General features: G+C 70.2%; 112 protein-coding genes, 1 tRNA gene and 2 other RNA genes (2 of these 115 cut by a window edge). 77 read left to right on the top strand and 38 right to left on the bottom strand.

From position 1 onward, the window contains the following. A protein-coding gene (locus ACOQFR_RS04160) for a sensor histidine kinase (RefSeq protein WP_421378865.1) crosses the window boundary here: on the top strand, positions 1–1,108 show its 3' portion. It extends 209 nt beyond the left edge of the window; the window shows 1,108 of its 1,317 coding nt (coding positions 210–1,317); its start codon lies off the left edge, out of view; it ends in the stop codon at positions 1,106–1,108. A gap of 7 nt (positions 1,109–1,115) precedes the next feature. Here the strand turns inward: ACOQFR_RS04160 and ACOQFR_RS04165 are convergent, their stop codons facing one another. Beyond that, positions 1,116–1,991 carry a hypothetical protein gene (locus ACOQFR_RS04165; protein ID WP_421378867.1) on the bottom strand — a complete coding sequence of 292 codons (876 nt, stop codon included), beginning with the start codon at positions 1,989–1,991 and terminating at the stop codon, positions 1,116–1,118. A 169-nt stretch (positions 1,992–2,160) separates the two neighbouring features. Between ACOQFR_RS04165 and ACOQFR_RS04170 the strand changes: the two genes are divergently transcribed. Next, the gene (locus tag ACOQFR_RS04170) at positions 2,161–2,694 is read left to right on the top strand and encodes an EF-hand domain-containing protein (RefSeq protein ID WP_421378869.1); all 534 of its coding nucleotides are present in this window, start codon (positions 2,161–2,163) and stop codon (positions 2,692–2,694) included. A 60-nt stretch (positions 2,695–2,754) separates the two neighbouring features. Here ACOQFR_RS04170 and ACOQFR_RS04175 read toward each other — a convergent pair whose 3' ends face one another. Beyond that, a complete protein-coding gene (locus tag ACOQFR_RS04175) occupies positions 2,755–3,366 on the bottom strand; it encodes an OmpW/AlkL family protein (RefSeq protein WP_421378871.1) in 612 nt (203 codons plus the stop codon). Positions 3,367–3,597: 231 nt separating this feature from the next. Here ACOQFR_RS04175 and ACOQFR_RS04180 point away from each other — a divergent pair, with 231 nt between their 5' ends. The 4 genes from ACOQFR_RS04180 to lpdA all read left to right on the top strand — a co-directional run bounded on the left by ACOQFR_RS04180 (position 3,598) and on the right by lpdA (position 8,788). After that, positions 3,598–4,335 carry a DUF2884 family protein gene (locus tag ACOQFR_RS04180; RefSeq protein ID WP_421378873.1) on the top strand — a complete coding sequence of 246 codons (738 nt, stop codon included), beginning with the start codon at positions 3,598–3,600 and terminating at the stop codon, positions 4,333–4,335. Between the two features lie 265 nt (positions 4,336–4,600). Then, a complete protein-coding gene (locus ACOQFR_RS04185) occupies positions 4,601–5,992 on the top strand; it encodes a dihydrolipoyllysine-residue acetyltransferase (RefSeq protein ID WP_421378875.1) in 1,392 nt (463 codons plus the stop codon). Beyond that, positions 5,992–6,903, top strand: coding sequence for a carbon-nitrogen hydrolase family protein (locus ACOQFR_RS04190; RefSeq protein WP_421378877.1), 912 nt, complete (start codon positions 5,992–5,994; stop codon positions 6,901–6,903). Before ACOQFR_RS04185 ends, ACOQFR_RS04190 begins: the two co-directional genes overlap by 1 nt. Before the next feature lie 40 nt (positions 6,904–6,943). Then, complete coding sequence (gene lpdA / locus ACOQFR_RS04195; protein ID WP_421378879.1) at positions 6,944–8,788, top strand: dihydrolipoyl dehydrogenase; 1,845 nt, start codon at positions 6,944–6,946, stop codon at positions 8,786–8,788. Positions 8,789–8,902: 114 nt separating this feature from the next. Here lpdA and ACOQFR_RS04200 read toward each other — a convergent pair whose 3' ends face one another. From ACOQFR_RS04200 to ACOQFR_RS04230, 7 genes are read right to left on the bottom strand one after another with little or no spacing between them, the layout of a single operon-like run. Then, positions 8,903–10,288 (bottom strand): SLC13 family permease, encoded by a 1,386-nt coding sequence (locus tag ACOQFR_RS04200; protein ID WP_421378881.1) that lies wholly within the window; start codon positions 10,286–10,288, stop codon positions 8,903–8,905. Beyond that, on the bottom strand, positions 10,285–10,659 hold the full coding sequence (locus tag ACOQFR_RS04205; RefSeq protein ID WP_421378883.1) for a Na+/H+ antiporter subunit G: 375 nt from the start codon (positions 10,657–10,659) through the stop codon (positions 10,285–10,287). The genes ACOQFR_RS04200 and ACOQFR_RS04205 overlap by 4 nt, the downstream gene beginning before the upstream one ends. Next, positions 10,656–10,898, bottom strand: coding sequence for a K+/H+ antiporter subunit F (locus tag ACOQFR_RS04210; protein WP_421379154.1), 243 nt, complete (start codon positions 10,896–10,898; stop codon positions 10,656–10,658). The genes ACOQFR_RS04205 and ACOQFR_RS04210 overlap by 4 nt, the downstream gene beginning before the upstream one ends. 50 nt (positions 10,899–10,948) lie before the next feature. Beyond that, positions 10,949–11,434, bottom strand: coding sequence for a Na+/H+ antiporter subunit E (locus ACOQFR_RS04215; protein WP_421378886.1), 486 nt, complete (start codon positions 11,432–11,434; stop codon positions 10,949–10,951). Then, positions 11,434–12,972 carry a monovalent cation/H+ antiporter subunit D gene (locus tag ACOQFR_RS04220; protein WP_421378888.1) on the bottom strand — a complete coding sequence of 513 codons (1,539 nt, stop codon included), beginning with the start codon at positions 12,970–12,972 and terminating at the stop codon, positions 11,434–11,436. Before ACOQFR_RS04220 ends, ACOQFR_RS04215 begins: the two co-directional genes overlap by 1 nt. Further along, positions 12,969–13,337 carry a Na+/H+ antiporter subunit C gene (locus ACOQFR_RS04225; protein ID WP_421378890.1) on the bottom strand — a complete coding sequence of 123 codons (369 nt, stop codon included), beginning with the start codon at positions 13,335–13,337 and terminating at the stop codon, positions 12,969–12,971. Before ACOQFR_RS04225 ends, ACOQFR_RS04220 begins: the two co-directional genes overlap by 4 nt. Next, on the bottom strand, positions 13,337–16,171 hold the full coding sequence (locus tag ACOQFR_RS04230; protein ID WP_421378892.1) for a monovalent cation/H+ antiporter subunit A: 2,835 nt from the start codon (positions 16,169–16,171) through the stop codon (positions 13,337–13,339). The genes ACOQFR_RS04225 and ACOQFR_RS04230 overlap by 1 nt, the downstream gene beginning before the upstream one ends. A gap of 153 nt (positions 16,172–16,324) precedes the next feature. Here ACOQFR_RS04230 and ACOQFR_RS04235 point away from each other — a divergent pair, with 153 nt between their 5' ends. The 5 genes from ACOQFR_RS04235 to ACOQFR_RS04255 all read left to right on the top strand — a co-directional run bounded on the left by ACOQFR_RS04235 (position 16,325) and on the right by ACOQFR_RS04255 (position 24,716). After that, positions 16,325–17,209, top strand: coding sequence for an NAD-dependent epimerase/dehydratase family protein (locus tag ACOQFR_RS04235; protein ID WP_421378894.1), 885 nt, complete (start codon positions 16,325–16,327; stop codon positions 17,207–17,209). 226 nt (positions 17,210–17,435) lie between these two features. After that, positions 17,436–19,463 carry a DUF1302 domain-containing protein gene (locus ACOQFR_RS04240; protein ID WP_421378896.1) on the top strand — a complete coding sequence of 676 codons (2,028 nt, stop codon included), beginning with the start codon at positions 17,436–17,438 and terminating at the stop codon, positions 19,461–19,463. Between the two features lie 19 nt (positions 19,464–19,482). Continuing rightward, complete coding sequence (locus ACOQFR_RS04245) at positions 19,483–20,847, top strand: DUF1329 domain-containing protein (protein WP_421378898.1); 1,365 nt, start codon at positions 19,483–19,485, stop codon at positions 20,845–20,847. An 88-nt stretch (positions 20,848–20,935) separates the two neighbouring features. After that, a complete protein-coding gene (locus tag ACOQFR_RS04250; protein WP_421378900.1) occupies positions 20,936–22,210 on the top strand; it encodes a WD40/YVTN/BNR-like repeat-containing protein in 1,275 nt (424 codons plus the stop codon). 10 nt (positions 22,211–22,220) lie between these two features. Next, positions 22,221–24,716 carry an efflux RND transporter permease subunit gene (locus tag ACOQFR_RS04255; protein ID WP_421378902.1) on the top strand — a complete coding sequence of 832 codons (2,496 nt, stop codon included), beginning with the start codon at positions 22,221–22,223 and terminating at the stop codon, positions 24,714–24,716. Between the two features lie 341 nt (positions 24,717–25,057). Here the strand turns inward: ACOQFR_RS04255 and ACOQFR_RS04260 are convergent, their stop codons facing one another. After that, a complete protein-coding gene (locus tag ACOQFR_RS04260; RefSeq protein ID WP_421378904.1) occupies positions 25,058–25,945 on the bottom strand; it encodes a DMT family transporter in 888 nt (295 codons plus the stop codon). 135 nt (positions 25,946–26,080) lie between these two features. On the opposite strand from ACOQFR_RS04260, the gene ACOQFR_RS04265 reads away from it, so the two are divergent. Beyond that, on the top strand, positions 26,081–26,584 hold the full coding sequence (locus ACOQFR_RS04265; protein WP_421378906.1) for a hypothetical protein: 504 nt from the start codon (positions 26,081–26,083) through the stop codon (positions 26,582–26,584). A 73-nt stretch (positions 26,585–26,657) separates the two neighbouring features. On the opposite strand, the gene ACOQFR_RS04270 is transcribed toward ACOQFR_RS04265, so the two are convergent. Both ACOQFR_RS04270 and ACOQFR_RS04275 read right to left on the bottom strand, forming a co-directional pair. Further along, positions 26,658–27,161 (bottom strand): DUF962 domain-containing protein, encoded by a 504-nt coding sequence (locus ACOQFR_RS04270; RefSeq protein ID WP_421378908.1) that lies wholly within the window; start codon positions 27,159–27,161, stop codon positions 26,658–26,660. Positions 27,162–27,222: 61 nt separating this feature from the next. Next, a complete protein-coding gene (locus tag ACOQFR_RS04275; protein WP_421378910.1) occupies positions 27,223–28,119 on the bottom strand; it encodes a phosphoribosylaminoimidazolesuccinocarboxamide synthase in 897 nt (298 codons plus the stop codon). A gap of 101 nt (positions 28,120–28,220) precedes the next feature. On the opposite strand from ACOQFR_RS04275, the gene ACOQFR_RS04280 reads away from it, so the two are divergent. Both ACOQFR_RS04280 and ACOQFR_RS04285 read left to right on the top strand, forming a co-directional pair. Then, entirely contained in the window at positions 28,221–28,550 is a 330-nt protein-coding gene (locus ACOQFR_RS04280) for a c-type cytochrome (RefSeq protein ID WP_421378912.1), read from the top strand. Then, positions 28,547–28,870, top strand: a complete 324-nt coding sequence (locus tag ACOQFR_RS04285; protein ID WP_421378914.1) for a J domain-containing protein — start codon at positions 28,547–28,549, stop codon at positions 28,868–28,870. Before ACOQFR_RS04280 ends, ACOQFR_RS04285 begins: the two co-directional genes overlap by 4 nt. A 61-nt stretch (positions 28,871–28,931) precedes the next feature. On the opposite strand, the gene ACOQFR_RS04290 is transcribed toward ACOQFR_RS04285, so the two are convergent. Beyond that, positions 28,932–29,762 (bottom strand): outer membrane protein, encoded by an 831-nt coding sequence (locus ACOQFR_RS04290; RefSeq protein WP_421378916.1) that lies wholly within the window; start codon positions 29,760–29,762, stop codon positions 28,932–28,934. 178 nt (positions 29,763–29,940) lie between these two features. Here ACOQFR_RS04290 and rpe point away from each other — a divergent pair, with 178 nt between their 5' ends. Continuing rightward, positions 29,941–30,615, top strand: coding sequence for a ribulose-phosphate 3-epimerase (rpe, locus tag ACOQFR_RS04295; RefSeq protein ID WP_421378918.1), 675 nt, complete (start codon positions 29,941–29,943; stop codon positions 30,613–30,615). Positions 30,616–30,634: 19 nt separating this feature from the next. After that, positions 30,635–31,108, top strand: coding sequence for a ribonuclease E activity regulator RraA (gene rraA / locus ACOQFR_RS04300; RefSeq protein WP_421378920.1), 474 nt, complete (start codon positions 30,635–30,637; stop codon positions 31,106–31,108). A gap of 135 nt (positions 31,109–31,243) precedes the next feature. Here the strand turns inward: rraA and ACOQFR_RS04305 are convergent, their stop codons facing one another. The 4 genes from ACOQFR_RS04305 to ACOQFR_RS04320 all read right to left on the bottom strand — a co-directional run bounded on the left by ACOQFR_RS04305 (position 31,244) and on the right by ACOQFR_RS04320 (position 35,145). Continuing rightward, a complete protein-coding gene (locus ACOQFR_RS04305) occupies positions 31,244–31,993 on the bottom strand; it encodes a biosynthetic peptidoglycan transglycosylase (protein ID WP_421378922.1) in 750 nt (249 codons plus the stop codon). Positions 31,994–32,076: 83 nt separating this feature from the next. Next, entirely contained in the window at positions 32,077–32,802 is a 726-nt protein-coding gene (locus ACOQFR_RS04310; protein WP_421378924.1) for a class GN sortase, read from the bottom strand. Further along, complete coding sequence (locus ACOQFR_RS04315) at positions 32,799–32,984, bottom strand: hypothetical protein (RefSeq protein ID WP_421378926.1); 186 nt, start codon at positions 32,982–32,984, stop codon at positions 32,799–32,801. Before ACOQFR_RS04315 ends, ACOQFR_RS04310 begins: the two co-directional genes overlap by 4 nt. A gap of 106 nt (positions 32,985–33,090) precedes the next feature. Beyond that, positions 33,091–35,145, bottom strand: a complete 2,055-nt coding sequence (locus ACOQFR_RS04320) for a marine proteobacterial sortase target protein (protein WP_421378928.1) — start codon at positions 35,143–35,145, stop codon at positions 33,091–33,093. Positions 35,146–35,287: 142 nt separating this feature from the next. Here ACOQFR_RS04320 and pdsR point away from each other — a divergent pair, with 142 nt between their 5' ends. The 4 genes from pdsR (at position 35,288) to ACOQFR_RS04340 (ending at position 41,287) form a co-directional block, all read left to right on the top strand. Further along, the gene (gene pdsR / locus ACOQFR_RS04325) at positions 35,288–35,977 is read left to right on the top strand and encodes a proteobacterial dedicated sortase system response regulator (RefSeq protein WP_421378930.1); all 690 of its coding nucleotides are present in this window, start codon (positions 35,288–35,290) and stop codon (positions 35,975–35,977) included. A gap of 15 nt (positions 35,978–35,992) precedes the next feature. Then, the gene (locus ACOQFR_RS04330) at positions 35,993–38,005 is read left to right on the top strand and encodes an ATP-binding protein (RefSeq protein ID WP_421378932.1); all 2,013 of its coding nucleotides are present in this window, start codon (positions 35,993–35,995) and stop codon (positions 38,003–38,005) included. Positions 38,006–38,068: 63 nt separating this feature from the next. Continuing rightward, positions 38,069–39,544, top strand: a complete 1,476-nt coding sequence (gene trpE, locus ACOQFR_RS04335) for an anthranilate synthase component I (RefSeq protein WP_421378934.1) — start codon at positions 38,069–38,071, stop codon at positions 39,542–39,544. Positions 39,545–39,553: 9 nt separating this feature from the next. Continuing rightward, positions 39,554–41,287 (top strand): sensor domain-containing diguanylate cyclase, encoded by a 1,734-nt coding sequence (locus ACOQFR_RS04340; RefSeq protein ID WP_421378937.1) that lies wholly within the window; start codon positions 39,554–39,556, stop codon positions 41,285–41,287. Positions 41,288–41,355: 68 nt separating this feature from the next. On the opposite strand, the gene ACOQFR_RS04345 is transcribed toward ACOQFR_RS04340, so the two are convergent. After that, a complete protein-coding gene (locus tag ACOQFR_RS04345) occupies positions 41,356–42,366 on the bottom strand; it encodes a hypothetical protein (protein WP_421378939.1) in 1,011 nt (336 codons plus the stop codon). Positions 42,367–42,664: 298 nt separating this feature from the next. Between ACOQFR_RS04345 and ACOQFR_RS04350 the strand changes: the two genes are divergently transcribed. From ACOQFR_RS04350 to ACOQFR_RS04370, 5 genes are read left to right on the top strand one after another with little or no spacing between them, the layout of a single operon-like run. Next, the gene (locus ACOQFR_RS04350; RefSeq protein ID WP_421378941.1) at positions 42,665–43,252 is read left to right on the top strand and encodes an anthranilate synthase component II; all 588 of its coding nucleotides are present in this window, start codon (positions 42,665–42,667) and stop codon (positions 43,250–43,252) included. Between the two features lie 26 nt (positions 43,253–43,278). After that, positions 43,279–44,313, top strand: coding sequence for an anthranilate phosphoribosyltransferase (gene trpD / locus ACOQFR_RS04355; protein ID WP_421378943.1), 1,035 nt, complete (start codon positions 43,279–43,281; stop codon positions 44,311–44,313). Between the two features lie 6 nt (positions 44,314–44,319). Continuing rightward, entirely contained in the window at positions 44,320–44,655 is a 336-nt protein-coding gene (locus ACOQFR_RS04360; protein ID WP_421378945.1) for an antibiotic biosynthesis monooxygenase family protein, read from the top strand. Between the two features lie 42 nt (positions 44,656–44,697). Then, the gene (gene trpC, locus ACOQFR_RS04365) at positions 44,698–45,486 is read left to right on the top strand and encodes an indole-3-glycerol phosphate synthase TrpC (protein WP_421378947.1); all 789 of its coding nucleotides are present in this window, start codon (positions 44,698–44,700) and stop codon (positions 45,484–45,486) included. Further along, positions 45,483–46,142: a haloacid dehalogenase-like hydrolase gene (locus tag ACOQFR_RS04370; protein ID WP_421378949.1), complete on the top strand. Its 660-nt coding sequence runs from the start codon at positions 45,483–45,485 to the stop codon at positions 46,140–46,142. The genes trpC and ACOQFR_RS04370 overlap by 4 nt, the downstream gene beginning before the upstream one ends. 13 nt (positions 46,143–46,155) lie before the next feature. On the opposite strand, the gene ACOQFR_RS04375 is transcribed toward ACOQFR_RS04370, so the two are convergent. Next, positions 46,156–46,620, bottom strand: a complete 465-nt coding sequence (locus tag ACOQFR_RS04375) for a GNAT family N-acetyltransferase (protein ID WP_421378952.1) — start codon at positions 46,618–46,620, stop codon at positions 46,156–46,158. Between the two features lie 3 nt (positions 46,621–46,623). Further along, positions 46,624–47,295, bottom strand: a complete 672-nt coding sequence (gene crp, locus ACOQFR_RS04380; RefSeq protein ID WP_421378954.1) for a cAMP-activated global transcriptional regulator CRP — start codon at positions 47,293–47,295, stop codon at positions 46,624–46,626. A 190-nt stretch (positions 47,296–47,485) separates the two neighbouring features. Here crp and speD point away from each other — a divergent pair, with 190 nt between their 5' ends. Both speD and sugE read left to right on the top strand, forming a co-directional pair. Continuing rightward, entirely contained in the window at positions 47,486–48,280 is a 795-nt protein-coding gene (gene speD / locus ACOQFR_RS04385) for an adenosylmethionine decarboxylase (protein ID WP_421378956.1), read from the top strand. A gap of 108 nt (positions 48,281–48,388) precedes the next feature. Then, complete coding sequence (sugE, locus tag ACOQFR_RS04390) at positions 48,389–48,709, top strand: quaternary ammonium compound efflux SMR transporter SugE (RefSeq protein WP_421378958.1); 321 nt, start codon at positions 48,389–48,391, stop codon at positions 48,707–48,709. A gap of 40 nt (positions 48,710–48,749) precedes the next feature. Here the strand turns inward: sugE and coq7 are convergent, their stop codons facing one another. Together coq7 and ACOQFR_RS04400 are read right to left on the bottom strand one after the other, a co-directional pair. Beyond that, complete coding sequence (gene coq7 / locus ACOQFR_RS04395) at positions 48,750–49,394, bottom strand: 2-polyprenyl-3-methyl-6-methoxy-1,4-benzoquinone monooxygenase (protein ID WP_421378960.1); 645 nt, start codon at positions 49,392–49,394, stop codon at positions 48,750–48,752. Continuing rightward, positions 49,391–50,569: a (Fe-S)-binding protein gene (locus ACOQFR_RS04400; RefSeq protein ID WP_421378962.1), complete on the bottom strand. Its 1,179-nt coding sequence runs from the start codon at positions 50,567–50,569 to the stop codon at positions 49,391–49,393. Before ACOQFR_RS04400 ends, coq7 begins: the two co-directional genes overlap by 4 nt. Positions 50,570–50,680: 111 nt before the next feature. Between ACOQFR_RS04400 and rplM the strand changes: the two genes are divergently transcribed. From rplM to ACOQFR_RS04420, 4 genes are all read left to right on the top strand, one after another. After that, positions 50,681–51,112, top strand: a complete 432-nt coding sequence (rplM, locus tag ACOQFR_RS04405) for a 50S ribosomal protein L13 (RefSeq protein ID WP_421379156.1) — start codon at positions 50,681–50,683, stop codon at positions 51,110–51,112. 9 nt (positions 51,113–51,121) lie between these two features. Next, positions 51,122–51,514 (top strand): 30S ribosomal protein S9, encoded by a 393-nt coding sequence (gene rpsI / locus ACOQFR_RS04410; protein ID WP_421378964.1) that lies wholly within the window; start codon positions 51,122–51,124, stop codon positions 51,512–51,514. A gap of 30 nt (positions 51,515–51,544) precedes the next feature. Further along, a tRNA-Gln gene (locus ACOQFR_RS04415) sits at positions 51,545–51,618 on the top strand. Between the two features lie 156 nt (positions 51,619–51,774). Continuing rightward, the gene (locus ACOQFR_RS04420; protein WP_421378966.1) at positions 51,775–52,833 is read left to right on the top strand and encodes a cyclic nucleotide-binding domain-containing protein; all 1,059 of its coding nucleotides are present in this window, start codon (positions 51,775–51,777) and stop codon (positions 52,831–52,833) included. 126 nt (positions 52,834–52,959) lie between these two features. On the opposite strand, the gene rpiA is transcribed toward ACOQFR_RS04420, so the two are convergent. From rpiA to ACOQFR_RS04455, 7 genes are all read right to left on the bottom strand, one after another. Continuing rightward, positions 52,960–53,610: a ribose-5-phosphate isomerase RpiA gene (rpiA, locus tag ACOQFR_RS04425; protein WP_421378968.1), complete on the bottom strand. Its 651-nt coding sequence runs from the start codon at positions 53,608–53,610 to the stop codon at positions 52,960–52,962. 17 nt (positions 53,611–53,627) lie between these two features. Next, entirely contained in the window at positions 53,628–54,086 is a 459-nt protein-coding gene (locus tag ACOQFR_RS04430; RefSeq protein ID WP_421378971.1) for an EVE domain-containing protein, read from the bottom strand. A 7-nt stretch (positions 54,087–54,093) separates the two neighbouring features. Further along, a complete protein-coding gene (locus ACOQFR_RS04435; protein WP_421378973.1) occupies positions 54,094–54,675 on the bottom strand; it encodes a 5-formyltetrahydrofolate cyclo-ligase in 582 nt (193 codons plus the stop codon). Positions 54,676–54,680: 5 nt separating this feature from the next. Further along, positions 54,681–54,865, bottom strand: a non-coding RNA gene (gene ssrS / locus ACOQFR_RS04440) — 6S RNA. 42 nt (positions 54,866–54,907) lie between these two features. After that, positions 54,908–55,201 carry a cell division protein ZapA gene (locus tag ACOQFR_RS04445; protein ID WP_421378975.1) on the bottom strand — a complete coding sequence of 98 codons (294 nt, stop codon included), beginning with the start codon at positions 55,199–55,201 and terminating at the stop codon, positions 54,908–54,910. Further along, positions 55,198–55,419: a TIGR02449 family protein gene (locus tag ACOQFR_RS04450; protein ID WP_421378977.1), complete on the bottom strand. Its 222-nt coding sequence runs from the start codon at positions 55,417–55,419 to the stop codon at positions 55,198–55,200. The genes ACOQFR_RS04445 and ACOQFR_RS04450 overlap by 4 nt, the downstream gene beginning before the upstream one ends. A gap of 32 nt (positions 55,420–55,451) precedes the next feature. After that, positions 55,452–57,689 carry a putative bifunctional diguanylate cyclase/phosphodiesterase gene (locus ACOQFR_RS04455; protein ID WP_421378979.1) on the bottom strand — a complete coding sequence of 746 codons (2,238 nt, stop codon included), beginning with the start codon at positions 57,687–57,689 and terminating at the stop codon, positions 55,452–55,454. A 191-nt stretch (positions 57,690–57,880) separates the two neighbouring features. Between ACOQFR_RS04455 and ACOQFR_RS04460 the strand changes: the two genes are divergently transcribed. Genes ACOQFR_RS04460 through ACOQFR_RS04470 form a run of 3 tightly spaced genes read left to right on the top strand, consistent with a single transcriptional unit; the run spans position 57,881 to position 60,369 of the window. Further along, positions 57,881–58,432: a UPF0149 family protein gene (locus ACOQFR_RS04460; RefSeq protein WP_421378981.1), complete on the top strand. Its 552-nt coding sequence runs from the start codon at positions 57,881–57,883 to the stop codon at positions 58,430–58,432. 7 nt (positions 58,433–58,439) lie between these two features. After that, positions 58,440–59,750: an aminopeptidase P N-terminal domain-containing protein gene (locus ACOQFR_RS04465; protein WP_421378983.1), complete on the top strand. Its 1,311-nt coding sequence runs from the start codon at positions 58,440–58,442 to the stop codon at positions 59,748–59,750. 10 nt (positions 59,751–59,760) lie between these two features. Next, complete coding sequence (locus ACOQFR_RS04470; RefSeq protein ID WP_421378985.1) at positions 59,761–60,369, top strand: hypothetical protein; 609 nt, start codon at positions 59,761–59,763, stop codon at positions 60,367–60,369. Positions 60,370–60,396: 27 nt separating this feature from the next. On the opposite strand, the gene ACOQFR_RS04475 is transcribed toward ACOQFR_RS04470, so the two are convergent. After that, the gene (locus tag ACOQFR_RS04475; RefSeq protein ID WP_421378987.1) at positions 60,397–60,822 is read right to left on the bottom strand and encodes a DNA polymerase III subunit chi; all 426 of its coding nucleotides are present in this window, start codon (positions 60,820–60,822) and stop codon (positions 60,397–60,399) included. Next, positions 60,822–62,294: a leucyl aminopeptidase gene (locus tag ACOQFR_RS04480; protein WP_421378989.1), complete on the bottom strand. Its 1,473-nt coding sequence runs from the start codon at positions 62,292–62,294 to the stop codon at positions 60,822–60,824. Before ACOQFR_RS04480 ends, ACOQFR_RS04475 begins: the two co-directional genes overlap by 1 nt. Positions 62,295–62,422: 128 nt before the next feature. On the opposite strand from ACOQFR_RS04480, the gene lptF reads away from it, so the two are divergent. Beyond that, positions 62,423–63,505, top strand: a complete 1,083-nt coding sequence (gene lptF, locus ACOQFR_RS04485; RefSeq protein WP_421378991.1) for an LPS export ABC transporter permease LptF — start codon at positions 62,423–62,425, stop codon at positions 63,503–63,505. Next, a complete protein-coding gene (lptG, locus tag ACOQFR_RS04490; RefSeq protein ID WP_421378993.1) occupies positions 63,502–64,599 on the top strand; it encodes an LPS export ABC transporter permease LptG in 1,098 nt (365 codons plus the stop codon). Before lptF ends, lptG begins: the two co-directional genes overlap by 4 nt. A 2-nt stretch (positions 64,600–64,601) precedes the next feature. Here the strand turns inward: lptG and ACOQFR_RS04495 are convergent, their stop codons facing one another. After that, positions 64,602–65,048, bottom strand: coding sequence for an RDD family protein (locus ACOQFR_RS04495; RefSeq protein WP_421378995.1), 447 nt, complete (start codon positions 65,046–65,048; stop codon positions 64,602–64,604). Positions 65,049–65,093: 45 nt separating this feature from the next. Here ACOQFR_RS04495 and xerD point away from each other — a divergent pair, with 45 nt between their 5' ends. The 20 genes from xerD to ACOQFR_RS04595 all read left to right on the top strand — a co-directional run bounded on the left by xerD (position 65,094) and on the right by ACOQFR_RS04595 (position 87,146). Further along, positions 65,094–66,047, top strand: coding sequence for a site-specific tyrosine recombinase XerD (gene xerD, locus ACOQFR_RS04500; RefSeq protein WP_421378997.1), 954 nt, complete (start codon positions 65,094–65,096; stop codon positions 66,045–66,047). A 99-nt stretch (positions 66,048–66,146) separates the two neighbouring features. Continuing rightward, the gene (locus ACOQFR_RS04505) at positions 66,147–66,944 is read left to right on the top strand and encodes a thioredoxin fold domain-containing protein (RefSeq protein WP_421378999.1); all 798 of its coding nucleotides are present in this window, start codon (positions 66,147–66,149) and stop codon (positions 66,942–66,944) included. Positions 66,945–67,010: 66 nt separating this feature from the next. Continuing rightward, positions 67,011–70,865, top strand: a complete 3,855-nt coding sequence (gene purL / locus ACOQFR_RS04510; RefSeq protein ID WP_421379001.1) for a phosphoribosylformylglycinamidine synthase — start codon at positions 67,011–67,013, stop codon at positions 70,863–70,865. Between the two features lie 125 nt (positions 70,866–70,990). After that, entirely contained in the window at positions 70,991–72,691 is a 1,701-nt protein-coding gene (gene gspE / locus ACOQFR_RS04515; protein ID WP_421379158.1) for a type II secretion system ATPase GspE, read from the top strand. Positions 72,692–72,695: 4 nt separating this feature from the next. After that, positions 72,696–73,907: a type II secretion system F family protein gene (locus ACOQFR_RS04520; RefSeq protein ID WP_421379003.1), complete on the top strand. Its 1,212-nt coding sequence runs from the start codon at positions 72,696–72,698 to the stop codon at positions 73,905–73,907. A gap of 9 nt (positions 73,908–73,916) precedes the next feature. After that, positions 73,917–74,333, top strand: coding sequence for a type II secretion system major pseudopilin GspG (gene gspG / locus ACOQFR_RS04525; RefSeq protein WP_421379005.1), 417 nt, complete (start codon positions 73,917–73,919; stop codon positions 74,331–74,333). Between the two features lie 22 nt (positions 74,334–74,355). Further along, entirely contained in the window at positions 74,356–74,808 is a 453-nt protein-coding gene (gene xpsH, locus ACOQFR_RS04530) for a type II secretion system protein XpsH (RefSeq protein ID WP_421379007.1), read from the top strand. Further along, entirely contained in the window at positions 74,805–75,263 is a 459-nt protein-coding gene (locus tag ACOQFR_RS04535) for a type IV pilus modification PilV family protein (protein ID WP_421379009.1), read from the top strand. The genes xpsH and ACOQFR_RS04535 overlap by 4 nt, the downstream gene beginning before the upstream one ends. Then, a complete protein-coding gene (locus tag ACOQFR_RS04540) occupies positions 75,260–75,928 on the top strand; it encodes a prepilin-type N-terminal cleavage/methylation domain-containing protein (protein ID WP_421379011.1) in 669 nt (222 codons plus the stop codon). The genes ACOQFR_RS04535 and ACOQFR_RS04540 overlap by 4 nt, the downstream gene beginning before the upstream one ends. Next, positions 75,925–76,803 carry a general secretion pathway protein GspK gene (locus tag ACOQFR_RS04545; RefSeq protein WP_421379013.1) on the top strand — a complete coding sequence of 293 codons (879 nt, stop codon included), beginning with the start codon at positions 75,925–75,927 and terminating at the stop codon, positions 76,801–76,803. The genes ACOQFR_RS04540 and ACOQFR_RS04545 overlap by 4 nt, the downstream gene beginning before the upstream one ends. Then, a complete protein-coding gene (locus ACOQFR_RS04550; RefSeq protein WP_421379015.1) occupies positions 76,803–77,975 on the top strand; it encodes a PilN domain-containing protein in 1,173 nt (390 codons plus the stop codon). The genes ACOQFR_RS04545 and ACOQFR_RS04550 overlap by 1 nt, the downstream gene beginning before the upstream one ends. Continuing rightward, positions 77,959–78,549, top strand: coding sequence for a type II secretion system protein GspM (gene gspM, locus ACOQFR_RS04555; protein WP_421379018.1), 591 nt, complete (start codon positions 77,959–77,961; stop codon positions 78,547–78,549). The genes ACOQFR_RS04550 and gspM overlap by 17 nt, the downstream gene beginning before the upstream one ends. Then, entirely contained in the window at positions 78,546–79,316 is a 771-nt protein-coding gene (locus tag ACOQFR_RS04560; RefSeq protein ID WP_421379021.1) for a hypothetical protein, read from the top strand. The genes gspM and ACOQFR_RS04560 overlap by 4 nt, the downstream gene beginning before the upstream one ends. Positions 79,317–79,320: 4 nt before the next feature. Beyond that, entirely contained in the window at positions 79,321–81,525 is a 2,205-nt protein-coding gene (gene gspD / locus ACOQFR_RS04565) for a type II secretion system secretin GspD (protein ID WP_421379023.1), read from the top strand. Between the two features lies 1 nt (position 81,526). After that, positions 81,527–82,297 (top strand): ABC transporter permease, encoded by a 771-nt coding sequence (locus tag ACOQFR_RS04570; protein ID WP_421379025.1) that lies wholly within the window; start codon positions 81,527–81,529, stop codon positions 82,295–82,297. After that, a complete protein-coding gene (locus ACOQFR_RS04575; RefSeq protein ID WP_421379027.1) occupies positions 82,294–83,487 on the top strand; it encodes an ABC transporter ATP-binding protein in 1,194 nt (397 codons plus the stop codon). The genes ACOQFR_RS04570 and ACOQFR_RS04575 overlap by 4 nt, the downstream gene beginning before the upstream one ends. Before the next feature lie 58 nt (positions 83,488–83,545). Then, positions 83,546–84,505 carry a class I SAM-dependent methyltransferase gene (locus ACOQFR_RS04580; RefSeq protein ID WP_421379029.1) on the top strand — a complete coding sequence of 320 codons (960 nt, stop codon included), beginning with the start codon at positions 83,546–83,548 and terminating at the stop codon, positions 84,503–84,505. Further along, a complete protein-coding gene (locus ACOQFR_RS04585) occupies positions 84,502–85,374 on the top strand; it encodes a glycosyltransferase family 2 protein (protein ID WP_421379031.1) in 873 nt (290 codons plus the stop codon). The genes ACOQFR_RS04580 and ACOQFR_RS04585 overlap by 4 nt, the downstream gene beginning before the upstream one ends. Before the next feature lie 9 nt (positions 85,375–85,383). Beyond that, positions 85,384–86,223: a class I SAM-dependent methyltransferase gene (locus tag ACOQFR_RS04590; protein WP_421379033.1), complete on the top strand. Its 840-nt coding sequence runs from the start codon at positions 85,384–85,386 to the stop codon at positions 86,221–86,223. Between the two features lie 65 nt (positions 86,224–86,288). Then, the gene (locus ACOQFR_RS04595) at positions 86,289–87,146 is read left to right on the top strand and encodes a glycosyltransferase family 2 protein (protein ID WP_421379160.1); all 858 of its coding nucleotides are present in this window, start codon (positions 86,289–86,291) and stop codon (positions 87,144–87,146) included. A gap of 49 nt (positions 87,147–87,195) precedes the next feature. Here the strand turns inward: ACOQFR_RS04595 and ettA are convergent, their stop codons facing one another. Further along, a complete protein-coding gene (gene ettA / locus ACOQFR_RS04600) occupies positions 87,196–88,857 on the bottom strand; it encodes an energy-dependent translational throttle protein EttA (RefSeq protein ID WP_421379035.1) in 1,662 nt (553 codons plus the stop codon). Positions 88,858–89,095: 238 nt separating this feature from the next. Here ettA and creD point away from each other — a divergent pair, with 238 nt between their 5' ends. The 14 genes from creD (at position 89,096) to ACOQFR_RS04670 (ending at position 98,928) form a co-directional block, all read left to right on the top strand. Next, the gene (gene creD, locus ACOQFR_RS04605; protein ID WP_421379037.1) at positions 89,096–90,415 is read left to right on the top strand and encodes a cell envelope integrity protein CreD; all 1,320 of its coding nucleotides are present in this window, start codon (positions 89,096–89,098) and stop codon (positions 90,413–90,415) included. A gap of 77 nt (positions 90,416–90,492) precedes the next feature. After that, positions 90,493–91,743 carry a serine hydroxymethyltransferase gene (gene glyA / locus ACOQFR_RS04610; RefSeq protein ID WP_421379039.1) on the top strand — a complete coding sequence of 417 codons (1,251 nt, stop codon included), beginning with the start codon at positions 90,493–90,495 and terminating at the stop codon, positions 91,741–91,743. A 3-nt stretch (positions 91,744–91,746) separates the two neighbouring features. After that, entirely contained in the window at positions 91,747–92,262 is a 516-nt protein-coding gene (gene nrdR / locus ACOQFR_RS04615; RefSeq protein ID WP_421379041.1) for a transcriptional regulator NrdR, read from the top strand. Further along, positions 92,259–92,732 carry a GNAT family N-acetyltransferase gene (locus ACOQFR_RS04620; RefSeq protein ID WP_421379043.1) on the top strand — a complete coding sequence of 158 codons (474 nt, stop codon included), beginning with the start codon at positions 92,259–92,261 and terminating at the stop codon, positions 92,730–92,732. Before nrdR ends, ACOQFR_RS04620 begins: the two co-directional genes overlap by 4 nt. Next, positions 92,729–93,832 (top strand): bifunctional diaminohydroxyphosphoribosylaminopyrimidine deaminase/5-amino-6-(5-phosphoribosylamino)uracil reductase RibD, encoded by a 1,104-nt coding sequence (ribD, locus tag ACOQFR_RS04625; protein ID WP_421379045.1) that lies wholly within the window; start codon positions 92,729–92,731, stop codon positions 93,830–93,832. The genes ACOQFR_RS04620 and ribD overlap by 4 nt, the downstream gene beginning before the upstream one ends. 3 nt (positions 93,833–93,835) lie before the next feature. After that, positions 93,836–94,441 (top strand): riboflavin synthase, encoded by a 606-nt coding sequence (locus ACOQFR_RS04630; RefSeq protein WP_421379047.1) that lies wholly within the window; start codon positions 93,836–93,838, stop codon positions 94,439–94,441. Beyond that, positions 94,438–95,532: a 3,4-dihydroxy-2-butanone-4-phosphate synthase gene (gene ribB / locus ACOQFR_RS04635; protein WP_421379049.1), complete on the top strand. Its 1,095-nt coding sequence runs from the start codon at positions 94,438–94,440 to the stop codon at positions 95,530–95,532. The genes ACOQFR_RS04630 and ribB overlap by 4 nt, the downstream gene beginning before the upstream one ends. 148 nt (positions 95,533–95,680) lie before the next feature. After that, positions 95,681–96,148, top strand: a complete 468-nt coding sequence (gene ribH, locus ACOQFR_RS04640) for a 6,7-dimethyl-8-ribityllumazine synthase (protein ID WP_421379051.1) — start codon at positions 95,681–95,683, stop codon at positions 96,146–96,148. Next, positions 96,145–96,606: a transcription antitermination factor NusB gene (nusB, locus tag ACOQFR_RS04645; RefSeq protein WP_421379054.1), complete on the top strand. Its 462-nt coding sequence runs from the start codon at positions 96,145–96,147 to the stop codon at positions 96,604–96,606. The genes ribH and nusB overlap by 4 nt, the downstream gene beginning before the upstream one ends. Then, complete coding sequence (gene thiL, locus ACOQFR_RS04650; protein WP_421379056.1) at positions 96,606–97,565, top strand: thiamine-phosphate kinase; 960 nt, start codon at positions 96,606–96,608, stop codon at positions 97,563–97,565. Before nusB ends, thiL begins: the two co-directional genes overlap by 1 nt. Next, positions 97,565–98,056, top strand: a complete 492-nt coding sequence (locus ACOQFR_RS04655) for a phosphatidylglycerophosphatase A (protein ID WP_421379058.1) — start codon at positions 97,565–97,567, stop codon at positions 98,054–98,056. Before thiL ends, ACOQFR_RS04655 begins: the two co-directional genes overlap by 1 nt. A gap of 255 nt (positions 98,057–98,311) precedes the next feature. Then, entirely contained in the window at positions 98,312–98,488 is a 177-nt protein-coding gene (locus ACOQFR_RS04660) for a hypothetical protein (RefSeq protein WP_421379061.1), read from the top strand. Between the two features lie 13 nt (positions 98,489–98,501). Beyond that, positions 98,502–98,690 (top strand): hypothetical protein, encoded by a 189-nt coding sequence (locus ACOQFR_RS04665; protein ID WP_421379063.1) that lies wholly within the window; start codon positions 98,502–98,504, stop codon positions 98,688–98,690. Positions 98,691–98,763: 73 nt separating this feature from the next. Next, positions 98,764–98,928 carry a hypothetical protein gene (locus ACOQFR_RS04670; protein ID WP_421379065.1) on the top strand — a complete coding sequence of 55 codons (165 nt, stop codon included), beginning with the start codon at positions 98,764–98,766 and terminating at the stop codon, positions 98,926–98,928. Here ACOQFR_RS04670 and ACOQFR_RS04675 read toward each other — a convergent pair. The 5 genes from ACOQFR_RS04675 to ACOQFR_RS04695 all read right to left on the bottom strand — a co-directional run bounded on the left by ACOQFR_RS04675 (position 98,925) and on the right by ACOQFR_RS04695 (position 103,545). Further along, the gene (locus ACOQFR_RS04675) at positions 98,925–99,524 is read right to left on the bottom strand and encodes a uracil-DNA glycosylase family protein (RefSeq protein WP_421379067.1); all 600 of its coding nucleotides are present in this window, start codon (positions 99,522–99,524) and stop codon (positions 98,925–98,927) included. The two genes, ACOQFR_RS04670 and ACOQFR_RS04675, sit on opposite strands and share 4 nt — an antisense overlap. Before the next feature lie 8 nt (positions 99,525–99,532). Next, entirely contained in the window at positions 99,533–100,981 is a 1,449-nt protein-coding gene (locus ACOQFR_RS04680; protein ID WP_421379069.1) for an FAD-binding oxidoreductase, read from the bottom strand. A gap of 48 nt (positions 100,982–101,029) precedes the next feature. After that, positions 101,030–101,212 (bottom strand): hypothetical protein, encoded by a 183-nt coding sequence (locus ACOQFR_RS04685; protein ID WP_421379072.1) that lies wholly within the window; start codon positions 101,210–101,212, stop codon positions 101,030–101,032. A gap of 235 nt (positions 101,213–101,447) precedes the next feature. Further along, positions 101,448–101,828 carry a YraN family protein gene (locus ACOQFR_RS04690; RefSeq protein WP_421379074.1) on the bottom strand — a complete coding sequence of 127 codons (381 nt, stop codon included), beginning with the start codon at positions 101,826–101,828 and terminating at the stop codon, positions 101,448–101,450. Beyond that, positions 101,812–103,545 (bottom strand): penicillin-binding protein activator, encoded by a 1,734-nt coding sequence (locus ACOQFR_RS04695; RefSeq protein WP_421379076.1) that lies wholly within the window; start codon positions 103,543–103,545, stop codon positions 101,812–101,814. Before ACOQFR_RS04695 ends, ACOQFR_RS04690 begins: the two co-directional genes overlap by 17 nt. 174 nt (positions 103,546–103,719) lie before the next feature. Here ACOQFR_RS04695 and rsmI point away from each other — a divergent pair, with 174 nt between their 5' ends. From rsmI to ACOQFR_RS04730, 7 genes are all read left to right on the top strand, one after another. Then, a complete protein-coding gene (gene rsmI, locus ACOQFR_RS04700) occupies positions 103,720–104,556 on the top strand; it encodes a 16S rRNA (cytidine(1402)-2'-O)-methyltransferase (RefSeq protein ID WP_421379077.1) in 837 nt (278 codons plus the stop codon). A 65-nt stretch (positions 104,557–104,621) separates the two neighbouring features. Further along, an RNA gene (gene rnpB, locus ACOQFR_RS04705) (RNase P RNA component class A) lies at positions 104,622–104,975 on the top strand. Between the two features lie 323 nt (positions 104,976–105,298). Next, positions 105,299–105,745: a division/cell wall cluster transcriptional repressor MraZ gene (gene mraZ, locus ACOQFR_RS04710; protein ID WP_421379079.1), complete on the top strand. Its 447-nt coding sequence runs from the start codon at positions 105,299–105,301 to the stop codon at positions 105,743–105,745. Between the two features lie 14 nt (positions 105,746–105,759). Then, positions 105,760–106,704 carry a 16S rRNA (cytosine(1402)-N(4))-methyltransferase RsmH gene (rsmH, locus tag ACOQFR_RS04715; protein ID WP_421379081.1) on the top strand — a complete coding sequence of 315 codons (945 nt, stop codon included), beginning with the start codon at positions 105,760–105,762 and terminating at the stop codon, positions 106,702–106,704. A 2-nt stretch (positions 106,705–106,706) separates the two neighbouring features. After that, positions 106,707–106,970: a cell division protein FtsL gene (gene ftsL, locus ACOQFR_RS04720; protein ID WP_421379162.1), complete on the top strand. Its 264-nt coding sequence runs from the start codon at positions 106,707–106,709 to the stop codon at positions 106,968–106,970. Continuing rightward, positions 106,967–108,772 (top strand): peptidoglycan D,D-transpeptidase FtsI family protein, encoded by a 1,806-nt coding sequence (locus tag ACOQFR_RS04725; RefSeq protein ID WP_421379083.1) that lies wholly within the window; start codon positions 106,967–106,969, stop codon positions 108,770–108,772. The genes ftsL and ACOQFR_RS04725 overlap by 4 nt, the downstream gene beginning before the upstream one ends. A gap of 8 nt (positions 108,773–108,780) precedes the next feature. Beyond that, on the top strand, positions 108,781–109,481 hold the start of the coding sequence (locus tag ACOQFR_RS04730) for a UDP-N-acetylmuramoyl-L-alanyl-D-glutamate--2,6-diaminopimelate ligase (protein WP_421379085.1). The gene runs 766 nt beyond the window's last position; the window shows 701 of its 1,467 coding nt (coding positions 1–701); the start codon lies at positions 108,781–108,783; its stop codon lies beyond the right edge, outside the window.

A 109,481-nucleotide genomic window follows, 5' to 3' on the forward strand; every position in this document is an offset into this window, starting at 1 on the left:
CGGCCGCTATGCGCGCGTGTTCTCTGGACACTACTGGCAGGTTGGCGACGGCCCGCAGGCCTTCCGTTCGCGATCGCTGTGGGACCACCTGCCGGTGCTGCCGCCGATGCCCGCCACCGGTGCGGTGGAATACGGCGAGCTGTCGGGCCCGCGTGGCCAGCGCCTGCGCAGCGCGCAGCGACGCGTGCAGCTGCCCGGCGCGTCCGCGCCCGTGCGCGTCTGGGTCGCCAGCGACCAGGCCATCCTCGACACCGAAGTGGCGCAGTTCCGCTGGCTGGCGGGCGTCACCTTCGCGGTGCTGGCCGCCGGACTGTCGCTGGCCGCCGCGGCCCAGGTCCATTTCGGACTGCAGCCCCTGCGCGGCATCACGCAGCGGCTGCAGCGCGTGCGCAGCGGTGAGAACGAGCGCCTTGCCGTCGAACCCCTGCCCACCGAAGTGCAGCCGCTGGCCGAACACCTCAACCAGTTGCTCGACCACCACGAACGCATGGTGCAGCGCGCGCGCCAGTCCGGGCAGGACCTGGCGCATGCGCTGAAGACACCGCTTGCGGTGCTGGACGCCGAAGCGCAGCGGCCCGGCGCGGCGCTGGCCGACACCGTGTCCGAGCAGGTGGCGCGGATGCGCGCCGTGGTGGACCGCCAGCTGGCCACCAGCGCACCGGTGGACGCGCGTCAGTCCTGCGAGGTCGCGCCGGTGGTGGCGCGGCTGCGCGACTACCTGGCCGCAGCCCATCGCGACAAGGCGCTGGCGCTTTCGATGTCGGTCCCTGCGGCGCTGAAGTTCCAGGGCGCGGCCGACGATCTGGAGGAGATGCTGGGCAACGTGCTCGACAACGCCTGCAAATGGGCGCGGGAGCGCGTGCAGGTGCAGGGCGGACAGGCCGGTGGCCGGATCTGGATAGAAGTGGGCGACGATGGTCCGGGTCTGGCGCCATCGCTGCGGGCCGCGGCCCTCGAGCGTGGCGTCCGCCTCGACCAGCGCATGCCCGGCACCGGACTGGGCCTGGCGATCGTGCAGGACATCGCCGCCAGCTACGGCGGCGCGCTGGCCCTCGACGTCGCGCCGCTGGGCGGCTTGTCGGTGCGGCTGGAGTTGCCGGCCGCGTAGCCGGCAATCAGCCGCAGCCGGCGGTGTAGTGCAGGTAGCCCACCACGGCATCGCCACCGACCATGACCCGCTGCACCTGGCCACAGTCCAGCACCGGGGGTCCCTGGCGCGCGGGAATGAACACGGGCTGGGCCTCGCCCGGCTGCAGCTCGCCTTCCGGCACGGCCGACACCGCCTCGATCTTGCCGGTGCCCAGGTCCACGCGGCAGTCGAAACGCGCCTGGCCGGTGTCGCGCAGCCGCACCACCGCCTTGCCGCGGTTCATCGGCCACGCCGTGGTGATCACGTCGGTCGCCACGCCGCCATCGCGCGCGCAGTGCCCGATCGAATCGGCCAGGTCGGGCCAATGCCGCGACCAGTCGTCCGGCCCCTGCGCGGCGGCGTCGAAGACGGGCGCATTCGCAAGATCGAGGCCGAACTCTGCGGTGCAGCATCCTGATCCGGCGCGGCCATCGGGCAGCGACACCTGCGCCGAGAACGGCGAAGCCGGGCCGTCGGCCATGGTGTCGAAACACTGCGCCGGCGACACCAGCGCCTCGACGATCTCGTCCGGCGCACCGTCGACGCTGCCCTGGAAGCGGAAGCTGCCGCCGCTGCCTGCGAGCAGCTCGCCGTCGAAATCGGCTTCCGATTCCGGCGTCTTGAGCAGGGCGCTGTCGGCACGGATGTCCAGCGACCAGAAGGGCTCGTTGCCGCGGCACAGGAAGGCGCGCGGCACCTGGCCGGGGACGGGCAGCGCGGCGGACGTCGCGGCTGCCGTCGGCTCCGCCGGGGCGTCGGGTGACACGGCCGCAGGCTCGGGGGTGGATGGGGCCGGAGCGGGCGACTCTTCGCGGCAACCGGTCATCAGGACGATGAGAAGCAGGGGAAGCGCGCGTTTCATGGGGAGCTCCGTCGGCGGGTCGGCCAGACGATGAACCAGCGCACGGCGGACGGCAAGCCGCCGGAAGCTGAACGGACCCACGGCCGGGCGGGCCTGTGCGTCAACCGCGTGCCGGTGCCCGCGTTCTTGTCGTCACGGGCGGAATGGACCGCCCAGCACGGAGATCGCCATGTTCAAGCCCGTCCTCACCACCCTGGCCCTGGTCCTGGCCAGCGGCGTCGTCCTGGCCCAGGCCGGTGGCGCGTCGCAGCCTCGCAGCGCCGAACACGAAGCCCGCCGTGCCGAGTGGCAGGCCAAGGCCGATGCCCGCTTCGCCGCAGCCGACAAGGACGCCGACGGCCGCCTCGACCGCGTCGAGGCCCAGGCTTTCGGCGAACGCCTGACCAGGAACTTCGAGCGCATCGACGCCAACGCCGACGGTGAGCTCGACAAGACCGAGCTGGCCGCCATGCGCGCCAAGATGGGCAAGCACGGCAAGCGCATGCGGGGCCACATGGCCTACCAGCGTGGCCTGTTCAAGGGCATGGACGACAACGCCGATGGCGCGATCAGCCGCGCCGAGCTGGGCACCAAGATGCCGCGCTGGAGCGACAACTTCGCGGTCATCGACGCCAACAAGGACGGCCAGCTGGCCAAGGACGAACTCAAGGCCTGGCAGCGCGCCAACATGCAGGCCCGCCGCGCCGAGCGCGCCGGGAGCTGATTCCGAAACGGGTGGCTTGCGGTACGGGGCGGCCGGGGGGCCGCCCCTTTTTTTTCGCGATCAGAAGCGGAAGCCGGCGCTGATGCCGTAGATCAGCGGATCCACTTCGGCGGTGCCGACGTTGCCCAGCGTTTCCACCGTCACTTCGGTGTCGAAGTCGATCTTGCGCACGTCCGCGCGCAGGAAGAAGTTCTCGCTCAGGTACCAGTCGGCGCCCAGGGTCAGGCTCAGTCCGTTGGCGTTGTCGCCGTCGATGCCCAGTCCCGCCAGCGCGCCGCGCGTGCGCTCGCCGCTGACGTTGACCCAGCCGTAGCCGACACCGAGGAAGGGCCGGAAGCTCGACTCGGGCAGGAAGTGGTAGTTCACGCTCAGCGTGGTGGGACGGTGCTCGACGCTGGCGATGGTGCCCAGGCCGGCGAGGGACACGTCGTGTTCGTACTTGGCCAGGCCGCTCCACAGCTCGACCGACCAGCTGTCGTTGAAGCCATAGGCGGCGCTGCCCGTCAGGCTCCAGTCGTCGTTGACGCTGGCATCCGCACCGGCCAGCGTGCCGTTGTCAGACTTGGGATCGGTGTTCTGGTAGCCCAGCGTGGCGGTGAACTGCTGGGCCTGGGCGGACGCGGCGGCAAACAGACCGGCAAGGCCGATCGTCATCAGGGCAAGGCGGGACATGGGGTGCTCCTGTTCAGGGGACCGGCGGGGTACCGGCCGGCGCATCGTGCGAAGCCTGGGTTCTAGCCGCGGTGAGTTTCGCGTCCACGCCGGGTGAAACACCGACACGCCCGGGGAACTTCTTCGCAGGCTGAGGGTCCATGACTTAAGTCACGGTGGCCTTACGGCACAGGCCGGCACGCAACCTTTCGCCGAAGCTGGGCATCCCACTGGCAAGCCACGGAGAGTTCCATGAAGCGCGCCGCCCTGTTCCTTGCCCTTGCCCTCGCCGCCGGCAGCAGCCAGGCGCGCAATCTCGACTGCGACGTCAGCAGCCGCTACGACGTCAGCTTCAACGCGGGCCGCATCGATTTCACCAGTGAAGACGGCGCCGACCACCGCGTGCGCCTGGCTGCCGGCGTTCTTTACATCGACGGCCAGCCGGCCGCGCTCGGCGCGGCCGACCGTGCCCGCCTGCTGCAGTTCGCCGGCGAAGTGCAGGCGCTGGCCCCGGAAGTGCAGTCGGTGGCGCTGGAGGCGGTGGAGATCGCCTTCCTCGCGCTGTCGGACGTGGCCCGCGCGCTGTCGGAGGACGGCGACAAGACGGTGGCGAAACTGGCCGATGCGCGCCGCGAAGTCGAACGCGAACTGCGCGCCACGCCCGCGGCCGCGCTCAACGGCGACGTGATCGGCGATGCGGTCGGCACGGCCGTGGCCGAACTGGTGCCGGCCCTGGTTGGCGACATCGTGCAGGCGGCGCTGGCGGCCGCCTTCAGCGGCGACACCCGCCGCGCCGAGGCGCTGGAATCGCGCGCCAACAAGCTCGAACGCGAAATCGAACGCCGCATCGAACCGCGCGCCGAAGCGCTGGGCCTCCGTGCCCAGGCCCTGTGCGACCGTTTCGCCGCGCTGGACCGGCTGGAAGCAAAGTTCGACTACCGTTTGCCCAACGGCGAACGCCTGGACCTCTTGCGCTCGGGTAGCGACTGAACCCCGCCCGGGCGCGAACAGCACGCGCGCCCAGAGTGTTTGCGCTCCCCAAGACCCCCGGTCCCCTCCGGGGGATTTTTTTGCGTTGTTGCGCCGGTGTCGCCGCGGAAGCGAAGGTCCGCCACGTTTGCCAGGCACCATGCGGTGCCGGATTGTCCAAGGACATCGGCCTGGCCTGACGAGCGGCCCGGTCCGGCAGCTTGGCCCCGGGCCGCGAACGGGGCGAGAATAGGGCCAGGCATTCTTGCCCGAACCAGGTATGACCATGGCCGAGTTGATGCAAGCGCGCGTGCCGGATATCGGCGACGACAAGGACGTGCCCGTGATCGAGCTGCTGGTGAAGCCCGGTGACGCGGTGAAGAAGGACCAGGGACTGGTCACGCTGGAATCGGACAAGGCCACGATGGAAGTGCCGGCGCCGTTCGACGGCATCGTGCGCGAACTCAAGGTCAAAGTCGGCGACGAACTTTCCGAAGGCTCGGTCGTGGCCCTGATCGAACCCACCGGCGACGCGCCCGACGCCAAGGCCAGCGCGCCGTCGGCGGACAAGACCGCAGCTGCGGCCAAGGCCGCTCCGGCGGCGGCCACGCCCGCCGAGGCCGCACCCGTGCCGGCCGGCGCCCCCGAGACCGGCCCCGCCACCGCGGAATCCAAGGCCGCCCGGCCCGAGCCGGTGGCGGTCGCACCCGCTGCGGCCACGCCCGCGCCCACGCGCACGCCGCCGGTCGCCTTCGATGCCGATGCCTTGCTGCCGGGCAAGGTGCCGCATGCCAGCCCCGCGGTGCGCCTGTTCGCGCGCGAGCTGGGCGTGGACCTGTCGCAGGTCACCGGCACCGCGCGTGCCGGCCGCATCGGCAAGGAAGACGTGCAGAACTTCGTCAAGGCCGCGCTGGCCGGCGGCGGTGGCGCGCGCAGCGGCGGTGGCGGCGGCCTCGACCTGATCCCGTGGCCGAAGGTGGACTTCGCCAAGTTCGGCGCGGTCGAGGCGCGGCCTTTGAGCCGCATCCAGAAGCTCAGCGGCGCCAACCTGGCGCGCAACTGGGCCATGATCCCGCACGTCACCCAGCACGACGAAGCCGACATCACCGAGATGGAGGCCTTCCGCAAGCGCCTGGGCGAGGAGAACAAGGACGCGAAGGTCACGCCGCTGGTGTTCCTGATCAAGGCCGCGGTGGCCGCGCTGAAGAAGTACCCTAACTTCAACGCCTCGCTCGACGGCGACACTCTGGTGCTCAAGCAGTACTTCAACATCGGCATCGCGGTGGACACGCCCGACGGGCTGGTGGTGCCGGTGATCCGCGATGCCGACCGCAAGGGCCTGCTCGACCTGGCCCGTGAGCTGGGCGAGATCAGCGCCAAGGCGCGCGACAAGAAGCTGTCCTCGGCCGACATGCAGGGCGGCTGCTTCTCGATCAGCTCGCTGGGCGGCATCGGCGGCACCAACTTCACGCCGATCATCAATGCGCCGGAGGTGGCCATCCTGGGCGTGTCGCGCAGCGCAATGAAGCCCGTGTGGGACGGCAAGGACTTCGCGCCTCGGCTGATGCTGCCGATGAGCCTGAGCTACGACCACCGCGTGATCGACGGCGCCGCCGCCGCGCGCTTCACCGCCTACCTGGCCCAGGTGCTGGGCGACCTGCGCCGGCTGCTGCTCTGATGCCGCAGCCGCTGCCGGTCATTCCCGGCCATCCGCCGGCGCGCGTGCGCGTGGCGGCGGTGCAGTACGGGCAGCACCGGGTGGCGGAGTTTGGCGAGTTCGCGGCGAAGGTGGAGGAATTCGTGCGGGTGGCGGCCGACTATGGCGCCGACTTCGTGCTGTTCCCCGAGCTGTTCACGCTGCAGCTGCTCAGCGCCAGCCCGCAGCGGCTGGACCCTGCCGCCGCCGTCGACCAGCTCACGCGGCACACCCCGGAGTTCACTGCATTGCTGCAGCGGCTGGCGCAGGACCATCGCATCAACGTGATCGGCGGCACGCATCCCACCCGCACCGCCGAAGGCACGCTGCGCAACATCTGTTACGTCGCCACCCGCGATGGCCGCCTGCACCGGCGCGACAAGCTGCACATCACGCCCAGCGAGCAGGGCAGTTGGGCCGTGGACGGCGGCGACAGCGCCGACGTGATCCTCACCGACGCCGGGCCGATCGGCATCCTCGTCTGCTACGACAGCGAGTTCCCCGAGCTGGGGCGGCACCTGGTGGACCAGGGCGCGCTGCTGCTGTTCGTGCCCTATTGCACCGACCTGCGCAGCGGCCACCTGCGCGTGCGTTATTCCAGCCAGGCGCGCGCCGTGGAGAACCAGGTCTACGTGGTGGCGGCCGGCAACGTCGGCCACTGTCCCAACGTCGCCAACTTCGACATCCAGTACGCACAGTCGGCGGTGTACACGCCCTGCGACGTGATGTTCGCCCCCGAAGGCATCGCGGCCGAGGCCGCGCCGCAGGTCGAACAGATGATCTTCGCCGACCTCGACCTGGCCGCGCTGCAGGACGCGCGCCGCGGCGGCACCGTGAAAAACCTGATGGACCGCCGGCCCGAGCTGTATGCCAGCTGGCGCCACCAGACCTGAAACCCTTCCGCCGCGCGAGCGCCGGACCCCGGAGTAGACCATGGCCAAGACGATTGAACTGCGCGTGCCCGACCTCGGCGACGATCACGACGTGCCGGTGATCGAACTGCTGGTGGCGGTGGGCGATAACGTGAAGAAGGACCAGGGCCTGGTCACGCTGGAATCGGACAAGGCGACGATGGAAGTGCCGGCCAGTGCCGCCGGCGTCATCACGGCGCTGAAGGTGAAGGTGGGCGACACCGTGTCGGCCGGTGACGTGATTGCGCTGGCCGACGCGGGCGAGGGCGAAGCGGCTGCCGCCACGGATGGAAAGGCGCCTGCGACCGCCTCGACCAGCGCGGGCGCGGGTCCGACGCCGCCTGCCAAGGCAGCGGAAGCCGCCAAGCCGGCGGCGGCGTCTGCACCGTCCGCGTCGTCGGGAGCGCCGGCGAACGCACCCGCGCCCGCCGCCGCCGCGGGCAGCGGCCGCAAGGCCGACATCGAGTGCCGCATGCTGGTGCTGGGCTCGGGTCCGGGCGGCTACACCGCCGCATTCCGCTCGGCCGACCTGGGCCTAGACACCGTGCTGGTCGAGCGCTACGACTCGCTGGGCGGCGTCTGCCTCAACGTCGGCTGCATTCCGTCCAAGGCGCTGCTGCACGCGGCCGAAGTGTTGGTGGAAGCGAAGCATGCCGCCGATTTCGGCATCGAGTTCGGCACGCCGAAGATCGACCTGGACAAGCTGCGCGGGCACAAGGACAAGACCGTGGCGCAGATGGTGCGCGGCCTGGCCGGCATGGCCAAGCAGCGCAAGGTGCGCACCGTCACGGGCACCGGCCAGTTCGTCTCCGCCAACGAGATGGAAGTGCGCACGTCCGAGGGCGTCAAGCTGGTCCGGTTCGAGCAGTGCATCATCGCGGCCGGTTCGCAGCCGGTGAAGCTGGGCGGGTTCCCCTGGGACGACGCACGCGTGATGGACTCCACCGACGCGCTGCTGCTGGTGGATATCCCGAAGACGCTGCTGGTGGTCGGCGGCGGCATCATCGGCCTGGAGATGGCCTGCGTGTATTCCGCGCTCGGCAGCGAAGTGACGGTGGTCGAATTCATGGACCAGCTGATGCCCGGCGCCGACAAGGACCTGGTCAAGCCGCTGGCCGACCTGTTGCGCAAGCGCGGCGTCGCCGTGCACCTGGGCTGCAAGGTCGCGAAGGTGGACGCGAAGAAGGACGCGCTGCACGCCAGCTTCGAAGGCGACTCGGTGCCCGAGAAGACCCGCTACGAGCGCGTGCTGGTTTCCGTGGGCCGCGTGCCCAACGGCGGCAAGCTCGAGGCCGGCAAGGCGGGCGTGGCCGTCACCGAGCGCGGCTTCATCCCGGTGGACCGCCAGATGCGCACCAACGTGCCGCACATCTTCGCCATCGGCGACCTGGTGGGGCAGCCGATGCTGGCGCACAAGGCCACGCACGAAGGCAAGCTGGCCGCCGAAGTGGCCGCGGGCGAGAAGAAGGAGTGGGTGGCGCGGGTGATTCCGTCGGTGGCCTACACCGATCCGGAAATCGCCTGGGTGGGCGTCACCGAGACCGAGGCCAAGGCCAAGGGGCTGGCGGTGGGCGTGGCGAAATTCCCGTGGGCGGCCTCGGCGCGCGCGGTCGGCATCGGCCGCACCGAGGGCTTCACCAAGCTGATCTTCGACGAGCACACCGACCGGGTGATCGGCGCCGGCATCGTCGGCGTCCGTGCGGGCGACCTGATCGCCGAACTCGCCCTGGCCATCGAGATGGGCTGTGAGGCCAGCGACATCGGCCACACCATCCACCCGCATCCGACGCTGAGCGAATCGGTGGGCATGGCGGCCGAGATCCAGGACGGCAGCATCACCGACCTCTACATTCCCCGCAAGAAGTGACCTGAAGGCCGACGAAGCGAACGTACCAGGTATGTTTTTCCGGAAAAGATCAGGCGGTTTACGACGCGCCCCACCCCGGAAAAACATACCTGGTACGTAATCTCCGCGCCGGCCTCAGGCGAAGGCGAACCAGCAAACCGCGCACAGCACCGCCACGCCAACCAGGTCCAGCATCGCGCCCTCGCGCAGCATTTGTTCCGAACTGACCTGGCCGCTGCCGTAGGCGATCGCGTTGGGCGCCGTGGCGACCGGCAGCATGAAGCCCACGCTGGCCGCCAGCACCGCCGGGAACATGAAGAGGGCGGGGTCCACGCCCACCGCGACGGCGGTCGCCGCCAGGATCGGCATCAGCAACACGGCCGTGGCCGTGTTGCTGGCGATCTCCGACAGCAGCACCACGCCGCCCACGATGCCCAGCAGCAGCAGCGGCAGCGGCAGCGCGCTGAGTCCGGACAGATTGTCGGCGACGGCATTGCTCAGGCCCGAGGACTGGAACGCCGCCGCCAGCGCGATGCCGCCGCCGAACAGCACCAGCGCGCCCCAGGGAATCTTCTCCGCCGTCTCCCAGTCCAGCAGGCGCCCGCCGCGGCCGTCCGGCACCACGCACAGAAGCACCACCGCCAGCAGCGCCACGCTGGCATCGTTGGCGCCGGGCAGGCCCAGCAGCGCGCTCCAACCCCCGAACGGATCGCTGCGGAACACCCACGCCGCCGCCGTCAGTCCAAAGATCCACAGCACGCGCTTCTCGGCCACCGTCCACGGTCCGCTGTCGGGCAGCACGGCTGCCGGCGCGCCCGCCAGCCCGCGCCCCAGCCACACCGCCATCAGCGGCAGGAAGACCAGCACGACCGGCACGCCGATCATCATCCAGTCCAGGAAGCCGTAGCGGGTGCCGGTGGTTTCGGCGTAGACCTGCATGAACACCAGGTTCGGCGGTGATCCGATCGGCGTGCCCAGACCGCCCACGCTGGCCGCATAGGCGATGCACAGGATCAGCGGCGCATGCAGGCGCTTGTCCGGGTACGATTCCAGGATCGCCAGCGCCACCGGCAGCATCAGCAGCGTCGTGGCCGTGTTGGATATCCACATGCTGATCAGGCCCGTGGCTGCGATGAAGCCGTACAGCAGGCTGCGCCCGCTGCCGCCGCCAAAGGCGCGCACCATGCCCAGCGCCAGCCGCCGGTGCGCGCCGCTGCGCTCCAGCGCGCGCGAGAGCATGAAGCCGCCGCCGAGCAGCAGGATCAGTTCGTGGCCGTAGCTCTGCGCCACCTGTTTGGCGTCCAGCACGCCGGTCACCGGCAGCACCGCCAGCGGCAGCAGCGCGGTCACGGGTCCCCGCACCGGCTCCAGCACCCACCACAGCGCGCACCAGGCGGTCAGTGCGACCGTGACCGCCAGCACATGCTCGGTGCCGCGGGCATCCAGCAGCAGGTACAGCGCGATCGCCAGCAGCGGGCCGGCTGTCAGCGCGAACCGCGTCAGCGCCGGCGAGAAGCTCACGAGCGCCCGTCGGGGCCGTGGTCCGGGCGATCGGGCACGTGCGTGTCCTCGGCCTGGCCGGGCAGCTGCGGCAGGTCGTCCATCCGCAGGGCCAGGGCCGCCTTGGCCATCAGGTGCGCACTGATCGGCGCGGTGATGAACAGGAACGCGGTGATCAGCAGCTCGCGCGGCTGCGGGTCCGAGCCCACGTAGGCGTGGTAGCCCACCGAGACCAGCAGCAGGCAGCCCACGCCCAGCGTGCTGGCCTTGGTCGGCCCGTGCAGGCGCTTGAAGAACTCCGACAGCCGTACCAGGCTGAAGGCCCCGACCAGCACGAAGAAGCTGCCCACCGCCAGCAGCAGCACCAGCACGATTTCGATCACCAGGTTCATTCGACGATATCCCTGCGCACCAGGTATTTGCTCAGCACCACCGTGGCCACGAAGCCCAGCATCGCGATCAGCAGCGCGGCCTCGAAATAGATCGAGGACTTCAGGTACATGCCCAGCAGCACCAGCTCGGCGATGGCGGTGACGCTTAGCGTGTCCAGGGCCAGGATGCGGTCGGGCACCGTCGGGCCGCGCAGCAGGCGCCACAGCGCCAGCAGCATGCCCACGCTGACGGCGAACATCGCCGCCACGATCGCCGCCTCCAGCAGTCCGCCGCCCAGCAGGTTTCCGTTCACGGGAATATCTCCATCAGGGCGTGTTCGTAGCGCTGCTTGATGCCGGCGACCAGCTGCTCGGGATCACCCAGGTTGAACACATGGATCAGCAGGTACTTGCGGTCCTCCGACAGCGACGCCGTCAGCGTGCCCGGGGTCAGCGTGATGATGCTGGTCAGCGCGGCGATGCCGTGGATGTTCTGCAGGTCCAGCGGGTACCACAGGAAGCCGGGATGGATGTCGCGCTCGCGCCCCAGCACGCGCCGCGCCACCTCGATGTTGGACACCACGATGTCCCAGGCCAGGTGCGCCAGCAGCCGCGGCACGCCGCGCAGGCTGCCGATGCGCGCGAACTCGCGGTCGAGCCGGGTCGCGAACAGCGGGATGGTGATGCCCAGCACCACCGCCAGCGCCAGGTGCGCCGGATCGATGCCGTCCCACATCAGCATCCAGAACACGATGATGGTCGCGGTGAGCGGCAGCGAAGGGAACCAGCGCTTCATCAGGGCTTCCTCTTCGCCGGCAGGGTGGACTGCACCTGGTTGACGTAGTCGGCCGGCGCCATCAGCTGCGCCGCGGTGCCCTGCATGTAGCCCATCACCGGTGCCGCGCCGACCGTCATCGCCACGCCCAGCGCCAGCAGCAGCACGGTGGCGGCGGTCTCGACCGGGCGTGAACCCGCGGTGCGGCCAGGCGCGGCCGCGGCTTCCTGCGGCGGCGTACGCCAGAACAGGTTGCTGCCTGCGCGCACCAGGCCCACGATCACCATCAGGCTGGTGACCAGCACCAGGGTCCAGACCCAGCCCACCTGCGCGGCGGGCACCGCCTGCAGCATCGCCAGCTTGGCGATGAAGCCCGACAGCGGCGGCAGACCGGCCACCGAAATCGCCGCGAACAGGAACATCAGCCCGGCCAGACGGCGCACCTCGGGCGAGGTGACCGGATGCGCCAGGTCGCGCTTTTCGTCGCCGCGGCCGCGCCGCACCAGGTCGGCGATCATGAACAGCGCCGCCACCACGAAGGTGCTGTGCACCAGGTAGAACAGGCCGGCCGCCAGCATCGCCGGTACGCCCAGGCCGAAGGCGATGAACAGCGTTGCCGCCGACACCACCACCAGGTAGGCCGACAGTGCGCGCAGGCGCGAGGCGGCCAGCACGCCCAGGGCGCCCAGCGCCAGCGTGCCGGCGGCACCCGCCAGCAGCCAGTCCTGGCCATAGCCGGCCAGCGCGCCCGCGGGTTCGCCCAGCAGCAGCTGGCCCACGCGCAGGCTGGCGTACAGCCCCACCTTGGTCATGATCACGAACAGCGCGGCCACCGCCGCCGGCGCGCGCGCATAGGTGTCGGGCAGCCACAGGTACATCGGCAGCAGCGCGGCCTTGGCGCAGAACACCACCAGCAGCAGGCCCAGCGTGGCCTTGGCCAGCGGCAGGTCCTGCGCCGGCAGCGCCGCGATGCGGGCCGACAGCTCGGCCATGTTGAGCGTGCCGAACACGCCATACACCAGGCCCAGCGCGATGAGGAACAGCGTGGACGCGGCCACGTTGAACGACACGTAGTGCAGGCCCGCCCGCATGCGCACGCCGCGGCCGCCGCTCAGCAGCAGCCCGTAGGACGCGATCAGCATCACCTCGAAGAACACGAACAGGTTGAACACGTCGCCGGTGAGGAAGGCGCCGTTGAGTCCCACCAGCTGGAACTGGAAAAGCGCGTGGAAGTGCGGCGCGCGCCGGTCCCAGCCCGAGCAGGCGTGCAGCAGGCAGGCCGAGCCCAGCACCGCCGTGGTGAGCACCATCAGCGCCGACAGCCGGTCGGCCATCAGCACGATGCCCAGGCGCGAAGGCCAGTCGCCGAGCAGGTAGACCAGCAGGCCCTGGTCGTTCACCTGGCCCAGCAGCAGCAGCGCGACCGCCAGCGTGGCCAGGGTCGAGGCCCAGGCCACCGCGCGCTGCAGCACGATGCCGTAGCGCTGCTGTTCGACGAACAGCGACAGCGCGCCGCCCACCAGCGGCACCAGGATGGCCAGCACCGGCAGGTGGTTCACGGCGCGTCCCCTTCGTGGTCGCGGGCGCGGCCCAGCTGGCCGTCCACGTGGTCGCTGTGGTTGTCGGCGCGGCTGCGGATGGCCAGCACGATCACCACGGCCGTCATCGCGAACGCGATCACGATAGCGGTCAGCACCAGGGCCTGCGGCAGCGGGTCGGTGTGGTTGGCCAGCGAGGCGCCCACGTCCGGGCGCAGCACCGGTGGCTTGCCCGCGGCCAGCCGGCCGCTGGAGAAGATCAGCAGGTTGGTGGCGTACGACAGCAGGGTCAGGCCCAGGATGACGTCGAAGCTGCGGGCGCGCAGCATCAGGTAGACGCCGGCGGCGACCAGCAGGGCGATGGCGCTGGACAGGGCGAGTTCCATCAGGCCGGCTCCCCCGTCAGCACCGAGCGCTGGCCCGGTTCGACCACGCCGCCGCGCGAGCGTTCGCGGCGCGACGGTTTGATCGTTCCCATCATCGACAGGATCAGCATGGTGCCGCCGAACACCACCAGGTACACGCCCAGGTCGAAGGCGGCGGCGCTGGCCAGCGGGATCGTGCCCAGCAGCGGCAGTTCCAGGTCGTAGTGGCCGCTGCCCAGGAAGGGCATGCCGGCCAGCATCGCCGCGGCGCCGGTCAGCGTGGCCACCAGCAGGCCCACGCCCACCAGGCGGATGTAGTTGAAGCCGAAGCGGGACTCCACCGAATGCGCGCCCTGCACCACGTACTGGATCAGCAGCGGCACCGCCAGCGTGAGGCCGGCGATGAAGCCGCCGCCGGGTGCATTGTGGCCGCGCAGGAACAGGAATATCGACACCGTCAGCGTGAGCGGGAACAGCACCTGTGCCAGGTCGGCCGGTACCGGAAGCTTCGTGGGAGGACCAGCGATCACGTATTCGGGCGCCATGCGCGCGCGCCGCAGCATCGCGTGCACGACAAGCGCGGCAATCGCGAAAACCGTGATCTCGCCGAAGGTGTCGAAGCCGCGGAAGTCCACCAGGATCACGTTGACCACGTTCGCTCCCCAGGCCTCGGGCAGCGAGCGCGACAGCAGTTCATCGGCGATGCCGATGGTTGGCCGCGTCATCATCGCGTAGGCCAGCGCGCCGACGCCCGCGCCTGCGGTGATCGCCACCACACCGTCGCGCGCGCGGCGCCAGCCCGAGCGCTCGACCGGGGAATCCTTGGGCAGGTAGTGCATGCCCAACAGCAGCAGCGACAGCGTCACCAGCTCGACCAGCAGCTGGGTCAGCGCCAGGTCCGGCGCCGACAGCGCCACGAAGGTCATGCTGACCGCAAGGCCCACGCCGCCCATCACGATCACTGCGGTGATCCGTTGCCGGTATTGGCGCAGCGTCAGCAAGGTGCAGCCCGCCATGATCAGCCACAGCACCCAGCCCAGCCGGCCCAGCGGGTGGGCGATGCCGCTGCCCGGCTCCGGCCAGGACAGGTCGGCGCCGTCCACGAAGAACGGCGCGGCGCCGGCGGAGATCGCCACCAGCACCAGCAGCAGCAGGCTGCGCTGCAGGCTGGCGTTCGCCACCGCATGGGTGACACGTTTGGCCACCTTGAACAGCGAATCGATGTTGAGCCGGAACAGCTGGCGCCCGCGCGGCTTCTTCTCTATCGCGTGCAGGTCGAACCGGCGCCGCAGCGCCAGGTACAGCAGCAGGCCGCCGGCCACGCCCGCCAGGCTCATCATCAGCGGGGTGTTGATGCCGTGCCAGACGGCCAGGCTGTATTCGGGAAGCTCGGGGCCGATCACGCCGCGCGACGCCGCCGCCAGGGTCGGACCCAGCAGCGGCCCGGGCAGCACGCCGACCGCCAGGCAGGCCAGCACCAGCAGGCCGACCGGCACGCGCATGAACAGCGGCGCTTCGTGCACCTCGCGCTTCACGTCGCGCGGGCCCTCGCCGAAGAAGGTGTCGTGCACGAAGCGCAGGCTGTAGGCCATGCCGAAGATCGCGAACAGCAGTGCCGCCAGCGCCACCAGGGTGCGCAAGGCATCGTGCCCCTTGATCGCCAGCGCCTCGGCGAAAAACATTTCCTTGGACAGGAAGCCGTTGAGCAGCGGAATGCCCGCCATCGCCAGGCTGGCCACGATCGCCAGCGCGCTGGTCATCGGCAGCAGCCGTCGCAGTCCGCCCAAGCGCCGCATGTCGCGGGTGCCGGTCTCGTGGTCGATGATGCCGGCGGCCATGAACAGCGAGGCCTTGAAGGTGGCGTGGTTGATGATGTGGAACAGCGCCGCCACCACCGCCAGCGGCGTGGACAGGCCCAGCAGCAGCGTGATCAGGCCCAGGTGCGAAATGGTGGAGTAGGCCAGCAGGCCCTTGGTGTCGTGCTGGAAGATCGCGTGCCAGGAGCCCACCAGCAGCGTTACGGCGCCGACCCCGCTCACCACGTACAGGAACAGGTCGTTGCCCGAGAGGGCGGGGTGCAGCCTGGCCAGCAGGAACACGCCGGCCTTCACCATCGTGGCCGAATGCAGGTAGGCCGACACCGGCGTCGGCGCCGCCATCGCCTGCGGCAGCCAGAAGTGGAACGGGAACTGCGCGCTCTTGGTGAACACCGCCAGCAGCACCAGGCCCAGCACGGCCGGATAGAGCGGGCTGGCCTGGATCTGGGCGCCTGCGTCCAGCACCACGTCCAGCTCGTAGCTGCCGACGATGCGGCCGATCAGGATCACGCCGCCCAGCAGCGCCAGGCCGCCAGCGCCTGTCAGCACCAGGGCCATGCGCGCGCCGTCGCGGGCGTCGGCCCGATGGCTCCAGAAACCGATCAGCAGGAAGGAGCTGATGCTGGTCAGTTCCCAGAACACCGCCAGCAGCAGCAGGTTGCCGGCCACCACGATGCCCAGCATCGAGCCCATGAAGAACAGCAGCAGCGCGAAGAAGCGCGGCATGTTGTCGCGCGCGCTGAGGTAGTAGGCGCCGTAGAGCACGATCAGCGCGCCGATGGCCAGCACCAGCCCCGCGAACATCCAGGCCAGGCCGTCGAGCCGCAGCGAAAACGCCAGGCCAAGCGCCGGCACCCACTCGGTGTAGCTGCGCACGATCTGCACCGACATCACGGCCGGCGTGTACAGCGCCAGGATGACCAGGCCGGCCACCGGCGCAGACGCCGCCAGCCAGGCCGACAGCCGGCGCTGGTCGGCCGGAAGCCGCCAGATCACCAGGGCCAGCACAAAGGGAAGGGCTAACAGTGCCTCGAGCATCGTGGTCCTTGCCGGGGGCGGCGGCGTGCGGGTGTTCGCGCAGGCCGGCGGTCGGTGGGTGTCATCCCGTACGGGGCGACGATGTCCCCCGAGTCTAACCCATGCCTGCGACGCGACGGGTCAAGGTGGTGTCGCGGCCGCTATGCTCGGGCCATGGAGAATACTTCCCGCCCGCATGAGGGCCCTGGCTGGCTGGTCTTCGGCCTCAGCGGACAAGTCGGCGACGCACTGCGCGCCGCGTGGCGCGACAGCGATCCGCGGATCGTTGCCGTGTCGCGCCACGGTCACGCCGATGCGCCCCGGCTGCGCTGGCTTCGCGGTCGGCTCGAAGAGATCGCGCCGCCCCCGGACGCGATTGCCGCGGTGGCCAGCCTCGGTCCGCTCGATGCGTTCTCGCACTGGTACCAGGCGCAGGGTCCGTCCGGCGTGCGCGTCGTGGCCCTGGGTTCCACCAGCGTGCACAGCAAGCCCGGTTCGCCCGATCCCGCCGAGCGCGCGCTGGCGCGGACCCTGGCCGAGGCCGAGGCACGGCTCGCCCAGGCCTGCGCCGAGCGCGGCTGCCCGCTCACCCTGCTGCGGCCCACCCTGGTCTGGGGCAACGGCCGCGACCGCAACCTGAGCCGCCTGGTGGCCCTGGCCCGGCGCTGGCGCTGGCTGCCCCTGCCCACGCGGGCCGCCGGACTGCGCCAGCCCGTGCACGTGGACGACGTCGCGGCCGCGGTGCTGGCGGCCCTGCGATCGCCGCGGCCGGTGGCGGGCCATTTCGACCTGCCGGGCGGGGAAGCGCTGCCCTTCGACACGATGGTCGGGCGCGCCCTGGCCGCCGGCGCGCCCGGGGCCAGGCTGCTGCGTCTGCCGGGCCCGCTGTTCCGTACGGGGGTCCGGATCCTGCGCCACAGCGGCCGGCTGGCCGCCTCCGGCGAGGGCGTGCTGGCCCGGCTGGACCAGGACCTGTGGGTCGATCCGGAGCCGGCCCGGCGGGCGCTGGCGCTGCAACCACGCGGGTTCCAGCCCGGGCCGGAGATGTTCCCGGGTTGATGCTGCGGCGCACCATCGGCCCCTGGCCGACGGGACCATACGCGGGAGCATTGCCTTTTCCTAACGAACATTTAATATCCCTAGAGGAAATGCTCTAGAGTCTGGGGGGAGCCAGAACGCCATGAAGAACGATTCCGATGCGACGCGCACCGCGACGTCGTTACCGCCCGCCGCCGCCGGCGGTGCTCCAAATTCCGCACAGCCCGCACTGACCCGAGGATCCACCATGAAGAAACTGCATGCACACCACGGGCTGGCCGCTCGTGCCCCGCTGGCCGCCGCCGTGGCCCTCGCGCTGCTGGTGGCCCCGGCCGCCCAGGCGTTCGAGTTCTCGCGCGGCGAGCTCACCGGCAGCCTCGACACCACGGTGTCCTACGGCTACTCCTGGCGCGTGGACGACCAGGACGAAGACCTGATCGCCAAGTCCTGGTTCGACCCGCTGCTGTGCGCGCAGAACTTCCCGCTCGGCGCCATTCCCGTCGGCCCCGGCCGCTGCACCAGCACCGGCGGCGTGCCGGGCGCGCCGGCCCAGTTGGCCGCGCCGGGCCGCTTCTCGGCCAACCGCGACGACGGCAACCTCAAGTACGACAAGGGCGACGCCATCTCCAGCGCCGTCAAGATCACCTCGGAAATCAGCCTGAACTGGCGCAGCTGGGGCGCGTTCGCCCGCGCCACCTTCTTCCACGACTTCGAGAACGAAGGCCGCGACGACCTGACCGACATCGCCCAGGACCGCATCGGCCAGCGCTTCCGCATGCTTGATGCGTTCGTGTTCAAGGATTTCACCCTCGGTGACGACGGCGCGCTGGGCGGCACCGTCCGCGTCGGCCGCCAGGTGGTCAGCTGGGGCGAAGGCACCTTCATCCAGAACGGCATCAACGTCATCAACCCGGTCGACCTGTCCGCGCTGCGCGTGGCCGGCGCCGAGCTGAAGGAAGCCTTCCTGCCGATCGACATGGCCTGGGCCTCGATCAACCTGTCCGAGAACGTCGCCCTCGAGGCGCTGTACATGTTCGAGTTCGAGGAAATCGAAGTCGACGCGGCCGGCACCTACTTCAGTGCCAACGACTTCGGCACCCCGGGCGGCACCTACGTGATGCTGGGCTTCGGCACCACGCCGCAGCCGGTCTACAACCCCGAGCGCTTCTTCAGCACCTGCTACGCCGGTCCCGCCGGCTTCGCCACCAGCGACCGCTTCGCCGACCTCTCGGCGATCTACGGCGCCGCCACGGCCACCCAGATCATCGCCATCGGCTGCGGCAACGCCGTGGGCCGCATCGAGGACCGTGCCGCCAGCGACGAGGGCCAGTTCGGCCTGGCGCTGCGCTGGTACGCCGAGGCGCTGAACGAGACCGAGTTCGGCTTCTACTTCCTCAACTACCACAGCCGCGTGCCGCTGCTCTCGGGCCGCGCCGTCAACAACCCCACCGTGGGCGCCGCCAGCGGCCGCTTCTTCGTCGAGTATCCGGAAGACATCCAGATGTTCGGCATGAGCTGGAACACCACGCTGCCGGGCGGCGTCGCCTGGCAGGGCGAGATCAGCCACCGTCCGAACGCCCCGCTGCAGGTGGACGACGTCGAGCTGCTGTTCGCCGCGCTCAGCCCGCTCAACCCGTTCATTCCGGTTCCCGCGCTGCGCTTCAACAGCCAGCTCGGCCAGTTCGCGCTGGGCCAGGAAGTCCGCGGCTGGCGCGAGCATGAGATCAGCCAGATCCAGATGACCTTCACCAAGGCCTTCGCCCAGGTGGCGGGCGCCGACCAGATCGCCGTGGTTGCCGAGTTCGGCGCCACCGAGGTCTGGGACCTGCCCAACCAGTCCGAGCTGCGCTACGAAGGTGAAGGCACCGACACCGGCGGCGGCTGCGATGTCGCCGACGTGGCGGCGGCCGGCTTCCCGGCGCCGGGCGGCGCGCTGTTCGGCTGCCTGCGCAATCCGGAGACGCTGACCGGCGGCTTCCCGACCTCGTTCTCGTGGGGCTATCGCCTGGCGGCCCGCGCCGATTACTCCAGCGTCTTCGGCACCCCGTTCACGCTGTCGCCGCGCCTGGCGTTCAACCATGACGTCAACGGCATCACCCCGGGACCGGGCGGCAACTTCCTCGAGGATCGCAAGTCGCTCACCCTCGGCGTTGAAGCCAACTACCTCAACCAGTGGATCTTCGACCTGAGCTACACCCAGTTCATGGGTGCCGAGCAGTTCAACCAGATCCACGACCGCGACTTCGCGTCTTTCACCGTGAAGTATTCGTTCTGACGCCACAGGGAGGCAGAGGATGAAAATCAACAAGAAATACGCGTTGACCGCATTGGTCGGCGCGGTGGTACTTGCCACCGGCGTGGCCCAGGCGGCCGTCAGTGCCCAGGAAGCCGCCAAGCTCGGCACCACGCTGACCCCGGTCGGCGCCGAGAAGGCCGGCAACGCCGCCGGCACCATCCCGGCCTGGGAGGGCGGCATCGTCCGTCCGCCCGCGGGCTTCCGCGTCGGCACCTTCCACGTCGATCCGTTCGCGGCCGACAAGCCGCTGTACTCGGTCACCCGCGCCAACCAGGCGCAGTACGCCAACGTGCTGTCGGCCGGCCAGAAGGCGATGTTTGCCAAGTACCCGACCTTCCGCATGGACGTGTACCCGACCCGCCGCAGCGCTTCGTTCCCGCAGCGCACGTACGACTTCTCCAAGCGCAACGCCACCCAGTGCCGCCTGGTGGCGGACGGCGAGGGCATCCAGAACTGCGCCGAGGGCGTGCCGTTCCCGATCCCGCAGAACGCCTATGAAGTCATCTGGAACCACAAGCTCAAGTACAAGGGCCTGTCGGTGATCAGCTACTCCAACCAGGCGGCTCCGACCGCCGGCGGTGCGTTCACGCTGATCAAGCTGCGCGAGGAAATCCTGGGCCTGTACTACAAGCCGGGCAACACCACCGAGAACATCAACAACATCCTGCTGTACTTCAAGCAGGAAGTGCTCGGTCCGGCGCGCCTGGCCGGCCAGGTGCTGCTGGTGCACGAAACGCTGAACGCCAAGGCGGCTCCGCGCCAGGCGTGGGTGTACAACCCGGGCCAGCGCCGCGTGCGCCGCGCCCCGAACGTCGCCTACGACAACCCGGGCACCGCGTCCGACGGCCTGCGCACCAACGACATGACCGACATGTTCAATGGCGCCATGGACCGCTTCAGCTGGACCCTGGTGGGCAAGAAGGAAATGCTGGTTCCCTACAATTCCTACCGCGCCCATTCCGACAAGACCAAGGTCCGTGACCTGATCCGCCCGGGCCACCTCAACCCCGACTACATGCGCTACGAGCTGCACCGCGTGTGGGTGGTCGAGGCCAAGCTCAAGGCCGGCCAGCGCCACATCAACAGCCGCCGCACCTTCTACGTGGACGAGGACAGCTGGCAGATCCTGACCATGGACCACTACGATGGCCAGGGCAACCTGTGGCGCTACTCCGACGCGCCGTCGGTGAACTACTACGAGGTGCCGACCTTCTGGTCCACCCTCGAGACCCACCACGACCTCAAGTCCGGCCGCTACATCACCATGCTGCTGGACAACGAGGACAAGCCGCGCGACTTCGGCTACCAGAGCACTCCGGCGAACTACTCGCCGCAGAACCTGCGTACCGCGGGCGTCCGCTGATCCAAGCTGTTTGAACCACCCGCCGCGCCCGAAAGGGCGCGGCGGCGTTCCGGGCCCGCCGCGAGCCCGGGGCACGCAGGAGGAAACGATGCGCAATCCGAAGATCCGCGGCACGCACCTCTCCGGTGCCCTGCTGCTGGCCCTGGCGCTACCGCTGTCGGCGCAGTCGCCCGATGCGGCGCCCGCCGGGGACGTGCCGGCCGAGGCCGCCACCGAAACCACCCCCGAAATTCCCGCCGAAGACGAGACCGCGATGCCCGCGGACGCGTCCATGGCCGCGCCGGCCGACGAGGCCGCTGCCGCACCCGCCGCCGCCGCCGCTAAGCCGGCCGCCGTCGATCCCGCCCTGCTGGACGCCGAGATGCTGCCGCGCGCCAGCCGATCGCTGCTGCTCGACGCCGTGCGCACCAATGCCGGCTACTTCGCCGTTGGCGAACGCGGCCACGTGCTGTCCTCGGAAGACGGCAAGACCTGGAAGCAGGCCGCCGTTCCCACCCGCGCCACGCTCACCTCCATTGCCACCGCCGACGGTGTGCTCTGGGCCGCCGGCCACGACGGCGTGATCGTGCACTCCACCGACGGCGGCCAGACCTGGACCCGCCGCCGCGCCTCGCCCTGGAGCTACGACCTGGTCGATCCCAGCGAAGGCGTGCCGGTGATGGACCTGCTGTTCACCGACGCCACCCATGGCTTCGCGATCGGCGCCTACAGCCTGATGCTGGTCACCACCGACGGTGGCGTCACCTGGACCCCGCGCAGCCCCTTCGGCGACAACGCCGCGGCCAGCGCGCCGGCCGAGGCCGAACCGGTCGCCGACGAGGCGGCCGACACCGCCGCCGAAGGCGACGAGTGGACCTTCAGCGAGGACGACCTGGCGCTGGACGCCGAGTCCGACCCGCACCTCAACGCGATCGCCCGCGCCGGCTCCGGCGCACTGGTGATCGCCGGCGAGCGCGGCACCTTCCTGCGCTCGCGCGACAACGGCGAGACCTGGACCAGCAAGCGCCTGCCCTACGAGGGCTCGATGTTCGGCGTGCTGTCCTGGCAGGACGACCACATCCTGGTGTTCGGCCTGCGCGGCAACGTGTACGAATCGCGCGACCTGGGCGACACCTGGACCCGCGTCGAGACCGGCATCACCACCAGCCTGATGGGCGGCTACGCGCTGCCCAACGGCGGCGCCATCCTGGTCGGTGCCAACGGCGCCGTGCTGACGCGGGCCGACGGCGATTCGCCGCTGGTGGCCACGGCCCACGCGATGCCCAGCGGCGAGACGCCGCTGCTGTCGGGCGTGCTGCCGCTGGACGACGCCGGCTATCTCGTGATCGGCGACAAGGGCGCCGACCTGTACCGCCCGAAGTGACGGAGTACCAATGAGCCTGCCCAACGCCCAACCCGGTCCCTTCGCCCGATTCGCCGAGACGATTGTCTTCGGCAGCCGGCCGCTCGTGCTGATCATCTTCACCCTGGTGACGGTGGCGATGCTGTACTTCGCCAGCCAGCTCAAGGTGGACGCCGGCTTCAAGAAGCAGGTGCCGCTGCAGCACGAGTACATGCAGACCTTCCAGGACTACGAGCTGGAGTTCGGCGGCGCCAACCGCGTGCTGGTCGCGGTGATCGCCAAGGACGGCGACATGTTCGACCAGGAGTTCATGAAGACCCTGGAGAACGTCACCAACGAGGTGATCAACCTCGATTCCACCGACGATGCCCGTTCGCGTTCCCTGTTCACGCCCAACGTGCGCTTCATCGAGGTGGTGGAAGACGGCCTGTCGGGCGGCAACGTGATCCCGCAGACCTTCACGCCGAACGTGGAGGGTTTCACTTCCACCCCGCAGGACTTCGCCGACATCCGCGGCAACATCGTCAAGGCCAACATCGTCGGCCGGCTGGTGGCCAAGGACTGGTCGGGCGCCATGATCTGGGCCGACCTCATTCCCGAGAGCGAGGTCAACAAGGTCGACTACCAGGAGGTCGCGAACCAGTTCGAGGCCATCCGCCAGAAGTACGAGGACGAGAACCACACCGTCCACATCATCGGTTTCGCCAAGGTGGTCGGCGACATCAGCGACGGCGCGCGTTCGGTCATCAAGTTCTTCGCGCTCACCATCGCCTTCACCTGGCTGCTGCTGTTCCTGTACTCGACCTCGGTGAAGCTGGCCAGCCTGACGGTGGTCGCGGCCCTGGTGTCCGTGGTGTGGATGCTGGGCGCGCTGAAGCTGATGGGCTTCGGCATCGACCCGATGAACATGCTCACGCCCTTCCTGATCTTCGCCATCGCCGTCAGCCACGGCGAACAGATGATCAACCGCTTCCGCGGCGAGATCTTCTTCGGCGGGCTCGAGGAAGGCACGGTCGAGGAGCTGCGCGCGCGTTCCAAGGACGCCGTCGAGCCGCTAGAGGCCGCCCGCCTGTCCTTCCGCATGCTGCTGATCCCGGGCACCGTGGCCCTGCTGGCCGGCTGCATCGGCTTCGGCGCCATCATGGTCATCCCCATCGACATGGTGCGCGAGCTGGCCATCACGGCCACCGTCGGCGTGGCGCTGACCATCCTCACCGACCTGGTGCTGCTGCCGGTGCTGCTGAGCTACACGCGCCTTCGCAACCTCGAGCGCAAGCGCGAGTTCCGCCTGCGCCAGCTGACCCGTTTCGACAAGGTCTGGGCCGCGCTGTCCAAGCTGTCCCGCCCCGGCGCCGCCGCGGTGGTCATCCTGATCGGCGCCGTGGTCTGGTTCTTCGCCTGGCAGCACGGCAACAAGGTGATGATCGGCGACGCCCAGAAGGGCGTGGCCGAACTGCGCCCGGATGCCCGCTACAACCAGGACGCGCTGCTGATCGCCGACCGCTTCTCGCTGGGCGTGGACATGCTCAACGTGATCGCCGAGGCCGGCCCGTCGGCCTGCACCACCAGCTACACGGCGATGGAGACCATCGACCGCTTCGCCTGGCACATGGAGAACGTCGAGGGCGTCGAGCAGGTGATCACGCTGCCGGCGATGGCCAAGATCGTCAACGCCGGCTGGAACGACGGCTCGGTGCGCTGGCGCGTGCTGCCGCGCGATCCGGACACGCTGCGCCAGGCCACGCAGAGCTTCGAGACCGACTCGGGCCTGCTCAACGCCGACTGCAGCGCAATGCCGATCACCATCTTCACCACCGACCACCAGGCCACCACCATTGACCGCGTGGTCGCGGCGGTGAAGGACTTCCGCGAGAAGAACGACGCCTACGTGCCTGGCAACCTGCAGGTGAAGCTGGCCGCCGAGGCCGCCGAGAACCCCGAGTTCACCAGCGACCAGGTCAACCTGCGCCTGGGCACGGGCAACATCGGCGTGGCCGCGGCCACCAACGAGGTGGTGCGCGAGAAGGAGCACATGATGCTCTACCTGCTCTACGCCGCCGTTTTCGTGATGTGCTGGATCAGCTTCCGCAACCCGCTGGCCGCGCTGTGCGTGCTGCTGCCCCTGGTGCTGGTGACCGAACTGGGCCACTCGCTGATGGTGCAGCTCGACATCGGCATGAAGGTCAACACGCTGTGCGTGGTGGCCCTGGGCGTGGGCATCGGCGTGGACTACGGCATCTACATCTTCGCGCGCATGCGCGAGTCGATGCTGCAGGGCCGAACCCTGTCGGAAAGCTACTTCGTGGCGCTCAAGACCACCGGCATCGCCATCTTCTACACCGCGCTGACGCTGGCGGTGGGCGTGGCCATGTGGATCTTCTCCGACCTCAAGTTCCAGGCCGACATGGGCATCATGCTGACCTTCATGTTCGTGGTGAACATGATCGCCGCCATCGTCTTCCTGCCCGCCCTCTGCCGCTGGCTGCTCCGCCCGCGCGAGAAGGACGACTGGGTGCCGCGCCTCTGATTGCTCCTTGCTACTTGTTCCAGGGAAACGGGCTTCGGCCCGTTTCTTTTTTTGGCCGCGGATTTACGCGGATGGGCGCGGATGGGCGTGGATAAGAGCGGATTTTTGACGCGGATTAACGCGGAAGGACGCGGATAGAGCGGTTTTGATTGGTGGCAGGGGTCGATCGGCGCGTGCGGGGCCGGCCGCGCGCGCAAGAGCCTGCGGCACTGTGCGCCCACTCACATCCCGCTTCTGGATCCGCGTCTCTCCGCGTTGATCCGCGTCAAAAATCCGCTCTTGTCCGCGTCAAAAAATCCGCTTTTATCCGCGCCCATCCGCGTAAATCCGCGGCAAAAAAATCACAACTCCTCAGCCACCGGAACAGCGCGAGCGCGGGCCTGGCTGCGCAGGGCGATCAGCAGGATGCCGGCCAGGGTCATGGCGCCGCCGACCAGAAGCTTGGGGCCCGGGCGGTCGCCCCAGAAGGCGATGCCCAGGCCGATGGCGAACACCGGCGTCAGCAGCAGCCAGGGCATGACCTTGGCCACCGCGTGGCGCTGCACCAGGCTGAAGTAGATGCCGTGCCCGAGCAGCGAAGCGACGATGGCGGCGTAGGCGATGCCGAACCAGGCCGTGGCGCTGAGCGCGGGCACCTGCGCCAGGCCGCCCGGTTCCAGCCAAAGGCTCAGCGCCAGCAGGGGCAGCACGCCGACCACGGCCGTCCAGGCCTGCATGCCGTAGCGGTCCACGCCCGACAGGCCGCGCATCAGCACCGTGCCCACCGCCAGGAAAAAGGCCGACACCAGCATCAGGGCCAGCGAGGCCGGGTTGTCGAGCACCAGCGGGTCGAAGCCGAGCACCAGCACGCCGCCGAAGCTGAGTGCGATCGCCGCGCCCGTGCGCCAGGCGAAGCGCTCGCCCAGCACCGCCCAGGCCAGCAGCACCGACATCGGGATGTAGCTCTGCATCACGATCGCCGGCGAGGACAGGTCGCCGGCCAGCTTCAGCGCCCAGAAGCTGAGGCCGAAGTGCAGCACGCCGGTGCACAGGGCAATCGCCAGCAGCCGCGGCCACTGGCCCGGCGCGGGACGCCGCAGGAACGCGAACAGCAGCAGGGCCAGCAGCGCCAGCCGCCCGGACGTGAACAGCAGCGGCGGCATCTCGCGCAGGGCCATCGCCGAGGTCAGGAAATTGCCGGCCCAGGCCAGGCAGACCAGCAGGGCCAGCAGGAGATCGCGCAGGGGCATGGCGGGCGCCGTCGGGTGAGGCCGCCATTATCCGCCAGCACGCCACCTGCCGGGCTTGCCCGCGCCGCCGCCCTCGTTCAGAGTCCGGGGGCGCATCGCGCATTCAATTCAATCGGGGAGAAGACAATGGAAGGGATGGCAGCCTTGGGGGGCATGATCCTGGTGGTGGCCCTGGTGGCCTTCGTGCTGGGCCTGCTGATCGGTGGCCTGGTGCTGAAGTTCAGCGTGCGGCTGATCGAGAGTTTTTCGCCGGGTTATGGTAAATCGGTACTGGTGGTGTTCCTGGCCGGCGTGGTGGGCTTCGTGATCAACATCATCGTGGCCATGGTGATGGGCGTCGGCGCCACCGCCGCAAGCCAGGCCGCGAGCGCGGATCCGACGATGGCGGGCGCGGGCGCGATGATGGCCTCGCTCGGCGCCAGCGCGATCAGCCTGGTGGCCAGCCTGTTCGTGTCGGCCTTCTTCATCAACCTGATCATCAAGCATCCCGACGGGCGCGCGATCGGCTACGGCCGTTCCTGCCTGGTGGCGCTGCTGTACCTGGTGGTGATGGTGGTGATCGCGATCGTCGCCAGCATCGGCCTGGGCATCCTGATGGCCATGCTCGGGCTCGGCGCCGCCAGCATGATGGGCGGCTGAAGGTCTGCTTCGACGCGGGCGCCTTCGGGCGCCCGCGTTTTTTCGTTTATGGCGCCGGCGCCAGATCAAACAATCAGTGTGCCCACCCAAGCTTCCGGTACAGCTTGTCGAGCGTCCACAGCGGCCCGACCAGCAGATAACTCATGTCGGTGAAGAAGCTGGGCTTGCGGCCCTCGATCTTGTGGCCGATGAACTGACCGATCCAGGCCACCACGAACACACCGACCGCCAGCCAGAGCAGCCCGGTCATGCCCAGCAGGCCCGACAGCCAATAGTTGAGCGCGCCCATGCCGGCGAAGGCCACCAGCATGCCCAGCGCCAGCGGCCGCGACAGCCGCCAGTACCAGGCCCAGGCCAGCAGCATGCCCACCGCCATCCAGGCGCCCGGCCTTGCGAACGCCGCGGGCACGGGGATCACCCACAGCGCCGCGGTCACCGACCAGACGATGGCCGGCACGCACAGCAGGTGGATGAACTGGTTGGTCGGATTGACGTGGTCGCCCGAGTAGCTGAAGAGCCAGCGGTCGATCGGACGGCGGGGATCCGGAAGGTTCAACAGCTCGGGCGAAGTGGACATGGCCGGTCTCCGTAAGCTCGGGGGTACGCCGGCATGATAGCCCCGGCCCGGGCCGGCGGCATCAGTCCAGCCGCAGGTCCGCCAGGCGGTCCAGGGCTTCGGCGTACTTGCGCCGCGTGCCTTCGATCACCTCGGCCGGTACCCGGGGTCCGGGCGCGGTCTTGTTCCAGTCCAGGGTCTCGAGATAGTCGCGCACGAACTGCTTGTCGTAGCTGGGCGGACTGATGCCCACCCGGTACTGGTCGGCCGGCCAGAAGCGCGAGGAGTCCGGCGTCAGCATCTCGTCCATCACGTGCAGCACGCCGTGGTCGTCCAGGCCGAACTCGAGCTTGGTGTCGGCGATGATGATGCCGCGGCCCAGCGCGTACGCGGCGGCGTAGCGGTAGATGGCCAGCGTCGCGTCGCGCACCTGCGCCGCCAGTGCCGGGCCGATCTTCGCCTCGACGGCTTCGTAGCTGACGTTTTCGTCGTGGTCGCCGACCGCGGCCTTGGTGGACGGCGTGAAGATGGGTTCGGGCAGCTGCTGCGCCTGCTGCAGCCCGGACGGCAGGCGGATGCCACAGACCGCGCCGCTGCGCTGGTAGTCCTTCCAGCCGCTGCCGATCAGGTAGCCGCGCGCGATCGCCTCCACGGGCACCGGCCGCAGCCGCTTGGTCACCACGGCGCGGCGCGCGTACAGCGCCGGATCCACGCCGGCCGGCAGCACCGTGGCGACGTCCTCGTGCGTGAGGTGGTTGGGCATCAGGTGCGCGGTCTTGTCGAACCAGAAATTGCTGATCTGGCACAGCATCTCGCCCTTGCCCGGGATCGGGTCGGGCAGCACCACGTCGAAGGCCGACAGCCGGTCGGTGGCCACCATCAGCAGGCGCGCGTCGGGCAGTTCGTACACATCGCGGACCTTGCCCCGGTGCAGCAGGGTCAGGCCGGGCAGGTCGGAGGTGTGCAGGGTGGTGGACACGGTCGGGCTCGCGGACGCGGGGCCACCATTGTAAAGCCCGTGCCGCGCGCACCGCACCCGCGCCCTGCCGGCGGCGCGGGGCCGGCTGCTAGAATCAGGGCATGAGCCACGCCCTGCGCACCCACGTCCTGCCGTCCCTGCTGCTGCTGGCCTCGGTGCCGGTGTTCGCCGCCACGCCGCCCAAGCCAGCCAAGCTGGGCCTGTGCGTGTCCTGCCATGGCGTGGACGGCCGCAGCCGAACGCCCGGCACGCCGCACCTGGGCGGCCAGGACCGCGTCTACCTGGAGCGCGCACTGGCCGACTACCGCAGCGGCAAGCGCCAGCACGTGCCCATGACCAGCATCGCCAATACCCTGCAGCCGCGCGACATCCAGGCCTTCGCCGCCTGGTACGCGGCCCAGCCGGGTTTCGCCCAGGGGACGTCGCCATGAGGTGGTACGGAAAACTGCTCGGCTTCGTCGCCGGCTGGCTGCTGCTGCGCCACCCGGGCGGGGCCGTGATCGGCCTGCTGGTGGGCCATGCCTTCGACGCCGACTGGCTGCGCCCGAAAAAATACGATCCCTACGCGGTGCTGGGCCTGCGCGACGACGCCAGCGAGGGCGAGATCGACCGTGCCTACCGCCGGCTGATCGCCCAGTACCATCCCGACCGCCTGGCGGGTGCGGCCGACGAGCTGCGGCTGCAGGCGGAAGACAAGGCGCGCGAGATCAACGCCGCCTACGACCACATCCGAAAGCTGCGCGGCCAATAATCCGCCGCGCCATGAAAAGGGGGCCGCACCCCTCGCGGAGCGCGGCCCCCACCCCCGCCACTCAGAAGCGGTAGTTCAGCGTCAGGCGCAGGCTCGAGGTCTCGATGTCCTCGTTGCCGCGACGGAAATCGGTGCCGTTGGGGTTGACCCGGATGAACGGGTTGGTGGCCGGGGCCGGACCCTGGGCGCGGACGCGATATTCGTCGTCCTTCAGGTCGGACATCAGGTACTCCAGGCCGACGGTGAAGTTGTCGCCCATGCGGCGCTCATAACCCAGGCCGTACTGGGCGCCCTTGGCGTTGCTGTCGCCGTTGGTGGTGAAGGTGTTGACGCCATTGCTGGTGGCGAAGTCGTTCTTCACATCGGCCCAGGCGTAGCCGGCGGTGCCGTAGATCAGGTTGTCGCCGTCACCGAAGGTGAAGCCGGCGCGGCCGCGCAGGGCCCAGGTGGACTCCAGCTCTCGGGTCAGGGTGTAGAAGGCCGGCGTGGTGCTGTAGGCGGTGACGCTGTCGGTCACGCCGCCGCTGGCGTATTCACCCAGCACGCCGTAGACGAAATTGCCGCTCTGCCAGTCGTAGCCCAGGCGCACGCCGTAGTCATCGGCCTTGTCGTCGGAGTTGCTGCGGCAGCCGTTGGCCGGGGTCGGGCCGTTGGCGGCGCCGCCGCAGAAGCCGGGCGAGAAGGCATTGGCCGGGGCGGCGGTGTTCACGGTGTCGCCGAAGCTGCCGTCGAGGTCGGTGTCGAAACGCACGTCCTCGTTGCGGTCGTCATCCTGCTCGGCGCCACCGGCGTGGCCGCCGATGTAGAAGCCGGTCCAGTCGGACTGCGCCAGGGCAGGGCCGGCCGAGGCGGCCAGGGCGACGGCGAGGGAAAGGGCGAGGCGTTGATTCATGGTGGGGCTCCTTGCAGCGGGGGAATTGGTGCGGGCGTGGGGCCCGCCACCCCACCCTACGGAGCCCGGGCGCCGGCCAGATGCAGGGAGCGTGAAACCGGGGTCAACGGTTCAGCTGCGGTCGGGGGAGGGTAGAATCTTCACGCTGCGGCCACGCCGCCCGACTACGGAAACCGTCATGTCCACGTGCCTGATCGCGCCCTCCATCCTTTCGGCGAATTTTGCCCGCCTGGGCGAAGAGGTCGACAACGTGCTCGCGGCCGGCGCCGACTGGGTGCACTTCGACGTGATGGACAACCACTACGTGCCCAACCTCACCATCGGCCCGCTGGTGTGCGAGGCGCTGCGCAAGCACGGCGTCACCGCGCCGATCGACGTGCACCTGATGGTGAAGCCGGTGGACCGCATCGTGCCCGACTTCGCGAAGGCCGGCGCCAGCCTGATCAGTTTCCATCCCGAGGCCAGCGAGCACGTGCACCGCACCGTGCAGCTGATCAAGGCCCAGGGCTGCCAGGCCGGCCTGGTGCTCAATCCGGGCACGCCGCTGGAAGTGCTGGACTATGTATTGCCGGAACTCGACCTGGTGCTGCTGATGTCGGTCAATCCGGGCTTCGGCGGCCAGGCCTTCATTCCCTCGGCGCTCGACAAGCTCAAGCGCGTGCGCGACCGCATCGACGCGCTGGGCAAGGACATCCGCCTGGAAATCGACGGCGGCGTGAAGGCCGACAACATCCGCGAGATCGCCGCCGCCGGTGCCGACACCTTCGTGGCCGGCTCGGCGATCTTCAACGCACCCGACTACGCGGCCGTGATTGCGAAGATGCGCGCCGAAGTCGCCGCCGCGCGCGCCTGACGCCGGGAGCACGCCGACCATGACCGCCAAGACCGCCGACCTCTGCGACAGCCGCGACGATGCACGCGTTCCCGACCTGCCGCTCCGCGACTACGGCGGCCGCATCGCGTTTTCCGGACGCATCAGCACCATCAGCACCTTCGAGGACAACTCGCGCGTGCGCGAGGCGGTGGCCGAAGCCGGCAACGGCCGCGTGCTGGTGGTGGACGGCGGCGGTTCGACCCGCCGTTCCCTGCTGGGCGACAACCTGGCCGCCCTGGCCGTGCGCAATGGCTGGGCCGGCGTGGTGGTGCACGGGGTGATCCGCGACACCGAGGCCATTGCGCGGCTCGACCTGGGCGTCAAGGCGCTGGGCACCTGCCCGCGCAAGACCGAAAAACGCGACCAGGGGCTGCGCGACGTGGCCCTGCATCTGGGTGGCGTGGTCGTGCTTCCGGGTGACTGGTTGTGTGCCGACGAGGATGGGGTGGTTGTGCTGGCGGATCCGGGTTAGGTTTTTTGGCCGCGGATTTGCGCGGATAAGAGCGGATTTTTTGACGCGGAAGGACGCGGATGACGCGGATTTGGTTTGATCTGTCCGCGTTATCCGCGTTATCCGCTTCATCCGTTTCAACCGCTTCATCCGCGTTCATCCGCGTTCATCCGCGTCAAAAATTGATTGCGGGGCCGCCAAGGGCCCGTCGCGCGCGGGGATGCAGTCGTCGTAGGTCAGGTCGAGCCAGCCGGTGGGGTCACACTTGCCGGTGGCGACCGCCTCGATGCGCCGTGCGCGGTCCGCGTGGATTTCGGGGTTGCGTACGGGGTGGTAGTGGTTGGGGGCCAGGGCCATCGCCAGGAGGCTGTAGAACTCGCGGTCGGTGAGCCGGGAAAGCGGCTTGCCGTGGTAGGCCTTTGCGGCGGCCTCGAATCCGATGACGCCGCGACCGTGAAGTGATCCCAGGTAGGTGCGGTTGAGATACATGTCCAGCTGCTGCTGTTTCGTGGTGTGCGCGTCCAGCACCAGGGCCATGACGTCACGGCCGAGGTCCAGCTTCCTGCAGCAGTTGAATACCCCGCGGTAGAACGACTGCATCGCTCCCCCGACGCCATCCACATCGTGCTGCCCGAGAAAGAGGTCCCGTGCCAGGACCGAGGTGATCGTGGTCACGCCTTGCCCCTTGGAAATGTTCAATCCGTGGTGCGCGTAGAACGCCGGATCCTCGATCCTCACCAGGGCCTCGATATGCCGTGGCTGCAGCGCGACCGCCTGGCGATGGGCGCGCGTTTGCCCCAGCAGCTCATCGACCACGGCATTGGCCCAGAGAAAAACAACGAAGAGATAGGCGGGCAGGACCACCCACACCCCGACCAAGGCCACCTTGATGAACTTGCGGACCATGTGAACCACCCGCGTTGTCAGAAACCTTCCCCAATGCGCGGAGCCCGACTCAATGCCCGGGCATCCCTCCGCGTTTATCCGCGTTATCCGCGTTCATCCGTGGCCAACCGCTCCTCATCCCCGCCCCCCAGCGTCACCACATAGCGCATCGGCCCCCGAGGCGCCGTCGCATCGAAGGGCCAACACGTCACCAGCACCAGACGGCCGTCGTCGACGCCGGTGGCGATGCGATGCAGGCGCGAATCCACCACCTGCATCGCCGCCACGGTGAAGTCGCGCGGACCCTGGGGCGTTTCCAGCGTCACCGTGTCGCCCGGGCGCAGCTTCTCCAGCCAGGCGAAGTGCGTGTCCCGATGACCGCTGATGATCGTGGTCCCCACGGCGCTGCCGGGCGCCGCGCTGGCTTCGGCCCAGCCCGGCCCGAAGGCCAGGGGACGGCCGCTGTCGCCGGCCAGCACGATCTGGTCGATGCCCAGGCGCGACTGACGCAGGCGTGCCACGGCGTGCGTGTCGGCCCAGGGCCAGGGCCGGTGCGTGCCGCCATCGGCCAGTCGCTGCGACCACGAACCCTTGAGCAGGTGCTGCGCGACCTGGGCCTTGGCCGGCAGCCAGGCCGCATGCACCGCCATCGCCATCGCCGCCAGCAGCAGGCCGCGGCCCAGCCAGCGGCGCGTGGTGGAAGGTGGGGCCTCCTTGCCCCCGCCGCGCGCGGATCGGGGGCCGTCGTCGCCAGGGGAGGGCGCCGAGGGTGGGGCTTCCCTGCCCCGAGAGTGCGTCCCTGATCCGGTGCGCGGCGTGCTGGAATTCACGGCGCCTCCTGCGCCGTCGGGGGTGAAGCCAGGGGCACCGGCCGCCGCTGCATCAGCGGGCTGGCGTCGGTGGGCAGGTAGTACCAGTGCATGTGCCGCAGCGCGCGTTCGGTGGAGCGCGGGCCGGGATCGGTCGCGCTGGGCGGGGTCGGCGTATCGCGGCGTTCGACGATCAGGACCATGGGGGCTTCCTCGGGCCGGGGACAGGGATCAGGCCTGCGCGGGATCGCGCAGGAGACAGAGCAGGGTGGTGCAGAGCAGGAAGGCGAGCAGGCGCGCGAGCATGGCTCAGCTCCTCGCCCGCAGCAGGAACAGCGCCGACAGCGCCAGCACCAGGGCCAGCAGCAGCTCGCGGAACCAGCCGACGCTGCCCTGTGCGAATTCGAGCGAGGCGTCCGGCGCGCTGTTCATCATGCGCGTACTGCCGAGCGATTGATCCTTCGGCCGCACCGGCGTGCGATCCACCGCCACCAGGCTGGTGTAGGTGCTGACCAGGCCATGGCGCAGCGCCACGTCCACGATCATCGGGCGCAGGCTTTCGGCGCTGCCGCCACGGCGCATCTGGTCTTCCAGCGAATCGATGCGGGCACGGCCCCAGAGCCGGCCAACGCCAGGCGAGGGCGTGGCCGACGCCGTGGTCAGCGGGATGCGGCGCACCCAGGGCTGCGGGCGCAGGCCGCGCACGGTCACGGCGTCCTGCAGGCGATCCAGCCGGGCCACCACCTGCAGCGCTTCGCCCTCGTACAGGTCGGGCACGCGCTCGGGGTACATCTCGGCCACGCCCGGCCAGTCGAGCTGGATGTCGCGCATCGCGGGCTTGTCGAGCTTGGCCAGCAGCGCATCCATGCGTTCGGTCACTTCATTCACGTCGCGGATCAGGGTCTGGGTGCCGCGGCCGGTCTCGGCCGCCTTGCGCAGGAAGTGGCCGTTCGGCGCGCTGCCGATGCCGACCGGGAACAGCCGCGCCTCGCCGCGCTGATGTTCGATCACCTCCAGCAGTTCGGCTTCGTTGCCCACCGCCGCATCGGTGGCCAGCACCACCTGGCGCAGGTAGCCGGCCGGCGCCTGGCCGGCGAACGCGGCCTGCAGCGCCGGCAGCATCTCGGTGCCGCCGTCGGCCTGCAGCGAGCGCACGTAGGCGCGGGCGCGCGCCACGTTGCCGGGCTGTGCCGGCACCGGCGCAGGGAACAGCAGGTCGAAGGTGTCGTCGAAGCGCACCACGTTGAAGCGGTCGCCGGGCTTGAGCCGCGACAGCGCGCGGTCGGCGGCCTCGATCGCCTGTTCCATCGACGCGCCCATCATCGAACCGGAGTTGTCGATCACCAGGATCAGTTCGCGCGGCAGCGGCGCCGAGGGCAGGGTGGGCGGCACCAGCATCACCAGCGCAAAATCCTCGCCGCCGATGCGGTCGGTGAACACCGCGCTGCGCGGCGCCTTGCTCGGCACCGGCGCCCAGCGCAGCACGAAGTCGCGGTCGGTGGCTTCCACCAGGTTGGACAGCGTGACGCGGTAGGTGCTGCCTTCGGCCGACACGGTGATGGCATGCGAGGGGCTGGTCAGGCTCTGCAGCGGCAGGCCCGGTTCGATCTCCGCGGTCAGCACCACCGACGGCGGCAGCGCCGAACCGGCGTCGTGGCTGCCGTCCACCGACGGCAGGGCCTCGGCCTCGTTGGCCACCGGGTGCATCACGAAGCGGCCGCGCGCCTGGCCCTGGGCGAAGGAGGTTTCGCGCGCCGGGGTGTAGCGCGGGGTCAGCGTCAGCGGCAGGCCGAGCGAAAATTCGCCGTCCTGGTAGCGCACCGGCTGCCAGTAGCGCACTTCGATTTCCACCTCCTCGCCCGGGCCGATGTTGGCGACCGCGGTCTGGAACAGGTTCGGTCGGTTCTGCTCGACCAGGCTGGCGCGCTGGCCGTTGGCGGCGGCCGCCGCGTAAACCGCCTTGGCCTCTTCCTTCTCGCGGATCTCGCCCTCGATCAGGCGGTCGCCGATGCGCAGGGTGAGCGCGCCGACCGCGGCGTTCTCCGGCAGCGGCAGCAGGTAGCGGCCCTCGCGCCACTCGCTGGCGTCGTTGCGGTAGGTCTGGCGCACGCTCACCTCGGCCAGCAGGCCGCGCACCTGCATGTCCACGGTGGTGTCCATGGCCAGGGTGGCGACCCAGCGGTCGCCTTCGCGCAGCATCAATCCTTCGGGTTCGGGGTCGCTGTCTTCGGTGGCCAGCGCGGGCAGGCTGGCGAACACCAGCGCCACGGCCAGGCTCAACATCAGGCAGAACCACACCACCGGGCGCGGCGGCGCGCGGCGGATGCGGTAGAGGCGGGGCTTGCGGGTTTCTCGGACGTGCATGGCGGGGCTCCTGGGTGTGGAGCCATTGCAAGGCCGGCGCCTGCCCGCGGCCGGGCCGGTTTCGGCGCAGGCGCTGACGAGTTGTGGCGATTTGCGGGCAATGCATTGCCCCGGGGCCGGGCGCTGCCCTAGGCTGGCCGCCATGTCACGCACCGTCGCCATCGTCGAGGACGAACCCGCCATCCGCGCCAACTACGCCGAGGCGCTGCGTCGCCACGGCTACGGCGTGCAGCCGCACGCCAGCCGGGCCGAGGCGCAGGCCGCGTTCGCGCTGAAGCTGCCGGACCTGGTGATCATCGACGTGGGCCTGGGCGACGAGCCCGAAGGCGGCTTCGACCTGTGCCGCGAACTGCGCGCACGCTCGGCCACGCTGCCCATCCTGTTCCTGACCGCGCGCGATTCCGACTTCGACGTGATTTCCGGGCTGCGGCTGGGCGCCGACGACTACCTGAGCAAGGACACGAGCCTGCCGCAGCTCACGGCGCGCATCCATGCCCTGTTCCGGCGGCTGGATTCGCTGGCGGCGCCGCAGGCGCGCGATTCGGTCTTCCGCCTGCGAGGACTGACGCTGGAACTCGAGCGCATGCGCGTGAGCTGGAACGGCGCCGAGGTGGCGCTGACCGTCACCGAGTTCTGGATGGTGCACGCGCTGGTGCGCTATCCCGGCCACGTCAAGACGCGCGAGCAGCTGATGCGCGAGGCGCAGGTGGTGGTGGACGACGCAACGATCACGTCCCACATCAAGCGCATCCGCCGCAAGTTCCAGGCCCTGGACCCGGCCTTCGACGAAGTGGACACCGTGCACGGTGCCGGCTACCGCTGGCGTGCCTGAGCCGCGCCCGCTGCCATGACCCTGCGCGGCAAGCTGCTGCTGCTCTCGCTGTCCATCCTGGCCTTGCCCTGGGCCGGCTGGAAATTCGTGCAGCAGCTGGAAGTGCTGCTGCGCCAGGGGCAGGAACAGGCGCTGCTGGCCTCGGCCGAGGCGCTGGCGCGCGGCATCGCGGTTCGGCCCGGCAACCTGCCGGCGGCGGGGCCGGGCTGGTACGTCCACCAGCTCGACTTCGCGCCGCGGCTGGACGGGGAAGCGGGCGACTGGCCGGGGCTGGGCGTGTCGCGCTACGGGTTCGGCGGTGACACGCCCTGGCTGCAGGTCGCGCTGGGTCGGGCCAGTGATCGGCTGCACCTGCTGGTGGACGTGGCCGACACCAGCGCGCAGCGCGGGGACGCGCACTGGCCGGCCGACCTCGAGTTCGACCGCCTGCGCCTGCGGCTGGCCGGGCCGTCGGGAGAACTCCTGCTGCGGCTGGCCAACAGCGAATCGGGTGAACTGCGCGTGGCCGGCGAGGACGGGCTGCCGCCGCCGATCCGCGTGGAAGGTTTCTGGCGCGAGCATGCCGGCGGTTACACCGCGGAGCTGGCGCTGCCGCAGGATTTCGTGGTGCGTTCGCTGGGACTGGAAGCCCGCGATCTCGACGCCAACGGCGTGCGTCGCCTGGCCGGCAGCCTGGGCACCGTGCCGGACGCGCTGGAGAGCTGGCCTCTGCACGGGTATGCGGGTGCACTGGAGCCCGCCCTGCTGGCGCTGGCCCCGCCCGGCATGCGCGCGCTGCTGGTGGACCGCGAGGCCTGGGTGATCGCGCGCGCCGGGCACGTGCGTTCGGATCCGACCGAAGGCGACCTGCTGCCGTGGCGGCGCGGTATCTATCGTGCGCTGCTGTTCCGGGATTCGCTGCCGGCCGCCACCGAAGCCCCGGACGCCCGCCGCGTGGACCGGCCGGAAGTGGCATCGGCGATCGCAGGCACGCCGCAGGTCAGCTGGCGACGGGATCCGTCCGGCGCGCGGCTGCTGCTGACCGCGGCCGTGCCGGTGAAGGTCGAGGGCCAGGTGCGCGCGGCGCTGTCGCTGGAGCGATCGAACTCGGAGGTGCTGCTGCTCACCGACCGCGCATTCTCAGGGCTGCTGGGCGTGAGCCTGGTGGCGTTCCTGGCCTCGGGTGGCGTGATGTTCCTGTTCGCCTCGCGGCTGGGCGCGCGCATCCGCCGCCTGCGCGACGCGGCCGAGCGTGCGCTGGATCGCGAAGGGCGGGTCACGCCGTTCCCCGTCACGCGGGCACGCGATGAAGTGGGTGACCTCTCGCGCAGTTTCGCCAGCCTGCTGGACCAGGTGGCGGCCTACACCGACTACCTGCGCTCGCTGTCGGGCAAGCTCTCGCACGAACTCAACACGCCGCTGGCGATCGTGCGCACCTCGCTGGACAACCTTGATTCGTCGGCGCTGCCCGACGAGGCCCGGACCTACATCGGCCGGGCCCGCGACGGCGTCGAGCGCATGGGCAACCTGGTGCGCACGATGAGTGAGGTGACGCGGATCGAACACGCCATCCAGGCCGCCGAGCCGGAGTCCTGCGACCTGCGTGCACTGGTGGCCGACTGCGCCGAGGGGTACCGCAGCCTGCTGGCGCCACGCGCGCTTCGGGTCGAACTGCCCCCAGGACCGCTGGTGCTGCGCGGTGCGCCCGAGCTGGTGGTGCAGGCGCTGGACAAGCTGGTCGACAACGCCCGCGGCTTCTGCCCCGAGCAGGGCTGGGTGCGGCTGACGCTGGCCGCGGAAGGCGAGGGCGCACGCTTGGCCGTGGCCAACCAGGGGCCCCCGGTGCCCGAGGCGATGCGCGCGCGCCTGTTCGATTCGCTGGTGAGCCTGCGCGAGAAGTCGCAGCGCGCCGAGGGCGCCACCCACCTCGGCTTCGGCCTGTACGTGGTCAAGCTGGTGGCCGAACTGCACCACGGCCACGCCGAAGCCCGCAACCTGCCCGCCGGCGACGGCGTCGAATTCACCCTCCACCTCCACCCCCTCCCCTGAAAACATACCAGGTATGTTTTCCGTGGCGGATATACTCGGGGCTGGCCACGTGGGGCGGGTGATGTGATTTCTGTCGAAGAGTTCGAGCGGCTGGCGGGGCAGGGGCACAACCGCATTCCCGTCGTGCGTGAAGTGCTGTCGGACCTGGATACGCCGCTGTCGGTGTACCTCAAGCTGGCCGACGGGCCGCACACCTACCTGTTCGAATCGGTCGAAGGCGGCGAGACCTGGGGCCGCTACTCCATCATCGGCCTGCCGGCGCGCCGCACCTATACCTTCCGCGACCACACCCTGGAAGTGCGCGACTACGGCCAGGTCACGGCCACGCACCAGCTCGAGGACCCGCTGGCCGAGGTTGACCGCCTGCGCGAAGCCTTCCGCGTCCCGCGCATGCCCGACCTGCCCGCCTTCACGGGCGGCCTGGTCGGCTATTTCGGCTTCGAGACCATCGGCTGGATCGAGCCGCGCCTGGCCGGCGGCGACAAGCCCGACCAGCTCGGCACCCCCGACGCCCTGCTGATGCTGAGCGAGGAAGTGGCGGTCTTCGACAACCTCAAGGGCCGCCTGTACCTGATCGTGCACGCCGACCCGTCCGAACCGCAGGCCCACGCCAGGGCCGTGCGCCGCCTGGACGAGCTGGTCTACCGCCTGCGCCACTCCGGCCGCAGCTACCCCGACGTGCTCGACCCGGCGCTGCTGGGCGAACAGGACTTCGTGTCGGGCTTCACGCGCGAGGGTTTCCTGGCCGCGGTGGAAAAATCCAAGGACTACATCCGCGCCGGCGACATCTTCCAGGTGGTGCTAAGCCAGCGCATGAGCGTGCCCTTCCGCGCCCGCCCGGTGGACGTCTACCGCGCACTGCGCGCGCTCAATCCCTCGCCGTACATGTATTTCCTGGACCTGGGCGGCACCCAGGTGGTGGGCAGCTCGCCCGAGATCCTGGTGCGCCTGCAGGGCGGCGAAATCACCGTTCGCCCGATCGCCGGCACCCGCCCGCGGGGCGCCACGCCCGAACAGGACCAGGCGCTGGAAGCCGAGCTGCTGGCCGACCCGAAGGAGCGCGCCGAACACCTGATGCTGATCGACCTGGGCCGCAACGATGTCGGCCGCGTCGCCCGGCCCGGCAGCGTCACCGTGCCCGACCGTTTCATCATCGAACGCTATTCGCACGTGATGCACATCGTCAGCGAGGTGCAGGGCCAGCTGCGCGACGACGTGGGCTTCGCCGAAGTGATCAAGGCCACCTTCCCGGCCGGCACGGTCAGCGGCGCGCCCAAGATCCGCGCGCTGGAGGTGATCCGCGAACTCGAGCCGGTGAAGCGCAACATCTATTCCGGCGCCGTCGGCTACCTGAACTGGTGGGGTGATGCCGACACCGCCATCGCCATCCGCACCGCGGTGATCCAGGACGGCCGCCTGCACGTGCAGGCCGGCGCCGGCATCGTTCACGACTCGGACCCGGAGAAGGAGTGGGAGGAAACCATGAACAAGGGCCGCGCCCTGTTCCGCGCCGTGGCGCAGGCGGCAGGCGGGCTCTAGGTCCCCGCCTTGCGCGCGCTGCTCGACAGGTTCCGCCCCCGCAGCGCCGGCCTGCGCCTGTGGCTGGGCCTGAGCTATGGCCTGCTGGCGATCGGCCTGGTTGGCGCCCTGTCGCTGCTGGTCGAGCGCGCCGCCAGCCAGAAGATGCAGCTCGACATCGGCCTGCGCCTGGCCAGCAATGCCAAGGCCCTGGCCGACCGCATGGACGAAGGCCTGTACGAGCGCCTGAACGACGTGCGCACCATGACCCTGATTCCGGGCGTGGAACGGCCGATGGAGAACCAGGCGCTGCTCCGCGACCTGTTCGACATGATGCAGCTCAGCTACCCCGACTACGCCTGGATCGGCGTCGCCGATGGGCAGGGTCGCGTGCAGGTCGCCAGCCGCGGCATGCTCGAAGGTCTGGACTTGGCGGACCGCGACTGGGTCAAGCGGGGCCTGCGCGATCCCTACGTGGGCGACATCCGCAAGGCGATCCTGCTGGCCCAGCTGCTGCCCGTGCAGGGTGACGAGCCGCTGCGCCTGATCGACGTGGCCGCGCCGATCCACGATGCGCATGGCGTGGTGGTCGGCGTGGTCGGTGCGCATCTCTCCTGGCAGTGGGCCGAAAACCAGCGGCTGGCGCTGCAGGAAGCGCTTAGCCGCGGCGAGGATGTGGAAGTGTTCGTGCTCAACCGACAGGGCGTGGTGGTTCTGGGACCTAAGCGCTGGCGCGATGAGACGCTGCGGGTGCCCAGTGCGGCCCGCGGCATGTCGCGCGAAAATGCCGCCGTGCTGGAGACCTGGCCCGACGGTCGCGCCTACCTCACCGGCTTTGCGCCGACCCAGGGGCGCAACACCTTCGACAACCTGGGCTGGACGGTGCTGGTGCGCAAGGATGCGGCCGAGGCCTTCGTGCCGGTGGTCGAGCTGCGGCGCCAGATCTGGCTGGCGGCGCTGGCGCTGACCCTGGTCTTCCTGCTGGCGGCTACGCTGATGGCGCGCTGGATCGGCGCGCCGCTGCTGGCCCTGGCCAATACCGCGCGACGGCTGCAGGCGGGTGAGCCGGACGCGCGCTTCCCGCCCGAGACCGGTTACCGCGAGGCGCGCCAGCTCACCGCGGCCATGCGCGGCCTGGTGGACGAACTCACGGCGCACGAGCGCGAACTGACCACGCTGGCGCAGCAGCTGGAGCAGCGCGTACGCGACCGCACCGCCGAACTCAGCGAGGCCAATGCCCAGCTGGAAGTCCTGGCGATGACCGACGGCCTGACCGGGCTTTCCAACCGCCGCCATTTCGGCGACCAGCTGGCACGCGAGGCCACCCGCGCGGCGGAAGCCGGCAAGCCCATCGCCCTGGTGATGCTCGACATCGACCACTTCAAGGCCATCAACGACCAGCACGGGCACCCGGCTGGCGATGCAGTGCTGCGGCGCGTGGCCCTGCTGCTGGAGGAGCAGGTGCGCGGCAACGACCTGCTGGCGCGCGTGGGCGGCGAGGAGTTCGCGGTGCTGGCGCTGGAGGCCTCGGTGGCCGAGGCCAGCCAGCTGGGCGAGCGCCTGCGCGCCACGGCGGAGGCCAACAGCCCGGTGATGGTGGGCCGTTCGGCGGTGCCGGTGACCGTCAGCGTGGGCGTGGCCGTGCTGTGGCCGCGGCCAGGCGACATTCTCAAGACGCCCGAGCGGCTGCTGGCCGCGGCCGACGATGCCCTGTACCGCGCCAAACGCAACGGTCGTAACCGGGTGGAAGTGGCGGTGCCCTAGCGGGCCCAAGAGAAAGGGGCTACGGCGTGGCCAAGGCCCCTCTCCGTCAGGCGGTCAAGCCCGGCTACTCAGCGACCCGGCACGCGGCAGCAGCGCCCGTAGGCGGTGGCAGTAAGCGCGGAAGCGCCATCGTTGGCATAAGCGCAGAAATGTCTTTCGTCGGCCAGGGTCCGCGAGGTGACCAGTCGGCCTGAGAAGGTAGAGGCGGAGCAACTGCCGCCCGTCAGGCGATAGGTGGCCGCGCACGCAAGAGAGGTGACCGAGCCAACGGCGCCGGCGTTGATCGTGGCTGAGTCCGTCACCTCAACGCATTGCAGCTGCGTCACGGCCGGGTTTATGAAGTACCCGGTGATGTCGGCCACCAGGTGCGTGGCGGCGAACGAGTAGACGCTGAGCTCGTTGGCCGACGCGCCCTGGTCGAGCTGTACGATCGCCGAGTTGCCGACGATGCTGCCGGCGGTGTAGTTGAGCGTGGCCGCCAGCGGCTGCGTACCCAGGAACGGGTAAGCGGTGATGTAGCCCGCACCGGACGGCGTCACCACCGTGAAGTTGATCACCGCGGCCGCGAACGAGCCCGCCGCGCCAGCGCCGCCGCAGTTGTTGGCTGCACCACCCTGGAACGAGTAGTCCGACACGGCGGTGACGTCGAAGCCGCGGACGGTGTTGGCCGCGATCTGTCCACCGGCCAGGCGGGTGTCGAACAGGCGGCAAGGCGGAATGGGCACGAACACCAGGTCGGTGGCGGTGTCACCCAGGGCCTTGGGATTGCTGACGTTGGCTTCGCGACCGGTGGGAGCCTGGCCGAGGATCAGCCGGCTGACGCTGTCGTAGTCCTCGGCCTTCGCGGCGGCGCCGAGTTCCTCCAGCGTGGCCTCGGCGAAGGCCGGGGCCATCTCGGCGGCCCAGGTGCGGCTCGGGATCTTGTAGGTGGCGGCGACGTAGTTGCCCCACTTCTTCACCAGGGCCTGGCTCAGGCGGGCGCGTTCGGCCTGTTCGGCGGTGTTGGAGGCCAGGGCATGGGGCACGGCCATCATCAGCGTGCACGCCACGGCGGTGGCGATCAGGAACTTGCGGGTCATGGGGTTCTCCAGGAGCGAAAGGGAGGCACAGCGTCGGTAGTGCCGATCGAGCGTGGTGTCTAGGCGTCCCGGAACGGGGATGGCCATCGCGCGGGCCCCGTCGCAGCCGTCACACTTCTACCCTCACGTGAAGCGAGCGCACGAACGGACGCGGGGGTCCGCCCTTCCAGCGCAGACCTCGGCTATCCTTGTGCACCGGCAGCCGCCGGCCCGACGCCAGACCGACGAAGACGCCAGCCGCCCCGGTGGCGGGGTCCTCGCGGCACTGCGTCGTGCAATTTGCCAGACAGGCCCCCGCATGCTGTTGATGATCGACAACTACGACAGCTTCACCTACAACCTCGTGCAGTACTTCGGCGAGCTGGGCCAGGACGTGAAGGTCGTGCGCAACGATGCGCTGACCGTGGCGCAGATTGCCGCCCTGAAGCCCGACCACATCGTGATCTCGCCCGGCCCCTGCACCCCCAACGAGGCAGGAGTGTCGCTGGAAGTGCTGGAAAAACTCGCGGGCACCGTGCCCATCCTGGGCGTCTGCCTGGGCCACCAGAGCCTGGGCCAGGCCTTCGGCGGTGAAGTGGTGCGTGCCCGCACCATCATGCACGGCAAGACCTCGCCGATCCGCCACCAGGGCCAGGGCGTGTTCTGGGGCGTGCCCGATCCGTTCGAGGCCACGCGCTACCACTCGCTGGTGGTGCGCCGGGAATCGCTGCCCGACTGCCTCGAGATCACTGCCTGGACCGAGCACGAGGATGGCTCGGTGGACGAGATCATGGGCCTGCGCCACCGGACGCTGGCGGTGGAAGGCGTGCAGTTCCATCCCGAATCCATCCTGACGCAGCATGGCCACGACCTGCTGCGCAATTTCCTCACCGGGCACCGGGCCTGAGCGCCCACCCACCACGGACCCAGGCCATGCCGATCACACCGCAGGAAGCGCTGCAGCGCGTCATCGACAACCGCGAGATCTTCCACGACGAGATGGTGGAGCTGATGCGGCAGGTGATGTCGGGCGGCGTGTCGCCGGTGATGACCGCGGCCATCCTGGCCGGCCTGCGCGTGAAGAAGGAAACCGTGGGCGAGATCGCCGGCGCCGCGCGCGCCATGCGCGAGTTCTCGGCCAAGGTGGTGGTGCCCGATGCCGAGAACTTCGTGGACATCGTCGGCACCGGCGGCGATGGCGCGCACACCTTCAACATCTCCACCGCCAGCATGTTCGTGGTGGCGGCGGCCGGGGCCAAGGTGGCCAAGCACGGCAACCGCAGCGTTTCGTCCAAGTCCGGAAGCGCCGACGTGCTGGAGGCGCTCGGCGCGGTGATCGAGCTGCAGCCGGCCCAGGTGGCCGCCTGCATCGCCGAGACCGGCATCGGCTTCATGTACGCGCCCATCCACCACCCGGCCATGAAGAACGTGGCGCCGGTGCGGCGCGAGATGGGCGTGCGCACCATCTTCAACATCCTGGGCCCGCTGACCAACCCGGCCGCGGCGCCGAACATCCTGATGGGCGTGTTCCATCCCGACCTGGTGGGCATCCAGGTGCGCGTGCTGCAGCGCCTGGGCGCCAAGCGCGCGCTGGTGGTCTGGGGCCGCGACGGCATGGACGAGATCTCGCTGGGCGGCGCCACCATGGTGGGCGAGCTGCGCGGCGACGACGTGGTGGAATACGAGATCCATCCCGAGGACTTCGGCATCTCGATGTCGGCCAGCCGCAACCTGCGGGTCGAGAACCCGGCCGAATCCATGGCCCTGCTCAACGAGGCCATCGACGGCAAGGACGGCCTGCCGCGCGAAATCGTCGCCCTCAACGCGGGCGCTGCCCTGTACGCCGCCGGGCGCGCGGTGTCGATCGCCGACGGCATCGACCAGGCCCGCGCGGCCATGGCATCGGGCGGCGCGCGCGCCAAGCTCGACCAGTTCGTCGCCGCCACCCGGCGCCTGGGCGCGGGCTGAACCGCGATGGCCAGCGAAGGCTTCGCGCACACGCCGCGGCCGCCGTACTACGCGGTGATCTTCACCAGCCAGCGTAACGCCGACGACGGCAGCGCCTACGGCACCACCGCCGACCGCATGGTCGAACTGGCCGCGCAGCAGCCGGGCTACCTGGGCGTGGAAAGCGTGCGTGGCGCCGACGGCCTGGGCATCACCGTCAGCTACTGGGAAAGCGAGGCTGCCATCCTGGCCTGGCGCCGCCATGCCGAGCACACCCTGGCCCGCGAGCGCGGACGCACCGAGTGGTACGAACACTACGAACTGCGCGTGGCCCGGGTGGAACGGGCCTACGGCGGACCCTGATCACGGCGGCACACCGCCGGCACGCGCAATCCAAGGACACCGATGAGCGACATCCTGCAAACCATCCTGCGCCGCAAGGCCGAAGAAGTGGCCGAGCGCAGCGCGCGCGTGCCGCTGGCCAGCCTGGTCGCGCGCGGCCGCGAGCTGCCGCCGCCGCGCGGCTTCGCCGCCGCGCTGCAGGCGCGGGTGGCCGCCGGCCAGGCGGCCGTCATCGCCGAGGTGAAGAAGGCCAGCCCCAGCAAGGGCGTGATCCGCCCCGATTTCCGTCCGGCCGAGATCGCCGCCAGCTACGAGCGCGGCGGCGCCGCCTGCCTGTCGGTGCTCACCGACGTGGACTTTTTCCAGGGCCACGACGATTACCTGGGCCAGGCCCGCGCGGCCTGCGGCCTGCCGGTGCTGCGCAAGGACTTCACCGTGGACGAGTACCAGGTGCACGAGGCGCGCGCGCTGGGCGCCGACTGCGTCCTGCTGATCGTCGCCGCGCTCGACGATGCGCGCCTGGCCGGCCTCTCCAACCTGGCGATGGCCCTGGGCATGGACGTGCTGGTGGAAGTGCACGACATCGACGAGCTTGAGCGCGCGCTGCAGGTCGGCGCGCCGCTGGTGGGCATCAACAACCGCAGCCTGCGCACGTTCGAGGTGAGCCTGCAGACCACGCTGGACCTGCGCGGGGCCGTGCCGCCCGATCGCCTGCTGGTGACCGAGAGCGGAATCGCCACGCCGGCCGACGTGGCGACGATGCGTGCCCACGGCGTGCACGCTTTCCTGGTCGGCGAGGCCTTCATGCGCGCGCCCGATCCGGGCACCGCGCTGGCCCGGCTGTTCGCATGACCACCGGCGGCGCCGTGCTCTTCGATTTCGACGGCACCCTGGTGCGGGGCGATTGCGCCGCGGCGATGCTGCGCGGGCGCCTCGACAGCCATCCGCTGCGACGCCTGGCCGCCGGCCTGAGCTTTCCCTTCCTGGCGCCGGGCTTCGCCTGGTGGCGCAGCGCGTGGCTGCCCGCCAGCTTCTACACCTGGCTGGCCACGGTGGGCAGCACTCAGGAAGCGCTGGCCGAATGGCGCGAGGATTTCCTGCGCGACTGCGCCACGCGCCGCGACGAACTGCTGATCGTGCCCGCGGTGCGGCGCCTGCGCGCGCACCTGGACGCGGGCGACGAAGTGGTGATCGTCACCGGCGCCGAGCAGGGCCTGGCGCGCGATCTTTGGCGGGCGCTTGGCCAGCCTGACGTGCCCGTGGTGGGGTCCTCGGTGAAGCCGGCCTTCGGCGGCTGGATTGGCGTGGAGCACACGGTGGGCCCTCGCAAGCTGGCCGCCCTGGCGCGCCAGGGCATCCATCCGCCGTATGCCGCCGTCTACAGCGACAGCAGCCGCGACCTGCCGCTGCTGTGCGAAACCGCGCGGCCGGTGCTGGTGTCGCCCGATCCGCGCAGCCTGGCGCGGGTGAACCGGCGCCTGCGCGGCGCCTTCGAAGTCCTGGCCTGAGCGGTCCGACGCCTCAGGCGTCGCCCAGCCTCTTCTGGAAGCGCAGCGCGCTGTCCTCGTAGCCGCAGGCGCGGTAGAAGGCGTGTGCCTCGTGCCGCTGCGTGGCCGAGGTCAGTTCGATGCGTGCGGCGCCGGCCTGGCGGGCGCGCTGCTCGGCTTCGCGCAGCAGCAGCCGGCCGATGCCGCGGCGCTGCTCGCTGTCGGCCACCGCGAGCGCGGTGATGCGGCAGGTGCGTGCGCCCAGCGGGAGGTAGTAGCGCACGTCCAGCGCCAGCAGGCCGACCAGGTCGCCGTGGCGGTCGGCCACCAGCAGCTGCTGGTCGTCTTCGTGGGCCAGCGCGCGCAGCCGTTCGGCGGCATCGGCGCGGTCGCAGGGATAGCCCAGGATGCCCAGCAGGCGGGCCACGCCCGACGCATCCTGGGCTTCGGCCGGGCGGATGAGCAGCTGTTCGCGACCGGGCGGGGAAACGGTCGCCATGGCTCAGCGGGTGCCGTACACCACGATGGTCTTGCCGCGCGCGTGCAGCACGCCCTGGTCCTGCAGCTGCTTGAGCACGCGGCCGGCCATCTCGCGCGAGCAGCCGACGATGCGCGCCAGCTCCTGGCGCGAGACCCGGATCTGGGTGCCCTGCGGGTGCGACAGGGCATCGGGCTCCTGGCACAGGTCGGTAAGCGTGCGCACGATGCGGCCGCTCACGTCCATGAAGGCCAGGCGGCTGGCCTTGCGGTTGGTGTCGAGCAGGCGCTTGGAGAGCTGCAGGCCGATCGCGTAGAGGATGCGCGGGCACTCGGCCATCAGCGGACCGGCGAACAGCTGGTGCAGCCGCTCGTAGTTGATCTCGGCCAGTTCGCAGGCGCTGCGCGTGCGCACCACCACCGCGCGGGTGTCGGCCGCGAAGAACAGGCCCATCTCGCCGATGAACTCGCCGGCGTTGATGTAGCCCAGCACCAGTTCGCGGCCGTCGGATTCCTCGCTGACCACGCTGAGCGAGCCGCTGATGACGTAATACAGGGACGTGGCGGGCGATCCGGGACGGAACACGTCGGTGCGGGTGGGGTACCGGCGCCGGTGGCAATGGTCCAGAAAGCGGCCCAGCGTGATCGCATCGGGCGCCAGCGGGCTGTTGACCGCCTTGTGCGGCTGGATGGACATCGGGGGTGGGCTCCTGGATCTGCGCCTGCCGGGGCCGTGGGGACCCGGTTAGTGGCATTCAGCTTAGGCCGGTCGCGCTTCCCGGGCAATGGCGCGGCCACCGGGCGTTTTGCGCGAGGTTTCCCCCGGGGACCGTTTGGCCGATAATGCGCCCCCGCTCCACCCCCCTCCGCCACTCAGGAACGCCAACGTGGTCAAGCCGCTTCCTCGCCTGAGGCTCCAGGGTTTCAACAACCTGACCAAGGCCCTGAGCTTCAACATCTACGACGTCTGCTACGCGGTGTCGGAAGAGCAGCGCCAGCGCTACATCGAGTACATCGATGAGGAATACAACGCCGACCGCCTGACCCAGATACTGACCGGCGTGGCCGAGATCATCGGCGCCAACATCCTCAACGTGGCCCGTCAGGACTACGACCCGCAGGGCGCCTCGGTGACGATCCTGATTTCGGAAGAGCCGGTGATCGACAAGAAGGCCGCGGGCAAGGAGCTGATCTCCGACGCCGTGGTGGCGCACCTGGACAAGTCGCACATCACCGTGCACACCTATCCGGAAACCCACCCGCACAACGGCATCGCCACCTTCCGCGCCGACATCGACGTCGCCACCTGCGGCGTCATCTCGCCGCTGAAGGCCCTGAACTACCTGATCGAGAGCTTCGAGTCCGACATCGTGGTGATGGACTACCGCGTGCGCGGCTTCACCCGCGACGTGAAGGGCAAGAAGCACTACATCGACCACAAGATCAACTCGATCCAGGATTTCCTGTCCAAGCCCATCAAGCACAAGTACGAAATGATGGACGTCAACGTGTACCAGGAAAACCTTTTCCACACGAAGATGCACCTCAAGGACTTCGACCTCGACACCTACCTGTTCGAGGAAAAGGCCAAGAACCTCGGGTTCAAGGACCGCCAGCGCATCGAGATGCAGCTGCGCCGCGAGATCGAGGAGCTGTTCGGGGGCCGCAACCTGATCGACTGAGACACGCGGGACGACCCGCACCCGGCCCCGCCGGGGACGCAGGACCGACGACGGTCCGGAGCGCAGGCTCCGGGCCGTTTTCTTTTTCAACCAGCAAGGAGGTGCACCATGGCTTGGCTCTACCTGGCAATCGCCGGCGTGATGGAAATTGTCTGGGCGGTGGGCCTGAAATATTCCGAAGGCTTCACCAAACCCTGGCCCAGCGTGGTCACCGTGCTAGGCATGGCGGTGAGCTTCTACTACCTGGCCCTGGCGCTGAAGCAGATCCCGCTCGGCACGGGCTACGCGGTCTGGGTCGGCATCGGCGCCGTCGGCACCGCGCTGCTGGGCATCGTGCTGTTCGGCGAATCGGCCGCCTGGCCCCGCCTGGCCTGCATCGCCCTGATCGTCGCCGGCATCGTCGGCCTGAAGCTGACCTCGGTGGCCTGAAGAGAGGATTCTGCCGCGTAAATCCGCGGCCAAACGCCCTTCAGACCCGGTACGCGACGGCCTTCATGAGGCGCGAGCTGAGGGCCATCAGGCGGGGGATCGGGCCGGGCAGGGCGCGGGCGCCGGCGGCCTGGGCCTCGTCGGCGTGGCGGGCCTCGTCGGCCTTCATGGTGCGCAGGATGGCGCGGCTGCGCTGGTCGCCGGCTGGAAGGCTGCCCAGGTGTTCGTCCAGGTGGGCTTCCACCTGGCGTTCGGTTTCGACCACGAAGCCCAGGTTCCAGCCGTCGCCGCGCAGGCCGGCGGCCAGGCCGATGGCATAGCTGCCGGCGTAGAACAGCGGATTGAACAGGCTGGGCCGGCTGTCGAGCTCGCGCAGGCGGTCGGCGCACCAGGCCAGGTGGTCGGTTTCCTCCTGGGCGGCGTGCTCGAGCTGGCTGCGGGTGGCGGCGTCGCGGGCCACTGCGGCCTGGCCGACATACAGTGCCTGCGCGCAGACCTCCCCGGTGTGGTTGATGCGCATCAGGCCGGCGGCGTGGCGGCGGTCGGCCGCGTCCAGGGCCGGGTCCACCAGGCCTCCGGCGGGATTGGCGCGTTCGGCGCGGGCCTGGCCCAGGCTGGTGCCCAGGGCGTGCTGGGCTTCGATCAGCAGCCGGTCCAGCGGGCTGAAGCGGCGGGTCGCGGTCATGCCAGATGCTCGGCGAGGAAGTCGACGGGGTGGCGCACCGGCATTGTAGTCCCGGCGCCCAGGTGCAGGCGGCAGCCGATGTTGGCCGACAGCAGTTCGCTGGCGCCGCTGGCGGCCAGCGCGTCCAGCAAGGGTGCGCGGAAGGCGGCGGCACGCGCGGGTTCGGCCAGCTGGTGCAGGCCGGCCGCGCCGCAGCAACCGGTGTCGGGCAGTTCGACGAGGGTCAGGTCGGGGATGCGCGCCAGCAGGCGACGCAGGGCATCGCCGCTGCGCACGACGCTGCGCTGGGTGCAGGGCAGGTGCAGGGCGACGCGAAGTCCGTGCGCCGGACGGAACGCGAGCTGATGGCCGTGGCGGTCGAGCCAGTCCAGCGCGTCCTGGACCGGGGCGATGCCTGCCAGGGACTTCGACACGCTGTCCTGGCAGCCGGAGGCCAGGCACAGCACGGGGATGCCGCGTGCGAACGCCGCGCGGTTGGCATCGGCCAGTCGGCGCGCGGTGGCCAGGTCGCCGGCGTGGGCCGCAGCGGCGCCGCAGCAGCCTTGGCCCGGAGGCCGGTCGAGCGTCGCGCCCGCCGCGGTCAGCAGACGGGCCAGACCGGCGCGGGTTCCGGACTCGTGGCGATCGGCAATGCAGCCCACGAATACGCTGGCCTTGGCCGGGGCCGCCGCCTGCGGACCTGGGGCCGGGAGCGGCCTGCTGGAGGCCACCGGGGGTGGCGGCAGGGTGCGGCGCAGTGAACCGGGCAGCCATCGCCCGCCCATCCGCTGCAGGTCGAGCAGCGGTCCAAGCAGGGGCGGGCGGGCCAGCAGCCAGCCGGCCAGACGAAGGGCAGGACCGGGTTTGTGGCGATCAAACTGGGCGCCGCGGGCCTGCACCAGCAGGTCGCCGTAGGCCACGCCCGCCGGACAGACGGGTTCGCAGCGGCGGCATCCCAGGCAGTGGTCCAGGTGGCGGTCGCCGGCCTCGGTGGCGGCGATGCGGCCCTGGGCCACGGCTTTCACGTAAGCTATCCGGCCCCGCGGGGACTCGGCTTCGGTCCGGTCCAGGCGGTAGGTGGGGCAGTGCGGCAGGCACAGCCCGCACTGCACGCAGCGGTCGGCCAAGGCCACCAGGCCCGCGCTGGCGGGCGCCTCGGGCGCGGCGCGGGGGGCCAGGTCAGGCGGCGTGGGCATGACCGGATGCTAACACGGGGTTAATCCGGGCTTGCGCTGCCCCCGGCGCGCGGCTATCATTCCGCTTCTTTTCCACCCGATTTCATCATTTTTGGAGCCGTCATGAAAAACATGACCGTCAGCGCCCGGGCCGAAACCGTCAAGCAGGACTGGTATGTGGTTGATGCCAGCGGCAAGACGCTTGGTCGCCTGTGCTCGGAACTCGCGCGTCGACTGCGCGGCAAGCACAAGCCGGAATACACCCCGCACGTTGATACGGGTGACTACCTCGTCGTGATCAACGCCGAGAAGATCCACGTCACCGGCAACAAGCTGCAGGACAAGAAGTACCACCGCTTCACCGGCTACGTCGGCAACCTGAAGACCGAGTCGCTCGGCCAGGCGCTGGACGCCCACCCGGAGCGCGTCATCGAGATCGGCGTCAAGGGCATGCTGCCCAAGAATCCGCTCGGCCGCGCGATGTACCGCAAGCTCAAGGTCTACAAGGGCTCGGAGCATCCGCATTCCGCCCAGCAGCCGCAGGCTCTGGACTTCAAGGCTTAAGGCACAGACATGGCTACCCAGCAGAATTACGGCACCGGCCGTCGCAAGTCCTCCACCGCCCGCGTGTTCCTGCGTTCGGGCAGCGGCAAGATCGTCGTCAACGGCCGTCCGGTCGACGAGTTCTTCGGCCGCGAGACCTCGCGCATGATCGTGCGCCAGCCGCTGGTCGTCAGCCAGCTGGGCGACAAGTTCGACATCACCGTCACGGTCGAGGGCGGTGGCATCACCGGCCAGGCCGGCGCCATCCGCCTGGGCATCGCCCGCGCGCTGGTCGAGTACAACGATTCGCTCAAGCCGGATCTGCGCAAGGCGGGCCTGATGACCCGCGATGCCCGTGAAGTCGAGCGTAAGAAGGTTGGCCTGCACAAGGCCCGCCGCGCCACCCAGTTCTCGAAGCGTTAATCGCCTCCAGGTCTGGCGGCGACCCCGAATTGGGGGATCGTCTAATGGTAGGACTGCAGACTCTGACTCTGCCTATCTAGGTTCGAATCCTAGTCCCCCAGCCAAAAACAGAAGGGCTCCCGGAAGGGGGCCTTTCTGTTTTTGGCCGGGGGAAGGCACGTCGAAAACACCGCCAACGCGTGGCCGCGGACCGTCCCCCGCTACCCCAAACTCCCCATACAGCTATAGACTGATTCCGTCCGCTCCCGGAGTCCGCTTCCATGCCCGTTCCCGCCGAACACCTGGCCCGCCTCTTCCCGCTCGAGTCCTTGCGCCAGGAGACCCGCGACCAGCTGGCCCGCGAGGCCCTGGTGTCGGACTACTCGCGCGGCGAGAACGTGTTCGAGTCCGGCGACCTCGACGACGACACGGTCTACCTGCTCGACGGCGAGATCCGCTGCAACTATCCCGACGGGCGCAGCGTGGCGCATATCGCCAGCGCGCCGCACGGACGCTATTCGCTCAACGATGCGGTGCCGCGCCGCTTCACCGCCAAGGTGTTTTCCGGCAAGGCGCGCGTGATGCGCATCGACCGCCGCTACCTCGAGAAGCTGATCACCTGGGACCAGCTCAGCCGCGACGACAACTACCGTCACTTCGGTACCGCGCCGGGCGGCAACAACTGGGTGTTCCGCCTGCTGCGCAGCCAGGCCTTCGCGCGGCTGCCCACCGGCAACATCGAAAAGATGTTCCAGATGTTCGAGCCGGTGACGGTCAAGCCCAGCGAGATCGTGATGCGTGAGGGCGATGCGCCGGATTATTTCTACGTGGTGCGCGAAGGCACCGCGTCGATTTCCAAGTACCTCGACGGGGCGCCGCAGGTGGTGGCCTACCTGCGCGAAGGCGATACCTTCGGCGAGGACGCGCTGCTGTCCAACCTGCCGCGCAATGCCACCGTGCGCATGATGCAGGGCGGCCAGCTGATGCGGCTGTCGCGCGATGCGTTCGAGGCGGTGCTGAAGCCGCCGATGCTGTCCTGGGTGCTGCCGGCCGAGGCCGCGCGCCTGGCGCAGGCCGGCGCGGTGCTGCTGGATGTGCGCATGCCGGAAGAACACGCCCAGCGCGCCATCGACGGTTCGGTGAACGTGCCGCTCTACCGCCTGCGCGAAGACGTGGCCAACGTCCTGCCCTCGGGCAGCCGCGTGGTGGTCTACTGCAACACCGGCGAGCGCTCTGCCGCCGCGGCGTTCGTGCTGAAGCGCCTTGGCTACGAAGTCAGCGCGCTGCACGGCGGCCTGGGCGCGATGATCCGCCTGCTCGCCGCCAACACCCCCGCCTGACGGGCCGCGAAAACAGAGAAGAGAAAACATACCAGGTATATTTATATGTAACGTCCGGTTTCTGCCGGGCGCCGCATATAAATATACCTGGTATGTTTTCTCTTCTCTGTCTACCGCGTTGGCGTGTCAGCGCCGGGGGCGGATTCTGTCGCCGATGATCACCTCGTCCGCCGCCCGCGCCGCGAACAGGCCCACCGTGACCACGCCGGGGATCTGGTTGAGCTTGGCTTCCAGACCCACCGGGTCCTGGATACGCCAGTTGTAGACGTCCAGGATCCAGTTGCCGTTGTCGGTGACCGCGCCCTCGCGCCACACCGGCTGCCCGTCCATCTCGGCGATCGCGCGCGCCACCAGGCTGCGCGCCATCGGGATCACTTCGATCGGCAGCGGGAACTTACCCAGCAGCTCCACCTGCTTGGCCTCGTCGATGATGCAGACGAAGCGTTCGCTGGCCTGGGCGATGATCTTCTCGCGCGTCAGCGCGCCGCCACCGCCCTTGATCAGGCGGTTCCAGGGGTCACACTCGTCGGCGCCATCCACGTACAGCTTCAGCGGGCCCACGGCGTTGAGGTCCAGCACCGGGATGCCGTGCCCCTTGAGTTGGCGCGTGCTCTGTTCCGAGCTCGACACCGCGCCCTCGATCCGGCCCTTGAGCCGCGCCAGCCCGTCGATGAAGAAGGCGACGGTGGATCCGGTACCGACACCCACCACGGTGCCGTCCTCGACGAACTCCAGGGCCTTTTCGGCGGCCAGCTTCTTCTGCGCATCGCGGGACATGGGGGCGGTCTCCGGGTCTATTCGAGGGAAAGGATGTGGGCGTACTGCGCGGCCGTCACCGGCAGCACCGACAGGCGGTTGCCGCGCTGCAGAAGGGCGAACTCGCCCAGGGCCTCGGCCTCGCCGCGCAGCTGCTCCAGCGACACCACGCGCTTGAACTTGCGCTTGAAGGCGACGTCCACCAGCCACCAGCGCGGCTCTTCGGGCTTGCTGGCCGGATCGTAATAATCGGACTTCTTCTTGAACTGCGTCGGGTCCGGGTAGGCCTCGGACGCCACCTCGGCCAGGCCGGCCACGCCCGGCACCTCGCAGTTGGAGTGGTAGAACAGCACGCCGTCGCCCACCTTCATCGATTTCATCATGAAGTTGCGCGCCTGGTAGTTGCGCACGCCGGTCCAGGGTTCGGTGCCGACCTTCTTGAGGGAGTCGATGGAAAACTCCTCGGGTTCGGACTTCATCAGCCAGTACTGTTTCATGGCGCCATTATCGCCCGATCGCGCGGTAGCCGTGCTCCGTCACGATGCCGTCCAGCGCCACGTCCCAGGCTTCGGTCGCAAGGGCCGGCAGTTCCTGGCAGCCGTAGCCGACACCGACCAGCCGCGGGGGCGCCGGCTGGTCCCGACGGAAGGCGAAGGCGCGGTCGTAGTAACCCCCGCCCATGCCCAGCCGGTGGCCGGCGGCATCGAAGCCCAGCAGCGGCAGCAGCACCAGGGACATGTCCGAAGGGGCCAGGGTGGACGCGGGCTCGACGGCCGGCTCGGGAATGCCGTATCGATTGGGCGCCAGGGGATCGCCGGCGCGCCAGGGCGCGAAGCGCAGGCTGCCGTCGTCCTGCACCAGCGGCAGGCACCAGACCTGGCCCGACGCAAGACGCAGCTGAACGGCATGCAGGGGCAGTTCGCCGCCCACGGCCCAGTAGCCGGCCACGTAGCCCGGTTCACGCAGGAGGGGGGTGCCGCCGAGATGGCGGGCCACGGCATCGGCTGCGGCCAGGCGCTCACCCGGCTTGAGCGCGGCCCGGCGGGCGCGCAGCAGATGGCGCAGTTCAGTGCGGGTGGGTGCCAAGAAGAAAATCCTCCGCCATGCCGATGCGGGCGAAACGACCTTGATCCCTGGGATCAAGTGGGTACCTGTGCGACGGCTTCAGGCTTTCCGCAACAGGGCGGACATGCACACCGCTATCACCGCAGATTCCCGGGTCGTGTTTATGGGACAAGGCGAATGTTTTGCACGCTGTCGAACACGGCAGAGGACTCAAGGCCGATTATAGACCTGCACCCTAAAAGTTGGGTGAACGTCAGCGCGGCGCGTCGAACAGGCCGTCGAGCTTGCGGTTGAGTTCGCCCAGGGTGCGGTTGAGGGCGACATCGCGCTGCTCGGCCGCCTGCTTGAGCTGCAGCAGCTCGTGCGCCAGGTTGAGCGCGGTGAGCACCGCCACCCGGTCCAGCGCCGCCATGCGGTTGCTGCCGCGCACTTCGCGCATGCGCGCGTCGAGCAGGTGCGCGGCCGCCATCAGGCTGTCACGTTCGTCAGCTTCGACGCCGACGGTGAATTCGCGGTCCAGGATCTTGACGTTGACCGGTTCGCTCACGCGTTGTGCTCCAGCGACTTGAGCCGCGTGATCATGGCTTCCACCCGCGAACGGGCCTGTTCGTTCTTGTTGAGCAGGGCGGCGCGTTCGGCCACCAGCTGTTCCTGTCCCTGGCGCAGGCTGCGGTTTTCCTCCAGCAGCCGGCGGTGCTGCTCGGCCAGGCGCTCGAAGCGCTCGGCCAGGGCCTGCAGCTGGGCAACGGGATCGGGAAGGCTCATCGCGGCCACCTTAGGCGGGGCAGGGGGTGGGGTCAATACGGCGCGGGAATGGCGGCGACCGTGCCGGGCTGCCAGCTGCGGATGAAGGCCAGGCAGCGGTGCGCATCGAGCGGCGGCGACAGCCAGAAGCCCTGGATCTCGTCGCAGCCCTGTTCGCGCAGGTAGCTCAGCTGCTGTTCGCTTTCCACGCCTTCGGCGATCACGTTCAGGCCCAGCGAATGGCCCATCGTGATCACCGTGGCGGTGATCGCTTCGTCGTCCGGGTCGCGGGTCAGGTCGCCGATGAATTCCTTGTCGATCTTCAGCGTGTCGATCGGCAGCCGCTTGAGGTAGACCAGCGACGAGTAGCCGGTGCCGAAGTCGTCGATGGCCAGGGTGATGCCCAGCTTGCGCAGCTCGTTGAGCACGTGCGTGGTCTGCTCGGCGTTCTGCATCACCATCGACTCGGTGACTTCCAACTCGATGCGGTTGGCCGGCACGCCCAGGTCGTGGATCAGGCTGCGCAGCATCTCCGGCAGGTTGCCGCGCAGCAGCTGCAGCACCGACACGTTCACGCCGATGGAAATCTCGTTCAGGCCGTGGCTGCGCCAGCGCTTGAGCGTCTGCATGGCTTCATTGAGCACCCAGTCGCCGATCTGCAGGATGAGGCCCGACTCCTCGGCCAGCGGGATGAACACCGTCGGCGGGATCTCGCCCAGTTCGGCGCTGTGCCAGCGCAGCAGGGATTCCACGCCGGTGATGCGGCCGTCCGCCAGGGCCATGCGCGGCTGGTACACCAGCCGGAACTCGCCGCGGTCCAGCGCCTTGCGCAGAGAGGCCAGCACCGTCGCGCGCCGGCGCGACTCGGCGTCCATGGTCTCGTTGTAAATCTGGTAGGTGTTCCGGCCCTCGGCCTTGGCCTGGTACATGGCCGTGTCGGCGAACTTGAGCAGGTCGGTCGGCACCAGCGCGTGGTCCGGGTACAGGCTGATGCCCAGCGACGGCGTGATGGAAACATCGTGCCGCTCGTCCACCTCCAGCGGCATCGAAAACGCGGTGAGGATCTCGCGCGCCATGCGCTCCACGGCCGGGATCGACTCCACGTCCTCCAGCACCACCGTGAACTCGTCGCCACCCAGGCGCGCCACGGTATCGGACGCACCGACGGTGGCCTGCAGCCGGGTGGCCGCGGCCTTGAGCAGGCGGTCGCCGGCGGCGTGGCCGAGCGAATCGTTGATGTCCTTGAAGCGGTCCAGGTCCAGGAACAGCACCGCCACCCGCGTCTCCTGCCGGCGCGCGCGCACGATGGCGCGGCCCAGGCGCTCGCTCAACAGGGCCCGGTTCGGCAGGCCGGTCAGCGTGTCGTAGTTGGCCAGGTAGCGCAGCTCCTGCTCGGCGCGCTTCTTGTCGGTGATGTCGTTGACCACGGCCACGAAGTGGCTGCGCAGCCCCATCGCGTCGCGCACCTCGCTCATCTCGATCCAGCCCAGGAACTCCTCGCCGTCCTTGCGCCGCTGCCACATCTCGCCGGCCCAGTGGCCGGTGCGCTCGAGCACGTCGCGCACGCGCCGGTAGAACTCGGCGCTGTGCTGGCTGGAGTCCAGCAGCCGGCTGTTCTGGCCGATCACTTCCTCCTCGCTGTAGCCGGTGATGCGCGAGAAGGCCGGGTTGACCGAGATGAAGCGGAAGTCCAGGTCGATCACCGCCACCGCTTCGCTCATCGAGCGCAGCACTTCCAGCGCCACCCGGCGCTCGCGCTCGGCGCGGCGGATGACGGTGATGTCGCGCGCGGTGCCGGCCATGCGCAGCGGGCTGCCGCTGGTGTCGCGTTCGACCACCTTGCCGCGCGAGCGCACCCAAACCCATTCACCGCGCGCGTTGCGGATGCGGTGCTCGGATTCGAACACGTCGGTGTGGCCGACGATGTGTTCCTGCAGCAATTTCTGTACCCGCGGCAGGTCTTCGGGGTGGATCGAATGCGTGCGCCAGTCGTCGGTGGACATTTCCTCGCGGCTGCCCTGGCCCAGCAGCTGGTTGGCGCCGAGCCGGTAGAGGCTGTTGTCGCGGATGTTCCAGTCCCAGAACTCGTCGCCCGAGCCCCACAGGGCCAGGTTCAGGCGTTCCTCGCGCTCGCGGATCTCGCCGAGCAGGGACGTTTCCTGGCGGCGGCGATGGCTCCAGACCCGCCACAGCAGCCAGCTCAGGAACAGGGCGATGACGACCAGGATGACCTGCAGCACCAGCCCGGACGCGGGTCCGATGCCCGCCTGGGCGCGGGCCAGGCCCGGCACAAGGGCGAGGGCGCCGAAGGCTGCCGCGTGGACAGTCGGACCCCATGCCCCATTTCGCCACAGCGCCATTAGGCCCGGAGGTCCCCTGTATCAGTCCGTGCTATCGCACTCAGTGTAGGGGGGCACCCACACCGCCACAAGCCGCCCGGCGCGGCTTGCTAGACTAGCGGCCTCCCCACGGCACCCTTCCCATGTCCGAAGCCCAGCTGCCTGACCACGACGCGCTCGTCGCCGAACTCCAGGCCCTGGAGGCAGGCATCGACCCCTGCGAGCTGCACGGCTCGCTGTGCGGCTACCTGTCGGCGGGCGGCAAGCACGAGGCCGCCACCTGGCTGGCCGCGGTCATGGCCGATCCGCTGCTGTCGGCGCCGGACGCGGGCGGTCCCATGGACCAGCTCTACCGCGCCAGCACCCGCCAGCTGGATTCGCCCGATTTCGAATTTGAAATGCTGATGCCGGGCGACGAGCGCCCCGTCAGCGAGCGCGGCGACGGCCTGGTGGCCTGGTGCCGCGGCTTCCTGGGCGGCTTCGGCCTGGCGGCCGGCGCCAAGCCGCCGCTGTCGGACGAGTCCGAGGAAGCCCTGGCCGACATCGGCCGCATCGCGGCCAGCGACCTGAGCTACGACGACCCCGAGGCTGACGAGGATGCCCTGGCCGAAGTGGCCGAATTCATCCGCGTGGCCGTGCTGCTGCTGCACAGCGACTGCGTGCTGGGACCCCGGCACCGCCGCAAGCTCAACTGAGGCCGGCATGATCAAGCCCGCGGAGTACGCGCGCCGCCGCAAGCAGCTGATGCGCATGGCCGACCAGGATGCCATCCTGATCCTGCCCAGCGCGCCCCAGCGCGTGCGCAGCCACGACACCCACTACCCCTACCGGCAGGACAGCGACTTCTGGTACCTGGGCGGTTTCCCGGAACCGGAATCGGTGATGGTGCTGGTGCCGGGCCGAAAGCACGGCGAGTGCCTGCTGTTCTGCCGTGAGCGTGATGCCGGGCGCGAAGCCTGGGACGGCCCGCGCGCCGGGCCCGAAGGCGCGGTCGAGCGCCACGGCTTCGACGACGCCTATCCCATCGCCGACCTGGACGAGATCCTGCCGGGCCTGCTGGAAGGACGTTCGCGCGTCTACTACCACTTCGGCCGCGACACCGAGTTCGATCTCAAGCTGATCGGCTGGGTGAACCGCGTGCGCTCGCAGGTGCGCCACGGCGCCCAGCCGCCACATGAATTCCTCGAACTGGGGCACCTGCTGCACGAGCTGCGCCTGTTCAAGAGCGCCGCCGAGCTCAGGCTGATGCGCCAGTCGGCGCGCATCGCTTGCGAGGCGCAGCTGGCCGCGATGCGCGCCACCCGCGCCGGCGGGCGCGAATACGAAGTCGAGGCGGCGCTGCAGTACACCTATCGCCGCAACGACGCGGTGGCCGCCTACGAGCCGATCGTCGGCGCCGGCGCCAACGGCTGCGTGCTGCACTATCGCGACAACAACGGCCCGCTGGCCGACGGCGACCTGCTGCTGTGCGACGCTGGCGCCGAGTACGCCGGCTATGCGTCCGACATCACCCGCACCTGGCCGGTGAACGGCCGCTACAGCGCCGAACAGCGCGCGCTGTATGACCTGGTGCTGTCGGCGCAGCAGGCGGCCCTGGCGCAGGCACGACCCGGCAAGCCCTGGATCGCCGGCCACGATGCCGCGGTCGCCACGCTCACCGAAGGCCTGCTCTCGCTGGGCCTGCTCAAGGGCACGCTCAAGGCCGCGCTGGCCAGCGGCGCCTACAAGAAGTTCTACATGCACAAGACCGGCCACTGGCTCGGCCTGGACGTGCATGACGTCGGCGAGTACAAGCTGGCCGGCGACTACCGCGAGCTCGAGCCCGGCATGGTGTTCACCATCGAGCCCGGACTCTACATCGCGCCCGGAACCAAGGGCGTGGCGGCGAAGTGGCAGGGCATCGGCATCCGCATCGAGGATGACGTGCTGGTCACTGCGCAGGGCCACGAGGTGCTGACCGAGGGCGTGCCGCGCGACGCCGACGCCGTTGAACACATACTTGCCACCCGCTGAGGATCTCCCGATGGCCGCCCTTCTTCGCACCGCCCTGATCTGCACGCTGCTGTTCGCGCCGGCCGCGGCATTGGCCGAGGACGCGAAGGCCCCGGCGGCCGAGGCGCCGCCGATCCAGATCGTCAACGAGGGTGGCCTGGCCGAAACCTACCGGCGCGACGGCGGCGACTTCGCCAGCTATGGCCCGGACGGCAAGGCGCTGGTACCCACGCCCGAAGCCCAGGCGCTGCAGGCGCTGCAGGTGGCCGACCGGGTGGAGTTCATCGCGCTCGATGGCGCAGCCGGCGGCAAGGACCCGGTTCCGTGCCCGGCCAGTGACTGCGTCGGCGCGATCGCCGTGCTGGCCCGTGCGTCGGTGCAGTCCCGCGAGCACCGCGGGCTGGTCCGCGACGTGCTGGGCGGCTGGCTCGGATCGCCGGTCGAAAAACGCTCGGCCTGCGCGCCGCGCTATCGCCATGCCATCACCTACGTCGCCGGTGGGCACGCCTGGGAAGTGCTGCTGTGCTTCGACTGCGGGCAGTACGCGATCTTCCGCGACGGCGCCGCCATCGGTCACGGCGAGGCGGCGCAGACGCCGGGCCAGGCCCAGCTCGACCAAGTGCTGGCCGCGCCGCGATAAGGGCGCGGCCCGCCCCGGGCGGCGGTGCTACATGTCGTGTTTCTGCACCTCGAGGCCACGCGCGGCGTAGGCCTTCCAGCGCTCGCGCAGTGGCCCGCGTGCAGAATCGTCGGCGGGCACCACTTCCAGCACGCGCTCGAAGCCGTCGGGCACCGCCGCATCGCGCAGGTTCAGCACCAGCGGCCGCAGCGGCACGTCGTGCTCCGGCGCGGCCAGCAGCACCGGCACTTCGTCCTCGTCCTCGTCCGCGCCGACGATCTGGTGCGGCACGTAGGCGTCGGGATCGAAAGACCACAGCAGGTCGTCGAGCAGTTCGGCCTGCTCGGCCGAGGCGCACAGCACCAGCATCGGCAGGCCGGCGTCGCTGGCCTTGCGCGCCAGCTCGCAGGCCAGCAGCAGCGGCTGCTCGCGGAAGCGCGGCTTGCCGATCAGGTAGAAAGTGGCGCTGGGCATCAGGCCTGGTCGATCAGCCACTGGGTCAGCAGGCCGACCGGGCGGCCGGAGGACAGGCCCTTGCGGCCCTCACCGTTGGAAACGCCGGCGATGTCCAGGTGCGCCCAGCGCTGGCCTTCGGTGAAGCGCGCCAGGAAGCAGCCCGCGGTGATCGCGCCGGCGTTCTTGCCGCCGATGTTGTAGACGTCGGCGAAGGCGGACTCGAGCTGGGTCTGGTACTCGTCCCACAGCGGCAGGCGCCAGGCGCGGTCGAACACCTGCTCGCCGGCGGCCAGCAGTTCGTCGGCCAGGTCGTCGTGCTTGCTCATCAGGCCGGCCGCGAACTTGCCCAGCGCCACCACGCAGGCGCCGGTCAGCGTGGCCACGTCCACCGTGGCCTGCGGCTTGAACTTCTGCACGTAGGTCAGGGCATCGCACAGGATCAGGCGGCCCTCGGCGTCGGTGTTGCCGACCTCGATGGTCTTGCCCGACATCGAGGTCAGGATGTCGCTGGGGCGGTAGGCATCGGCATCGGGCATGTTCTCGACCGCCGGCACCACCGTGACCAGGTTGATCGGCAGCTGCATCCGGGCCACGGCCAGGAAGGTGCCGATGACGCTGGCGGCGCCGCACATGTCGAACTTCATTTCCTCGATGCCGCCCTGCACCTTCAGGTTGATGCCGCCGGTGTCGAAGGTGATGCCCTTGCCGACCAGCGCATGCGGGCGCGCGTCGCCGGCGCCGGTGTAGCGCAGCACGATCAGGCGCGGCGGATTGGCCGAGCCGCGGGCCACCGCCAGCAGCGAGCCCATGCCCAGCTTCTCCATGTCGGCGCGCTCGAGCACCTCGACCTCGACATTGGCCTGCTCGCCGGCGATCCGGCGCGCGGTGTCGGCCAGGTAACCCGGGTTGCAGATGTTCGGCGGCAGGTTGCCCAGTTCGCGCGCCAGCTCCACGCCCTCGGCGATGGCGACGCCACGCTCGAATTCGGCACGGCCGGATTCGGCGCCCAGGATGTCCACGCGCTTGAGGCCGTCGGCGCCGCCCTTCTTGCTCAGGGTGGCGGTATAGGCATAGGCGGCGTGGTCGGCGGCGATCACCGCCTGGCGCAGGTTCCAGCCGGCGTCGCGCGCAGGAACGCCCAGCTCGGTCAGCGTCAGCAGCGCGTGGCCGGAGGGGCCGGTGCGCAGCGCCCGCACCGCATCGGCCACGGCCTTGAGGTACTGCGGCACCGCGAACTTGCCGGCGTCGCCCAGGCCCACGGCCAGCACGCGCGCTGCGCGCACGCCGGCCAGGTCGGGCAACAGGCTGGTGCGGCCGGTCTTGCCGGACACGTCGCCGCGCTCGACCAGCGCGGCGAGCTTGCCGCCGCTGGCCTGGTCCAGGGCTTTGGCCGAGGGCGACAGGCTGCCGTCGGCAAACACGCCTACCACGATGCAGTCGGCTTCGGCGGTGGCGGGGTCAGGGTGGTTCAGGCGAAATTCGAGGGCCATGGTCTGTGATTCCGTACAATCTGAGGGGATTCGGGTCGGCGCCGCCGTGAAGGCGGCCGGCCGGAGGACCCCCCGATTCTAGCAAGTGTTCCCCGTCCGCCCTTCCCCGGCAGAGGTCCCCGTCCCGAATGCGGTTGATCGAGCGCTATGTACTGCGTCAGTTCGCCCTCAGCGTCGCCGCCGTCACGGTGGTGCTGCTGCTGGTGGGCCTGGGCGGCCTGCTGGTGGACCTGATGGCCGAGATCGCCCGCGGCAAGGTGCCGGCAGCGCTGCTGCTGTCGCAGCTGGGCCTGCGTTCGATCCAGGTGCTGCCGATGCTGCTGCCGCTGTCGCTGTTCGTCGGCCTGCTGCTGTCGGTCGGCCGGCTCTATGGCGACAGCGAGATGGCCGTGCTGTCCTCGGTGGGCCTGGGCCCGCAGCGGCTGTGGCGCCCGCTGATGCTGGTCACCGTGCCGGTGGTGTTGGTGGTGGCCGTGGCTTCACTGTGGCTGGCACCGGCCGGGGCGCGCCTGGCGCGCGAGATGATCAACACCGCCAACCGCTCGTTCCTGGTGGCCGGCCTGGAAGCGGGGCGCTTCATCGAGCTGCCGGGTCGCGGTGGCATCCTCTACGTGGGTGAGCTGAGCACCGACGGCACCCGTTTCTCGAAGATGTTCGTGCAGTCCGAGCGCGAGGGCCGCCTGGACGTGATCACGGCCAGCGAAGGCGAGCTGCGGGTCGAGGGCGACACCGGTCGCTACCTGGTGCTGCGCGACGGCTTCCGCGTCGAAGGCACCCCGGCGGCGAAGGACTTCCGCCTGATGCGCTTCGAGCAGAACGAAGTGAGCGTGCCCGACCGCGCGCCCGACACCGGCGCCGATGAGCTCGAGGCGCGGCCCACCCTGCAGCTGCTGGCGCAGTCCGATGCGCCCGCGCGCGCCGAGCTGCACTGGCGTCTGGCGACGCCGCTGATGGCCCTGGCCCTGGGCCTGCTGGCGCTGCCGCTGGGTCGCGGCGAGCCGCGGCAGGCGCGTTATGGCCGCATGCTGGCGGCGCTGCTGATCTACGTGAACGCGATGGTGCTGCTGCTGATGGGCAAGGGCTGGCTGGCCAGCGGCACGCTGCCCTCGTGGCTGGGCCTGTGGTGGCTGCTGGTTCCGGTGGCGGCCCTGGCGATCTGGCTGTTCCGCACCGATGGCCGCCTGCGCGCGCCGCGCCGGAGCGCGGCATGAACCTGCGCCCGCGCATCGTCGACCTGTACCTGGCGCGCAGCGTGCTGCTCACCACGCTGGCCACCTGGACGGTGCTGGTGGGGTTCGACGTGCTGTCGGGCCTGGTGCGTGAACTGGACGAGGTGGGCGAGGGCGGTTACACGCTCAGCCACGCGGTGCTGTACATGGCCTACACCGTGCCACGCCGCCTGTACGAACTGTTTCCCACGGTGGCGTTGATCGGCTGCGTGCTGGGCCTGGGCGGGCTGTCTGCGCGCTCGGAGCTGACCGCGATGCGCGCGGTGGGCCTGTCGAGGCTGCGCATCGGCCTGGGCGCGCTGCTGTCGATCATGGCCCTCACCGGCCTGATGGTGATCAATGCCGAGACCCTGGCGCCGGTCGGCGAGCAGAGTGCGCAGGGCGTGGTGAACTCGGCCAAGACGGGCGACGTGGTGGTGGCGCGCGTCTCCGGCCTCTGGGTGCGCGAGGGCAATGTCTTCCTCAACGCGCGCGATGGCGCGCGCCGCCGCACCGATGGCGTGGACTGGACCGAGCTGCGCGGCGTGCGCCTGTTCGAGTTCGACGACCAGGGCAAGCTGCTGTCGCTGGCCGAGGCGGCCACCGCCGAGCACCGTCCGGACGGTTGGCAACTGCGCAACGTCAAACGTTCGCGCTTCGACGAACGATCCGTCGAGAACCAGACCGTCGCAGTCGTGCGCTGGGAAACCGGACTCGACGGCCAGGCGCTAGCCGCCGCGGCGTCGCGCCCGCGCTACCTCAGTGCGCGCGAGCTGGACCGGAACATCGAATACATGCAGCGCAACGGGCTGGACGCCAAGGCCTTCGAGAACGCGTACTGGGCCCGATGGTTCTACCCGATCAACGTAGCGGTGCTGTGCCTGGCGGCCTTGCCCTTCGCCTTCGGCTCGCTGCGCTCGGGCGGTTTCGGCAAGCGCTTGTTCGTGGCCATTGTCATCGGCGTGGCCTACCTGCTGGCGCAGCGGCTGGTGGTCAGCCTGTCGGACGTGTACCGGTTCGACGCGCGCGTGGCCTACCTGCTGCCGCCGCTGGTGCTGATGGGCCTGTGCTGGGGACTGTTCGCGCGACGCGAATAGGCTCAGCGTTCGGTGCGCACCATCACGGTGGCGCTGGCCAGGTCGTGCCAGGTGCGGCGCTCACGCTCGAACAGCGACCACAGGAAGCCCAGGCCCAGTGCGGCCAGCGACAGCGTGGAAACCGCATAGCGCAGGGCCAGGGCGCGCGGGCCTGCGGGCCGGCCGTCGGCGGCGATCACCTTCAGGCGCCAGGGCCGCATGCCCAGGGTCTGGCCGGAACGCCGCCAGGAATGCACCGCGTAGGCACCCGTCACCAGCCAGCACACTCCCCACAGCGACACCTGGCCCAGGCTCCAGGGCGCGAACGGCGCGTGCCCGGGCTTGATCGCCAGCGCGATCGCACTGACCGCGATCCACAGGGCGATGTTGGGCATGGCGTCATACACCAGCGCCAGCAGACGCCAGCCCAGGTGCGCGGGACGCGCGATGTTGGTGGTTTCGGAATTCATCGCCACAGCATAGCCGCGCCGACAGGCGGCCGCTAAGCTGCGCGCATGCCCGCGACCCGACCTGCCGATCGCCGCGCCCGCGCGCAGGCCCTGCCGCCGGCCGCGCCGCAGGACCTTCGCGCGATCACCGCGTTCCTGGACCGGGCCTGGGCCGAATCGGGCCTGTCCCCGCTCACCCTGCACAGCTACCGGCGCGACCTGGAAGGCCTGGCGCGCTGGCTGGGCACGCGCGGCCGCGACCTGGCCAGCGCCGACCGCCAGCAGCTTTACGACTATCTGGCCGACCGCACCGCGGCCGGCTACGCGGCGCGCAGCAATGCCCGGCTGCTGTCGGCGCTGCGTGCGTTCTACGTCCAGCAGGTGCGCATCGGGGTGCGCGAGGCCGATCCCACTGCGCTGCTGGATCCGCCAAAGCTGGGTCGGTCCTTGCCCAAGGCACTGTCGGAGAGCCAGGTCGAGGCCCTGATCCTGGCCTCACCCGTGGACACGCCGTCCGGCATGCGCGACCGCGCGATGGTCGAACTGATGTACGCCACTGGCCTGCGCGTGAGCGAGCTGGTGAACCTGCCCGCGACCGCCCTGAACCTGCGACAGGGCGTGGTGCGGGTGATGGGCAAGGGCAGCAAGGAGCGCCTGGTGCCGCTGGGGGACGAGGCCCAGCACTGGCTGGAGACCTACCTGGCGCAGGCGCGCCCCGCGCTGGCGGGCGGCCGGGCGGCGGCCCCGCTGTTCCTGGGCCGCGGCGGGGCGGCGCTGAGCCGCCAGCAGTTCTGGAACGTGGTGAAGCGGCTGGCCGTGCTGGCCGGCATCGACCCGGCCCGGGTCAGCCCGCACGGGCTGCGCCACAGCTTCGCGACCCACCTGCTCAACCATGGGGCCGACCTGCGGGCGCTGCAGATGCTGCTGGGCCACAGCTCCCTGTCCACCACCCAGATATACACCCTTGTGGCGCGCGAAGGGCTCAAGCGCCTGCACCAGGCCCACCACCCGCGGGCCTGAGCAGCCCGGGCGACCCGGGCCACGAGGCATGCCACAATCCGAGAACTTTCGGCCCCGACCCGGGTCGCACTCCTACCGATACCGCCAGGACCTTCCCGCATGATCCGTCGTTCCCCGCTCGTGCTTGCCCTGATGCTCAGCCTGACCGCCTGCGCCGCCGAGCCGCCGGCACGCGCCCCCGCGGCGGCCGCCAACGCACCGGCCTCCGTGCCGGCCAAGCTGGACGAAGCGGCGGTTCGCGCCGCCATGAAGGCCCTGGCCCCCGACGCCACCATCGACCAGATCAGCGCCTCGCCCCTGGCCGGCTTCAGTGAAGTCGCCATCGGCGGCCGCGTGGTCTACGTGTCCAATGATGGCCAGTACCTGATGCAGGGCGCCCTGCTGCACATCCCCGACCGCGCCAACCTCACCCTGGCCAGCGAAGGCGCGCTGCGCAAGCAGCTGCTGGACAAGGCCGGCCCCGACCGCCGCATCATCTTCGCGGCCGCCAAGCCCGAGTACCGCATCACCGTCTTCACCGACATCGACTGCGGCTATTGCCGCAAGCTGCATGAGCAGATGGCCGACTACAACAAGCTGGGCATCTCGGTGGAGTATCTGTTCTTCCCGCGCGAAGGCATCGGCTCGGAAGGCTTCGAGAAGGCGGTCTCGGTCTGGTGTGCCCCCGACCGCCGGAAGGCGCTGACGGCCGCCAAGGCCGGCGCCGAGCTGCCCAAGGGCACCTGCACCAATCCGGTGACCATGGACTACGACCTGGGCCGCAAGGCCGGCGTGGATGGCACCCCGGCCATCTATGCGCCAAACGGCGTGCAGCTGGGCGGCTACCTGTCCCCGGAGGACATGCTGGCGCGGCTCAAGGACCTGGACGGGCAGGGCAAGGCCAAGGCCGGCCCCTGAGGGACGGGCCCCGGGCCCGCCCTTCGTCTACAATAGGGCGTTCGTTTTCCACGGAATCGTGCGGACATGATCGTCCTCGAGGGCCTGCCGGCCCTGTCGCCCTTCCGGCGCGACCGCTTGCAAGCCCGCCTGCAGCAGATCGTCGACGGCCTCCGGGTCACCGGGGCCTGGCACAGCTACTTCGTGCAGCCCGAATCCGGGGCCTCGCCCGACCTGACCGCGCTCGGCCGCATCCTCGAGGGCTGCACCGCGCAGGAAGCGCCGGCCGACGGCGCCACGTCCCGCTTCGTGGTGCCCCGGCTGGGCACGCTGTCGCCCTGGGCCAGCAAGGCCACTGAAATCCTGCGCGGCGCCGGACTGCCCGTGAAGCGGGTCGAGCGCGGCCTGCGCCTGGACCTGGCCGGCCTGCCTGCGGCCGATGACCCGCGTTGGCCGCGCCTGGCGCGCGCCCTGCACGATCCCATGACCCAGTCCCTGCTCGACGCGCGTGACCAGGCCGCCGGCCTGTTTGTGCGTCCGGCCCCCGGTGCGGTGGAACGCGTGCCGCTGGCCGGCCTGGACGAGGCCAACGACCGCCTGGGCCTGGCCCTGTCGCCCGACGAGATCGAGTACCTGCAGCAGCGCTACGGCGAGCTGGGCCGCGATCCCTCCGACGCCGAACTGATGATGTTCGCGCAGGCCAACTCCGAGCACTGCCGGCACAAGATCTTCAACGCCGACTGGACCATCGACGGCGAGCCGCAGCCGCTGTCGCTGTTCCGCATGATCAAGAACACCCACGCGCAGTCGCCGCAGCTCACCCTGAGCGCGTACAAGGACAACGCGGCGGTGGTCGAAGGCCATCCGGGCGCACGTTTCCGCCCGGAGACCGGCAGCCACGAATACGGCCACAGCGCGCCGCTGGATTCGGCCTTCTGCATCAAGGTCGAGACCCACAACCACCCCACCGCCATCTCGCCCTTCCCGGGCGCGGCCACCGGCGCCGGCGGCGAGATCCGCGACGAGGGCGCCACCGGCCGCGGCGGAAAGCCCAAGGCCGGCCTCAACGGGTTCTCGGTGTCGCACCTGCGCATCCCCTCGCTGCCGCGCGACTGGGAGGCGGCGCGTCCGCTGAACCCGCGCATGGCCACCGCGCTGGAAATCATGACCGACGGCCCGATCGGCGCCGCCGCGTTCAACAACGAGTTCGGCCGTCCCGCGCTCACCGGCTATTTCCGCAGCTTCGAACTGCCCACCGACCAGCCCGGCCTCAGCCGCGCCTACGACAAGCCCATCATGCTGGCCGGCGGCTTGGGCGCGATCGACCGCAGCCAGGTGAAGAAGCTCGACCTGCGCCCGGGCGACCACGTGGTGGTGCTCGGCGGCCCGGCGATGCTGATCGGCCTGGGCGGCGGCGCCGCGTCGTCGGTCGCGTCGGGCCAGAGTTCTGAAGACCTCGACTTCGCCTCGGTGCAGCGCGACAACCCCGAGATGCAGCGCCGCTGCCAGGAAGTGATCGACCGCTGCTACGCCCAGGGCGACCGTAACCCCATCCTCACCGCGCACGATGTTGGCGCAGGCGGGCTCAGCAACGCCATCCCCGAGCTGCTGCACGACTCCAACGTCGGCGGCGTGATCGAGATGGCGAAGATCCCCAGCGACGATCCCTCGCTGTCGCCGATGCAGCTGTGGTCCAACGAGGCGCAGGAGCGCTACGTGCTCGGCGTGGCCGCCGACCGCCTGGCCGATTTCGAAGCCCTGTGCCGGCGCGAGCGCGCGGTGTTCGCGGCCGTCGGCGTGGCCACGGCCGAAGAGCGCCTGGTGCTGAAGGCGCCGGACGGCTCGCTGCCCATCGACCTGCCGATGGACGTGCTGTTCGGCAAGTCGCCCAGGATGCACCGCGACACCCAGCGCACGCCGGCGCCGCGCTGGCCGCGGCTGGACACCGGCAAGCTGGACCTGCGCGAGGCCGGCCTGCGCGTGCTGTCGCACCCGACCGTGGCGGCGAAGAATTTCCTGGTCACCATCGGCGACCGCAGCGTCGGCGGCCTGTGTTCGCGCGACCAGATGGTGGGCCCGTGGCAGCTGCCGCTGGCCGACGTCGCCGTTACGCTGACCGACTTCAACGGCGTGGCCGGCGAAGCCATGGCCCTGGGCGAGCGCACGCCACTGGCCCTGCTGGATGCGGCCGCCTCGGCGCGCATGGCGGTGGGCGAAGCCATCACCAACCTGGCGGCGGCCGGCGTGGCCGCGCTGTCGGAGGTGAAGCTGTCGGCGAACTGGATGGCCGCGGCCTCGTTCCCGGGCGAAGACGCGCTGCTGTTCGACGCAGTCAAGGCCGTGGGCATGGAGCTGTGCCCGGACCTGGACATCAGCATCCCGGTCGGCAAGGACTCGCTGTCCATGCAGGCGCAGTGGCAGGCGCCGGAAGGCCCGCAGAAATCGGTGTCGCCGGTGTCGCTGCTGGTCACCGCGTTCGCGCGCGTGGCCGATACCGGTGCCACGCTGGTGCCGGTGCTCGACCGCGGCGTGGAGTCCGAACTCTGGCTGATCGGCCTGGGCGCCGGCGCGCGCCGCATGGGCGGCTCGATCCTGGCCCAGGTGCATTCCGCCTTCGGCGGCGCCTGCCCGGACCTGGACGAACCCGCACGCCTGCGCGATTTTTTTGCGCTCATCCAGGCCGCGCGCGCCGACAACCTGCTGCTGGCCTATCACGACCGCTCCGACGGCGGCGCCTTCGCTGCTCTCTGCGAAATGGCCTTCGCCAGCCACTGCGGCCTCGAGCTCAGCCTCGACGGCTGGGGCGACGATCCCTACACCACCCTGTTCAATGAAGAACTGGGCGCGGTGGTGCAGATCGCCGCCGAGGACCGCGCGGCCTTCGCCGACCTGGTCAACCGCCATGAGCTGACCCACTGCACCCAGCGCATCGGCAAGCCCGTCAGTGCGCCGGTGGTGCGCATCAGCGAAGGCCGCGAAGTGCTGGCCGAGTGGAGCTGGCACGAACTTTTCGAGGCCTGGTGGTCAGTGACGCACGCCATCCAGGCCCTGCGCGACGACCCCGCCGGCGCCGACGCCGAGCGCACCGCGCGCCTGGATTTCGAGGATCCCGGCCTCAGCCCGAAACTCGGTTTCGATCCGGCGCAGGACATCGCCGCGCCCTGGATCCACACCGGCGTGCGGCCTCGCGTGGCGATCCTGCGCGAGCAGGGCGTCAACGGCCAGGTCGAAATGGCGGCGGCGTTCGACCGCGCCGGCTTCACCGCGGTGGACGTGCACATGTCCGACCTGATCGCCGGTCGCGTGGCGCTTGACAGCTTCAAGGGCCTGGCGGCCTGCGGCGGCTTCAGCTATGGCGACGTGCTGGGTGCGGGCCGCGGCTGGGCCACCTCGATCCTGGAACGGCCGGACCTGCGCGAGCAGTTCGCGCGTTTCTTCGAGCGCGCCGACAGCTTCAGCCTCGGCGTCTGCAACGGCTGCCAGATGCTGGCCCAGCTCAAGGGCCTGGTGCCCGGCGCCGAGCACTGGCCGCGCTTCCTGCGCAACCGCAGCGAGCAGTACGAGGCACGGCTGGCCCAGGTGCAGGTGCAGGAATCGCCCTCGATCCTGTTCGCCGGCATGGCCGGCTCGCGCATCCCGGTGGTGGTGGCGCACGGCGAAGGCCTGGCGCGCTTCGACGCGCCCGAACATGAATCCGCCGCGCACGTTGCCCTGCGATTCGTGGACGGCCGCGGCGAGGTCACGCAGGCTTACCCCGCCAATCCCAATGGCTCGCCCAACGGCATCACCGGCCTGACCAGCCGCGACGGCCGCGCCACGCTGATGATGCCGCACCCCGAGCGGGTGTTCCGCACGCTGCAGATGAGCTGGCATCCGGCCGGCTGGGGCGAGGACTCGCCGTGGCTGCGCATCTTCCGCAACGCCCGCGCCTGGGTTGCCTGAGCCGTTCCCGGACACGATTTGAAGCTGGCTGGCGCTGGCGGCACCCCCGCAATCCTGAACCCCGCGGGCGGGCAGACCTGCTAAATTCCGGGCTCCCCGACCCGGAGCCCGGCGTGGCCGCAACGATGCAGGAAATCCCGGAGACCGCCGACTCGCGCATTGCCGCGGCGCTGGCGGCGCGCGGCCGGCTCAAGGACAGCGACCTGGCCAAGGCCCAGCGCCTGCAGGCCGAAGCCGGCGGCTCGCTGGCCGCGCTGCTGGTGCGCCTGGGCATGGTGTCCGAGCGCGACATGGCCGAGTCCGCCGCCGACGTGATGGGCGTGCCGCTGCTGTCGGCCAAGGATTGCCCCGATGTGCCGCCGCCCGGCGTGGCGCTGTCGCTGCGCTTCCTCAAGCAGCTGGCGGTGTGCCCGGTGGGCGAGGGCGAGGATCATGTGGACCTGCTGGTGGCCGATCCGCAGGATCCCTACGCCGCCGAGGCCGTGGCGCTGGCCACCGGCCGCGAGGTGCGGGTGAAGGTGGGCCTGCGCGCCGAAATCGCCGACCTGATCGAGCGCTACTACGGCTCGGGCCGTTCCGCGATGGGCACCATCGTCGAGAACCTGGGCGACGACGCCAGCGGCGACGAGGCCGACGTCGAGCAGCTGCGCGACCTGGCCTCGGAAGCGCCGGTGATCCGGCTGGTGAACCTGGTGATCCAGCGCGCGGTCGAGCTGCGCGCTTCCGACATCCACATCGAGCCCTTCGAGAACCGCCTGAAGGTGCGCTACCGCGTGGACGGCGTGCTGGAGGAATCCGAGTCCCCGCCCGCCAACCTCACCGCCGCGGTGATCTCGCGCATCAAGATCATGGCCAAGCTCAACATCGCCGAGCGCCGGCTGCCGCAGGACGGCCGCATCATGGTGCGCGTGCAGGGCAAGGAGCTCGACCTGCGCGTGAGCACGGTGCCCACCGCGCACGGGGAGAGCGTGGTGATGCGCCTGCTCGACCGCGAGTCGGTGGTGCTGGACTTCAAGGCGCTGGGTTTCACCGACGAATTCCTGGCCGACTTCACCCAGGTGCTTGAACAGCCGCACGGCATCCTGCTGGTCACCGGCCCCACCGGCTCGGGCAAGACCACCACGCTGTATGCCGCGCTGAGCAAGCTCAACACGCCCGACGTGAAGATCATCACCGTCGAGGACCCGGTCGAATACCAGATCGAGGGCATCAACCAGATCCAGGCCAAGCCGCAGATCGGCCTGGACTTTGCGCACGCGCTGCGCAGCATCGTGCGCCAGGACCCGGACATCATCATGATCGGCGAAATGCGCGACCTGGAAACCTCGCGCATCGCCATCCAGTCCGCGCTCACCGGCCACCTGGTGCTGAGCACCCTGCACACCAACAACGCCGCCGGCGGCATCACCCGCATGATGGACATGGGCGTGGAGGACTACCTGCTGACCTCCACCGTGAACGGCATCCTGGCCCAGCGCCTGGTGCGCCGCATCGAGCCCACGCACATGGAGAAGTACGAGGCCCTTCCCGAGGTGATCGAGGAATTCGGCCTGCGCCGCTTCCAGCCCGAGGGCACGATCCACCTGTATCGCCCGAAGCCGTCCGCGCTCACGCCCACCGGCTACCTGGGCCGGACCACCATCATGGAATTCCTGGTGATGGACGACGGCCTGCGCCGCCTGGTGATGAAGCACGCCGGCATGGGCGAGCTGGAAGAGGCCGCGCGCGCCGCCGGCATGCGCACCATGTACGAAGACGGCCTGCTCAAGGCCATGCAGGGCCTGACCACCATCGAGGAAGTCCTGCGCGTGACGCAGGACGCCTAGGCCCATGGCGATGTTCCGCTACAAGGCGCTGTCGGCCGCCGGCGAGAACCTCGACGGCCAGATGGAGGCGGCCAGCGCCGAGGAAGTGATCGTGCGCCTGCAGGACCAGGGCCACCTGCCGGTCGAGGCCAGGCGCGCCGACGAAGCGGGCGGGGAAGGGCTGTCCACGCTGTTCAAGCGCAAGCAGTTCACCTCGGCGCAGATCCTGCAGTTCACCCAGCAACTGGCCACGCTGCTGGGTGCGGGTCAGCCGCTGGATCGTGCGCTGGGCATCCTGCTCGAACTGCCGGCCACGCCCGAGGCGCGCCGCGTGGTCGAGCGCATCCGCGAGTCGGTGCGCGGCGGCACGCCCCTGTCCACCGCGATGGAGCAGCAGCACGGCCTGTTCTCGCGCCTGTACGTGAACCTGGTGCGCGCCGGCGAGGCCGGCGCCAGTCTGCACGAAAGCCTGCGCCGGCTGGCGGATTACCTCGAGCGCAGCGCCGCGCTGCGCGGTCGCGTGATCAATGCGCTGATCTACCCGGCCATCCTGATGAGCCTGGTGGTCGGCTCGGTGGCCTTCCTGCTGGCGGTGGTGGTGCCGCAGTTCCAGTCGCTGTTCGAATCCATGAACGCCGAACTGCCCTGGTACTCGGTGCTGGTGCTGGAGGCCAGCCTGTTCATCCGCGGCTGGTGGTGGGCGATCGTGCCGGCGCTGCTGGGCCTGCTGGCCTGGGGCTACTGGCGCTTCACCCAGCCCGCGGTGCGTCGTGCGATCGATGCGCGCCTGCTGCGGATGCGCTTCGTGGCCGACCTGGTGGCCAAGCTCGACACCGCCCGCCTCACCCGCACCCTGGGCACCCTGGTGCGCAACGGCGTGCCCCTGCTCACGGCGATGAACCTCGCGCGCCCGGTGCTGTCCAACCGGGTGCTGGCCGAGGCGGTGGAAGCCGCGGCCGACGAGGTCAAGACCGGCAGCGGCCTGGGCTATGCGCTGGGCCGGCAGAAACTCTTCCCGCGCCTGGCGGTGCAGATGGTGCAGGTGGGCGAGGAGTCGGGCGAGCTCGACGGCATGCTGCTCAAGGTGGCCGACACCTTCGACCAGGAAACCGGCAATGCGCTCGACCGGTTGCTGGCTGCGCTGGTGCCCCTGCTCACCCTGGTCATGACCGTGATCATCGGCGGCATCATGCTTTCCGTGCTGCTGCCCATCTACAACCTCACCAACCAGCTATAGGCCCCCGACATGCGACGCATCCCCCAGCTCCACGCCCGCGCCCGCGGCTTCAGCCTGATCGAGATCATCATCGTCATCGTGCTGATCGGCACGGTGATGGCCCTCATCACCCGCAGCGTGATGGGCGGCTCCGACCGCGGCAACGTCAAGATCACCGAAACCCAGCTCAGCGTGCTGGCCGGCAAGGTCGACCAGTTCCGCATGGACACCGGCAAGCTGCCCGAGTCGCTGGACCAGCTGGCCACCTCGCCGGGCATGCCCGGCTGGCTCGGCCCGTATGCCACCGCCGACGAACTCAAGGATCCCTGGGGCGCGCCGATCGAGTTCAAGCGTCCGGGCGCGAACGGCCCCTACGAGCTGGTGAGCCTGGGCGCGGATTCGGCGCCCGGCGGCGACAGCGTGGACGCCGACATCCGCAAGCCCTGACCGGCCGCGCCTGGCGCCCGTGATGACCCGCCCCCGCGGTTTTTCCCTGATCGAACTGGTGGTGGTGCTGGTGCTGGTGGCCACGCTGGCCGGCCTGGCCGCGGCGGTGATCGGGCAGGCCTTGCCGGGCCGCCAGCTGCGCAGCACCGCCGCCCAGGTGGCGGGCGACCTGCGGTTCACCCGGGCCCAGGCCATCGCCACCGGCCAGGCGCAGGAGTTCACGCTCGATGTGGCCGGCAAGCGCTGGACGGGCGCTGGAAAACGCCAGGGCGACGTGCCGGCCGACATCGACCTGGACGTCACCACCGCACGCGACCCGCAGTCGGAATCCGAGGTCGCCATCGTGCGTTTTTTCCCGGACGGCGCGGCCACCGGGGGTCGCATCGTGTTGCGCTACGACGAGGCCGCTTGGCGCGTGGACGTGGCCTGGCTCACGGGCGAGGTAAGGCTGACCCGCGGGGCCGGGCAGCCATGAAACACCAGCGCGGCTTCAGCCTGATCGAAGTGATCCTGGCCTTCAGCCTGCTGGCCGCGACCCTGGGCATCCTGATCGCCATCCTCAGCGGTGGCCTGGCCCAGGTGAAGAATGCCGGCGACGCGACCGAAGCCGCGCTGCACGCGCAGTCGCTGCTCGACGAACTCGGCGTGCTCGAACCGATCGAACCCGGGTCCGCCGGCGGCCAGCTCGATCGTGGCCGCTACCGCTGGCAGCGCGTGATCACCGAAGTGGAGGATCCGGCGCCGGTGACGCTGCCGCCCAACGAGGCCGGGGCAACGCCGGTGGAATCGGTCGGCCGCCAGTTCAACGACCCGGTGGTGTACCGGATCGAGCTGGACCTGAGCTGGGGCGAAGGCGACTATGCGCGCAGCCTGCGCTTCACCACGCTGCGGGTGCGCATCCCCGAAAATCCCGTGGGCCTGGTGCCATGAGCCGGGCGCGCGGGTTCAGCCTGATCGAAGTGCTGCTGGCCACGGTGCTGCTGGCCGCGGGCATGGCCCTGGCGTTCTCCACGCTGAGCAATGCCACCGTCGCCACCGAGCGTGCCGAGGCCCTGGCCCAGCGCAATGAACGCCTGCGCGCGGTGCAGGCCTTCCTGCGGCGGCAGCTTGAGAACGCACTGCCGCTGCCCTACGAGTTCATCGAGGGCACGGGCGAGGCCACCGTGTTCGAGTGCGAAGGCGACACGCTGCGCCTGGTCGCGCCGATGCCGGGCTATCTCTCGCGCGGTGGACCCTACCTGCAGACTTTCCGGCTGGTGCGCGGCGCCGACGGCCTGCGGCTGGAGTTCGAGCACCAGCTGATGACGCCCGACGGCCCGATCGACAGCGAGCGCGAACCCGAGATCCTGCTCGAGGGCATCGCCGAGGGGGAGTTCCAGGTGCGCACGCTGGAGGACGACGGCGAACCCGGCGAATGGCGCAACCGCTGGGACCGACCCGCGCAGATACCCCGCCTGGTGCAGCTGCAGCTGCGCCTGCGCGATGAGCGCGCGCACTGGCCGACCCTGGTGGCGGCGCCGCGCCTGGGGCTGTTCCCGCTGCCGTCGGCGATACCGCCCAACGGCGGTGACCTCATCCCGGGTGAACAGCCGTGAACGCACGCCGCGGCGCCGCGCTGCTGCTGGTGCTCTGGGTGCTGCTGCTGCTGGCGGGGCTGGTGGCCGTGTTCGCGCTCACCGCGCGCACCGAAGCGCTGCAGGGCAGTGCGCTGCGCAACAACCTGGGCAGCCGCCTGGCCGCCGACGCCGGCGTGGAGATCGCCGCGCTGCGCCTCTCGGCCGCCGACCCGGCGGCGCGCTGGATGCCCGATTCGCGCCTGAACAAGTTCGCCTTCGACGACTACACCGTGGACGTGCGCATCCAGGACGAGGCCGGCAAGTTCGACCTCAATGCCTCCGATGCCAACGACCTGGCCAACCTGCTGATGGTGCTGGGCGTGGAGGAGGAGCGCGCGCGCCCGCTGGCGGGTGCCATCCAGGACTGGCGCGACAGCGACAGCCTGCTGGCTGTCACCGGCGGCGCCGAAGACCGCGATTACGAAGCGGCGCAGCGTCCCTACGGCGCCAAGGACCAGCCGTTTGCCACGCTGTCGGAACTGCAGCAGGTGCTGGGCATGGACGAGGCCACGTATCGCCTGATGGTGCCGCATGTCACCATCTTCACCGCCCAGCCGCGGCCGGACGTGAGCTTCGCGCAGATGCCGGTGCTGCAGGCGCTGGGCCTGGGCGCCGACCAGGCCAGCCTGCTGGTCTCGCTGCGGGAAGCCTGGCGGCCCGGCCTGCCGCCGCCGCTGATGCCCGACGGGAGCGCCCTCGCCGTGGTCGGGTCGGGAACGTATAGTGTGGCCAGCCGCGCCACCCGTCCGGACGGCACCAGCGTCGAGGTCCACGCCACGCTGCGCATCGGCGCAGGCGCGGGGCTCGGCCAACTGTATGCCCCCTTGGCCTGGCGGACGGGAGACCCTGACTGATGCCCGCCGCCGACCGCTACGCCACCGTGCTCGACCCCTTGCGAATGCGCTACGCCCGCAGCCCGTTGCCGGCGTGGCTGGCCGACGCGCGTGTGGCCCTGCTGTCGCTGCTGCCGGCGCGCTGGCGCGCGCTGGTGGAAGGCGACGACCAGCGCCTGTGCCTGCGCCGCCAGGGCGACGAGGTGGAGCTGCTGGCCGCCGCCGCCCGCGGCGATACCGTGCTGGGCCGCCTTCCGCTGGACGATGAGACGGCGCTGGATACCGCGCGCCAGCGCCTGGACGACAGCGCCACGCCGCGCTGGCTGCTGCTGCCCGCCTCGCTGGTGCTGCGTCGCCGCCTGCTGCTGCCCGTGGCCGCCGAGGCGCGGTTGCGCGAAGTGCTCGCGTTCGAGCTGGATCGGCAGACGCCCTTCTCGGCCGACCAGGTCAGCTACCAGGGCCGCATCCTGGCGCGCGACGCCAACGGCCAGCAGCTGCACGTCGAGCTGCTCGTGCTGCCGCGTGCCCGGCTCGAGGCCGAGCTTCAGGCCCTGGGCCCGATGGCGGATGGCTTGGCCGGCGTGGACGTGGAAGAACCCGATGGCCGCCGGCTGGGCCTGAACCTGCTGCCCGATGCCGACCGCGATGCCCGCATGGATCCGGCTGCCCGGCTCAACCGCATCCTGGCGGTGGTGGCCGTGGCCTGCCTGCTGGGCACGCTGCTGCTCACCCTGCACAACCGCGATGCGCGGCTGGACGCCCTGCGCGCGCAGGTGGAGGCCGCCAACCAGGAAGCGCGCCAGGCGCGGCAGGTGCGCAACCAGCTGGAAGTATCGGTGCAGGCTGCGAACTTCCTCGCCACCACGCGCGCGGGTCGGCCGACCATGGTCGAGGCCCTGGACGAACTCACGCGGCGCATTCCCGACGACACCGTGCTCGACAAGCTGGCCATCACGGGGTCCAACGTGGTGATGGTCGGGCAGAGCCGCGACGCCGCCGGACTGGTTCCGCTGCTGCAGGCTTCGCGCCTGGTGTCCGAACCTGCGCTGTCGGGATCGGTGCAGGCCGATGCGCGCGGTGGCGCCGACCGCTTCACCCTGACGCTGAACCTGGTGCAGCCCACCGCACCGGCGCCAGCGGCAACGCCGACGTCAACGTCGACCACGGAGGCCGCCGATGCGCCGCGTCCCTGACCGCGCCCGCGTGCTGGGCGGCGTGGCCCTGGCCCTGGGCCTGGCCTACCTGCTGCTGGTGCACTGGTGGTGGACCGCCCCCATGCTGGCCATGGGCAAGCAGATCGCCACGCTGCGCGACCAGGAACTGGCGCTGCGGATGGAAATCGCCCAGCGGCCCCAGCTCGAGCTGGAGTTGGCGCGCGTGCGCGAGTTCGAGGCCACCAATGCCGGCTTCCTGCCCGAGACCAACCGCCAGTTGGCCACCGCGGCCCTGGTGCAGCGGCTGGAGTCGGTGCTCAGCGCCGCCAGCCCGCAGCCCGGCCGCTGCCAGATCGCCGCACGCACGCCGGCGGAATCGCGCAGCGAGGAACCCTTCGTGCGCGCCACGGTGCAGGTGCGCCTGAAGTGCGGCATGGCCGAGCTCGCGGCCGTGCTGTACGCACTGGAAAGCGGCAGCCCGCAGCTGTTCGTCGACAACCTGGACCTGATCTCGCGCCGCAGCTACCTGGGCACCGGCCTGGAAGGCGGCGTGGTGGACGTCAACTTCGACCTCTACGGCTACATCAAGACCCCGGCCGAGGTGGCGCCATGATCCCGGCGCTGCGACCCGGCGGCGCCCTGCTGGCCGCGCTGGCGCTGTGGTCGCTGGCGCTGCTGCTGCTGGCCGGGGCGGGACTGGGCGGTCGGGTCGGAACGCACCCGGACAATCCGGCCCTGATGCCCGCACTGCCCGTGGTCAAGCTCGACCGCGCCGGCAGCCGCCTCGGCCCCGCCACGGATTACCAGGAAATCGCCGCGCGCCCGCTGCTCAGCGGCGACCGCCGTCCCGCGCCCGTGGCCATTGCCGGCACCGACAGCGACAAGCCGCTGGAAGCCAACCTGACCAGCGTTCTGATCAGCGGCGACTTCAAGATGGCGATCCTGCAGGGCAAGGAAGACGGCATCAGCCGGCGCGTGCGCCTGGGCGACGTGATGGAAGGCAGCGCCTGGCGCCTGGTCGACCTGCAGCCGCGGCGCGCAGTGCTGGAAGGACCCCAGGGCCGGGTGGAACTGGACCTGCGCGTGTTCGACGGGCAGGGCGGCGCGGCCCCGACGCCGCTGGCTACGGTGCCGGTTGCGCAGGCACCCGCCGCGCCGGGTAACGGGGCCCCGGCCGCAACGCCCGCCCCGCCTGGCGCCAACGCGTCGACCGGGGCGGCCGGCCCGGCCGCCACCGCCGATGCCAACACCGCACCCGTCACGCCGGAACAGCAGGTGGAAGCCATCCGCCGCCGCATCGAGGCACGGCGCGCGATGCGCGCGGCCCAGGCCGAACAGGACCAGGTGCCGCCAGCGGCGCCTCAACAGCAGGTACAGTGATCCGATGAAGAAACTATCGTCCTTGGCGCCCGCGCTGGGCCTGGCCCTCCTGGTCTTCCTCAGCGGCTGCGCGACCATGCCTTCGCCCGACATCCGTCGCGGCGACGATCCCCTGGCAGGCACCACCCCGCCGCTGCCGGGCCCCACCGCGGCCGAACAGGAAGCCGAACGCGCCTCCGCGGCGGCGTCGGCCGACGCCAGCCGGTCGCAGCTGACGCCGGGCACCGGCGCGGTGATCAACCAGCGCGCGGCGTCCGCGCCCGCGCCCTCGCTGGACATGCCGGGCGAGGCGACCTTCAACTTCGAAGGCGAGTCGGTGCACGCGGTGGTCAAGGCCATCCTGGGCGACCTGCTTCAGCAGAACTACGTGATCGCGCCGCAGGTGCAGGGCCAGGTGACGCTTGCCACGCCGCGCCCGGTGAATGCCGCCCAGGCCCTGAGCCTGCTCGAGATGGTGCTGGGTTGGAACAACGCCCGCCTGGTCTGGTCCGACGGCCGCTACAGCGTGCTGCCCGCCGACCAGGCCATCGCCGGCAACCTGTCGCCGCGCACCGGCAGCGCCTCCAACGCGCGTGGCTTCGAGGTGCGGGCGGTGCCGCTGCAGTTCATTTCGGCCACCGAGATGAAGAAGGTGCTCGAACCCTACGCGCGCGCCAACGCCGTGGTCAGCACCGACAATTCGCGCAACCTCATCGTCATCGGCGGCACCCGCAGCGAGCTGCAGAACTACCTGCGCACCATCGAGATCTTCGACGTGGACTGGCTGTCGGGCATGTCGGTGGGCGTGTTCCCGCTGCAGTCGGGCGAGGCCAGCCGGATCGTGGACGAGCTCAACGCCGTGTTCGGCGAGCAGGGCAGCACGCCGGTGTCGGGCATGTTCCGGTTCATGCCGCTGGAGGGGCAGAACGCAGTGATGGTGATCACGCCGCAGGCCAAGTACCTGCGCGAGGCCGAGAAGTGGATCGAGCGCCTGGACGCCGGCGGCGGCGAAGGCGCGCGGCTGTACACCTACGAAGTGCTGTACATGAAAGCTCCCGACCTGGCCGACCAGCTGAGCAATGTCTTTGGCGGGGGTGGTGGTGGCGCCACGCGCCAGACGGAGGGTCCGGCGTCGCTGATGCCCGGCCTGGAGCCGGTGCAGATCCGCTCGATCTCCGACCCAGCGCCGGATGCGGCCGACCCCAAGGCGCGCGCCGAATCCAACCAGGCCGCCGCGGCGGCGTCCGCGTCCGCGTCCCGCGATGGGCGTGCGGTGGACGGTGGCGTTTCGATCGGTGCGGGCGACGATGTCTCGATCAGCTCGGTCGAGGAGAGCAACGCCCTGCTGGTGCGCGCGACCCCGCAACAGTGGGAGTCGATCCGTCGCACCATCGAGAAGCTCGACGTCATGCCGCTGCAGGTCCACATCGAGGCCCAGGTGGTCGAGGTCGATCTGCGCGGCGAACTGGCCTACGGCGTCAACTGGTTCTTCGAGAACGCCGTCGTCGATCTGGCCGAGCTTCCGTCGGCAGCGGGTCGTACGATCTGGGGCGATATCGCCGGCAACGTCGGCGAGGACGGCCTGGGCTGGACCTTCCTGGGCCGCAATGCCGCCGCCGTGGTGAGCGCGCTGGACGAAGCGTCCAACGTACGCATCCTGTCCACGCCTTCGGTGGTGGTGCGGAACAATGCCGAAGCCAAGCTCGACGTGGGCACCAAGATTCCCGTCAACAGCACCAGCTTCAATCCCATCGACGGCGGCGGTACCCCCGGCAACGGCACCTTCACGCAGACCCAGTACCTCGACACCGGCGTCATCCTGACGGTGACCCCGCGCATCAGCCGCGACGGCACTGTGTTCATGGAGATCGAGCAGGAAGTGAGTTCTCCGGGAGATACGCCCGACCAGAACGGCAACCTGCCGATCAACAAGCGGCTGCTCAATACCGAGGCCGCGATCCAGAGCGGCGAGACGGTGATGCTGGCGGGCCTGATCTCCGACAGCACGCTGGACGGTAGTTCCGGCCTGCCGGGCCTGAGCCGCTTGCCGGTGGTCGGCGGGCTGTTCGGCCGCAAGACGCAGAGCAAGATCCGCACCGAAGTCATCGTGCTTGTCACGCCGCGCGTGATCCGCGACCCGGGCGAGGCGCGTCGCCTCACCGACGAATACGGCGAGCGCTTCCGCGCGCTGGATCCGATCCGCGCCAAGCCGGAAACCGACCCACGCTGACATGGGTCCGGCCCTTCGCGCTGTTTTCCGCGAGCTGTTCCGGCGCGAGCTGGAGGAACGCTACCGGGGCAGCGTGCTCGGCGCGCTCTGGCTGCTGCTGTTGCCGCTGCTGCAGCTGGCGGTGCTGGCCTGGGTGTTCGGGCACCTGATGCCGGCCCGCGCGCACGGCGGCGACCTGCCGTACGCCGCCTTCCTGGCGCTGGGCCTGTGGCCCTGGAACCTGTTCGCCAACGCGGCCAATCGCGGCGTCAGCGCGCTGACCGACAACGCCGCGCTGATCGGCAAGGTCGCGGTGCCGCACACGCTGTACGTGGACACCCGGGTGGCCGCCAGCGCGATGGTGGACGTCGGCGGTTTCGCGCTGGTCGTGGCGGTGCTGCTCGCGTTCGGCGTCGGCCTGCAGCTGTCCGGCCTGCCGGTGGCGCTGCTGGGCCTGGCAGTGGTGGCGGTGTATGCCCTGGCGGTGGCGCGGCTGCTGGCGGTGCTGCAGGTGTTCCTGCGTGATATCGCCACGCTTACCGGGCAGCTGCTGGTGCTGGGCTTCTTCCTCACGCCGGTGCTGTACGACCGCAGCCTGCTGCCGGCTACCGCGTCCCGCTGGCTGGCGATCAACCCGCTGGTGGCGCCGGTGGAAACGGTGCGGGCCGGCCTGGCCGGCGGCGCGGTGGACTGGGCGGCGCTGGGCCTGAGCGCGCTGATCGGCGCGGTGCTGCTGGTGCTGGCCACGCTGTTCTTCCGGCGCGCGCGCAGCCACCTGGAGGATTTCCTGTGAGCTCGCCCCTGGTCGAGGCCGTGGGCCTGGCCAAGCGTTACCCCGTGCTGGGCCATCGCGGCGACCGCATCAGCGCGCTGTGGGACGTGGTGCGCGGCCGTCCCGCGCGGCGCGTGGTCAGCGTGCTCGAGGACATCGCCTTCGAAGTGCAGCCGGGCGAATCGCTGGCCATCATCGGCGACAACGGGGCCGGCAAGTCCACCCTGCTCAAGCTGGTCACCGGCGTGCTGACGCCCAGCGCCGGCAGCGTGCGCACCCGCGGCAGCGTTGGCGCCCTGCTCGAGCTGGGCGCCGGCTTCCATCCCGAACTCAGCGGCCGCGACAACGTGCGACTGGCGGCCGCGCTGCATGGACTGGATGCCGAGGCGCTGGCCGGCAAGCTGCCCGAGATCGAGGCCTTCGCCGACATCGGCGACTATCTGGACGAGCCGGTGAAGCATTATTCCTCGGGCATGGTCGTGCGCCTGGGCTTCGCCGTGATCGCGGCGATCCGGCCGGCGCTGCTGATCACCGACGAAGTGCTGGCCGTGGGCGACGAGAGTTTCCAGCGCAAGTGCATCCGCTGGCTGGACGACTACCTGGCCAGCGGCGGCACGCTGCTGCTGGTCTCGCACAGCCTCTACCACGTGCGCAAGTTGTGCCGTCGCGCGCTGTGGCTGCAGGACGGCCGCGTGCGCGCGCTGGGCGATGCCTTCGAGGTCAGCCAGCAATACCTGGCCTGGCACGAGGCGCGGCTGGCCGCGACCGCGCCGGCCCCGGCCGCGCGCACCGCCAGCGGGCAGGGCGTGGTGGAGGCCCGGCTCAACGGCGACGACGGCGACGGGCCGCTGACGCTGGACTACCGCACCGACCTGCGCATCGATGCGGTGATCCGCGGGCGCGACGACCGGCCCGCGACGCTGCTGGTCGGCATCGTGCGCGAGGACGACACGCCCGTCTTCGGTGTCTCCTCGGAAATGGATGGCGTGGCCGGCCGGCCGGTACCGGGCCAGCCGCGCGACACCGCGTTCGGCCTGTGCTTCCCGGGCCTGGCCCTGCTGCCTGGCAGCTACCGGCTGCGCCTGCATGCGCTCGACGGCGAAGGGCTCACCCTGTTCGACACCCGCGAGCGCGCCTTCACGGTGGCGGGCAATCGGCGTGAATTCGGGCTGGTGCAGCTGCCGCACCGCTGGGACGAGGTGGCCGGGTAAACTGGAGGCCCCTAGACGGCCGGCCGCCCGCGCGGCGCCGTCCCTGAGCAGAGCCCGGATGGAATTCACCAACTACAAGAACTTCTGGAACCACAAGGCGCTCGACGCCCTGTCGGCGATGTCGGCCGTGGACGGCAGCACGGACGAGGACACCCTGCGCCTCACCGGCCGCTTCAGCGCGCGGCAGGCGCGCGAGGCCCTGGGCCTGGGCCGCACCGACCGCAGCTTCGAGATCGGCTGCGGCGTCGGCCGCATCGGCCGCGAACTGCTCGACGACGTGGCGCACTGGTCGGGCCTGGACATCAGCGAGAACATGCTCGGCGTCGCCCGCGACCGCCTGGGTGACGACCCGCGCGTGTCGCTGCACGCCCTGCACGGCCCCCGGCTGGAGATGCTGGCCGACGCCTCGATGGACAAGGGCTACTGTGTCGCCGTGTTCATCCACATGGACAAGGAAGACTTCGCCCTGTACCTGCGCGAAGTGGCCCGCGTGCTGCGGCCCGGCGGCCTGTTCTACTTCGACCACTGGAACCTGGCCCACCCGGTCGGCTGGCGCCGCTACGAGATGGAGATGGCTCAGGCCCTGGCCACGCCGCCGGGCGAACGCAAGGACGTGGCGCGCAACCAGTTCACCGTTCCGGAAGAGGCGCGCGTATTCTGCGAGCGCGCCGGCCTGGAAGTGGTCGAGTGCCTGGGCGAGTCGGCCTGGCTGCAGGTGGTGGCGCGCAAGCCGGGCGGCGGGTCGTCGCTGGCGGCCGAGCAGGCGCGGGTGGCCGCCTCGCGCCCGGCGTGGACCTATGGCCCCGCGTGGACGCACTACTTCGACCTGATCGTGGCCGCCGAGCGCGAAGGCCGCGCGCCGCACGACCTGGCCGACGAACTGGTGGCCGCCGACGGCAACGACCTGGTGGTGTCGATGTTCCGCCGCTGGATCATCGGCAACTGGCGTCGTCGCGAGTCCTGGGGCCCGGTGCCCGAGGCACTGGCGCGCGACCCGGGAGCGCTGGACGCGCGATGAGCACGACGGCGGCCCGCGCCCTGCCGACGGTGGTGGTGCCGGTGCACAACGCGCTGGAAGACCTGGACCTGGCGCTGGCGTCGCTGGACCGCACCCTGCCCGGGGCCGCGAAGGTGCTGGTCGCCGACGATGCCTCCACCGATCCGAAAGTGGGCGTGCTGCTGCAGGGCTGGCTGGCGCGCACGCGTCTGGACGCGCGCGTGGTGCGGCGCCAGCGCAACCTGGGCTTCCCGGCAAATTGCAATGCGGCCTTCGCCGAGACCGGCGACGAGGACGTGGTGCTGTTCAATTCCGATGCGATCGCCACCCCGGGCTGGCTGCAGCAGCTGGCACGCTGCGCCGCGTCCGATCCGCGCATCGCCACCATCACCCCCTGGTCCAACAACGCCGAGATCTGCTCGTTTCCGACCTTCTGCGAGAACAACCCGGTGCCGGACCACCCCGACGCCGTGGCCGAGGCGGCCGCGCTGCTGGCCCAGCCGGTGTATCCCGAGCTGCCGACGGCCGTGGGCTTCTGCATGTTCGTGCGGCGCGCGGCGCTGCGGCAGCTGGGCGGCTTCGACGCCGCCACCTTCGGCCGGGGCTATGGCGAGGAGAACGATTTCTGCCTTCGCGCGGCCGCGATGGGCTGGCGCAACGTGCTGTGCGACACCGCCTACGTGGTGCACCGGGGCGGGGCCTCGTTCGCGCCGCTGGACATCGCCCCCAACGGCGACAACCTGGCCCGCCTGCTGGCCCGCTGGCCCGACTACAACGAGCGGGTGGCCCGCTTCATCATGGCCGACCCGCTGGCGCCCCTGCGCCTGGACCTGATCGCGCGGATGAACGCCCTGGCGGCGTCCGGCCCGCAGCGGGACCTGTTCGGCTAGCATTCGGGCATGGCCGACCCGATCCTGCCCTTCACCGGCGAACGCTACACGCCCGAGTGCGTGCGCGAGATCGCCTACGAGCACTGGCACCGCTATGCCTTCGCGCAGCCGCTGGCGCGCGGGCGACGCGTGCTCGACGCCGCCTGCGGCGAGGGCTATGGCAGCGCGATGATGGCCCGCGCCGGTGGCCAGGTGCTGGGCCTGGACCTGGACGCAGACACGGTCGTGCATGCCGCAGCGCGTTACGCCGGCATCACGGGACTGCGCTTCGAGCACGCCGACGCCACCGCGCTGGACGCGCTGCCGGACGCCTCGTTCGACCTGATCCTGAGCTTCGAGACGCTCGAGCACGTCTATGCCCAGGCGCGCATGCTGGACGGCTTCCGCCGCCTGCTGGCGCCGGGCGGCCTGCTGCTGGTGTCCACGCCCGACAAGCGCACCAACTCCGACGCCACCGGCGAGATCAACCCGCACCACGTTCGCGAGCTGTACCGCGACGAGTTCGAGGCGCTGCTGGCGCCGCGCTTCGCGGCGCGGCGGCTGTACGGCCACAAGCTGCTGTTCCAGTCGGCGCTGTGGTCGCTGGACACGCAGGAAAGCACCGCGCAGACGCTGACGCTGGGCGACAAGGGCGTGGCCCCCGGCCTGTATTACGCGCCGGTGTACTACCTGGCCGCCTGCGCCCAGGACGAAGCCTCCCTGGCGCAACTGCCGGCGCTGTCGCTGTTCGGCGATGGCCAGGAAAGTGTGTACGCCGACTACCGTGACGAAGTGCAGCGCAACCGCGCGGCCGCCGCCCACATCGCCCACCTCGAGGCCGAGCTGGCGCGGCTGCGGGGCCAGGGGTGAGCAACACCACCCACGATTTCCCCGTCACCGGCGACAACGGCGCGCGCGATTTCAATGCCCGCGACATCGGGGTGGTGGTGGTCACCTATGCCAGCGCCAGCACGGTCGAGGCCTGCCTGTTCCGCCTGCTGGCCGCGCGCGACGTGGCCCGCGTGATCGTGATCGACAACGCTTCGCCCGACGACACCGCCGCCCGCGTGCAGCACATGGCCCAGCGCGATCCGCGCCTGAGCCTGGTGCGCAACGACGACAACCGCGGCTTCGCGGCGGCCTGCAACCAGGGCGCCACCGCCGTCGCGCAGCCCTGGGTGGCCTTCGTCAATCCCGATGCCTACGTCGAGCGCGACACGCTGTCGCGCCTGGTCGCGCATGCGGTCTCGCGCGCCGGCGCCGGCCTGCTGGGCGTGGAGCTGGTCAACGAGGAAGGCGAGGTGGACCTGGCCTCGCGCCGCGCCGATCCTTCGCTGCGCGACCAGCTGTCCGGCCTGGGCCGGCGCGAGAACCTGTACCTGGGCGCGGACCCGGCGCTGAAGCTGCAGCCGGTCGAGGCGGTGTCCGGCGCGGTGATGCTGCTGCCCACCGGCCTGTACGTGCGCCTGGGCGGCATGGACGAAGGCTACCGCCTGCACGCCGAAGACCTGGACCTGTGCCGGCGCGTGCGCGAGGCCGGCTACGAGGTGGTGGTGGCCAACGACCTGCGCGTGACGCACGTGCGCGGCGTTTCCAGCCGCTCGCGTCCGGTCTGGGTGGAGTGGCAGAAACACCGCGGGCTGTGGCGTTACTTCAGCAAGTTCGAGGCCAGGGAGACGCCGGGTTGGCTGCGCCCGGTGCTCTGGTGCGGTGTCTGGATGCATTTCGCGCTGGCGTCCCTGCGTGCCGGTTGGCGCGCGCGCAGTGGGCGGGCCGCCGCACCGCTGCAATGAAAACGGGCCGCTTTCGCGGCCCGTTCTTTTACTGCGATGACGCTGGCGATTACTTGAGCGCCTTGTACCGCAGGCGATGCGGGCGCGCGCCCTCTTCGCCGAGGCGACGCTTCTTGTCTTCCTCGTACTCGCGGTAGTTGCCCTGGTAGAACTCCACGTGCGAGTCGCCCTCGAAGGCGATGATGTGCGTGGCGATGCGGTCCAGGAACCAGCGGTCATGCGAGATGACCAGCGCGCAGCCCGGGAACTCGAGCAGCGCGTCTTCCAGCGCACGCAGCGTCTCGATGTCCAGGTCGTTGGACGGTTCGTCGAGCAGCAGCACGTTGCCGCCCTGCAGCAGGGTCTTGGCCATGTGCAGGCGGCCGCGTTCACCGCCCGAGAGCGTGCCGACCAGCTTCTGCTGGTCGCTGCCCTTGAAGTTGAAGCGGCCGATGTAGGCGCGCGACTGGATCTCGACCTTGCCGATGGTGATGATGTCGCTGCCGCCCGACACCGCCTGCCAGACGTTCTTGTCGGCTTCCAGCGAGTCGCGGCTCTGGTCCACGTAGGCGATCTTCACCGTGTGGCCGACGTTGACCTCGCCCTTGTCCGGCTTTTCCTGGCCCGTGATCATGCGGAACAGGGTGGACTTGCCGGCGCCGTTGGGGCCGATGATGCCGACGATCGCGCCCGGCGGGATGGTGATGTTCAGGTCGTCGATCAGCAGGCGGTCGCCGAAGGACTTGGACACGTTCTTGAACTCGATCACCTTGTCGCCCAGGCGCTCGCCCGGCGGGATGAACAGTTCGTTGGTCTCGTTGCGGCGCTGGTACTCGACCGACTGCAGGTCTTCCAGTCGCTGCAGGCGGGCCTTGCCCTTGCTGCGGCCGCCCTTGGCGTTCTGCCGCGACCACTCAAGCTCCTTCTGCAGGGCCTTCTGGCGGCCCTTTTCCTGCGACTCTTCCTGCTTGAGGCGCTCGGACTTCTGGGTCAGCCAGTCGCTGTAGTTGCCCTTCCACGGAATGCCGCGGCCGCGGTCGAGCTCCAGGATCCACTCGGCGGCGTTGTCGAGGAAGTAGCGGTCATGCGTGACCGCCACCACGGTGCCGGGGAAGCGGGTGAGGAACTGCTCCAGCCACTCCACCGATTCGGCGTCGAGGTGGTTGGTGGGTTCATCGAGCAGCAGCATGTCGGGCTTGCTCAGCAGCAGGCGGCACAGGGCCACGCGGCGCTTCTCGCCGCCCGAAAGCTGGCCGCAGATTGCGTCCCAGGGCGGCAGGCGCAGGGCGTCGGCGGCGATTTCCAGCTGCAGCTCCAGCGTGGCGGCGTCGCCGGTGGCCAGGATGGCCTCCAGGCGCTGCTGCTCGGCGGCCAGCTTGTCGAAGTCGGCGTCTTCCTCGGCATAGGCGGCGTAGACCTGGTCCAGCAGCTCCTGCGCGTGCAGCAGGTCGCCCACGCCTTCCTCGACGGCCTGGCGCACGGTGTGCTCGGGGTTCAGGCGCGGCTCCTGCTCGAGGTAGCCGACCTTGATGCCGGGCTGCGGGCGGGCTTCGCCGGTGAAGTCCTGGTCCACGCCGGCCATGATGCGCAGCACGGTGGACTTGCCCGAACCGTTGAGGCCGAGCAGGCCGATCTTCGCGCCCGGGTAGAAGGACAGCGAGATGTCCTTGATGATCTGGCGCTTGGGCGGCACGGTCTTGCTGACGCCGATCATGGTGTAGATGTATTGCATGTGGGCTCTCGCATCAGGCCGGGGCGGCGCGGTGGTACGGCGCGGCCGGGCAGGGTGGGGCCGCGCGGGAGGCCGCACAGCCGGTCCGGGGTTTCGGAGGAACCGCCATTATCCCCCACCCGCCGCGGAAAACGTACCGGCCCGATTGCCTGCGAAATGCCAGATCCTGCCCCGGGATCGCCAGCCCGGACTGTTTCCCTAGCCCTGCCGCGTCTGGCGGTGATGAGGGGAGTGCGCCATGCGCATCGGTGGAAAACTGCTCCTGGTGGGCGTGATGTTGCTGTTGCTGCTGGTTCCGCTGGCCCTGCTGGGCGGCCTGGTCTCGGAGCGGCAGCTGCGCGGGCAGGAGGTGGCGGCCGACATCGCGCGCTCTTCCGCGGGGCCGCAGGACGTGGTCGGGCCGCTGCTGCTGGTGGAGGCCACGAAGGCCAGCCAGCGCCGCCGCATCGTCAGCGAAGGCGGGCTGATGCGCGAGGAGACCGAGGATTCGCTGGAGACGGTGTTCTACCTGGTCAGCCCCGATACCCTGGCGGTGAACAACCGGCTGCGGATCGAGCAGCGTGGCCGCAGCCTGTTCAAGGTGCCGCTGTTCCATGACGCCCTGCGCCTGAGCGGCCAGTTCCGGCACACCTTGCCCGCCAGCGGGCAGGCCAGCCCGCTCAAGCCGGTGCGGGCCTGGCTGGTGCTGGGACTGGGCGACAACCGCGGCGTGCGCGCGCTGCGCCTGAAGCTTGATGGCCGGCCCGTGTCCGCCGAGCCCGGCACACGGGTGGGCTGGCTGCCCGAGGGACTGCACGCGCCGGTGCCGCTGGACAGCCTGGACCGGCCGCTGGCCTTTGACCTGGAAGTGGACCTGACTGGGACCCAGGCCCTGAGCTGGCTGCCCGTGGGCGCGGAAACCACGGTGCTGGCCGGCGCGGACTGGCCGCACCCGGGCTTCGAGGGCCGCCACCTGCCGCAGGAATCGCAGGTCCGGGAGGACGGGTTCACGGCCAGCTGGGCGGTGTCCAGGCTGTCGAGCCGGGTGCAGCAGGTGCTGGCCCGGTGCGAGCCGGCGGCGCCGGCCTGTGAAGGCCTCGAGGAAGGGCGGTTCGGGGTGCGTCTGGTGGATCCCGTGGACCGGTACCTGATGACCGACCGGGCGATGAAATACGCGCTGCTGTTCCTGGGCCTGGTGTTCGGCGCGGTGTTCTTGGTCGAGGCCCTGGCCGCCCGGCCGGTACACGTGGTCCAGTACGGCCTCACCGGCCTGGCCCTGGCGATGTTCTACCTGCTGCTTCTTTCGCTGTCCGAACACATCGGCTTCGGACCGGCCTATGGCCTGGCGGCCCTGGCCTGCAGCGGGCTGCTGGGCTACTACCTCAGCGGCGTGCTGGGCGGCCTGCGGCACGGACTGGGCTTCGGGCTGGGCCTGCTGGGCCTCTACGGCCTGCTCTACACCCTGCTGCGGTCCGAGGACTATGCCCTGCTGGTGGGCGCCGCCGTGCTGTTCCTGGCCCTGGCCGGTGTGATGGTCCTGACCCGCCGCGTCGACTGGCACCGCCTCAATACCCCTTGAGGCGGGACCCGGTATGGGTTTGGGGGGCTTGGGGCTACAATTTGAGGCTGACCTCGCCTTTCAGGACGCCCGCGCCGATGTTCGCCAAGGATATGCAGATTGCCGGTTACGACGACGCCCTGGCCCAGGCCATCGCCCACGAGCGCCAGCGCCAGGAATACCACGTCGAACTGATCGCCTCGGAGAACTACTGCAGCCCCCGCGTGCTGGAGGCCCAGGGCAGCGTGCTGACCAACAAATATGCCGAGGGCTACCCGGGCAAGCGCTACTACGGCGGCTGCGAATTCGTGGACGTGGCCGAGAAGCTGGCCATCGACCGCCTCAAGCAGCTCTTCGGCGCCCACTACGCCAACGTGCAGCCGCATTCGGGCTCGTCGGCCAACATCGCCGTCTACCTGGCGCTGCTGCAGGCCGGCGACACCGTGCTGGGCATGAGCCTGGCCCACGGCGGCCACCTCACCCACGGCGCCAAGGTCAACTTCAGCGGCAAGCTGTTCAACGCCGTGCAGTACGGCGTCAACGACCAGGGCATGATCGACTACGACGAAGTGCAGCGCCTGGCCACCGAACACAAGCCCAAGATGCTGGTCGCGGGCTTCAGCGCCTACTCGCAGGTGATCGACTGGGAGCGCATGGCCGCCATCGCCAAATCGGTCGGCGCCTACTTCTTCGTGGACATGGCGCACGTGGCCGGCCTGGTCGCCGCCGGCGTGTACCCGAACCCGGTGCCCTACGCCGACGTCGTCACCACCACCACCCACAAGACCCTGCGCGGCCCGCGCGGCGGCGTGATCCTGGCGCGCGCGAACGAGGAGCTTGAGAAGAAGTTCCAGTCGCTGGTCTTCCCCGGCACCCAGGGCGGCCCGCTGATGCACGTGATCGCGGCCAAGGCCGTGGCCTTCAAGGAGGCGCTGGAGCCGGAATTCCGCAGCTACCAGCAGCAGGTGGTCAGGAACGCCCAGGCGATGGCCAAGGCCATCATGGCGCGTGGCTACAAGATCGTCAGCGGCGGCACCGAGAACCACCTGATGCTGATCGACCTGATCGGCCGCGACGTCACCGGCAAGGACGCGGAGGCCGCGCTGGGCGCCGCCCACATCACGGTCAACAAGAACGCCGTGCCCGGCGACCCGCGCTCGCCCTTCGTCACCTCCGGCCTGCGCATCGGCACGCCCGCCGTGACCACCCGCGGGTACAAGGAGCCCGAGTGCGTCGCGCTGGCCAACTGGATCTGCGACGTGCTGGACGCCCCCGGCGATGCGAACGTGATTGCCGGCGTGCGGGACAACGTGACGAAGCAGTGTCGCGCGTTCCCCGTCTACGGCTGACGGATGCATTGCCCCTTCTGCCAGCACGAAGACACCCGCGTGATCGACTCGCGCGTGTCCGAGGACGGGTCCACCATCCGTCGCCGGCGTGAGTGCGAGCAGTGCAACGAGCGCTTCAACACCTTCGAGGTGGCCGAGCTGAAACTGCCGGCGATCGTGAAGAGCGACGGCCGCCGCGAGGCCTTCGACGAACGCAAGCTGCGCACCAGCTTCGACCGCGCGCTGCAGAAGCGGCCGGTGTCGGCCGAGCAGATCGACGGCGCCGTGCGCAACGTCGTGCACGCGCTGCGCCTGAGCGGCGAGCGCGAGCTGCCCTCGCTGCGCGTGGGCGAATTCGTCATGGCCGAGCTCAAGCAGCTCGACCAGGTGGCCTACGTGCGCTTCGCGTCGGTCTACCGCAAGTTCGAGGACGTGCAGGCCTTCCGCGAGGAAATCGAGCGGCTCGAGCGCGACCTGCCCGGGCTGGAAGGCCTGCAGCTGCCCCTGCTGGACACGGTCGCGGACAAGGCCAGGCGTTGAACGCCGTACGCGTCCGCTTCCTGGCCGAGGTTCCCGGCCACGCGTCCACGCTGGCGCGCTGGCACCACGCGCAGTGGAGCGGCCTGTACGAGGACTGGTCGCTGCAGCAGGCCACCGATGAACTGCGCGACCACGCCACCCGGCGCACCCTGCCCACCACCCTGGTGGCGATGGACGGCGATGCGCTGCTGGGCTCGGTCAGCCTGGTGGAAGAGGACGCGCCTGAGCTCCGCGACCAGGGCGATGCCTGGCTGGCCAGCCTGTACGTGGTGCCGGCAGCCCGGGGGCAGGGCCTTGGCCAGCGCCTGGTGCGCGCGCTGGTGGCCCATGCGGCCGCGCAGCAGGTCGCGCGCCTGTGGCTGTTCACGCCCGAACACGCAGCGTTTTACGCGCGACTGGGCTGGCGCCCGCAGGGATCGGCCAAACTGCGCGGCGTCCCGGTGCAACTGATGGACATCCTGCCTGCATGAGCGTTTTTTCCGCCCACGACCACGCGCACATGGCCCGCGCCCTGCAGCTGGCCGAGCGCGCCGCGTTCACCACCCACCCCAACCCGATGGTGGGCTGCGTGATCGCGGATGGCGACCGCGTGCTGGGCGAGGGCTGGCACGTGCGCGCGGGCGAGCCGCATGCCGAGGTGCATGCGCTGCGCGCCGCCGGCGCCGCCGCGCGCGGCGCCACCGCCTACGTGACGCTCGAGCCCTGCGCCCACCATGGCCGCACGCCGCCCTGCGCCGATGCGCTGGTGGCGGCGGGCGTCACCCGCGTGGTCGCCGCCTGCCGCGATCCGTACTACCAGGTCTCCGGCCAGGGATTCTCCAAGCTCCAGGCCGCCGGCATCACGGTGGACTGCGGGCTGATGGAAGCCGCCGCCCGCCAGCTCAACCGCGGCTTCTTCTCGCGCATCGAGCGCGGCCGCCCGTGGGTGCGCGTGAAGCTGGCGATGAGCCTGGACGGCCGCACCGCGCTGGCCAACGGCGACTCGAAGTGGATCAGTTCGCCGGCTTCGCGCGAAGACGTGCAGCGCTGGCGCGCCCGCTCCGGCGCGCTGCTGACCGGCATCGGCACCGTGCTGGCCGACAATCCGCGCCTCACGGTGCGCCTGCCCGAGGGCGAGGAGTTCGTCGCCCCGCTGCGCGTCGTGCTCGACGACCGCGGCCGCCTTCCGGCCACCTGCCACCTGCTCACCGACGGCGCCGCGCCCACGCTGGCCGTGCACGGCGACGACGTGGTGCCTGACTACGGCGACGAGGTCACCGCCTTCGCCGTGCGGCGCTTCATCCACGGCGGGCTGGACCTGGGCGCGGTGATGTCGCAGCTGGCCCAGCGCGGCGTCAACGAACTCCAGGTCGAGGCCGGCGCCACGCTGAGCGGCGGCCTGCTGCGCGCGGGCCTGGTGGACGAACTGCTGCTGTACGTGGCGCCGATCCTGCTCGGCGAAAAGGGACGGCCGCTGTTCACCGGCATCGACCCGACCACGATGCTCGACCGTCTCGGCATGCGCCTGGTGGATACCCGCCAGCTCGGCCCCGACCTTCGCCTGCTGCTCACTCCCGACAAGAAAGACTGAGCCATGTTCACTGGATTGATTCAGGCCGTTGGCCGCCTGGAATCGCGCGAGGTGCGCGGCGGCGACCAGCGCCTGCGCTTCGCCTTCGGTTCACTGCCCGCGCACGACATCGAGCTCGGCGAATCCATCGCCGTGAGCGGCTGCTGCCTGACGGTGGTTGCCTACGACGCGCGTGGCTTCGATGCCGACGTCTCGAACGAAAGCCTGGCCCTGACCACGCTGGGCAGCTTGCCGCCGGGCGCCGCAGTGAACCTGGAGCGCTCGCTGCTGCCGACCACGCGCCTGGGGGGTCATCTGGTCTCGGGTCATGTGGACGGCCTGGGGACCGTGGACAAGGTCTGGGACGACGGCCGCAGCCAGCGCTGGCGCTTCGGTGCGCCGCGCGCGGTGCTGCGTTATGTCGCCGCCAAGGGCTCGATCGCGGTGGATGGGGTCAGCCTCACCGTGAACGCGGTGGACGAGGCCGGCTTTGAAGTGAACCTGGTGCCGCACACCGTCGCCCACACCGCCTTCGGCGAAACCGCCGTCGGCGCCGCCGTCAATCTTGAGGTGGACACCATCGCCCGCTACGTCGAGCGGCTGCTGGCCACCCGCGAGGAATCCGCATGAGTTTCGCCACCGTCCCCGAGCTGCTCGAGGAACTGCGCCAGGGCCGCATGGTCGTCATCGTGGACGACGAGGACCGCGAGAACGAGGGCGACCTGATCATGGCCGCCGAGCTGGTGAAGCCGTCCGACATCAACTTCATGGTCACGCACGCGCGCGGGCTGGTGTGCCTGTCGCTCACGCGCGAGCGCTGCCGTCAGCTGGGCCTGGGGCCGATGGTGCGCGACAACAACTCGCCGTACCACACCAACTTCACCGTTTCGATCGAAGCGGCCGAGGGCGTCACCACCGGCATCAGCGCCTACGACCGCGCGCATACCATCCGCACCGCCGTGCGGCCCGACGCGGGCGCCGAAGACCTGACCCAGCCCGGGCACATATTCCCGCTGATGGCCCAGCCCGGCGGCGTGCTCACGCGCAGCGGCCACACCGAGGCGGCCAGCGACCTGGCCCTGCTGGCGGGGCTGGAGCCGGCGGGCGTGCTGGTGGAGATCCTCAATCCCGACGGGTCGATGGCGCGGCGGCCGGAACTGGAGGTGTTCGCGCGCGAGCACGGGCTGAAGATGGGTTCGATCGAGGAGCTGATCCGCCACCGGCTCGAGACCGAGCACACGGTCGAGCGCGTGGACCAGCGCGAGATCGCCACCGTGCACGGACCGTTCGTGCTGCACACGTACCGCGACCGCGTCAGCCGCGACCTGCATTTCGCGCTGGTGCATGGTTCACCGCGCGCGGACGTGCCGACCCTGGTGCGGGTGCACGTGAAGAACGCGCTGTCGGACGTGCTGCACTGGCAGCGCGCCGACTTCGGCGTCAGCGCCAGCCAGGCCCTGGCCGCAGTGGCCGCGGCGGGCGAGGGCGTGGTGGTCGTGCTGTCCGAACCGGTGGGCGCCGACGACCTGCTGGCCCGCATCACCGGCGCCGACCAGCCCGAGGCGCCGCGCGCCCGCGAATGGCGCCGCAACGGCGCCGGCGCCCAGATCCTGGCCGACCTGGGCCTGGGCAAGCTGCGCGTGCTGGGCACGCCCCGCCGCCAGATCGGCCTGGCCGGCTACGGCCTCGAAGTCGTCGATTACGTCTCCCCCCCGCCCTGAAATCCGGGGTCAGAGTGCATTTATCTTCCCGGCCTTCTCCCGCGAGGCACAGATCGCCGGGAAGATAAATGCACTCTGACCCCGGAGTTCGCCGGATTTCGGGCCGGGGCGCGGTAAACTGGCCCACCTCCTGCATGTGCCCCGCCCGATGAGCCATTACGAAGGCGACGTCCAGAGCCCCGGCTCGGCCCGCTACGCGATCATTGCCAGCCGCTGGAATCCGCGCATCACCGATGCCCTGGTGGACAGCGCGCGCAAGGCCTTCCTCGAGTACGGCGTGCCCGCCGAGGCCCTGGATGTGATCCGCGTGCCCGGCGCCTGGGAGCTGCCCATCGCTGCGGCCAGCGCCATCGACCGCATCGGCTACACCGGCATCGTCGCCCTGGGCTGCGTGATCCGCGGCGACACCCGTCACTTCGAACAGGTCGCCGACGAATGCGCCCGCGGCCTGATGCGCGTGTCGCTGGACACCGGCGTCCCGATCGCCAACGGCGTGCTGGCCGTGGACGACTACGCGCACGCCGAGTCGCGCGCCGGCGGCAGCCACGGCAACAAGGGTCAGGAAGCGGCCCTGGTCATCATCGAGATGGCGAACCTGATCGGAAAACTCGCATGAAGCATCCCCGTCCCGACGGCGTCGACCCGCACGCCCGCTCCCGCGCCCGCCGTCGCGCGCTGCAGGCGATCTACGCCTGGCAGCTGTCCAACACCGCCATCGGCAAGGTCATCGACCAGTTCCGCAACGAGCAGGACATGGAAGTGGCCGACATGGACTACTTCGAGGATTTGGTGCGCGGCGTCGAGAAGCACCTGGCCGATCTCGACCAGGCGCTGGCCGCCTACCTCGACCGCGACATCGCGCAGGTGGATCCGATCGAGCGCGCCGTGCTGCGCATCGCCGCCTACGAACTGCGCCACCGCCCCGACGTGCCCTACCGCGTGGTGATCAACGAGGCCATCGAAACCACCAAGCGCTTCGGCAGCGAGCACGGCCACACCTTCGTCAACGGCGTGCTCGACCATGCCGCCGCGGCCTGGCGCAGCGCCGAGGCCCAGGCACCGCGCCGCAGCTGATGCCGGGCGAATTCGCCCTGATCGACCGCATCCGCGCGCGCGTGCGCACCCGCCATGACGTGGCGCTGGGCATCGGCGACGACGCCGCGGTGCTGCGCGTGCCGGCCGGCTACGACCTGGTCGTCACCAGCGACACCCTGGTCGCCGGCGTGCACTTTCCCGCGGAATCCGCCGCCGCCGACATCGGCTGGAAAGCGCTGGCGGTCAACCTTTCCGACCTGGCCGCGATGGCCGCGACGCCGGCCTGGTGCACGCTGGCCCTCACCCTGCCGCAGTCCGACGCGGACTGGGTGGACAGCTTTCTCGATGGCTTCCTGGAGCTCGCCGAGCACCACGATCTCTGCCTGGTGGGCGGCGACACCACCCAGGGTCCGCTGTCGATCACCGTCACTGCGCACGGGCTGGTGCCCGAAGGCCAGGCGCTGCGCCGCAGCGGCGCCCAGGCGGGCGACGAAGTCTGGGTGACCGGATCGATCGGCGATGCCGCCGGCGCGCTGCAGCAGTGGCGCGCGCGCGGGCCTGCGTCGGCGAAACTGCGGCACCGCCTCGACCGGCCTACGCCGCGCGTGGAAGCCGGCCTCGCGCTGCGCGGCCTGGCCACCGCCGGCATCGACCTCAGCGATGGCCTGGCCGCCGACCTTGGCCACGTGCTCGCCGCCAGCGCGCTGGGCGCTCGCATCGACCTGGGCCGCCTGCCCACCTCGCGCACCCTGGCCGATCATTTCGACGAAGCCGCGCGCTGGCCGCTGCAGCTGTCCGGCGGCGACGACTACGAGCTCTGCTTCACCGCGCCGCCGGCAGCCGCCTTCGCAATCGAGCAGGCGCTGGATCAGGCCGGCGTCACCGCGACGGTGATCGGCCAGCTCGAGGCCACGCCCGGCCTGCGCTGGCTCACGCCGGAAGGCGAGGACTACACGCCGCCGCGCGCCGGCTACCAGCATTTCCAGGGCGTTCACTGATGGCCGTGCTGCCGGTCGGCACCCGCCGCCGCCTGATGAAACATCCGCTGGGCTGGATCGCCGCCGGCTTCGGCGCGGGTTTTTCGCCGCGCGCGCCCGGCACGGTGGGCAGCCTGGCCGCGCTGCTGCCCTGGTGGTTCTTCATGCGCCACCTGCCGCTGCCGGCCTACCTGGCCGTGCTGGCCCTGGGCTTCGCCATCGGCGTCTGGGCCTCGCACTGGGCCATTGCCCAGACGAAGATCGAAGACCCTTCGCTGGTGGTCTGGGACGAATACATCGGCATGTGGATCGCGCTGCTGATGGCGCCTGCCGGCTGGCCGTGGATGGTGGCGGCGTTCGTGCTGTTCCGCGTCTTCGATATTGCCAAGCCGTGGCCGGTGAGCTGGGCCGACCAGAAGCTGCACGGCGGCTTCGGGGCCATGCTGGATGACGCGATCGCCGGCGTGTATGCGCTGATGGTGCTGCAGCTGGCGGCCTGGCTGCTGGGCTGAGCCTGGGTCGCCTGCCGGGCGACGAATTTTCCTACGCGCATTACTGTCGCATTCCGATGGGAAGCGGCGCGCCGGGCCTTGAACATGGCCCGCAGCGGGGCGGTCACGAAGATCACCCTGCCTGCCCGCAGAACCTGCCTACTGCTTTCTGCTGCGTCGTCGCCGTCCGCGCCGGGCGGGCTTCGGACGGTCCCGCACCGGCCGCGGTGCTCGAATGATCCTGCCTGCATGCGCAGGCGAATCAAGGAGTGGCACATGAACGTACTTTCGATGCAGCAGGCCGCGCAGGTGGGCGGTGGCAACCTGGTGGTCGGCACGATCGCCCTGGTCGCGGTCGGGGCCTGGATCTGGTCCAACCGCGAAGCCCTGAACGACATCGCCGAAAGCGCCGCCGCAACCGCGGCCGACCTCGACGCCGAATGCGGCGGCTGACCTGGAGACCCCCATGAAATCCCTGAATTCCCTGGAAACCTCGATGGTCTGCGGCGGCGACGGCGACGTCGACGCCAGTCTGGGCAGCATGATCGGCCATGCGCTGCACGGCCTCACCTCGGACGAGGCCGTGGCTTGCGGCATGCTCTCGCCGGCGGGCGTATTCGTCGGGGCGGTGCTGCACTTCGTCAACAAGCACTGAGCGTCACGCGGTTCCGGCAGCGCCTCGGCAATGCCGGAGCCGCCACTCCCTTCATTCCGACACGGAGCGGACGATGGAAAGCTTGTTCCCTTTACCGGGCATGCGGGCATTGCGCCCCCTGATCTTGCTGGCGGTGTTCATGCTGGTCTGGAGCGGCCGCGGCACGCTCGACGCAATCGCCTCGGCGGCCTCGGCGGCGGCCGCGCAGCTGCAGGCGCAGTGCAGCGTGGACGCCTAGGCTGGCGCGAATGCCGCGGCCACGCGTGTCCGCAGCGCCGGCACCACCTCGGCTTCGAACCAGGGGTTGTGCAGGAACCAGCCCACGTTGCGTGGGCTGGGATGGGGCAGGGGAAACACGCGCGGTGCGTAGTCGCGCCAGTGCTGCACCGTCTCGGTCAGCGACTTCCTGCGCGTGTCGCCCAGGAAATAGGCCTGCGCGTACTGGCCGATCGCCAGCACCAGCTGCACCTGCGGCAGCAGCGGCAGCAGCCGCGGGTGCCAGGTCTGGCGGCATTCCGGGCGCGGCGGCAGGTCGCCGCTGGCCCCACGGCCCGGATAGCAGAAGCCCATCGGCACGATGGCGATCTGTTTCTCGTCGTAAAAGTCGGCCTTGTCCAGGCCCAGCCAGCCGCGCAGGCGTACGCCGCTGGCGTCATCCCACGGGATGCCGCTGCCGTGCACCAGGGTGCCCGGCGCCTGGCCCACCACCAGCAGCCTGGCCGTGGCGCTGGCGCGCAGCACCGGTCGGGGGCCCAGCGGCAGCTGAGCCTCGCACAGCCTGCAGGCTCGTATCTCCACCAGCAGGGTGTCCAGCGCCGTGGGCGCGCGGTTCATCGGCATGTTCAGTGCCCCGCCCGGTCGGGCAGCACCTTGCCCGGATTGAGGATGCCGTCGGGATCGAACTGCGCCTTGATCGCGTGCATCAGGGCCATCGCCTGCGGGCTGAGCGCGCGCGCCAGCAGCTCACGCTTCACCAGGCCGATGCCGTGTTCGCCCGACACCTGGCCGTCGAGCGCGATGACAGTGTCGAACACGGACTCCAGCGCGGCCTCGGCGCGCCGAACCTGCGACGCATCGGCCGGGTCGTAGAGGATGTTGACATGCAAGTTGCCGTTGCCGGCGTGCCCGAAGCAGACGATGGGCAGCGACTGCGCGGCGGCGATGGCGCGAACGGCGGCCACCAGTTCGGGGATGCGGGACACCGGCACCACCACGTCCTCGTTGATCTTGCCCGGCGCCAGGGTGCGCAGCGCCGGCGAAAGCGCCTTGCGTGCGGCCCAGAGTTTTTCGCGGCCGGCCTCGTCGCGCGCGGCGGTGACGTCCAGGCAGCCCGGGCCCTGCGCGGCGGCAGTCAGCGCGGCCACGGCGTGGTCGAGCATCGCCTCGTCGCCGTCGGCTTCGATCATCAGCAGGGCGCCGGCCGCGGGGGGGCGCGCGCTTGCATCGCCGTTGGTGGGCATCGGTCCGTCCAGCACCGGCAGGTCCGCGCCACCGACCTCGCGCGCCAGGCGCACGCACTCGCTGTCCATGAACTCCAGCATCGAAGGCGTCACCGGCTGCGCCATCAACCGCGCCACCGCCGCGGCGGCGCTTTCCACGTCGGCGTAGACCGCACGCAGGGCGCGGCGGTGTGTGGGCAAGGGCGTGAGCTTCAGCGTGGCCTCGACGATCAGCGCCAGCGTGCCCTCCGAACCGATCAGCAGGCGCGAGAGGTCGTAGCCGCTGGCGCCCTTGGTGGTCGGCGCCCCGAAGCTGACCAGTTCACCGGTGCCGGTCACCGCCTTGAGCGCCAGCACGTTGTCGCGCGTGGCGCCGTACTTCACTGCGCGCGGACCTCCGGCATTGCAGGCCAGGTTGCCGCCGATGCTGCAGTAGTCGGCGCTGGTGGGGTCGGGCGGCCAGAACAGGCCGTGCGGACGCAGCGCAGCCTGCAGGTCGCCGTTGAGCAGGCCGGGTTCGACCACCGCCACGCGGTCGCCCGGACGCACGGCCAGCAGGCGGTTCATTCGTTCGAAGCTGACGACGATCGCATCGTCGCCCGGCACGGAGGCGCCGGTGGTGTTGGTGCCGCGGCCACGCGCGACCAGCGGAAGCTTCGCCGCGCGGCAGGCCTGCACGAGTGCCTGCACCTGCGCGGCGCTGGTGGGCAGCGCCACGGCCAGGGGCAGGCCCTGGCGCCGCGAGTTGTCGTAGCCGTAATTCAGGCGTTCGGCCGGATCCAGCAGCAGGGCACCCGGATCAAGCAGCGCCGAAAGCGTTCGGGTCAGGTCCGGCGGCAGGGTGGGCGGCATACCGGGATTCTAGGCGGGTTCCGGCCCGCGGTCAGGTCCGTGCGTGCGCTAGCCGCCGTGGCTGGGCTCCACCAGGCGCGGATGAACCTCGCAGAAGGCCTCGAACAGCTCGCGACGCGCCTGCGCCGTCAGTTCGGTGGGCAGGAACACGGCGGTCTGGCCGGTACGGAACTGCACGGGCCGGCCTTCGTACAGCGAGAACTGCTCGACGCCGAGGCTGCCTTGGGTCACCAGTCCCTTCGCGCCGATCTCCACGACCGCTGGCGAAAGGTACTGAACGGTGAATTCATGTTTTCCAGAAACGAAGACGCACTTCATTGCACAGATCGCCAACGGCGTCCTTGTTCAATCGGGGGGCCGCACTTTATGTGTGCGATTGCACCGATCTCAAGATTGCAGAATGCATCTTCAGGAAACGTCGCGACGTGTGCCGCGTAGTGACGCCTTCAAGGCGGCGAAGCGCGCGCTAGACGTCTTCCAAACTGAACGCGTTGCGCAGCCAGCGCGCCTGCAGCATGCCTTCGGCGCCCTGCGCGGTGACCACGTCGAATCGGCAGGGCGCGTCCGTGAATTCACGCTGGCGTGAAAGCCACGCGCGTGCCGCCAGCACCATGCGGCGACGCTTGCCGTGGTCCACCGAGCCCGCGGCGCCACCGAAACGATCGCTGCTGCGATAGCGCACTTCGACGAAGACCAGGGTGTCGCCGTCGCGCATCACCAGGTCGAGTTCGCCGAAGCGGTAGTTGACGTTGCGGGCCAGCGTGACGAGGCCCGCGTGTTCGAGCGTGGCGCAGGCCAGCGCTTCGGCTGCCGCGCCGAGCTGCCTGCGGTCAGGGCGCGCCGGCATCGGGCAGCAGGGCGCCGTCCAGCGCCGGCCGCGAGCGGCCGCCGCTGAACACCGCCCAGGCCGGCTTGCGCTGCACGCCACCGAAACCGTCGAGCTGCAGTTCGCCGGTGGCCCCGCGCACCTGCGCACCCGGGTCGCTGGCCAGGTGGTCGAGGTAGGCCGCCAGTTGCCAGGCATCCATGCCGAAGGCGAACAGGCGCGAGCCGCCACCCTGCGCGCTGGGCAGGGTGCGGCCCAGCGTGTCGGGATCGGGCGAACCACGCAGGCCCAGCAGCCAGGGCAGCTCGGGGTATTCGATGCCGTCGAGTTCGGTGTCCATGCGCAGGTTGGCGCCCGAGAGGATCAGCGACGTTGCCACGCGCGGCACGCCGGTAAGCGCTGCGGTGTCCATCTGGCTCGACAGCAGGCGCGCCTGCGCGGCCTTGAGGCTCAGGAAGATCGCCTCGGGCCGGCCCCCCTGCATGGCCTGCCGCAGCGCCGGCACGTAGTCGGGGTTGCCTTCACTGACCGAGGTCTCGCCGATGATCTGGCCGCCGCGCGCGGTCAGGCGTTCGCGAAAGGCGGCGAGCGCACGCTGCGCGTTGTCGTCAGCTTGCGTGACCACCAGCACGCGACGCAGGCCGCGGTCGACGAGGCGGTCGGCCGCCGCGGCGCCCTCGTCCTCCGGCGACAGCGCGTAGGCGGCGCTGCCGGGCGGCGGCGGGATCGTGCCTCGGTTCAGTGCCAGCACCGGCAGATCGAGTTCGGCCAGGCCAAAAAGTTCGTTGACTTCGTCGCGGGTGAGCGGCCCGACGAGCATCTGCGCGCCGTCCTCGCGCGCCTGCGCGAAGGCCGCACGCACGCCGCCGCTGCCATGGGTGTCGTAGAACTTCAGTTGGGGCCGACGGCGCACTTCGCCGTAGTAGGCGGCCAGCAGGCCATCGCGCACGCTGTGGCCAGCGGCTGCGAGCGGTCCGCTGAGCGGCAGCAGCGCGGCCAGCCGCTCCGGCGGGCGATAGCCGTCGCGATCGGCGGCGGGCAGGGCGTCCAGCCCCGGCGACGAGGCCTCGCGGTCGTAGGGGCGCGGCAGGGGCAGCCCGCGCTGCGTGAGGGCCCGGCCGGCGTAGCGGTAAAGCGGATGCCCGGGGGGCAGCGCGGCCGCGCCGCTGGCCAGCAGGGCATCGGACTGCGCGGCCAGCAGTTTGTCGATGCGGCGTACGTTTTCGGCGCGCGCGCCGCGGTCCAGCGATTCGTGCAGCCAGGCCAGTTCGCCGGCGGCGTCGAACCCGCGACCGGTGCCTTCCAGCGCCTGCGCGCGCAGGCCGTGCCAGCGCGCACGCAGCGCTGCCGGCACCGACTCGCGCGACTGGCCAAGCAGGGCCAGGGCCTCCGGCCACTGCGCGGCATCGGCCAGGAAGTGCGCGTTCATCAGGTCGTGCAGCAGCAGGTCGCGGCCCTCGAGCCGGCGCTTGCCCGCCTGCGACAGGGCCTGGCGCGAGGCGCCCTTGTCGCCGGCCAGCCAGTACTGGTCGGCCGCGTAGAGCCAGGCGCGATCGCGCGCGGCCCCGCGGCTGCCCACGGCCGAATCGGCCCAGGCGCGGGCGGCCTCCAGATGCTTGCCTTCCTCGGCCAGGCGCTGTGCGCTGACCTGTACGCCGGAGGTTTCCGGCGCCACGGACACGCTGGCGCAGCCGGACATCAGGGCCAGGGCGAGCAGGAGGGTAGCGAATCGCGACATGGGGAAGGGTCCGGAAAGGGTAGATCCAAGGGAATGATACCCGGTGGACCCGCGGCCGGCGTGGCACAGGCATTATGATTCCGGGCACACCATGACCGCGTAGGAAAAGGCAGGTCGCCGGGGTCGTCAGACGCGTGTTCGGCGCATCCGCCGCGGCTTCAACAAGGACAGGCAATGGCGACGACCAAGGCGGGAACCCTCTACGTGGTGGCGACGCCGATCGGCAACCTCGGCGACCTCAGCCCGCGGGCGCGCGAGGTCCTGTCTGCCGTGGACGCGATCTGCGCCGAGGACACGCGACATACGCGCCAGCTGCTGGTGGCGGTCGGCATCGACCGGCCGCTGCTGGCGCTGCATGAACACAATGAAGGCGAGATCGCCTGGAAACTGGTCGAGCGCCTCAAGTCCGGCGACGCCCTGGCCCTCGTGTCCGACGCCGGCACGCCCCTGGTGAGCGACCCGGGCTATCGCCTGGTGCGCGAGGTGCGCGCCGCCGGCCTGGCCGTCAGCCCCATCCCCGGCGCCTGCGCCGCGATCGCGGCGTTGTCGGTCGCGGGCATCCCCAGCGACCGCTTCTGTTTCGAAGGTTTCCTGCCGGCCAAATCCTCCGCGCGCCGCGAGCGCCTGGCGGCGCTGTCGCGCGAAACGCGCACCCTGGTCTTCTACGAAAGCTCGCATCGCATCGAAGAATCGCTGCGCGATCTGGTGGCGATGTTCGGCGGCGACCGTGAAGCGGTGATCGGCCGCGAACTGACCAAGCTTTTCGAAACCGTGCTGGGCGACACCCTGGACACCCTGGCCGCGCAGGTCGCCGCCGACGAACACCAGCGCAAGGGCGAGTTCGTGATCATCGTGCGCGGCTGCGACGACGACGCGTCCGCGCGCCTGCTCGAAGGCCAGCGCCTCTACGCCAAGCTGGCCGAGCACCTCAAACCGTCACTGGCCGCCAAGCTCGCGGCCGACATCAGCGGCGCGCCACGCAAGTCGCTTTATGGCGGGGGCGGGGAGTGATTTGTCTTGACGCGGATGAACGCGGAGTACGTGGATAAGACAAAAGTGCGAGAATCCACCCCGGCGGAGTCGGTCAAGGCAGTCGCGTCGCAGCAATGCGCCGAGGAAAGTCCGGGCTCCACAGAGCAGGGTGCCAGGTAACGCCTGGGCGGCGTGAGCCGACGGAAAGTGCAACAGAAAACAAACCGCCGAACGGCCCGAAAGGGTGCGTGGTAAGGGCGAAACGGTGGGGTAAGAGCCCACCGCCCGAGGGGACAACGCCTCGGGGCACGGCAAACCCCACCCGGAGCAAGTCCAAATAGGGGTGCTATGGCATGGCTCGTGCCGCACCCGGGTTGGATGCTTGATCCCAGCGGTGACGCTGGGGCTAGAGGAATGACTGTCCCAGACAGAACCCGGCTTAAGGGCCGGCTCCGCCACTTTCCTCCCTGGTCCCGGTCCCCGGGGCCTGCGTTTGCGCAAGCGACGCCGGTCCGGGCTTCGCGCGGACACGTCGGACCGGCTGGCCAGCGTCGGTGACGCTTCCGTGCACTGTTTCACAGCCCGGGATCAAACCCATGTGAAACAACACTTGCCAAACGGTTCTTAAACAAGACTCTCAAGTCTGGCGCAAGGTCTTGATCCACCTAGCGAAATTGCCCCTTTTTTGTCCTTGACAGCCCTGTAGGGCAGGACTAACGTGGGCTTCCGGGGGAATTCCGGGTTTTTCGTGGCTTTTGGTGGATAAGGATTGATCCAGGGCATGTTCCAGGGCGAGACCGCGATCACGATCGACGACAAGGGCCGTCTGGCGATTCCCACCGCCTACCGGGACCTGGTCGCGCGCGCCTGCGCCAACCGCCTGGTCGTGACCTACAACCCCTACGAAGCCGGCTGCCTGTGGCTGTACCCGGAGCAGACCTGGGAAAAGGTCCGCGACCAGGTCAACGCCCTGCCCAACGCCAAGCGCGTGCACCGCAACCTGCAGCTCAAGCTGGTCGGCGCCGCCACGGTGGTCGAGCCCGACGGCAGCGGCCGCGTGCTGCTGCCCGCCAGCCACCGCAATGCGGCGGCGATCGAAAAGAAAGCCGTGCTGCTCGGAATGGGCGGCAAGTTCGAACTTTGGAGCGAGCAGGCTCACCTCGCGCAGATCCGTCAGACCATCGGGGAAGACGAGATCAGCGAGGACATGCTCGACCTCAGGCTGTGACGGGCGCGGCCGGGGTGCGGGAACACGCGCAGCCCAGCCATCTCCCGGTGATGTTCGCCCAGGCGCTCGACGGCCTGCGCGTGGTGGGGAATGGCAGGTACCTGGATGGCACGTTTGGCCGCGGCGGACACGCCCGCGGCCTGCTCGACCGGCTGGGGCCGGATGGACGGCTGTTGGTGATGGACAAGGACCCGGAAGCGATCGCCATGGCCCGCAGCCTTGCGGATGAGGACGCGCGCGTGGCGGTGTACCGCGGCTCGTTCGCCGACCTGGCCGGCTGGGACGAAACCCTGCCTGGCCTAGACGGCGTCTTCTTCGACCTGGGCGTGTCGTCCCCGCAGCTGGACGTGGCCGAGCGCGGCTTCAGCTTCAGCAAGGACGGTCCGCTGGACATGCGCATGGATCCGGACTCGGGCGAAAGCGCCGCCAACTGGCTGGCCCGCGCCACCGATACCGAGATCGCCGACGTGCTGTGGACCTACGGCGAGGAAAAGCTCAGCCGCAAGATCGCCCGCACCATCGTCGCCCGTCGCGACGACACCCCGATCCTGCGCACCGCCCAGCTGGCCGAGCTGATCGCGTCGGTGGTGGGTCGCGGCGACAGCAAGATCCACCCCGCCACCCGCAGCTTCCAGGCCATCCGCATCCACATCAACCGCGAACTCGAGGACCTCGAGCGCGGCCTGGACGCGGCCCTCGCGCGGCTGAAGCCGGGCGGCCGGCTGGCGGTGATCAGCTTCCATTCGCTGGAAGACCGCATCGTCAAGCGCTTCATCGCCGCCGCGGCCAAGGCGCCCCCGGGCAACCGCCGCATGCCGGTGGCGCAGGACTTCACGCCCAGTCTGCGCGACCTGGGCGGCGCGCAGCGGGCCGAGTCCTCCGAGACGACGGTGAACCCGCGCGCCCGCAGCGCCGTGCTGCGCGTGGCGGAAAAGATCGGCGCGGAGGCAGCGGCATGAGCCTGCGCACCTTCCTGCTGCTGGTGCTGGTGACCGGCGTGCTGGGCAGCGCGGTCGGCGTCGTGTACGCCCGGCACCTGCATCGCCAGGCCTACATCGCGCTGTCGGGCCTGGAGCACGACCGCGACGAACTCAACATCGACTTCGGCCGCCTGCAGCTGGAACAGGCCACCTGGTCGGAGGCCAACCGCATCGAGCAGGTTGCCGGCAACCGCATCGGCATGCGCTACCCGACCGACGACGACATCGTGGTGCTGCAGCCATGAAGGTCCAGCGCAGCACCTACAGCCTCCGCCACCGGCTCATCGCCGTGGTCGGCGTGCTGGGCGTGTGCGGCCTGGTGCTGGTGGGACGCGCCGCGCACCTGCAGCTGATCAGCCCGGACTTCTACCAGCAGCAGGGCGACGCGCGCTTCCTGCGCGAAGTGCCGATCCCGACCTCGCGCGGCATGATCACCGACCGCAACGGCGAGCCGCTGGCGGTGTCCTCGCCGGTGGAATCGGTGTGGGCCAATCCCAAGGAAGTGCTGCAGCACGCCGACCAGCTGCCGGCGCTGGCCGGTGCCCTGGGCATTCCGGCCGAAGTGCTGCAGCAGCGCATCCTGCAGAAGGCCGACAAGGAGTTCATCTACCTGCGCCGGCACATGAACCCCGCCAGCGCGCAGGCCGTGGTCGACCTGGGCGTGCCGGGCGTGTACTCGCAGCGCGAGTTCCGCCGCTTCTACCCGCACGGCGAGGTGATGGCGCACGTGCTGGGCTTCACCAACATCGACGACCGCGGCCAGGAAGGGCTGGAGCTGGCCTTCGACGACTGGCTGACCGGCAAGAAGGGCTCGCAGCGCATCATCCGCGACCGCCGCGGCCGCACCGTGGAGAACGTGGACCTGGTGCAGGCGGCCGAGCCGGGCCACGACCTGGTGCTGTCCATCGACCGCCGCATCCAGTACCTCGCGTATCGCGAGCTCAAGTCCTCGCTGATCGAGCACGGCGCCAGCAGCGGCTCGATCGTGGTGGTGGATGTGCCCACGGGCGAGATCCTGGCCATGGTCAACCAGCCGTCCTTCAACCCGAACGCGCGCGAGTCGGCGACCATGGACGCGATGCGCAACCGCGCCGTCACCGACGTGGTCGAACCGGGCTCGGTGATGAAGACCCTGACGCTGGCGGCGGCGCTGGAGAGCGGCAAGTTCACGCCCGACACGCCGGTGGATACCTCGCCCGGCTACATGACCCTGCCCGGCGGCCATCCGATCCGCGATTTCCGCAACTACGGCATGCTCACGCTGACCGGCGTGCTGACCAAGAGCTCCAACGTCGGCGCCACGCGCATCTCCAACGAACTCACGCGCGAACACCAGTACGACATGTACCAGCGCTTCGGCCTGGGCCAGCCCAGCGGCAGCGGCTTCATCGGCGAGGTGCAGGGCGTGCTGCGTTCCCCGAACGAGTGGGGTCCGGCCGAGAAGGCCACCATCGCCTACGGCTACGGCCTGTCGGTGACGCCGCTGCAGCTGGCGCGGGCCTACGCCGCGATCGGCAACGGCGGCCGGATCCACGAGGCCACCTTCGTCAAGGGCGCCGATTCGCCCAGCACGCAGGTGGTGGACCCCGTCATCGCCCGCCAGCTGATGACGATGATGGAAACCGTGACCGGGCCGGAAGGCACTGCGCGTCGCGCGGCCGTGCTCGGCTACCGCGTCGCCGGCAAGACCGGCACGGCGCGCAAGGCGGGCGGCGGTGGCTATGTCGCCAACCGCCATGCGGCGGTGTTCGTGGGCCTGGTGCCGGCCTCGAATCCCAAGTTCGCGATGGCGGTGGTGATCCACGACGCCCAGGGCCTGGAGTACGGCGGTGGCGCGGTGTCCGCGCCGGTCTTCCACCACGTGATGGAAGGCGCGCTGCGGCTGATGGACGTGCCGCCGGACAACATCGAGCAATGGTTTGCCGCGCAGGCCAAGCGCAAGGCCGCCGCCCTGGCGGCCGCGCCGCGTCCGGCGCCGGTCGCGGTGACGGTGGCGGCACCCGCCGCGCCCGCGCCGGCCAGCGCACCCGCCGAGGTGCTGCGTTGATCCGCGCCATGCCCCTGCATGAGCTGCTGCAGGGCCAGCCCGCGCTGCCGCCGGGATTCGACCCCGTGGTGGCCGGCCTGAGCGCCGACAGCCGCGCCGTGCGCGCCGGCGATGCCTTCGTGGCGCTGGCCGGCGCCAGCACGCACGGGCTGCGCCACAGCGGCCAGGCCGAAGCGGCCGGCGCCAGCGCCATCCTGTTCGAGCCGCCTGCGCCGCAAGACCAGCCGCTGTCCGCGCGCGCGGTGGCGGTGCCCTCGCTGCGCGAGCGCCAGGGTGAACTGGCCGACCGCTTCTACCAGTCGCCGTCGCAGGCACTGGCCGTGCTCGGCGTCACCGGCACCAACGGCAAGACCTCCACGGTGCAGCTGATCGCCCAGGCCCTGAGCCTGCGCGGTCAGCGTGCCGGCACGATCGGCACCCTGGGCGCGGGACTCTACGGCCAGCTGCAGGCCGGCGAGCGCACCACGCCCGACGTCATCAGCGTGCACCGCCTGCTGGCGGACATGCGCGATGCCGGTGCCAGCCACGTGGCGATGGAAGTGTCCTCGCATGCGCTGGAACTGGGCCGGGTGGATGCGGTGCGCTTCCGCGTCGCGGTGTTCACCAACCTCACCCGCGACCACCTGGATTTCCACGGCAGCATGGAGGCCTATGGCCAGGCCAAGGCCCGGCTGTTTTCCTGGCCCGGCCTGGAAACGGCCGTGGTCAA

It is taken from the genome of Arenimonas sp. MALMAid1274 (assembly GCF_049195245.1).
Classification (GTDB): domain Bacteria; phylum Pseudomonadota; class Gammaproteobacteria; order Xanthomonadales; family Xanthomonadaceae; genus Arenimonas.

Excerpts from the sequence above, each read along its gene's own strand:
- ACOQFR_RS04165 (WP_421378867.1), bottom strand. The coding sequence starts at position 1,991 with ATGAAACGCGCGCTTCCCCTGCTTCTCATCGTCCTGATGACCGGTTGC.
- ACOQFR_RS04170 (WP_421378869.1), top strand. The coding sequence starts at position 2,161 with ATGTTCAAGCCCGTCCTCACCACCCTGGCCCTGGTCCTGGCCAGCGGC.
- ACOQFR_RS04175 (WP_421378871.1), bottom strand. The coding sequence starts at position 3,366 with ATGTCCCGCCTTGCCCTGATGACGATCGGCCTTGCCGGTCTGTTTGCC.
- ACOQFR_RS04180 (WP_421378873.1), top strand. The coding sequence starts at position 3,598 with ATGAAGCGCGCCGCCCTGTTCCTTGCCCTTGCCCTCGCCGCCGGCAGC.
- ACOQFR_RS04185 (WP_421378875.1), top strand. The coding sequence starts at position 4,601 with ATGGCCGAGTTGATGCAAGCGCGCGTGCCGGATATCGGCGACGACAAG.
- ACOQFR_RS04190 (WP_421378877.1), top strand. The coding sequence starts at position 5,992 with ATGCCGCAGCCGCTGCCGGTCATTCCCGGCCATCCGCCGGCGCGCGTG.
- lpdA (WP_421378879.1), top strand. The coding sequence starts at position 6,944 with ATGGCCAAGACGATTGAACTGCGCGTGCCCGACCTCGGCGACGATCAC.
- ACOQFR_RS04205 (WP_421378883.1), bottom strand. The coding sequence starts at position 10,659 with ATGAACCTGGTGATCGAAATCGTGCTGGTGCTGCTGCTGGCGGTGGGC.
- ACOQFR_RS04210 (WP_421379154.1), bottom strand. The coding sequence starts at position 10,898 with ATGTTCGCCGTCAGCGTGGGCATGCTGCTGGCGCTGTGGCGCCTGCTG.
- ACOQFR_RS04215 (WP_421378886.1), bottom strand. The coding sequence starts at position 11,434 with ATGAAGCGCTGGTTCCCTTCGCTGCCGCTCACCGCGACCATCATCGTG.
- ACOQFR_RS04225 (WP_421378890.1), bottom strand. The coding sequence starts at position 13,337 with ATGGAACTCGCCCTGTCCAGCGCCATCGCCCTGCTGGTCGCCGCCGGC.
- ACOQFR_RS04230 (WP_421378892.1), bottom strand. The coding sequence starts at position 16,171 with ATGCTCGAGGCACTGTTAGCCCTTCCCTTTGTGCTGGCCCTGGTGATC.
- ACOQFR_RS04235 (WP_421378894.1), top strand. The coding sequence starts at position 16,325 with ATGGAGAATACTTCCCGCCCGCATGAGGGCCCTGGCTGGCTGGTCTTC.
- ACOQFR_RS04240 (WP_421378896.1), top strand. The coding sequence starts at position 17,436 with ATGAAGAAACTGCATGCACACCACGGGCTGGCCGCTCGTGCCCCGCTG.
- ACOQFR_RS04245 (WP_421378898.1), top strand. The coding sequence starts at position 19,483 with ATGAAAATCAACAAGAAATACGCGTTGACCGCATTGGTCGGCGCGGTG.
- ACOQFR_RS04250 (WP_421378900.1), top strand. The coding sequence starts at position 20,936 with ATGCGCAATCCGAAGATCCGCGGCACGCACCTCTCCGGTGCCCTGCTG.
- ACOQFR_RS04255 (WP_421378902.1), top strand. The coding sequence starts at position 22,221 with ATGAGCCTGCCCAACGCCCAACCCGGTCCCTTCGCCCGATTCGCCGAG.
- ACOQFR_RS04260 (WP_421378904.1), bottom strand. The coding sequence starts at position 25,945 with ATGCCCCTGCGCGATCTCCTGCTGGCCCTGCTGGTCTGCCTGGCCTGG.
- ACOQFR_RS04265 (WP_421378906.1), top strand. The coding sequence starts at position 26,081 with ATGGCAGCCTTGGGGGGCATGATCCTGGTGGTGGCCCTGGTGGCCTTC.
- ACOQFR_RS04270 (WP_421378908.1), bottom strand. The coding sequence starts at position 27,161 with ATGTCCACTTCGCCCGAGCTGTTGAACCTTCCGGATCCCCGCCGTCCG.
- ACOQFR_RS04280 (WP_421378912.1), top strand. The coding sequence starts at position 28,221 with ATGAGCCACGCCCTGCGCACCCACGTCCTGCCGTCCCTGCTGCTGCTG.
- ACOQFR_RS04285 (WP_421378914.1), top strand. The coding sequence starts at position 28,547 with ATGAGGTGGTACGGAAAACTGCTCGGCTTCGTCGCCGGCTGGCTGCTG.
- ACOQFR_RS04290 (WP_421378916.1), bottom strand. The coding sequence starts at position 29,762 with ATGAATCAACGCCTCGCCCTTTCCCTCGCCGTCGCCCTGGCCGCCTCG.
- rpe (WP_421378918.1), top strand. The coding sequence starts at position 29,941 with ATGTCCACGTGCCTGATCGCGCCCTCCATCCTTTCGGCGAATTTTGCC.
- rraA (WP_421378920.1), top strand. The coding sequence starts at position 30,635 with ATGACCGCCAAGACCGCCGACCTCTGCGACAGCCGCGACGATGCACGC.
- ACOQFR_RS04305 (WP_421378922.1), bottom strand. The coding sequence starts at position 31,993 with ATGGTCCGCAAGTTCATCAAGGTGGCCTTGGTCGGGGTGTGGGTGGTC.
- ACOQFR_RS04315 (WP_421378926.1), bottom strand. The coding sequence starts at position 32,984 with ATGGTCCTGATCGTCGAACGCCGCGATACGCCGACCCCGCCCAGCGCG.
- ACOQFR_RS04320 (WP_421378928.1), bottom strand. The coding sequence starts at position 35,145 with ATGCACGTCCGAGAAACCCGCAAGCCCCGCCTCTACCGCATCCGCCGC.
- pdsR (WP_421378930.1), top strand. The coding sequence starts at position 35,288 with ATGTCACGCACCGTCGCCATCGTCGAGGACGAACCCGCCATCCGCGCC.
- ACOQFR_RS04330 (WP_421378932.1), top strand. The coding sequence starts at position 35,993 with ATGACCCTGCGCGGCAAGCTGCTGCTGCTCTCGCTGTCCATCCTGGCC.
- ACOQFR_RS04345 (WP_421378939.1), bottom strand. The coding sequence starts at position 42,366 with ATGACCCGCAAGTTCCTGATCGCCACCGCCGTGGCGTGCACGCTGATG.
- ACOQFR_RS04350 (WP_421378941.1), top strand. The coding sequence starts at position 42,665 with ATGCTGTTGATGATCGACAACTACGACAGCTTCACCTACAACCTCGTG.
- trpD (WP_421378943.1), top strand. The coding sequence starts at position 43,279 with ATGCCGATCACACCGCAGGAAGCGCTGCAGCGCGTCATCGACAACCGC.
- ACOQFR_RS04360 (WP_421378945.1), top strand. The coding sequence starts at position 44,320 with ATGGCCAGCGAAGGCTTCGCGCACACGCCGCGGCCGCCGTACTACGCG.
- trpC (WP_421378947.1), top strand. The coding sequence starts at position 44,698 with ATGAGCGACATCCTGCAAACCATCCTGCGCCGCAAGGCCGAAGAAGTG.
- ACOQFR_RS04370 (WP_421378949.1), top strand. The coding sequence starts at position 45,483 with ATGACCACCGGCGGCGCCGTGCTCTTCGATTTCGACGGCACCCTGGTG.
- ACOQFR_RS04375 (WP_421378952.1), bottom strand. The coding sequence starts at position 46,620 with ATGGCGACCGTTTCCCCGCCCGGTCGCGAACAGCTGCTCATCCGCCCG.
- crp (WP_421378954.1), bottom strand. The coding sequence starts at position 47,295 with ATGTCCATCCAGCCGCACAAGGCGGTCAACAGCCCGCTGGCGCCCGAT.
- sugE (WP_421378958.1), top strand. The coding sequence starts at position 48,389 with ATGGCTTGGCTCTACCTGGCAATCGCCGGCGTGATGGAAATTGTCTGG.
- coq7 (WP_421378960.1), bottom strand. The coding sequence starts at position 49,394 with ATGACCGCGACCCGCCGCTTCAGCCCGCTGGACCGGCTGCTGATCGAA.
- ACOQFR_RS04400 (WP_421378962.1), bottom strand. The coding sequence starts at position 50,569 with ATGCCCACGCCGCCTGACCTGGCCCCCCGCGCCGCGCCCGAGGCGCCC.
- rplM (WP_421379156.1), top strand. The coding sequence starts at position 50,681 with ATGACCGTCAGCGCCCGGGCCGAAACCGTCAAGCAGGACTGGTATGTG.
- rpsI (WP_421378964.1), top strand. The coding sequence starts at position 51,122 with ATGGCTACCCAGCAGAATTACGGCACCGGCCGTCGCAAGTCCTCCACC.
- ACOQFR_RS04420 (WP_421378966.1), top strand. The coding sequence starts at position 51,775 with ATGCCCGTTCCCGCCGAACACCTGGCCCGCCTCTTCCCGCTCGAGTCC.
- rpiA (WP_421378968.1), bottom strand. The coding sequence starts at position 53,610 with ATGTCCCGCGATGCGCAGAAGAAGCTGGCCGCCGAAAAGGCCCTGGAG.
- ACOQFR_RS04430 (WP_421378971.1), bottom strand. The coding sequence starts at position 54,086 with ATGAAACAGTACTGGCTGATGAAGTCCGAACCCGAGGAGTTTTCCATC.
- ACOQFR_RS04450 (WP_421378977.1), bottom strand. The coding sequence starts at position 55,419 with ATGAGCCTTCCCGATCCCGTTGCCCAGCTGCAGGCCCTGGCCGAGCGC.
- ACOQFR_RS04460 (WP_421378981.1), top strand. The coding sequence starts at position 57,881 with ATGTCCGAAGCCCAGCTGCCTGACCACGACGCGCTCGTCGCCGAACTC.
- ACOQFR_RS04465 (WP_421378983.1), top strand. The coding sequence starts at position 58,440 with ATGATCAAGCCCGCGGAGTACGCGCGCCGCCGCAAGCAGCTGATGCGC.
- ACOQFR_RS04470 (WP_421378985.1), top strand. The coding sequence starts at position 59,761 with ATGGCCGCCCTTCTTCGCACCGCCCTGATCTGCACGCTGCTGTTCGCG.
- ACOQFR_RS04475 (WP_421378987.1), bottom strand. The coding sequence starts at position 60,822 with ATGCCCAGCGCCACTTTCTACCTGATCGGCAAGCCGCGCTTCCGCGAG.
- ACOQFR_RS04480 (WP_421378989.1), bottom strand. The coding sequence starts at position 62,294 with ATGGCCCTCGAATTTCGCCTGAACCACCCTGACCCCGCCACCGCCGAA.
- lptF (WP_421378991.1), top strand. The coding sequence starts at position 62,423 with ATGCGGTTGATCGAGCGCTATGTACTGCGTCAGTTCGCCCTCAGCGTC.
- lptG (WP_421378993.1), top strand. The coding sequence starts at position 63,502 with ATGAACCTGCGCCCGCGCATCGTCGACCTGTACCTGGCGCGCAGCGTG.
- ACOQFR_RS04495 (WP_421378995.1), bottom strand. The coding sequence starts at position 65,048 with ATGAATTCCGAAACCACCAACATCGCGCGTCCCGCGCACCTGGGCTGG.
- xerD (WP_421378997.1), top strand. The coding sequence starts at position 65,094 with ATGCCCGCGACCCGACCTGCCGATCGCCGCGCCCGCGCGCAGGCCCTG.
- ACOQFR_RS04505 (WP_421378999.1), top strand. The coding sequence starts at position 66,147 with ATGATCCGTCGTTCCCCGCTCGTGCTTGCCCTGATGCTCAGCCTGACC.
- purL (WP_421379001.1), top strand. The coding sequence starts at position 67,011 with ATGATCGTCCTCGAGGGCCTGCCGGCCCTGTCGCCCTTCCGGCGCGAC.
- gspE (WP_421379158.1), top strand. The coding sequence starts at position 70,991 with ATGCAGGAAATCCCGGAGACCGCCGACTCGCGCATTGCCGCGGCGCTG.
- ACOQFR_RS04520 (WP_421379003.1), top strand. The coding sequence starts at position 72,696 with ATGGCGATGTTCCGCTACAAGGCGCTGTCGGCCGCCGGCGAGAACCTC.
- gspG (WP_421379005.1), top strand. The coding sequence starts at position 73,917 with ATGCGACGCATCCCCCAGCTCCACGCCCGCGCCCGCGGCTTCAGCCTG.
- xpsH (WP_421379007.1), top strand. The coding sequence starts at position 74,356 with ATGACCCGCCCCCGCGGTTTTTCCCTGATCGAACTGGTGGTGGTGCTG.
- ACOQFR_RS04535 (WP_421379009.1), top strand. The coding sequence starts at position 74,805 with ATGAAACACCAGCGCGGCTTCAGCCTGATCGAAGTGATCCTGGCCTTC.
- ACOQFR_RS04540 (WP_421379011.1), top strand. The coding sequence starts at position 75,260 with ATGAGCCGGGCGCGCGGGTTCAGCCTGATCGAAGTGCTGCTGGCCACG.
- ACOQFR_RS04550 (WP_421379015.1), top strand. The coding sequence starts at position 76,803 with ATGCCCGCCGCCGACCGCTACGCCACCGTGCTCGACCCCTTGCGAATG.
- gspM (WP_421379018.1), top strand. The coding sequence starts at position 77,959 with ATGCGCCGCGTCCCTGACCGCGCCCGCGTGCTGGGCGGCGTGGCCCTG.
- ACOQFR_RS04560 (WP_421379021.1), top strand. The coding sequence starts at position 78,546 with ATGATCCCGGCGCTGCGACCCGGCGGCGCCCTGCTGGCCGCGCTGGCG.
- gspD (WP_421379023.1), top strand. The coding sequence starts at position 79,321 with ATGAAGAAACTATCGTCCTTGGCGCCCGCGCTGGGCCTGGCCCTCCTG.
- ACOQFR_RS04570 (WP_421379025.1), top strand. The coding sequence starts at position 81,527 with ATGGGTCCGGCCCTTCGCGCTGTTTTCCGCGAGCTGTTCCGGCGCGAG.
- ACOQFR_RS04580 (WP_421379029.1), top strand. The coding sequence starts at position 83,546 with ATGGAATTCACCAACTACAAGAACTTCTGGAACCACAAGGCGCTCGAC.
- ACOQFR_RS04585 (WP_421379031.1), top strand. The coding sequence starts at position 84,502 with ATGAGCACGACGGCGGCCCGCGCCCTGCCGACGGTGGTGGTGCCGGTG.
- ACOQFR_RS04590 (WP_421379033.1), top strand. The coding sequence starts at position 85,384 with ATGGCCGACCCGATCCTGCCCTTCACCGGCGAACGCTACACGCCCGAG.
- ettA (WP_421379035.1), bottom strand. The coding sequence starts at position 88,857 with ATGCAATACATCTACACCATGATCGGCGTCAGCAAGACCGTGCCGCCC.
- creD (WP_421379037.1), top strand. The coding sequence starts at position 89,096 with ATGCGCATCGGTGGAAAACTGCTCCTGGTGGGCGTGATGTTGCTGTTG.
- glyA (WP_421379039.1), top strand. The coding sequence starts at position 90,493 with ATGTTCGCCAAGGATATGCAGATTGCCGGTTACGACGACGCCCTGGCC.
- nrdR (WP_421379041.1), top strand. The coding sequence starts at position 91,747 with ATGCATTGCCCCTTCTGCCAGCACGAAGACACCCGCGTGATCGACTCG.
- ribD (WP_421379045.1), top strand. The coding sequence starts at position 92,729 with ATGAGCGTTTTTTCCGCCCACGACCACGCGCACATGGCCCGCGCCCTG.
- ACOQFR_RS04630 (WP_421379047.1), top strand. The coding sequence starts at position 93,836 with ATGTTCACTGGATTGATTCAGGCCGTTGGCCGCCTGGAATCGCGCGAG.
- ribB (WP_421379049.1), top strand. The coding sequence starts at position 94,438 with ATGAGTTTCGCCACCGTCCCCGAGCTGCTCGAGGAACTGCGCCAGGGC.
- ribH (WP_421379051.1), top strand. The coding sequence starts at position 95,681 with ATGAGCCATTACGAAGGCGACGTCCAGAGCCCCGGCTCGGCCCGCTAC.
- nusB (WP_421379054.1), top strand. The coding sequence starts at position 96,145 with ATGAAGCATCCCCGTCCCGACGGCGTCGACCCGCACGCCCGCTCCCGC.
- thiL (WP_421379056.1), top strand. The coding sequence starts at position 96,606 with ATGCCGGGCGAATTCGCCCTGATCGACCGCATCCGCGCGCGCGTGCGC.
- ACOQFR_RS04655 (WP_421379058.1), top strand. The coding sequence starts at position 97,565 with ATGGCCGTGCTGCCGGTCGGCACCCGCCGCCGCCTGATGAAACATCCG.
- ACOQFR_RS04660 (WP_421379061.1), top strand. The coding sequence starts at position 98,312 with ATGAACGTACTTTCGATGCAGCAGGCCGCGCAGGTGGGCGGTGGCAAC.
- ACOQFR_RS04665 (WP_421379063.1), top strand. The coding sequence starts at position 98,502 with ATGAAATCCCTGAATTCCCTGGAAACCTCGATGGTCTGCGGCGGCGAC.
- ACOQFR_RS04670 (WP_421379065.1), top strand. The coding sequence starts at position 98,764 with ATGGAAAGCTTGTTCCCTTTACCGGGCATGCGGGCATTGCGCCCCCTG.
- ACOQFR_RS04675 (WP_421379067.1), bottom strand. The coding sequence starts at position 99,524 with ATGAACCGCGCGCCCACGGCGCTGGACACCCTGCTGGTGGAGATACGA.
- ACOQFR_RS04680 (WP_421379069.1), bottom strand. The coding sequence starts at position 100,981 with ATGCCGCCCACCCTGCCGCCGGACCTGACCCGAACGCTTTCGGCGCTG.
- ACOQFR_RS04690 (WP_421379074.1), bottom strand. The coding sequence starts at position 101,828 with ATGCCGGCGCGCCCTGACCGCAGGCAGCTCGGCGCGGCAGCCGAAGCG.
- ACOQFR_RS04695 (WP_421379076.1), bottom strand. The coding sequence starts at position 103,545 with ATGTCGCGATTCGCTACCCTCCTGCTCGCCCTGGCCCTGATGTCCGGC.
- rsmI (WP_421379077.1), top strand. The coding sequence starts at position 103,720 with ATGGCGACGACCAAGGCGGGAACCCTCTACGTGGTGGCGACGCCGATC.
- mraZ (WP_421379079.1), top strand. The coding sequence starts at position 105,299 with ATGTTCCAGGGCGAGACCGCGATCACGATCGACGACAAGGGCCGTCTG.
- ACOQFR_RS04725 (WP_421379083.1), top strand. The coding sequence starts at position 106,967 with ATGAAGGTCCAGCGCAGCACCTACAGCCTCCGCCACCGGCTCATCGCC.